This is a genomic window from Anaerostipes faecis (assembly GCF_910574135.1).
Lineage (GTDB): Bacteria > Bacillota > Clostridia > Lachnospirales > Lachnospiraceae > Anaerostipes > Anaerostipes hominis.
This window is the reverse complement of the sequence record NZ_CAJSYK010000002.1, coordinates 169,408-283,732: the sequence shown is the minus strand read 5'-3', so window position 1 is coordinate 283,732 and position 114,325 is coordinate 169,408. Positions and strand designations below refer to the sequence as shown.

Genomic DNA, 114,325 nt, shown 5'->3' with positions numbered 1-114,325 from the left:
TGGATTTACACACAAAGAAGATATGCAGACAGGAAGCCGGGCGGCCCTTCACGGAGGTGTCACCACAGTGGTTTGTATGGCAAATACAAAGCCTGTGGTGGACAGTACAGAGATACTGGATGACATTTTGAAACGGGCACAGAAGCTGCCGATCCGGCTTGTCCAGACTGCGGCGGTATCCAAAGGTTTTAAAGGGAAAGAACTCGTGGACATGGAAGAGCTGAAAGCCCACGGGGCACTGGGATTTACAGATGACGGTCTTCCGCTCATGGATGAAGAGATCGTCCGCAAGGCTATGGAGACTGCGGCAAAACTTGATGTTCCGGTCAGCCTTCACGAGGAAGATCCGAAATATATTAAGCGTCCGGGAGTCAATGCCGGAAAGGTTGCCGAACAGCTTGAGTACGGAGGGGCTTCCGATGAAGCGGAGTCGGTGATGGTGGAAAGAGACTGCCGGCTGGCGCTGGAGACCGGGGCATCTGTGGATATACAGCATATCAGTTCTGCCAAAGCCGTTGATTTCGTGAGAGATGCCAGGGCAAAAGGCGCTCGTGTGACGGCGGAGGCGTCGCCCCATCATTTTACTTTGACGGAAGAGGACGTTCTCATCTACGGTTCCCTGGCCAAGATGAATCCGCCTCTCAGGACGGAAAAAGACAGGGAGAGGATCATCGAGGGACTGAAGGAAGGCACTATAGAGATCATCGCCACAGACCATGCGCCTCACTCTGAGGAAGAAAAGGCAGCAGGCCTTGCAAAGGCACCGAGCGGTATTACCGGACTGGAAACTTCTCTGGGACTTGGAATTACAAAACTGGTAAAGGAAGGACACCTCACTTTGATGGAACTCCTGGAAAAAATGACGGTTAATCCCGCAAAGCTTTATCACCTGGAACAGGGAAGGATACAGGAGGGCAAACCGGCAGATTTGGTTCTGTTCAGGGAGGACGAGGAGTATATTGTAGAGAAGTTTTATTCCAAGGCCTCAAACTCACCGTTTAAAGGCTGGAAGCTCTACGGGAAAATTTATTATACTATTTGCAGAGGCGCTGTTTATAACATTTCCGGGGATTAAAAACTTCATGAGAATGTCATATTTCTGAGATATCTGCATGATATAATTAAGACATAATATTTAGGTTAAGCCGCTTCCACAGGGCAGTTACGGAGGAGGTGTGTCTTATGAAAAGATGCAGTATCTGTTTTACCAGTATCATTTTATCCGTTGTTTTAGGTGCCCGGCTCATTGGTTTTCCGATTTCTGTTTCAGCCGGTGACAGGAAGAATGCAGCCAACGTGTCAATAGGCCGCATGGGTTCCGATGTACGGGGAGGCAAAGGCGCCAAAGCTTCCGGGATGGATAAGGATATCATGGAAGCGGGCCGGTTCACCAGCATGAACGAGGCTTCCATGTATATGATGTACGGAGACGGCATGTATACTTTTACCCAGTCTTATCTGAGAGACCACAGCGACAGGCTGGTCGAACTCAGGGTGAAGGAAGAGGGAAGTCTGATCCTTGTATCTTTTCAGGAGGAAGACAACGCACAGATGCCGTCTCTCCTGGATAGGCAGAAGAGGCCTGCAGGGCAGCGGATACCGGACGGGGCCGTGAAACTTAAGGCAGAACCGGGAACCTATTATGTGAGGCTGCCGAAAGACTTTACCACGGTTTTTATCGCACCGTTTGTCATCAAAGATAACCCGCGTAAGCTATCCAATGAGATATCCTACATTCAGAGCGGGCAGGGAAGATATACATATCACTCCTTTACCATGGGAAAACGGGGAACTGCTGATATCACGGCATCCCCGATCGTGAAACAGAAAACTCCGGTTGTATTTTACGTCCAGAGAAGAGAAGGCCGACGCTGGAAAAATATCGGACGGCAGCAGAAGTCTTATTTTACCAGTGATACAGGCACGGTTGTCTATGGACTGAAGAAGGGAACCTACCGGATTGCAGCAAGAGCAGGTACAGAACAGGGATATTCGCTCTGTGTGATCAAGACATTTATCCCGGCAAAGTATAAGACGAAGAAAAAGAAAGCGAAGACGTTAAAAAGATTTCGGGAACAGTATGATTTGTATACAGTGACAGAAAAAGCGTCCAGATGGTACCGAATTTCAGTTCCGAAGAAGCGGAAAAAGATATTTATGGAAGCAGAAACTTATATGAACTCCGGAAAGATCAGGTTTACCGTTTACAAAAAAGGCAGGAAAAAGCCTGTAAAATCCCTGTCTTTATCGGGAGAAAAGGTTAAAACATTTAGTTTTAAGAGCAGCAAAGGTACCTATTATATAAAGGTCATGAAATCAGGAAAACAGGCAAACGGGTCTTACTGGCTGTATCAGTATTGATCTGAGAATGAGAAGTAAAAAGGAAGAATCTATGTGTTGATGCATAGGTTCTTTTTTTGTTTCATAGGAAAGTTCTTTGACCTTCCCTATGAAACAAAAACGCTCCGCGGGTTGTGCACAGATGCGTGAGGAAATCATTTGCCCTTGGCAAATCGCATCTGGCACGCAAAGTTGTCAAGCCCTCAAAGATTGAGGTGTTGGGGAGCTGAAGTGGGTTTGCCCACTTTGTTTTCTTCACAAAAGTAAAATACCGATAAGTATTCTGTGAAGTTTTACTCAGATTTAACATAACCTGTCTTTTGAATTTTACATTGGACGAGTAAGATATGACTTGTAGCGATGAAAAGCCAAAAGGAGATTATTATGAGAAAGATGAGGAAAAGAATTTTAAGTGTTCTACTGACAGCAGTGGCAGCGACAACTTTACTGGCAGGCTGCGGAGGCAAAGACGAAGGTAAAAAAGCAGCAGGAGAAGATATCACCGTTGTATCCAGAGAAGACGGGTCTGGGACAAGAGGAGCGTTTATTGAGTTATTTGGAATAGAAGAAAAAGATAGTGACGGAAATAAGATAGATAACACGACAACGGAAGCAATGATCACCAATTCCACTTCCGTTATGATGACAACCATAGCTGAAAATGAGGCGGCGATCGGCTACATATCTTTAGGGTCCTTAAATGATACAGTGAAGGCTCTGAAGATTGACGGAGCAGAGCCGAGTACAGAAAACGTAAAAAATAAGACTTATAAGATCGTGCGTCCGTTCAACATTGTGACAAATGAGAAGAAACTGAATTCCCAGGCTAAAGATTTTATCAAGTTTATTATGAGCAAAGAAGGTCAGAAAGTAGTTGCGGACAACGGTTATATTACGGTCGATGACAAAGCTGCGTCATACAAAGCCTCCGGGGCAAAAGGCAAGATCGTCGTGGCAGGATCATCATCTGTTACCCCGGTCATGGAAAAGTTAAAAGAAGCTTATACGTCACTTAACAAAGATGTAAAGATCGAAGTTCAGCAGAGCGATTCTACAACAGGAGTGACTTCCACAGTTGACGGAGTCTGCGACATCGGGATGGCATCCAGAGAACTTGCCGACAGTGAAGTGAAAAAGGGCGTAAAGCCGACAGTCATAGCACAGGATGGAATTGCAGTGATCGTAAACAAGAAAAACGATGTATCCGAGCTTAAAAGTGACCAGATAAAAGGTATTTTTACAGGTGAAGTGATTTCCTGGGACGATGTGAAATAAGGCCATTTGATGCAAAAAGAGAGATAGTGGGGAAATAAAGATGAAACAGTACAAAGAAAAGATCATGAAAGGTGTATTTCTGACCGCAGCCTGTACTTCCATACTGGCAGTCATACTGATATGTGCATTCCTGTTTATGAACGGCTTACCCGCTATTGGGGAGATCGGACCGGCAAACTTTCTGGCCGGAGAGCGATGGATGCCAAAGAATGGATTCTTTGGCATCTTCCCAATGATCCTGGGAAGCCTTTATATCACGGCGGGAGCCATCATCGTAGGTGTTCCCATCGGAATATTTACGGCGGTCTTCATGGCAAAGTTCTGCAGCGGGAAGCTTTATAAAATATTAAAGCCGGCAGTGGATCTTTTAGCAGGTATTCCATCTGTGGTCTATGGTTTCTTCGGTATGGTCGTTTTGGTACCGATGGTCAGAAATATTTTCGGTGGCAACGGAAACAGTATTCTTACGGCGTCACTGCTTTTAGGGATCATGATTCTGCCGACGATTATCGGTGTTTCTGAGAGTGCCATCCGTGCAGTGCCGGACAGCTATTACGAAGGTTCACTGGCCCTGGGGGCGAGTCACGAGAGAAGTGTGTTTTTTACAGTGCTGCCGGCGGCTAAATCCGGTATTCTGGCAGGTGTCGTGTTAGGGATCGGAAGAGCCATAGGAGAGACCATGGCGGTTGTCATGGTTGCGGGAAACCAGGCCAGGATGCCGATGGAACTTTATAAGGGAGTCAGGACACTGACGGCGAATATCGTTTTGGAAATGGGTTATGCCACGGATCTGCACAGGGAAGCGCTGATCGCCACGGCTGTGGTGCTGTTTGTTTTTATCCTGCTGATCAACCTTTCTTTTTCCGCATTAAAACATAAGGAGGAATTCTGATGGAGGCGATGACGGCAAAGCCATTAAACTACATAAAACAGGTTAACAAGGTCACAACGAAACAGAGATTTTCTTCATACAAAAGAACTCCGCTCTCTCTGCTTCTGTATCTGCTCGTGTTGATATCCACGGTCTTTACGGCGGGAATTTTGATCTATCTGATCGGATATATTCTGGTACACGGGGTTCCGTATCTTACAAAAGATCTGTTTTCTTTAAAATATACATCCACCAATGTATCGCTTTTTCCGGCTATGGTCAACACGGTCAGCATGACAGCGCTTGCACTTTTATTTGCAGTGCCGCTGGGAATCTTTTCTGCAGTCTATCTTGTGGAATATGCTAAAAAAGGAAACCGGCTTGTGGGGATCGTCAGGATTACTGCGGAAACTCTTTCAGGAATTCCATCCATTGTATATGGACTGTTTGGTATGCTGTTCTTTGTGACCACATTAAAATGGGGACTGTCCATTTTATCGGGAGCTGCAACACTGGCGATTATGATTCTGCCGTCTGTGATGAGAACCAGCGAGGAGGCATTAAAATCTGTCCCGGATTCTTTCAGGGAAGGAAGCTTCGGGCTTGGAGCGGGGAAATTGAGGACTGTCTTTCAGATCGTGCTTCCGTCTGCAGTGCCAGGCATTTTGTCGGGAGTAATATTGGCAGTGGGAAGAATCGTGGGAGAGACGGCGGCACTGATGTATACGGCCGGAACAGTGGCGGAGATCCCATCCAACGTAATGGGTTCCGGGAGAACATTGTCGGTCCATATGTATGCCCTCTCCAGCGAAGGTCTGCATATTAATCAGTCTTATGCCACGGCGGTGGTCCTGCTGGTCGTAGTGATCATCATCAACGCGGTGTCGACATTTATTGCCAAGCGGATAACGAAAGGATAGAACATGGAATCTAAAATTAAAGTACAGAATCTGGATTTATATTACGGGGATTTTAAAGCACTCAAAGCGATTGATCTGGATATTTCCCCGAATGAGATCACGGCATTTATCGGTCCGTCCGGCTGTGGAAAATCTACACTTTTAAAATCTTTAAACCGTATGAATGACCTGGTGGAGGGATGTAAGATCACAGGAAAAGTCACTCTGGACGGAGAAGATATTTATGGAGATATGGACATTAATCTGCTCAGAAAACGGGTAGGCATGGTGTTTCAGAAGCCGAATCCGTTTCCTATGAGTGTCTATGACAATGTAGCCTATGGGCCGAGGACCCATGGAGTCAGGAACAAAGCGCAGCTGGATGAGATCGTGGAGAAATCTCTGAGAAACGCGGCAATCTGGGATGAACTGAAGGACCGTCTGAAAAAAAGTGCCATGGGCCTTTCGGGAGGCCAGCAGCAGAGACTCTGCATCGCCAGGGCTCTGGCAGTGGAGCCGGAAGTACTCTTGATGGATGAGCCGACGTCTGCGCTGGACCCGATTTCTACCTCAAAGATCGAGGACCTTGCGGCAGAGCTGAAATCCAAGTATACTATCATTATGGTGACCCATAATATGCAGCAGGCCGTCCGTATTTCCGATAAGACCGCATTTTTCCTTTTAGGGGAAGTCGTAGAGTATGGAAAGTCCGATAAACTGTTTTCCATGCCGAAAGATCAAAGAACAGAAGACTATATTACAGGAAGGTTTGGTTGATATGAGAAATCGGTTTGACAGACAGCTTGAACAGCTGAATATTGAAATGATCGAGATGGGTGCCCTCTGTGAGGATATGATTCATCTGGCAGGGAAACTGGTAGATATAAAGAGCAAAGAGATGATTTTAAGGATCGATGATCTGGAAGAAGAGATCAATCAGAAAGAGCGGGACATAGAGAGACGATGTATGAAGCTTCTGCTCCAGCAGCAGCCGGTGGCCGGGGATTTGAGGGTGATCTCTGCGGCACTCAAAATGGTTTCGGATATGGAACGGATCGGGGACCAGGCCGTGGACATCGCGGGCATCGTAAAAAAGAGTGATGTGGTGACTGTGATGAATAACCACACCCACGTGCTGATGATGGCTGCAAGCACGATCGCTATGGTGACAAAAGCTGTGGATTCTTTTGTAAAGAAAGATCTGGATGCCGCGAATGAGGTGATCAAAGCAGACGACGAGGTGGACGCTCTGTTTTCCAAAGTAAAAAAAGAAGTGATCTCTTTGATCCATGAGGACCCGGAAAAAGGAGAGGCCTGTGTAGCGATTGTCATGATCGCCAAGTATTTTGAACGGATCGGCGATCACGCCAGCAATATCGCCGAATGGGTGGAATTCTCTATTACCGGGGAGTATAAAGGAGGAAGTCTGTGATTTATATTGTCGAGGACGATGCAAACATACGGGAACTTGTCATCTACACTCTTCAGAGTACAGGATTTGATGCGGGGGGATATGAAAGCGGCATCAGTTTTTTTAAGGACCTTTCAGCCGGAAGGATTCCTGAACTGGTGCTTCTGGACATTATGCTCCCGGGTGAAGACGGTATCAGTATTTTAAGGAAGATCAGGAACAATCCTGAGACAAAGAATATCCCGGTGATCATGATGACGGCGAAGGGCGCCGAGTATGACAAGGTGCTGGGCTTAGACAGCGGAGCGGATGATTATATTACAAAACCTTTCGGTATGATGGAACTGGTATCCCGGATCAAAGCGGTTTTAAGGCGGGTAAAAAAAGAGGAGCCGACGGAAGAACTCTCGGCAGGAAATCTCTATATCCATGTGGGAAAGCATAAGGTCCTGGCAGACGGCGAAAAGGTGGAACTGACCTACAAAGAGTTCCGCCTGCTCTGTATGCTCATGGAGAGCAAAGGCAATGTGCTCACCAGAGACCAGCTTCTCACAAATATTTGGGGATATGATTTTGACGGCGAGACACGGACGGTGGATGTCCATATCCGTACCCTGCGCCAGAAGCTGGGAAACTGCGGCGCTATGATTGAGACTGTGAGAGGGATCGGTTACCGCATTGGAGGCAGTGAATGAAGCGTAAGATTTTTCTGAATATGAGTTATATCGCCCTGATCACGGTGGTGTGCACTACGGTATTTTTATCTGCGGTTGCTTACGGAAGATATATGTCCCAGGTAAAAGAGGGGATTCAGAACGAGGCCGGATATATGGCAGAGTCCCTGAACCAGCACGAGAACCAGAGTCTGGATGCATACAAAGATATCACGATCAGCAGGATCACGCTGATCGCTTCAGACGGGAAGGTCCTGTATGACAGTACGGGAAAAGAAAAGTCTATGAGTAATCACAGAAATAGAAAAGAGTTCAAAGAAGCGGTAAAAAACGGGGCCGGGGAGAGTACAAGGATCTCTAAGACGCTCAAAAAACAAACGTATTATTATGCTGTGAAGCTTTCGGACGGCAGTGTCTTACGGCTCAGCCGGGAGACTCAGACTATTTTTAACCAGGTGGAGGGAGTACTGCCTGTCCTGATTTTAATGATGGCAGTGGTCTTTGTTTTGGCGCTGGCTCTTTCAAGACTCCTCACCGGAAGGATTATCGAACCGATCAACCGGATCAACCTGGAGCATCCGGAAGATGAGAACACCTATGACGAGCTGTCGCCTCTGCTGGTGAGGATTCACCGGCAGAATGAGGCCATAAAAGAAAAGATCAGAGAGATCAAGGAAAAGCAGATCGAGTTTACGACGATTACAGAAAATATGAGCGAAGGCTTTCTGATCCTCAACGATAAATCTGTGGTGCTCTCTTATAACACAAGTGCCCTCAGGATCCTTGACATCAATGAAGACCAGTGCAGCAACCAGAATGTATTGTCAATCAACCGCAGCCATGAATTCCGCAGAGCGGTGGAGATGGCTTTGGGCGGAGAGCCTTCCGAGGAAGTGATGGAATTCCGCGAGCGCAAATACTTGCTTATGGCCAATCCGGTAACGGTATCAGGCGCGGTTAAAGGAGTGGTGCTGATGATGATCGATGTGACAGAAAAAGAAGAAAGAGAAGAACTTAGAAAAGAATTTTCCGCAAATGTATCTCATGAGCTGAAGACTCCGCTGACGACGATTTCAGGATATGCGGAGCTTATGAAAGACGGACTCGTAAAGCAGGAGGATGTAGGCCGGTTTTCGGAAAAGATCTACACAGAGGCCAGAAGGCTCATTTCCATGATAGAGGGTATCATCAAACTGTCCAGGCTGGATGAAAATCAGATTGTGCAGGAAAAAGAAGAGATCGATCTGTACCAGATGACCTTGGAAATTAAAAATTCTCTGTCTATGAAGGCAGCAGAGGCAGGGATTGATCTACATGTTCTTGGATCTCCTTGCACAGTCTCTGGTGTCCGTCAGATCTTGTACGAAATGTTATATAATCTCATAGAAAATGCAGTCAAGTACAACGACCGGGGAGGTCATGTGTCTGTAACCGCTGCTGCCATGGAAGGGCGGGCTACAGTGATCGTAGAAGATGATGGTATCGGCATTCCACCGGAAGATGCGGATCGTATTTTTGAACGGTTTTACCGGGGAGACAAAAGCCATTCCAGTGAGAGAGAAGGCACAGGCCTGGGGCTTTCTATCGTAAAACACGGGGCGAAATACCACGGCGCCAAAATCGAAGTGGAAAGTGAAGTGGGAAAGGGAACAAAAATTGCAGTTATTTTTTAGCCTAAAAGAGGCGGTCCTTTTTGGATCGTCTCTTTTTTTCTTTCTCTTTTTATGGTATGATTTCAATTAAGTATGAGTTTTTTATCACTCTTTCCGTCGCGCTTTAAAATGCGCTCCTCCAATAGTGATAAAAAACTTTTACAGAGTGGCGCCTTCTGTTTTGCTGGATAATATCTCCGGCAAGTGTTACGTCCATTTTCATAAAATAAAGGAGAATTGACATGATCAATGAATTAGTAAAAAAATTAAAACAGCTGGATGCACCGATCGTGGTAGGATTGGACCCTATGCTTGATTATGTGCCTGACCAGATAAAGAAAAAAGCATTTGACGAATTCGGAGAAACTTTGAAGGGTGCCGGGGAAGCAATCTGGCAGTATAATAAAGGAATTATTGACACTACATACGACCTGATCCCGGCAGTAAAGCCTCAGATTGCTATGTATGAGCAGTTCGGTGTGGAAGGACTCACTGCATTTCATAGAACATGTGAATATGCAAAGGAAAAAGGACTGGTGGTGATCGGCGATATTAAGCGGGGCGATATCGGCTCCACATCAGCGGCCTATGCGGTGGGACATGCCGGAGCGGTACAGGTGGGCAGCAAAAAATACCGCGGGTTCGATGAAGATTTTCTGACGGTGAACCCATACCTCGGAAGCGATGGGATTCTTCCGTTTATTGATGTGTGCAAAGAAGAAAAAAAAGGATTGTTTATTCTTGTGAAGACGTCCAACCCATCCAGCGGAGAGTTCCAGGACCAGCTGGTGGACGGAAAACCTCTGTATGAACTGGTGGCAGAGAAAGTAGCCATGTGGGGTGAAAGCCATATGGGAGACAGTTACAGTTATGTAGGGGCCGTCGTAGGGGCAACCTATCCGAAAATGGGAGAGGTCTTAAGAAAGATTATGCCGAAAAACTACATTCTGGTTCCGGGATACGGAGCGCAGGGAGGAAAAGCAGAGGACCTCAAACCGTTCTTTAATGAGGACGGACTGGGAGCCGTCATCAATTCCTCCAGAGGCATCATCTGTGCGTACAAACAGGAACAGTACGCCGGATTCGGAGCCGAAAATTATGCGGATGCATCCAGACAGGCTGTGCTGGATATGAAAGAAGATCTGAAAAAGGCATTTGTAAAATAAGGAGAGACATATGGGAAAACATAATATAAAGGCTGAGATCGTCAGCCAGAAGAAGCTTTCCGCAGATATTTTTGACATGACACTGAACGTCGGAGATATGGCCAAAGAGGCTTTGCCGGGACAGTTTGTATCTGTCTACGTCAACGACGGAAGCAAGCTGCTGCCGAGGCCAATCAGTATCTGCGGCATTGACGCAAAACACAAAACGGTCAGGATCGTTTACCGGATCGCAGGCAAAGGCACGGAACTTCTGAGCACTTATGAAGCAGGGACCAGGCTTAACGTGCTGGGACCACTCGGCAATGGCTTTAACATGAAAAATGAGAAAGCAATTCTGATCGGAGGAGGCATCGGGATACCTCCGATGCTGGAACTTGCGAAACAGCTGAAATGTGAGAAGACCATTGTGCTCGGTTACAGGAATCAGGATACGTTCCTGAAAGAAGAATTTGAAGCATACGGCGAGGTCCTTGTCTCTACGGAAGACGGTTCCGTGGGGACAAAAGGTAATGTCATTGATGCCGTGAGAGAACAGGCGGGAGAAGGTTCTGTGATCTATGCATGCGGGCCGACTCCTATGTTGAAAGGCGTGAAAGCTTATGCGGAGGAAATGGGGCTGGAAGCCCAGATTTCCCTGGAAGAGAGAATGGCATGCGGCATAGGAGCATGCCTGGCCTGCGTCTGTAAATCAAAAGAAGTGGACGGTCACACCCATGTCCACAATAAACGGGTCTGCAAAGACGGGCCTGTATTTGACGCAAAGGAGGTAGAGTTCTGATGAATTTGGGAGTAGAGATCGCAGGAGTTTCTTTAAAGAATCCAGTGACCACAGGTTCCGGGACCTTCGGTTCCGGGGAGGAATACAGTGAATTTGTCGATCTGTCCAGCCTTGGAGCGGTGACGACAAAAGGTGTTGCCAATGTGCCTTGGGAGGGAAACCCGACCCCCAGGGTGGCTGAGACTTACGGGGGCATGCTCAATGCGGTAGGACTTCAGAATCCGGGCGTTGATGTGATGATAAAGAGGGACCTGCCATTTTTAAAGAAAGCGGGTGCTGCTGTGATCGTCAATGTCTGCGGGAGAACGGTGGAAGATTATATTGAGGTGGTGGAACGGCTTTCCGATCAGCCCGTGGATCTTTTGGAGATCAATGTCTCCTGCCCGAATGTTAAAGAAGGCGGCATTGCTTTCGGACAGGACCCGAAAGCGTTGTATGAGATCACGAAGGCAGTGAAAGAAAAGGCAGGTCAGCCGATTATCATGAAGCTGAGCCCTAACGTAACGGATATCAAAGAAATGGCAAAAGCCGCGGAGGCAGCGGGGAGTGATGCACTTTCCCTGATCAATACTCTGACCGGAATGAAAATTGATATAGAAAAGAGAGACTTCCTTCTGGCCAATAAAACCGGAGGACTCTCGGGGCCGGCGATCAAGCCGGTGGCAGTGCGCATGGTATACGAGGTGTGCAGTACGGTGAAGATTCCGGTGATCGGTATGGGAGGAATTTTAAACGCGGAAGACGCCCTGGAATTCATTATGGCCGGAGCCACTGCGGTGGCCGTGGGGACAGCCAATTTTACGGACCCCTGTGCGGCAGTCAAAGTCATTGACGGTATCAAGTCTTACATGGAACGCCATAACATAGAAGATATCCGGGAATTGATCGGATGTGTAAAGTAAACTGCAAAGGATGACGGAAGTGAGGCCAGCATGAACATATTATTTTTTTTGACGCCTAAGGAAGATGTGTCATATCTGCCGGAAGATTATACTTTGAGACAGGCGCTGGAGAAAATGAAATACCATGGATACTCGGCAGTTCCCGTATTGACCGGCGACGGCAGGTATGTGGGAACTGTGACGGAGGGGGATCTGCTCTGGGCAATGATGGATGACGCAGGATTTGACCTTGAGAAAGCAGAACTGATCTTTTTAAAAGATATGAAACGCAGAAGGGACAACAGGCCGGTGACGGTCAATACAGATATGGACGACCTGGTGGATGTGATCAAAGACCAGAATTTTGTCCCGGTCATCGACGATGAACAGCGGTTTATCGGGATCGTCACAAGAAAAGATGTGATCGGGTTTTATTACAGAGAATATCAGAAGGCTGAACATAAGGAGGAACATGATGGAACAGTATAAAAAAGAGTTTATTGAATTTATGATCGACTGCAATGTTTTGAAATTCGGAGATTTTGTGACCAAAAGCGGAAGAAACACGCCGTTCTTTGTAAATACGGGATTTTACCGGACCGGAGCCCAGTTAAAGAAGCTCGGAACTTATTATGCAAAGGCCATTGAAGCAAAATTCGGATTTGACTTTGATGTCCTGTTCGGACCGGCATACAAAGGAATCCCGCTGAGTGTAGCCGCTGCCATTGCAATCTCTGAAAACTATGGGAAAGATATCAAATACTGTGCAAACCGCAAGGAAGTAAAAGACCACGGGGACACAGGAATCCTGCTTGGAAGTCCGATCGAGGACGGAGATAAGGTCGTGATCATTGAAGACGTGACCACAGCCGGAACCTCGATCCAGGAAACACTTCCGATCGTGAAAGCCCAGGGCGATGTGGATGTTTTGGGACTCGTAGTTTCTGTGGACCGGATGGAACGGGGACAGGGAACAAAGAGCGCCCTGGAAGAAATCCGTGAAAATTACGGGCTGGAAACTACGGCCATTGTAACGATGCAGGAAGTGGTGGAACACCTGTATAATAAACCTTATAATGGAAAAGTTATCATTGACGATACATTAAAGGCAGCTATTGACGCATACTATGAGAAGTATGGCGTTCAATAAAGAAGGGTTTATTTGTGACAAGAAAAAAGAAAAGGGCAGCCAGGTTTGGCTGCCGGATTTTATTTTATTTGTATCTTATTGTGATGTTTTATTTTGTGCTGTTCAGTGAGCGTTACGGCAGAGAGACAGGGTATGACACATCCCATGTAAATCTGGAATTGTTTAAAGAGATCAAACGGTTCTGGATGTACAGATCACTGCTTACCCCGGAGGCATTCATAACAAATCTGGTCGGAAATGTTTTTGCATTCTGTCCGTTTGGATTTCTGCTCCCTGTCATGACGGAGAAAAAGAGGGGATTCATTAAAGTTGTTGCCGGATCTTTTTTATTCAGTCTGATCATCGAGAGCTGCCAGTATATTTTTAAGGTTGGGGTCTTTGATGTGGACGACTTACTGTTAAACACGATTGGCGGACTGATCGGTTATATGATCTACAAGATTGCCGTCACGATTTACCGGAGGAAATAACATGCGGGTTAATAAAAAGAAACGCCAGGCCTATCGTCCATCGGATCATGTTGTATCCAGGGAGTCAGCGGTTTCCAGCATTCTCGGAGCCATAGGAATTTTCGGCTATCTTATTTTAGTCGGAGCTTCCTTTCAGGCGGCCGGAAACGGGGGAATACTGCTCGGCGCAGCTGCGTGGGTGCTGTTTGGCATCTCTGTCTTTGGAATGATGCTGGCAGTGCGCAGCTATCACGATACGGCGTCCATCAGGGTCTGGAAAGTGGTCGGAAGTATTACAAACGGAGCTGTGCTTTTGTTTTCAGCTGCTTTGTTTCTGATCGGATTGATTTAGGAGGGAGTTATGGAACGACTTAAGAAACAGATGGAGTTTATCATAGAGGTGGATAAGCTCAAAGACATTATCCGCCAGACGAATCTGACGAATGGGGAGAGAAAAGAAAATGATGCGGAACATTCATGGCATCTGGCTTTGATGGCTGTTTTTCTCTCTGAATATGCAAAGGAACCGGTGGATGTCCTTCAGGTGATCAAGATGGTCCTGATCCATGACCTGGTGGAAATCGACGCAGGCGATACTTATTTATATGATGAAGCAGGAAACGGAACAAAGGCGGCCAGGGAACAGAAAGCAGCGGAACGGATCTTCAATATTCTTCCCGGGGATCAGGCAGAAGAGCTGTTTAAGCTTTGGCAGGAATTTGAGGACCGCAAAACTCCGGAGTCCAAATTTGCGAATACACTGGACCGGATTCAGCCGGTTCTTTTAAATGATGCCACAGAGGGAAGGGCATGGAGAGAACATGACGTCTGCATTGACCAGATTATGAGCAAAAATGAGTATACCAGTCAGGGATCTGATGTACTCTGGACGTATATTCAGGATGTTTTTGAGAAAAATATAGAAAACGGAAATATTAAAAGGAGCTTATAACGTGGATGAATTATTGATGGAACGCCATTTTCTAAATCAGGAAAGGCTCAGGGCTATTTTACAGGAAGACTCTGTAAAAGAGCCTTTTTTGGATTATTTTAGAAAAATGGCGGAGAGGCTTTTATTTGCCGATGAAGTATATGGAGTAAAAGACAAGCAGCTTTCTTTGCTGAAAGTGTGGAATAAAGAGTGGTATAGGCAAATTCTGCCGTCCCATTATGATGAATGCTATGGAAATCCGGACTATGCCCGCAAAGCTTTGGGAGAAGACTTCGGGGATATCTTGTGTTTTTTGTATGCAGAGATACAGGGGTGCTTCATTTATGCGGTGGAAGGACAGCTGTTTGAACTGACGATCATGAATGAACTGTTTTTAGAGATTTATCAGTTGTTTCTGGAAGGAGAACCGGAGAGAAAGACGGCGAGGCAGGTCATCTTCGACCATATGCGTGATTACAGCCAGGAACTCTGCTTAAGCCGAGTCAGAGAACAGCTGGATCCAAGTGTATCCTCGGCATCTGACATTGTGATGAAGTCAGATCTGTCAGATCCGGACGTGCTTTATCTGTACGGCGAGTACGTTTCCGAAAATGAGACAAAGATGCTTTCTTTTTTAAACAGTCTTCCGAAGGAACGGATCAAAGCTATTGCGAAAACGTTTGTGGACGGATTCCATGATGGTTTTATTATCAACAACATTGACATGACAAGAAAGGCAACTGTGAATATTCGTTATCACCTGGGATTTGAACCGATCATCAGGGAGGCTGCGCTGCAGTTTCAGGAGATCGGGCTTACTCCAATTTTATACCGGGGAACTGCAGGCGTGATCACAAGGGGGATGTCGAAGGTGGGATACATTTCCACGAGCCCGAATCCGCAGTTTGAGTATGACCACAGATTTGACCAGGCACTTTTTTTTAACAAAGCTTTTATGAGTCACAAGCTGGAAAGTTACCGGAACGCATATGAAAAGTTGAAGGAGGAAGCTGCTTTATTTGCCGGTCCCGCATGTATGGAGACGTTCGGTGAGCTGCCGTTTACACCGGAGAATAAAGAGACCGGACTGCGCCTTTCCGAGAAACAGGAAAAGCTTTCTGTAGAGTACCAAAATGAGTCCAGCAAGATAGCCAACGAGTATATGAAGCCGGAGGAGCGGAGTTTTACGATCATTGCATATCCGCTTCCGGAAATCGGGAAAAATTTCGAAGAAATTTTCGAGGAGGTGGCTAAGGTCAATACGCTGGACAAAGAAAAATATAAGAAGATCCAGCAGCATCTGATCGATGCCCTGGACCAGGGTGTGGAAGTCCACATAAAGGGGGCAGAAGATAACGAAACAGACCTGTATGTGGCCCTGCGAGAGCTGGAAGATCCTGAGAAGGAGACAAACTTTGAAAATTGTCTGGCAGATGTAAACATTCCGGTAGGTGAGGTGTTTACTTCCCCAAAATTAAACGGGACTAACGGAGTGCTCCATGTAAGTGAGGTCTATTTAAGAGATCTAAAGTTTATTGATCTGAGACTGGTTTTCAAAGACGGTATGATCACAGAGTATTCCTGCCGCAATTTCGAGTCAGAAGAAGAAAATAAGGCATTTATAAAGCAGAATCTTCTCTATAACAGAGAGACTCTTCCCATGGGAGAGTTTGCTGTTGGAACCAATACTACGGCCTATGCCATGGCACAGAAGTTTGGAATTTTGTATCAGCTCCCGATCCTGATCGTTGAGAAAATGGGCCCACATTTTGCAGTGGGAGACACCTGTTACAGTCACAGCGAAGCAACTGAGCTGCACAATCCGGACGGAAAAGAGATCGTGGCAAAGAGCAACTGTCTTTCTGAAAAAGGAGAATATTTTAACTGTCATACGGACATTACCATTCCCTATGAGGAACTGGATTCCATCTGTGTGATCAGACTGGGAGGCGGGGAAACAGCCCTGATACAGGGAGGAAAATTTGTCCTCCCGGGCACAGAAATCCTGAACGAACCATTGACGTGACCGGATCCAGTAGGTAGAATAGAAGAAAACAAATCGAATTATGACAAAGGAGACAGAATTATGGCAAGAGTAGCGATTGTTATGGGAAGCGATTCCGATATGCCTGTCATGAGCAAGGCGGCAGATTTTTTAGAGGAGATGGGGATTGATTTTGAGATGACCATCATTTCTGCTCACAGGGAACCGGATATTTTCTTTGAATGGGCAAAAGGAGCCGAGGAGCGCGGAGTCAAAGTGATCATCGCAGGTGCAGGAAAAGCGGCCCATCTTCCGGGTATGTGTGCAGCACTGTTCCCGATGCCGGTGATCGGAATACCGATGAAAACCTCAGATCTTGGGGGAGTGGATTCTCTTTACTCTATTGTTCAGATGCCGTCCGGAGTGCCGGTTGCATCGGTTGCCATCAACGGAGGACAGAATGCCGGAATCCTTGCAGCGCAGATTTTGGCTTCGTCTGATGCCGGTCTTCTTCAAAAACTAAAAGACTATAGGACAACCATGAAAGAATCTGTCGTAAAGAAGGCCGATAAGCTTAACCAGGTTGGATATAAGAACTATGAATAAGAAAAGACTTGCAGCCGTACTGTTATGTACGGCTGTTTGCGCTGGACTTACAGGAGTTTCAATACAAAACCGGGATACTTTGGCGGGGGACCGTCGGATTATGGTGGCCATCGACGCTGGACATCAGAAAAAGGGTGACACCAGGAAAGAGCCCATCGGACCGGGTTCCCGAAAGAAGAAAGCAAAAGTGGCATCGGGTACACAGGGAGTGGCGACAAAGGTTCCGGAATCAAAGCTTACGCTCAGTGTAGCCAAGAAACTGAAATGGGAACTTAAAAAAAGAGGCTATAAAGTCTACATGGTAAGAAGAAAGCAGAACGTCAACATCAGTAATAAGAAAAGAGCGCTGCTGGTGAATAAAAGCGGCGCCGATGTCTGTATCCGTCTCCATGCAGATGCCGGGGGAAAGAGGGTACGCGGTGCTTCGGCCTTATTTCCGACAAAGAAGAATCCTTATGTAAAGAAGTTGAGCAAGCCCAGCAAAAAGCTGTCCAGGGATGTGCTGAAAAAATATTGCAAGACTACCGGTATCAAGAACAGAGGCCTTTCAGGGAGGAATGATCTGACGGGCACAAACTGGAGTAAAGTTCCGGTGACACTAATCGAAATGGGATTTATGACGAATAAAAAAGAAGATAAAAAGATGCAGAAGAGTTCTTTTCAGAAAAAGATGGCGAAAGGAATTGCAGACGGCATTGACTGTTATTTCGGAGAATAAAGGAGACTCTCCCTGTGGGCGGGGTCTAAATAGAAAAAGATACATTTTTAGGAGGAAAAACATGGATTACAAAAAGGCAGGAGTGGATATTGAAGCAGGTTACCAGTCCGTAGAACTCATGAAAAAGCACGTGCAGGCCACAATGAGAGAGGAAGTTTTGACAAACATCGGAGGGTTTTCCGGGGCTTTTTCATTAAAGAAGTTTAAAGATATGGAAAATCCGACTCTTGTATCCGGTACCGACGGAGTTGGGACAAAGTTAAAGCTTGCTTTTATTATGGATAAGCATGATACTATCGGTATTGACTGTGTGGCGATGTGCGTCAATGATATCGCATGTGCGGGTGGAGAGCCTTTGTACTTTTTGGACTATATTGCATGCGGAAAAAACTTTCCTGAAAAGATCGCCACCATCGTAAGCGGAGTGGCAGAAGGATGCAAGCAGTCTGATGCGGCTCTGATCGGCGGAGAAACTGCCGAAATGCCGGGATTTTATCCGGAGGACGAATATGACTTAGCCGGCTTTGCCGTGGGAATCGTAGACGAAAAGGACCTGATTACGGGAAAAGAGATCAAAGAAGGAGACGTGCTGATCGGCATCGCATCTTCAGGAATCCACAGCAACGGATATTCTCTGGTGCGCAAGGTATTCGATATGTCAAAAGAATCTCTGGAAACTTTTTATGAAGAATTGGGAACGACTCTTGGAGAAGCGCTCCTGGCGCCTACGAAGATTTATGTGAAAGCCTTGAAGGCGATTAAAGAAGCGGATGTGGAGATCAAAGGCTGCAGCCATATTACCGGAGGTGGTTTTTATGAAAATATTCCGAGAATGCTTCCAGAGGGGGCACATGCGGTCGTTCACAAGGATGCATATGAAGTGCCTGCTATCTTTAAGCTGCTTGCAAAAACCGGTGATATCGACGAAAAGATGATGTATAATACATACAATATGGGAATCGGCATGATGGTGGCCGTGGATGAAAAGAGTGTGAACGATACGCTGGAAGCCCTGGAACGTGCCGGAGAAACAGCATTTGTAGTAGGTGAGATCAAAGCCGGCGAAAAAGGTGTGACGGTATGTTAAAGGTTGCGGTATTAGTATCCGGAGGCGGCACGAATCTGCAGGCTGTCATCGATGCTATAGAAGAAGGGCGTATTTCCAACGCAAGGATCGATGTGGTGATCAGCAACAATAAAAATGCCTATGCATTGGAGCGCGCCGCAAATCATGGAATCGAAGCGGTGGGACTGTCGCCGAAGGATTTTGAGAGCAGAGAATTGTTTAATGAGGCACTTTATCAGGAATTGGCCGGCAGGGAGATTGATCTGGTAGTGCTGGCAGGATGCCTTGTAGTAATACCTGATAAGATCATTCATGAGTTTGAAAATCGGATGATCAATATTCATCCGTCCCTGATCCCGTCTTTCTGCGGGAAGGGCTGCTATGGACTAAAAGTCCATGAACAGGCTCTGAAAAGAGGAGTCAGGATTTCAGGTGCTACTGTTCATTTTGTGGATGAGGGAACGGATACCGGTCCGATCATTATGCAGAAAGCTGTGGAGGTCAGGGAAGATGATACACCCGAAACTCTTCAGAGACGGATCATGGAACAGGCAGAGTGGGTGATTCTTCCTGAAGTGATCAATCTGATCGCCAAAGGTAAAGTTTCAGTTTCAGAAGGACACGTAAAGATCGAGAAATAAAAGAAAGGATAGAAAGATGGATATACTGATTGTTGGCAGCGGAGGAAGGGAACATGCCATTGCCTGGGCAGCGGCAAAAAGTCCGAACGCAGATAAGATTTACTGTGCTCCGGGGAACGCAGGAATCGCAGAATTTGCAGAGTGTGTGGATATTGGAGCCATGGAGTTTGACAAACTGGTGGCTTTTGCAAAGGAAAAAGAGATCGGCCTGACCATCATTGGAATGGATGATCCGCTGGTGGGAGGTGTTGTAGACGCTTTTGAGGCTGAAGGACTCAGAGTGTTCGGACCGCGCAAAAATGCGGCGATCATTGAAGGCTCCAAGGCATTTTCTAAAGACTTGATGAAAAAATACAAGATTCCGACGGCGTCTTATGAGAATTTTACAGATCCTGAACAGGCGATGACTTATCTTGAAACGGTCAAAATGCCAATCGTGCTCAAAGCAGACGGGCTGGCACTGGGCAAGGGAGTTTTGATCTGTGAAACTCTGGAGGAAGCAAAGGCAGGCGTTAAGACTTTAATGTTAGACAAACAGTTCGGGGATGCCGGCAATGAGATCGTCATCGAAGAGTTTATGACCGGCAGGGAAGTTTCCGTACTGGCTTTCTGCGACGGAAAGACAATCCGATGCATGACTTCCGCACAGGATCACAAGCGTGCCAAAGACGGAGACCAAGGACTCAATACCGGAGGTATGGGGACCTTTTCTCCGAGTCCATTCTACACAAAAGAAGTGGAAGAATTCTGTGAAAAGTATATATACCAGCCGACGATGGATGCCATGGCTTCTGAAGGACGTCCGTTCACAGGAATTTTGTTCACAGGGCTGATGCTTACAGAAGACGGACCGAAGGTACTGGAATATAACGCCAGATTCGGAGATCCGGAGGCGCAGGTGGTCCTGCCCCGGATGAAAAATGACATGATTGAAGTGATGGAAGCCTGTATTGACGGAAAACTTTCCGATGTTACTCTGGAATTTGAAGAGAATGCTGCAGTCTGTGTGGTGCTTGCATCTGACGGATATCCGGAAAAGTATGAGAAAGGTTTTGAGATCAGGGGACTCGATAAGTTTAAAGGCCAGGATGGATACTATGTGTTCCATGCAGGGACAAAGTTTGACGGAGACAAGATCGTGACCAACGGCGGCCGGGTTCTTGGTGTTGTGGCAAAGGGTGATGACCTGAAAGGTGCCCGCAGCAATGCATATAAGGCTACGGAATGGATCGATTTTGAAAATAAATACAAGAGAAATGACATAGGAAAGGCCATCGACGAGGCGTAATGATTTATGTCTGGGAAGCAGGACAGAGTAGAGATTCTTTGTCCTGCTTCTCTATTTTTTTACATTGACATTCCGTGCTATTTATTATAGTCTAAGTATAACAAAAGATATGAAAGAAGGAAGGGATGAAAATGCTGCTTGAAGTAGATTTTAACAGCGATCAGGCCATTTATATTCAATTGAGAAACCAGATCATCGTCGGGATTGCGTGTTCCGACATCCAGGATGGCGAGTCCCTGCCGTCGGTGCGCCAGCTGGCACAAATCTTAGGTGTAAACATGCATACGGTAAATAAAGCATATGCTATATTAAGAGAAGAAGGCTATTTGAAGCTGGACCGGAGGAAAGGCGCAGTCGTAAGCGTGGATGCCAATGAAAAGGCAAAACAGTTGGAGGAATTGGAAAACAGCCTTCAGATTTTGGTGGCTCAGGCCATCTGCAAGGGTGTGACGCGAGAAGAATTATATCAGCTGATCGACCACGTATATGGGCAGCTTGACAGAAATTAGGAGGACAGAATGAGAAAATTACCACTTACCAGATATTTAAGCCATGCATTGGAGGAGGCGGGGAAGATATCCGCAAGGCTTGGAGCGGAACATATAGAAACTTTGTCTCTTCTGCTGGGACTGTTTAAAATGAAGGGGTCCCTGGCCTGTGAGATACTGAAGATGCACGGGGTGTCTGAGGAGATCTTTTCAGAAGCTTTCAAGGCGCGTACCGCAGAAAAAAAGAGGCGTACAAAGGTAAACACTTTTACCCCCAGAGCAGAGGAGATTTTAAGCCTTGCCGCCCAGATGGCAGTCAAGTACGGAAGTGATGTGCTCGGCACAGAGCATGTGCTGCTGGCGGTTTTGAAGGACGGCGAAAATGAGGCGGTCCAGTTACTGGTACAGCAGAAAATTCCGGTGGACGCCATATTTATTGATATATTGGTAACCATGGGAATCGATTATAAATCTGCCAAGAATGAATTTTCCAACAGTTCGCCGGATGATTATTTTGCGGAAGACGGAGCCGGAGAAAGTATTTTAGAAAAGTTCAGCACGGATCTGACCCAGAAGGCAAAAGACGATGAACTGGATCCAATGATCGGAAGAGAAGAAGAGATGGAGCGGTTGATGCAGGTATTGTGCAGGAGGTCCAAAAATAATCCTTGTCTGATCGGAGATCCGGGTGTGGGAAAGACCGCTATCGTGGAGGGACTGGCTGCGAGGGTCGTGCAGGGGAACGTGCCGCTCAACCTGAAGGATAAGAGACTGCTCTCCCTCGATTTGACGAGAGTGATCGCAGGGACCAAGTACCGTGGGGAGTTTGAGGAGAGGATGAAACAGATTATTTCTGAGGTGACGGAAGATCCTTCGGTGATCCTCTTTATTGATGAGATCCACACGATGATCGGGGCAGGAGGTTCTGAGGGAGCCATGGACGCATCCAACATACTGAAGCCCTCCCTTGCCCGGGGAGACTTTCAGCTGATCGGGGCCACGACCAGTGAAGAATATACCAAGTACTTTGAGAAGGATGCAGCACTTGTGCGAAGGTTTCAGTCTATTTTGGTGGAGGAGCCTTCGGCAAAAGAAGCAGTCAAGATCCTTGAAGGGCTCAAATATAAGTTTGAATCTCACCACAGAGTTCTGATTCCGGAAGAGGTGACTTCCTATGCGGTGGATCTTTCCTGCCGGTATGTCAATGACCGGTTTCTGCCTGACAAAGCGATCGACGTCCTGGATGAGGCCTGTGCCAAAAAGCGGATGAAGTCTTTGAAAGTGCCGGCGGATATGAAAGAGGAACAGGAGCAGCAAAAGCAGATTGTAAAAGAAATGGAAGCTTACATCAGCAGCGGGCAGATTGAAAAAGCCAGAGAACTGAAGATCAAAAAAGAGGAGCTCGGCAAAAGTCTTGAAAAGAAGTACCGCAGGATGGAAAACCAGCAAAAGAAAATACCTTCCATTGAGATGGAAGATGTGGAGGAGATCATTTCCCTCTGGACCAAGATTCCAGTGAGCCAGCTGAAACAGGGAGAGATGGAGAGACTTAGAAATCTGGAAAAAACTCTTCACAAACAGGTGATAGGACAGGATAAGGCAGTGGAAGCTGTGTCCAGAGCCATAAAGCGCAGCAGGGTCGGACTGAAAGATCCAAAGCGCCCCATCGGTTCCTTTTTGTTTTTAGGACCTACCGGTGTGGGGAAAACGGAGCTTTCCAAGAGTCTTGCAAAAGCCATGTTCGGAAGGGAAGAGGACCTGATCCGCGTAGACATGTCCGAATACATGGAAAAGCACAGCGTATCAAAGATCATCGGATCGCCTCCCGGATATGTCGGGTTCGGAGAAGGCGGGCAGCTGAGCGAGCAGGTCAGAAGGCATCCATACTCCGTTATCCTGCTGGATGAGATAGAAAAAGCGCATCCGGATGTATTTAATATCCTGCTCCAGGTGCTGGATGACGGACACATCACGGACTCCAACGGAAGAAAGGTCGATTTCAAAAACACAGTGCTTATTATGACTTCCAACGCGGGCGCGTCCAGGATCATTTCTCCGAAACAGCTTGGGTTTGTGAGGACTTCCGATAAGGAAAAGAATCACGAGAAGATGACCCAGGGTGTGATGGAGGAGGTGCGGCAGATTTTCAAGCCCGAATTCCTGAACAGGATAGACGGGACGATCGTATTTACCATGCTGACGAAAGATGAGCTCCGGGAGATTGCAAAACTGTTTTTGAACAATGTGAAGGAACAGCTGATGAAAAACCATCGGATCTCGGTGAAGATCACGCCGAATGCCGTCTCACTGCTGGCAGACAAAGGGTACAGTGAGACGTACGGTGCAAGACCGCTGCGCCGTGTGATTCAGAGCGAGATCGAGGACGTTCTGGCAGATAAGATCTTAAGCGGTGAGCTTCGGGACGGAGCAGCGCTTACGATTGGAGCAAAAGACAAAAACCTTACTTTTTCGATAAAGGATGCTAGTAAATAAGTAGGAAATATTATATAATAAAATAACAAATGCAGATTTAATAGGAGGATAAGAACATGTCAGTGGTAACAGAGTTGTTTCGCAGCGAAGAAAATGGGACATTAAGCTTCGGAGATTACACATTAGATACGAAAGCCAAAAAGGACAAGATCGAGTTTGAAGGGGATATGTACAAAGTTAAGACCTTCAAGACAATGACGAAGCTGGACAAAAACGGACAGCTGATCTTTGAATCTGTACCGGGCTCCGCAGTCCACAATTTTGCTGCAACAACAGACGGAGTGGCATTTGAGATCGAGGCATCAGAAGATGTTCAGGTAACACTCGAGGTGGAGCCTGAACAGGAGTACCGCGTATATATAGACAATACAAATGTTGGAAACATGAAGGCCAATCTCGGAGGCAAACTTATTCTGAGTGTGGAACTGAATCCGGGCATGACAGCCATGGTCCGCGTGAAGAAACAGTAAGGAGCAGGAACTGATATGGCAAAGGCAAAAACCGTCTTTTTCTGCAGTGATTGCGGACATGAATCATCCAAGTGGCTGGGACAGTGTCCGGCCTGCAAATCGTGGAATACCTTTGTAGAAGAAAAACAATCAGTGACAAAAAAGGGAGGGGCAAAGCCCAGGCGGGCTTCTGCCTCTCCTATGAATATGTCAGAAATTTCTATAAAGAGTGAGGAGCGTATTCCGACAGGCATAGGTGAGCTGGACAGAGTCCTCGGAGGAGGAATTGTGACCGGCTCTCTGTCTTTAGTTGGCGGGGACCCGGGCATCGGAAAGTCCACCCTGCTGCTCCAGGTATGCAGGAATTTAGTAAATGCAAGGCGGAAAGTTTTATATGTTTCCGGGGAAGAGTCCGCACATCAGATCAAGATGCGGGCAGAGAGGATCGGGGCATTTGAGGATGAACTTCTGCTGTTTTGTGAGACGATCCTGGAGGAGATCCTCGAGGGAATCCGCAAAGTCCACCCGGAGTTTGTCGTTATAGACTCCATCCAGACGATGTTCAGTGAAGAGCTGACCGCCGCGGCGGGAAGTGTATCTCAGGTCCGGGAAGTGACGGCTCAGATGATGAGGATCGCAAAAGAAGAAAATATCGCAGTCTTCATTGTTGGACATGTGACAAAGGAAGGTGTCGTGGCAGGGCCCAGGACACTGGAGCATATGGTGGATACGGTCCTTTATTTTGAAGGGGAGAGAGAGGCGGCATACCGGATTCTGAGGGGAGTGAAGAACCGCTTCGGCTCCACAAATGAGATCGGAGTGTTCGAGATGTGCGCAGATGGCCTGGCAGAGGTGGAGAATCCGTCCAAGATGATGCTGAACGGACGCCCTGTGGACGCCTCCGGTTCTGTGGTAGTATGTTCCCTGGAGGGAACCAGGCCGATTCTCATCGAGATCCAGGCACTGATCTCTCCCACGAGCTTTCAGATGCCGAGGAGAACAGCGGTGGGAATTGACTACAATAGAGTCAATCTTCTCATGGCAGTTTTGGAAAAACGGGTCGGTCTCCAGCTGGGCGGCTGTGATGCCTATGTGAACCTGGCCGGAGGCATGAGGCTGGGAGAACCGGCTATTGACCTTGGAATTATTCTGGCCATTGCATCCAGCTATAAAAACATGCCTCTGCCGGAAGATACGATCATCTTTGGGGAAGTTGGGCTGGTAGGCGAAATCCGGAGAGTATCCCAGGGAGACCAGAGGATCAAAGAGGCGGAAAAGCTTGGATTTAAAACCTGCATCCTTCCCAAGGCAAATGTTGACAGCTTAAAAATCAGGACAAACATGCGGCTTTTGGGCGTCGCAAATGTAAGAGAAGCCCTTGATTGTATTTAAAATATGTCTTATATTATTAAAGAATAACGAAAAGTATGGAGGAATGGAGACACGATGGAAGAGGCGATCTCAAAAAATTTTATAGAACAGATCATTGAAGAAGATCTGAAAGAAGGGAAATACGAAAAAATTGTTACCAGGTTCCCGCCGGAGCCAAACGGCTATCTGCATATCGGACATGCCAAATCAATCCTTTTAAACTATGGACTGGCCAAAGAGTACGGCGGAGATTTTCATTTCCGGTTTGACGATACGAATCCGACGAAGGAGAAAACCGAGTATGTGGATTCGATCAAAGAGGATGTGGAGTGGCTCGGAGCAGATTATGACCAGACGATTTATTTTGCATCCGATTATTTTGACCGTATGTATGAATGTGCAGAGTTCCTGATCAAGAAAGGGAAGGCCTATGTGTGCGATCTGACACCGGAGGAGATCCGGGAATACAGGGGAACTTTGACGGAACCGGGAAAAAACAGTCCGTACAGAGACCGGATGCCGGAAGAGAATCTTGAATTATTCCGTGCAATGAAAAACGGAGAGTTTGAAGACGGCAGCAAGGTGCTTAGGGCTAAGATTGATATGACTTCCGGTAATATGAACATGAGAGACCCGATCCTTTATCGTATTGCCAGAATGGAGCATCACAATACAGGTGACGATTGGTGCATTTATCCGATGTATGATTTTGCACATCCGCTGGAGGACGCCTTTGAAGGCGTGACTCATTCCATCTGTACACTGGAGTTTGAGGATCACAGGCCGTTATATGACTGGGTGGTAAAAGAGTGTGAGTTCTTACATCCGCCGAAGCAGATCGAGTTTGCAAAACTTTATCTGACCAATGTAGTGACGGGAAAGCGTTATATTAAGAAGTTAGTAGATGACGGAATCGTGGATGGATGGGATGATCCCAGGCTTGTTACATTATCCGCATTGAGACGCCGGGGATATACGCCGGAATCCATCCGCAGGTTTATGGAACTGGTTGGTGTGGCCAAGAGTCACAGCTCCGTTGATTATGCCATGCTTGAGTACTGCATCAGAGATGACCTGAAACTGAAAAAGCCAAGGGTATCAGCTGTTCTGGATCCGATTAAGCTGGTTATTACAAACTACCCGGAAGATCAGGTAGAATATATGGAAGTAAAAAATAATCAGGAAAATGAAGAGATGGGTACGAGAAAGGTGCCGTTTTGCAGAGAGTTGTATATAGAGCGGGATGATTTTAAGATTGAGCGGCCTAAGAAGTATTTCCGCCTGTATCCCGGAAATGAAGTGCGGCTGATGAACGGATATTTTGTGACCTGCACAGACTATGTGGCCGATGAGGACGGAAATGTCACAGAGGTACACTGTACCTATGACCCTGCATCCAGAGGAGGCAACAGCCCCGACGGACGAAAAGTTAAGGGGACCATCCATTGGGTTGCTGCTCCTTTTGCCAAAAAGGCGGAAGTCCGTTTATATGAAAATATTGTAGACGAGGAAAAAGGCGTGTATAACGAGGATGGATCTGTCAATTTAAATCCAAATTCTCTGAAAATATTAAAGGACTGTTATGTAGAGCCGTCTCTTGAGGAGGCAGCTCCGGGAGACAGCTTCCAGTTTGTCAGACAGGGGTATTTTTGTCTGGATACAAAAGATACTTCAGAGGACCACATGGTATTTAACCGCATAGTTTCTATGAAGAGTTCTTATCAGCCTAAATAGGAGCAGAAGAAAGATAAGCTGTTTTGCAACGGCTTATCTTTTCATTTCTTAGGAAAGCTCTGCAAACTTTCCCAAGAAATGAAAAACGCTCCGCGGGTGAGGGTTGGGGAGATGAGGCGGGCTTGACTACTTTGTTTTAATTTTGGGAACAATGAAGGAGAAGAAGATGAAAAACCTTACGGAAATGTCCAATGAAGAACTGTGGGAACTTTTCCCCATCGTTTTGTGCGGCCATAAGGAAGAGTGGAAGCAGATGTATGAAAATGAGAAGAAGCTGCTGCTTCATTTGATCGGGCGGGACCAGGTGGTGAGGATCAGCCATATCGGCAGCACGGCTGTGAAAGGACTTTTGGCCAAGCCTACTATTGATATCCTGTTGGAGATTGAAGAACACTGCGAACTGAAGCAGCTGATCCGGGGATTGGAGAAGGAAGGATATATCTATGTGAAAAAACCAGGGAATCCTCCTCCGCATATGATGTTTATGAAAGGTTATACTTTACAGGGATTTGCCAAGAGGGTCTATCATCTCCATGTAAGGTATCCGGGAGACTGGGATGAACTTTATTTCCGGGATTATTTGAAACGGCACAGAGAAGCGGCAGAAGAATATGGGAAATTAAAGATCGGCCTTCAGAAAAAATATGAGCATGACAGGGATGCCTATACAAGGGCAAAGACAGATTTCGTGAGAGAGTGCACAAAAAAGGCCCGGAAGGAGTTAGGAGATATCTATCGGCCGGAAGGGGAAAAGTGAAAAAAATTTTCAAAAAAGCCCTTGCATTTTTTTGAAGGGGTGTTATACTATATTTTGTAATTAGCACTCGATGAGAGTGAGTGCTAACAATAATCAGGTAAATAAGACAAAAGAATTTCATCTGAATTTTAGGAGGTAATGATATGAATTTAAAACCATTAGGAGACAGAGTAGTACTGAAACAGCTGGAAGCTGAGACTACAACAAAATCCGGAATCGTGTTGACAACAGCATCTCAGGAAAAACCGCAGGAAGCCGAAGTTGTCGCAGTCGGACCTGGAACGGATGAAGTAAAAATGGAAGTAGAAAAGGGACAGAAAGTTATATATTCCAAATATGCGGGAACTGAAGTAAAATGTGGAGATGATGAATACATTATCGTAAAACAGAACGATATTTTAGCAGTTGTAGAATAGGATTTTTGGAGGAGACGAATCATGGCAAAAGAAATCAAATACGGAATTGATGCAAGAAAAGCATTAGAAGCAGGCGTGAACCAGTTAGCAGATACAGTCAGAGTTACCATCGGACCAAAGGGAAGAAATGTAGTGTTAGATAAGTCTTTTGGTATTCCTTTGATCACAAATGACGGTGTGACAATCGCAAAAGAGATTGAATTAGAAGATGCATTCGAGAACATGGGTGCTCAGATCGTAAAAGAAGTTGCAACAAAGACAAACGATGTTGCAGGTGATGGTACTACAACAGCGACTGTTTTAGCCCAGGCAATGGTAAATGAAGGAATGAAAAACCTTGCGGCAGGCGCAAACCCGATTATATTAAGAAAAGGAATGAAAAAAGCAACAGATGCGGCAGTGGAAGCTATTGCTGAAATGAGCAGCAAAGTAAACGGCAAAGATCAGATCGCAAAAGTTGCTGCAATTTCTGCCAGTGATGAGGAAGTCGGGGAATTAGTTGCGGATGCTATGGAAAAGGTGTCTAACGACGGTGTCATCACTATCGAAGAATCTAAAACAATGAAGACAGAATTAGATTTAGTGGAAGGTATGCAGTTTGACCGCGGATATTTATCTGCTTACTTCTCAACAGACATGGAAAAAATGGTCGCTGAATTAGAAGACCCATATATCCTGATCACAGATAAGAAGATTTCTAATATTCAGGATATCCTTCCAATCTTAGAGCAGATCGTACAGAGCGGAAAGAAACTTCTGATCATCGCAGAAGATATTGAAGGCGAAGCGCTGACAACATTGATCGTTAATAAACTGCGCGGAACATTCTCTGTGTGTGCAGTGAAAGCACCTGGATACGGTGACAGAAGAAAAGCGATGTTAGAGGATATTGCAATCCTTACAGGCGGAACTGTGATTTCTGAGGAAGTCGGATTAGACTTGAAAGAAACAACGATCGATCAGTTAGGCCGTGCAAAATCTGTAAAAGTTGAAAAAGAAAACACAGTTATTGTTGACGGAGAAGGGTCCAAGGATGCAATTCAGGCAAGAATCGGACAGATCAAAGGTCAGCTGGATGAGACAACTTCTGAATTTGATAAAGAAAAATTACAGGAAAGACTCGCAAAATTATCCGGTGGTGTTGCAGTTATCCGTGTAGGTGCGGCGACAGAGACAGAGATGAAAGAAAGTAAACTTCGTCTGGAAGACGCCCTGGCAGCAACAAAGGCAGCAGTTGAAGAAGGTATTATTTTCGGCGGCGGTTCTGCTTATATCCACGCTTCCAAGAAGGTTGCAAAGATGGCAGAAGAATTAGAGGGCGATGAAAAGACAGGTGCAAATATTATCCTAAAAGCTCTCCAGGCTCCATTATTCCACATTGCTGCAAACGCAGGACTGGAAGGTTCTGTTATCATCAATAAAGTTGAAGAGCAGGAAGTTGGATTCGGATTCGACGCATTAAATGGAAAATATGTAAATATGATTGAAGCAGGCATCATTGATCCGGCTAAGGTAACAAGAAGTGCATTACAGAATGCAACCTCTGTTGCATCTACCTTACTGACAACAGAATCTGTTGTTGCTAATATCAAAGAAGATGCACCGGCAATGCCGGCTGGAGCAGGAGCTCCGGGAATGGGAATGATGTAATCGGATTCCATAAGGTGTTTGATTGTAAAAGAGATACAGAAACAAAGAGAAGGCTGATAAACTCGTCAGCCTTCTTTTTTTCATGACATAAAAAATGCATTTCAGTACAAAAGGGTAGACAAAGAGTAAAGAAAGAAGTATAATATTTACAATTCCTAAAATATGTAAGAAGGAGGCGAAAAAATTGCCGGAAGAACAAATGATAAAAGACATGTATAATCTGATGCAGCAGGTGAATTCCAGTATGACAGCCTTTGACGGACGAATGGGACGTGTAGAGGGAAAAGTTGATCTGCTAACGGTAAAGACAGAGAAAAATGAAAGAACTTCCGCTCTGGAAGGGAAAACTGATCAGTTAGACCAGACAACAAGACGATTACGTGAACAGAACAGTTTGCTCTTGCAGTGCACTGATATTCTCACAGAAAAGTCAAATCTTATGTCAGAAAAAATAGATTTTATATCAGAGAAGACAAATTCCATAGAATCCCGTTTGGAGCGAACGGAAGGAGAGGTATCTGATCTTAAAACGAAAATGGAAGCTGGATTTTCCGATATTCATATGATCCTGGAAAATGAAATCTGCACCAAATTAAATGTACTCTTCGAAAACCGGGAAGACCCATCCAGATACAAGATGGTTATAAGAAGACAGGAAGTTCTGGAGAACGATGTCGATCTGTTGAAAAAGACAGTCACAAATCACAGTGTAAAATTAAACAAAATATTTTAAGGAGAAGGAGCCGGTTCTTTCTTCTTTTTTCTGTGCAGAAACAAGGCAGGTTTTTTCATTTGTTAAGAGTATTTTAAGAATTTCAAAAAAATGCTTTGCTATTGAACAGTTTCACGATATAATAAAAAAGATATTAAAAGATGCAGAAAGAGGTGTAGTTGGTGTATAAAATAGTAAAAAAAGAGACACTTAATAACTTGGTTGAATTGATGGAAATTCACGCACCATTCGTTGCAAGGAAGTGTGAACCAGGTCAGTTCATTATTATCCGTGTTGATGAAAAAGGTGAGAGAGTTCCTTTGACTATCGCAGACTATGACAGAGAAAAGGAAACAGTCACGATCATTTATCAGGTTGTCGGATATTCCACAGAATTATTAAGCAAGAAGAAAGAGGGAGACTATGTAGCCGATTTTGTAGGTCCTCTTGGACAGCCGTCCATCTTACATAAACGAGAGAGAGTTTTAGGTGTGGCAGGAGGAGTCGGTGCAGCACCTCTTTATCCTCAGCTTCGCAAACTTGCCGAAATGGGAGTCCCTGTTGATGTTATTATCGGAGGCAAGAGTGCAGAATTTGTTATCTTAAAGGAAAAATTTGAAGAGTTCTGTGAAAATGTATTTATTGCCACAGATGACGGAAGCCTTGGAACAAAAGGATTCGTTACGAATGTTCTGGAAGATCAGATTGCAAAAGGCGTGAAGTACGACGAAGTCATCGCGATCGGACCGTTGATCATGATGAAAAACGTTGTAAAAATTACAAAACAGCATGATATTCCGACCATGGTATCCCTGAATCCGATCATGATTGACGGAACCGGTATGTGCGGCGGATGCCGTGTCACAGTAGGCGGAGAGACGAAGTTTGCCTGTGTGGACGGACCGGATTTTGACGGATTCCAGGTGGATTTTGATGAGTGCATGAAACGTCAGACAATGTTCAGAGAAGAAGAACACGAGTGTAAGATTGGGAGGGGTAAATAGTCATGGCAAATATGAGTCCAAATAAAGTAGCAATGCCGGAACAAGATCCGAATGTTCGGAATAAGAACTTTAAAGAAGTTGCTTTGGGATATACGAAAGAAATGGCTATGGAAGAAGCAACCCGCTGCTTAAACTGCAAGAATAAACCGTGTGTCAATGGATGTCCGGTCAACGTACCGATTCCGGAATTTATCGAAAAAGTAGCCGCAGGCGACTTTGAAGGCGCTTATGAAGTAATCACAAGTGAGAATGCCCTGCCTGCCATCTGCGGCCGCGTATGTCCTCAGGAAAATCAGTGTGAAGGAAAATGTGTCCGTGGGATCAAGGGTGAACCTGTTGGAATCGGGCGTATGGAGCGGTTTGTTGCAGACTACCACATGGCAAATGCAAAACCGGCTGAAGTCAACATCGAAAAGAATGGAAAGAAAGTCGCAGTCGTAGGATGCGGACCAGCAGGTATTACCTGTGCCGGGGAACTGATCAAAAAAGGATATGAAGTGACAGTATTTGAAGCACTGCACAAGCCAGGCGGAGTACTGAGCTACGGAATTCCGGAATTCCGTCTTCCAAAAGACTTAGTGGCGAAAGAAATAGAATCCGTTGAGAATCTTGGCGTGAAGATCGAGACCAATGTTATCGTCGGAAGATCTGTTACCATCGATGAACTGATGGAAGACGGATATGAAGCTGTCTTTGTGGGCAGCGGAGCAGGCCTTCCAAGATTTTTAAATATTCCTGGGGAAAACTACCTTGGAGTTTATTCTGCCAATGAATTTTTAACCCGTGTAAATCTGATGAAGGGCTATGAATTCCCAGAGTACCCGACTCCGGTAAAGATCGGAAAGAAAGTTGCAGTCGTGGGAGCAGGAAACGTGGCAATGGATGCTGCCAGAACAGCTAAGCGTCTCGGAGCAGATGAGGTATATATTGTTTACAGACGAAGTGAAGAGGAAGCACCTGCCCGTCTGGAAGAACTTCATCATGCAAAAGAAGAAGGAATTATATTTAAGTTTTTAAATAATCCGGTAGCCATTAAGGCAGACGAGGACGGATGGGTAGAGAAGATGGAGATCGTAAAACAGGAATTAGGAGAACCCGATGCCTCAGGAAGAAGATCTCCGGTTCCGATTGAAGGATCTAACTACGATATTGATGTAGATACTGTTGTCATCGCGATTGGACAGAGTCCGAACCCATTGATCCGTCATACAACACCAGGATTGGATGTTCAGAAATGGGGCGGTATCATTGTTGACGAAGAGACGATGGAGTCAAGCAAAGACGGAGTCTATGCAGGAGGAGACACTGTCACGGGTGCGGCAACTGTCATTTTGGCCATGGGTGCCGGAAAGAAAGCGGCGGCAGCCATTGACAAAAAGTTAAGAGGATAATCGGGAGGACAGGATATGAGCAAAACAATTTTTCAAACGTCTGTCTATGAATTGGGAGACCAGGTTGATGCCTTTTATGATGAAGGGATGTTTGTGCTGTTCGGTGAGAATGTTCCGGATACACTGAAAGATTTCTGCCATTTTATCGATGTCAATCAAGTAGACGGGACAATCAGCAAAGGAAACACACTGGTGATTGACGATACAGAGTTTAAGATCACCGCTGTGGGAGAAATTGCCCAGTCTAATTTAGAGACTCTTGGACATCTGACAGTAGTATTCAGCGGGGCAGCTGAGGCAGGGCTTCCGGGAAGCATCTGTGTTGAGGCCAATCCAATGCCTAAGTTAAAAGTCGGATCAAAGATCACAATTGAAGAAGACTAGACGATTGTACAAAGGATTATTGTTTGAGGGCAATAATCCTTTGCTTGTTGACAAAGAATTTAGAATTTGTTATAGTATAAAACTATAAATTAGAATACGAAAGACATAGAAAGCGAGGAAAAAATGGGAAAGATAATTGGCCAGGGAATCACATTTGACGACGTATTATTAGTTCCGGGATATTCAGAAGTAATCGCAAATGAAGTGGTGACAGAGACTCGTCTGACAGACAAGATTTCATTAAATATTCCTTTGATGAGTGCCAGCATGGATACGGTAACAGAGCACCGTATGGCGATCGCAATGGCAAGGCAGGGCGGTATCGGTATCATTCATAAGAATATGACCATTGCACAGCAGGCAGACGAAGTGGACAAGGTAAAACGTTCAGAAAACGGTGTCATTACAGATCCTTTTTCTTTAAGTCCTGAACATACGATCCAGGACGCAGATGACCTGATGGGAAAATACCGCATATCAGGAGTGCCGATTACTGAGGGAACCAAACTGGTCGGAATCATCACAAACCGTGATTTAAAATTTGAAACAGATTTTTCAAAGAAGATCAAAGAATCCATGACATCAGAAAATCTTGTCACAGCGCAGGAAGGGATCACCCTGGAAGAGGCAAAACAGATTTTGGGGAAGGCAAGGAAAGAAAAGCTTCCGATCGTGGACAAAGACTTTAACTTAAAAGGCTTAATTACCATTAAGGATATTGAAAAACAGATTAAATATCCACATGCTGCAAAAGACGAACAGGGCAGACTGCTGTGTGGTGCCGGAGTGGGGATCACAGCCGATATCTTGGACCGTGTGGATGCGTTGGTAAAAGCTCACGTAGATGTAGTAGTTGTCGACTCAGCCCATGGACATTCTGCAAACGTATTAAAAGCAGTCAGAATGGTTAAAAAGGCATATCCTGAACTGCAGGTCATTGCAGGAAATGTAGCTACGGCAGAGGGCACAAAAGCATTGATTGAGGCAGGGGCCGACGCTGTCAAAGTGGGAATCGGACCGGGTTCTATCTGTACTACACGTGTGGTTGCCGGAATTGGTGTTCCGCAGATTACTGCGATCATGGGGGCATATGAAGAGGCAAAGAAAGCAGGAATTCCAATCATTGCAGACGGCGGGATCAAGTTTTCCGGAGATATTACAAAAGCGATTGCAGCCGGTGCCAGTGCATGCATGCTCGGAAGTATGATGGCCGGATGTGATGAGAGTCCCGGAGAGTTTGAACTCTACCAGGGCAGAAAATATAAAGTATACCGCGGAATGGGATCTTTAGCAGCTATGGAATGCGGAAGCAAAGACCGCTATTTCCAGACAAACGCTAAGAAATTGGTTCCGGAAGGTGTCGAGGGCCGTGTGGCATACAGAGGGACTGCAGAAGACACCATTTTCCAGTTACTCGGCGGACTCCGCTCCGGCATGGGATACTGCGGGGCAAAAACTGTAGAAGAACTGCAGGAAAAGGGTGAGTTTGTACAGATTACGGCTGCATCCTTGAAAGAAAGCCATCCGCATGACATCCATATCACAAAAGAAGCACCTAATTATAGTGTAGACGTATAAGGATAAAGGACAAAGTGGGCAAGACCACATCATCTTCCCAATCCTCACTTTTTGAGGGGCTTGACAACTTTGCGTGCCAGATGCAATTTGCCGAAGGCAAATGATTTCCTTACGCATCTGTGCACAACCCGCGGAGCGTTTTTATTTCATAGGAAGGGACGTAGGCCTTTCCTATGAAATAAAAAAGGAACAATCCTGCGATATCAAGGGATTGTTCCTTTTTTTGCTGAATGGTTTAGGCTATTTATGTTCCTGAAACCATTTTTTGCTGTCTTCCAGCCGCTCATTTACATAGTCCCAGTTAATAAGCGAGAACCAGTTATTTACATAGTCCGGACGCCGATTTTGATACTGGAGATAATAAGCATGTTCCCAGACATCAACAGGAAGAAGAGGATAAAGAGTATCACTGAGCGGTACATCCTGATTCGGAAGATTAATCACTTTTAGTTTTCCATTGTTATTTACAAGCCATCCGTAACCGGAACCAAACTGTGAAAGTGCGGCTTCCGTCATTTCTTTCATAAAGGCATCAAGAGATCCGAAATCCCTCTCTATGGCTTTTCTAATTTCCCCTTCGGGAGTTGTAAATTCATCCTTTTCCATAGCATTAAAATATACTTGATGGTTGTAAACTCCTCCGCCGTTGTTCTTAATAGGAGTTTTTGCTTCTTCCGGAATTTTATCAGGTTCTGTAAGCAACTGTTCCAGCGTCATGTTATGCAGTTCTTGGTGTGGTTTGATTGCCGCATTCAATTTTTCTACATAGGTGGCAAGATGTTTATCGTGATGAAATCTGAGAGTTTCAGCATCAATCACCGGCTCCAGGGCATCATAATCGTATGGAAGAGGTTCGAGGGAAAATGGGTATGTTTCATTCATATTATAGTTTATCTCCTTTTTTCTTTTTATTTTACGTGGGAATATAAAATAATATTCAAAAAAACTTGAATCCTTTGAGCGATCATGCTAACATTGTATTATTCTTATAATACAAAAACTCAAAAGGGGAAAAATCATGTTTTCAAAATTTAGTGTGCGCAAGCCATATACGGTCATTGTGGGAGTCATCCTGGTAATCATTCTGGGCATTGTCTCTTTTTCCAAAATGACTACGGACTTGCTTCCGAGTATGGAACTTCCATACGCTCTTGTCATGACCACGTATCAGGGGGCTTCTCCTGAAGAAGTGGAGACTACGGTGACAAAACCGGTGGAGCAGGCCATGGCCACCATATCCAACATCAAACAGGTGGCATCTTCGTCCAGTGAGAATATGTCCGTTGTCTACATGGAGTTTGAAGGCGATGCCAATATGGATTCGGCAGCTCTTGACATGCGGGAAAAGCTGGATATGATCAAAGGATACTGGCCTGATAAAGTAGGCAACCCTACGATCATGAAATTGAATCCGGATATGATGCCGGTGCTTGTGACTGCGATTGATTCGGACAACAAAGATATGTCCGAGATCTCAAAGCTGATCAAAGACAAAGTTTCTCCGGGTGTGGAGGCCGTGGAAGGTGTTGCCTCTGTCGGTGAGACCGGAATGCTTGAAGAGAATATCAATGTCATCATCAACGAGGACAAGATCAAATCATTGAATAAAAAGATTCAAAAGGCTTTGGACGGCCAGTTTGATGAGGCGCAGGATGAACTGGACCGGGCGAAAGCAAAGCTTGACGGAAGCAAGGCACAGCTGAATTCCAAGAGAACAGAGCTCAACGATACCCTTGCGAAAGCACAGACGGCTTTAAACAGTGGGAAATTAAGCCTTGTCCAGAAGGAAGTAGAGGTCACAAGTGCGCTGACAAATCTTCAAAATCAGAAAAAAGCTTTGGAACTTGTAAAGCAGGCAGGGGAAGAAGGACTCAAACAACTGGAGGCACAGCTCAAAACTGTGACTGATCCCGCGCAGAAGGCGCAGCTCCAGGCTCAGATCACAGAGATTAAAAAGCAACTGAAAACAGCAGACAGTACCATAAAGACCCTGGATAAAAATATTGGAGTTTTACAGAAAGCATTAAAGCAGATCCAGGAGGGCAAAAAACAGATTGACGCCAATCTGACGACAGTGACCGCGCAGACCGCCAATGCCAACAGCCAGATGACATCAGGGGAGATCGGCATCGCACAGGGCGAATCTCAGATCGCTATGGGCCAGCAGCAGCTGGATGCCAGCAAAAAGCAGGCAAAAGCGGCGGCTGACATAAAAGATAAACTGACTGTGGACAATGTGAAAGCCATGCTGATCGCACAGAATTTTGAAATGCCTGCGGGATATATTTCAGAAGACAACACACAATATCTGGTCAGAGTCGGGGATAAAGTCACCAGTCAGGAAGATCTGGAAGACATGGAGCTGATGGATCTGGGCATTGATAACTTTGCGCCCATCCGTCTGAGCGATGTTGCAGATGTTGCCGTTGTCAACAATAAGAAGGACAACTACTGCAGAGTAAACGGAAATGATGCGGTAGTGCTGAGCATTCAGAAACAGAACAACTATTCTACTGCAGACGTATCAAAGCGGGTTTCTGAGAAGTTGGAAACGCTCAAAAAAGAGAACCCCGGGCTGCATTACACAAATCTGATGGATCAGGGGATTTACATAGATATGGTTGTTGGATCTGTTTTGCAGAACCTTGGAATGGGGGCAGTTCTGGCAGTGCTGATCCTGCTTGTGTTCCTAAAGGATATCAAACCGACTGCCGTTATCGCCTGCTCAATCCCGATCAGTGTAGTGTTTGCCGTGGTCATGATGTACTTCAGCGGTATCACCTTAAATGTTATTTCGCTTTCCGGCCTTGCGCTCGGAGTCGGTATGCTGGTGGATAACTCGATTGTTGTTATAGAGAATATTTACCGGCTGAGAAAAGAAGGGGTGCCGGTCAAAGAGGCGGCGATCGAGGGAGCAAAAGGGGTAGCCGGAGCAATTACCGCTTCAACGCTGACAACAATCTCCGTCTTCCTGCCGATTGTGTTTACATCAGGACTTACTAAGAAGCTGTTTTCCGATATGGCACTGACGATCGGATATTCACTGATTGCCAGTCTGATCGTTGCTGTGACTTTTGTGCCGATGATGTCCGCCGGAGTGCTTCACAAAGTGACGGAAAAGGACAACAAGCTGTTTGACGGACTTCAGTCTCTGTACCGCGGAGTCATGGATAAGGTGCTCAGAAGGAAATGGATCGCCATCGTACTGACACTCGCAGTGTTTGTGGGAGCAGTGATTGGGGCAACAAAGATTGGAACTTCCCTGATGCCGTCTATGGACAGTTCACAGATGAGCCTTACCATTGAGATGCCGAAGGGATCAGGCCTGAGTGATACGGCGGCTATGTCTGATACGGTCATGAAAAAAATTCGTGAGATTCCTGATGTAGATGGTGTCGGAGCCATGGTAAGCAGTTCATCAGGCATGGGAGGCACTTCATCGGGAAGCAAGGCAAGTCAGGATACAGCCAGCATGTATATCATGCTGAAAGAAGAAAAAAAGCAGACGAATAAAGAGATAAAAAAAGAGATCATAAAAAAGACAAAGAAATTCAACTGTGAGATCCAGGTACAGGAGTCCAACATGGATATGAGCGCCCTCGGGGGAAGCGGGATCGCCATTGAAGTCAAAGGAAATGATATGAAAACGCTCCGTAAAACAGCCAGTGATATTGCAAAAAGGGTGGAATCTGTCAAAGGCACAAAGAATGTCAGTGACGGACAGGAGGAGACGACTCCGGATATTCATGTCACAGTTGATAAAGCAAAAGCCGCAAAATACGGCCTCACGGTGGCGACTGTTTATCAGCAGCTCAATTCCAAGATTCAGGAGGGCTCCACAGCGACAACGATCAGCCAGAATGAGAGACAGTGGGATGTAAAAGTGTCCAATGATACCAAGGACAATATCACAAGAGCACAGCTAAAGAAAATGAAGCTCACAGGAACAAAGAAAGGAGAGAGCAAGGAAGTGGCACTTTCCAAAGTGGCCAGCTTCAGTGATACCGACAGTCTCTCCACGATCTCAAGATCAGCTCAGGAGAGAATACTGAATGTAACCGCAGAGCTTGAAGACGGGTACAATATCGGTATCGTCAGCCAGAATGTGAGCAAAGCGCTGAAGGGATACAAGGCGCCTGCAGGATACAGCTATAAGATGGCTGGCGAGATGGAATCCATAAATGATACGGCGGGGCAGGTAGGATTGATGCTGATCCTGGCAATCGCATTTATGTATCTGATCATGGTGGCACAGTTCCAGTCACTCAAGTCCCCTTTCATTATCCTGTTTACAATCCCTCTGGCATTTACAGGAGGACTGATCGGACTGTTTGTGGCGGGCAAGGATCTGAGTATCATTGCCATGATCGGTTTCGTAATGCTGTCCGGTATCATCGTAAATAATGGTATCGTTCTGGTGGATACCATCAATCAGCTTAGATATAAAGGTTACGAGCTTATGGATGCTGTCATAACTGCCGGTTCCATGAGAATCCGGCCGATTTTGATGACGGCGATCACGACAATTCTGGGTCTTACTACCATGGCACTGGGTCTTGGGTCCGGGGCAGAGATGGTACAGCCGATGGCTATCGTAACGATCGGGGGACTGATTTATGGAACTTTGCTTACATTAATCTTTATCCCTTGTATCTACCTGGTATTTAACAGAAAGAAGAAAAAGCAGAGCTCCTGATTTTCTTACAAATGTATTAAATAAATGTGCTTGGCTTTACATTTTGACGATGGAAAGCTATAATAAGACAAGAATCATGTCATGTATTATGACATGGTTTTTGTTTGTAAAGGAGTGAAACATGAAAAAATTGGATGGGTATTTATGGAATATAATTCCCAAATATGCAGTACTCCCCCTGATCTGTTCTTTCACTTTTAATTCACTGATTTATACGGGTACACAGATTCTGTGCAGGGATTTAAAGCATTATGATTTTACCACGGCATTTGACCGTGCAGTTCCTCTGATACCGGGATTTACGAGTATCTATCTGATCTGCTATCTGTTTTGGGCTGTGAATTATATCATGATAGGAAGGATTGGGAAGGAGCATTTATACCGGTTCTTAGTAGGTGATTTTCTTTCAAGAATCATTTGCGGAATCTTCTTTGTAATGGTTCCGACAACTCTGGCAAGGCCCGAAATAACCGGAACCGGGATCTGGGATCAGATGCTGAATCTGGTTTATACGATTGATCCGTCGGCAAATTTGTTTCCATCCATTCATTGTCTGGTCAGCTGGTTTTGTTTTGTAGGCATACGAGGACAGAAAAAAGTTCCTGTTTGGTACCAGTGTTTTTCCTGTGTTTTTGCAGTTCTGGTATGTATTTCCACGCAGGTTACGAAGCAGCATTACATCATCGATCTTATTGCAGGGGTACTGCTGGCAGAGGCTATGTATCTGGTCGGACAGAAGACGGACTGGTATCTGAAGCTGCAGAGCATGTTTACAAAGATCAACCGGGGAGTACATTTGGAGAGGGCAATCGACAAAGAGGTAGGTTATGGAGATTAAGAAGCGCTGGATTGGCAACGGCATCTTCTTTTTTGCACTGTTTGGGCTTACATTTTATGCAATTTTTCGTGGAAAAGAGCTGCCGGAACTTTTAAAGGTCATGAGAAGCGTCAGTCCTGTTTACTATATATCAGGCTTAGGTCTGATCATCGTGTTTGTATGCTGCGAAGCTTTTATCATATACAGAATGTTGCGTGTGCTCCGGTACCGCGTGCCGAAAAGGCACTGCATTCTTTATTCGTTTGTAGGATTTTTTTTCAGCTGCATTACGCCGTCGGCCACCGGAGGACAGCCGGCTCAGCTTTACTATATGAACCGGGATAAGATCGACGTTTCGGTGGGAACCGTAGTTTTGATGATTGTTACAATTTTATATAAGTTTGTATTGGTATTCCTGGGAGCAGCGATCTTTGTTTTCCGGCACAGCCTGATTACAGACTATATATATCAGGTAGCATTTTTCTTTTATCTCGGGATCGGACTGAATGTTTTCTGCGTCGCACTGATGCTGATGCTGGTATTTGAACCAACGCTTGCGTCCAGGGTGCTTCTGGCAATGATACGGATGCTGGAAAGGATTCATATCCTTAAAAAGAAAGAAGAGCGAATCCGCAAAATCGAGGACTGGATGCAGGACTACCATAAGACAGCTGCGGTCATTAAAGAATATAAACTGATGATTTTTGAGATGTTTTTGGTGACATTAGTACAGAGAATTCTGCATTTTTCCATCACATATCTTGTCTATAAGGCATTGGGACTCTCTGCACTTGGATTTGTTGATATTGTAGCACTTCAGTGTGTCATATCTATCTCGGTTGATATGCTTCCGCTTCCGGGGGGAATGGGAATCAGTGAAGGCTTGTTTTTAAGTATTTTCCAAAAGATATTCAGGAGCAGTTTGCTGTATCCGGCAATGCTGCTGAGCCGGGGAATCAGTTATTATGCTCTGGTGCTGATCAGCGCATTCTTGACTTTTGTGGCTCATGTGACAATAAAGCGTAAGGAATAGAGGTTTAGTTATGATAGGATTTTATAATGTATCAGTGATACTGACATATGCAGGCGTCGTCAGTGCTGTGTTCGGTATGTCAGCGGCATTTAACGGAAACTTTAAAATAGCAATGATTTGTCTGATGATCTCCGGATTTACAGATATGTATGACGGAACCGTCGCAAAAATGATCAAACGCTCCGATGACGCAAAGAAATTTGGAATTGAGATTGATTCCCTCTGTGATTTGATCTGTTTTGGAGCGTTTCCTGTCGTCATAGGTTATTCCATGGGGATGGACGCCTGGTATGCAAAAATCATATATATGATGTATATTTTAGGAGCGGTGATCCGGCTGGCATTTTTTAATGTTACCGAAGAACAGAGACAGGCAGAGACAAGCGAGAGAAGAAAACATTACCGGGGACTTCCGGTCACATCGGTAGCATTGATCCTGCCTATCGTATATCAGCTGAAGAGGTTTTTTACAGCACAGTTTCCTTACATATATCTGCTGGCAGTACTGATCATTTCTCTGCTGTTTGTGATTGATTTCAGTGTGTTTAAGCCGGGAAAGAAGTGCATGTTCGCATTTGTGATTATTGGCATCCTGATAGCCGTCAGAATATATTTTCTTTAAAGGAGACAGGTAATGAAATATGTGGACCAAAAAGGCCGCTGTTATGAGGAAGAGACTTTTCAGGATAAATTCCTGAAGCTTCTTTACGGAACTTACATCGGCCGGATAAAATTAAAGATTCTCACAAAGCCCTGGGTATCCAGACTGGGAGGGCTTTTTCTGAGTACAGGCTGCTCAAAGTGTATGATCGAGCGGTTTGTCAGAAAAAATAAGATCGATATGAGAGAGTATGAGGACAGGATCTATACGTCTTATAATGATTTTTTTACAAGAAGGATCAAGCCGGGAAAGCGGCCGCTTCCTGAAGATCAACACATCCTGTTCAGTCCGTGCGACTGTAAAGCAAGCGCATACCGCATAACAGAAGACACGTCATTTTGTGTGAAAGATACGGTCTATACCGTGGAGTCATTGCTGAGGAGCAGAAAGATTGCTGACCATTTCAAAAACGGCTACGCAGTCATTCTACGCCTTACAGTCGATGATTACCACAGGTACTGCTATTTTGACAACGGCATAAAGAGCAGGAATTATTTCATAAAAGGGGCATATCACACCGTGAATCCGACAGCCAATGACTATGTGTCTGTCTATAAAGAAAATGCCAGGGAATTTACCATGATGAAGACGGAGCATTTCGGCGATGCAGTCCAGATGGAAGTGGGGGCTCTGATGGTAGGACGGATCGTAAACCATCACGAAGAAGGCATCATGCGCCGCGGTATGGAAAAGGGATATTTTGAGTTTGGAGGCTCCACCATCGTTCTGCTTTTCAGAGGCGATAAGGTAGACATTGATGAATGTTTATTGGAAAGAACGAAAGACGGATGTGAGACAAAACTAAAACAGGGCCAGCGTTTAGGCGTGGCACAAAACCAAAGTCTGCAATCATAATTGTAGGCTTTTTCTGTTTTATAAATTGAGTCAGCGGCATGATTCGGGATTTAGGGAGGAAGAGGAAAATGCTTAATTATCATGAACTTTCAAAAGAACTGCAGAAGGAAATCATCAGGGACCGGCAGGAGGGCTGGAAAAACCCCTGTGCATGTACGGATGAACAGGTGATCCGGAAAAACCGGGAGAGGGATAAAGCCAGCCTCTGGAGACCGGCTTTTGTCCGGGATGTGGAAAAGATCATCCACTCTCCGTACTATAACCGGTATACAGATAAGACCCAGGTATTTTCGTTTTTTCTGAATGACGATATATCCAGAAGATCTCTGCATGTGCAGCTTGTCTCAAGGATTGCAAGGAATATCGGTAAGCTCCTCGGCTTAAACTGTGACCTGATCGAGGCGATCGCTCTCGGACACGACATCGGACACACGCCGTTCGGACATGCGGGAGAGCGGTATTTGGATGAGCTTTATCATGAGAAGACAGGATGCTGTTTCCAGCACAATATTCAAAGCGTGCGGGTGCTTGACGGGATGTTTGAACGCAACCTTTCGCTGCAGACATTGGATGGAATCCTCTGTCACAATGGAGAATTTGAACAGCAGGAGTACCGCCCCTGCCGGATGGATACTTTTGAAGAGTTTTATGAGAAGATGGAAAACAGCAGTCAAAACAAAGACTATATTAAGACTCTGATACCGTCGACTCTGGAAGGATGTGTGGTCAGGATATGCGATATGGTTGCCTATCTGGGCAAGGACCGGCAGGACGCGAAGAAAGCAAAGCTTATTGAGAGCAGTGATATTTTTACTCAGGGGGAGATCGGAGTAGAGAATGCGGAGATCATCAATAACATGATTGTAAACATAGTTGAAAACAGTTACCGAAAAGACTATATTATGCTGGATTCAAAGTATTATGATGCCATGAAGATCGCCAAGAAAGAAAACTATGAACAGATTTATTTCAACAAAAAATTGGACCGTATTTATTCTGAAAATGTGGCTCCGATGTTCCGGGAAGTCTATGAAAAGCTATATGCGGATTTGATCAGGGGGGATGAAGACTCGGTGATCTTCAAACACCATATAGAATTCGTGGAGGAGGCCAGGTCCTATTATGAGACGTCCAGGCCCTATACAGAAGAGGAGCCGAACCGGATTGTGACCGATTACATTGCGAGTATGACAGATGATTATTTTGTAGATCTTTATCATCACTTATTTCCAAAGGGGAAATACTATGTGAATTATAAGTCATATTTTGAAAATTGATATCAATAAAAACTTGACAATTTAAGAGAAGTTGCGTATGATAAATCTATAAATGATATTGGTTATCAAATTTGCAGAGGTACGGCAGAGAGGCAGATGCGAATGGGAGGCAGTATGACCACAGAACTTAGCCGGGAAAGAATCATAGAGCAGCTTCGGGAGCAGGGACTCAGGATCACGAGCCAGAGAAAAGTGATCCTGGATGTGATCTTAAAAAATAATTGTTCCTGCTGCAAAGAAATCTTTTATGAGGCGACTAAGATAGATCCTGCCATAGGCAGAGCGACTGTCTACCGGATGATGAATACACTGGAAGAGTTAGGAGTCATCGACCGGGGAAAACAGTATGAGATCTGTTATGAGGGATTATTCGGGACGGAGAAGGATCAGACGAGTCTGCTCACAAAAGAAGAGATAAAAGAACTCCCCAAGGATATATGGTATCCTGCCCTGAAAAAAATGCTCAGGGCCCTTGGCGAGATCAAGAATGAAGATATTTCCGTCGTTGTAAAAGTCAGCCGGAAAAGCAGTTAAAAGTGTGTCCCCGCCGGAGACAGTGCTGTCAAAGCATTGTCTCCGGCGGGGATTTTTTGTTTTTCAACGGTGAGACTTTATGTTATAATACATTCTAGGTTATTTTAAAATAAAGTATGAGAAAGAGGTCAATCATGGGAAAATATTTTGGCACTGACGGCTTCCGCGGAGAGGCAAACATCGATCTTACGGTGGAGCATGCATATAAAGTAGGAAGATTTTTGGGATGGCACCTGGGCAAGGAAAAGAAACGCCCGAAGGTAGTTATCGGAAAGGACACAAGAAGAAGCAGCTATATGTTCGAACACGCGCTCGTAGCCGGACTCACGGCTTCCGGAGCCAACGCCTATATGCTCTATGTGACCACGACTCCGAGTGTATCTTACGTGGTCCGCACGGAACAGTTTGACTGCGGCATTATGATCTCTGCCAGCCATAATCCTTACTATGACAATGGGATCAAGCTGATCAACGCCAAGGGACATAAGATGGATGCGGAAGTCGAAGAACAGATCGAGGCATACATTGACGGCAAAATCGGGGAACTTCCTTTTGCTACGAAAAGCGACATCGGAAGGGCGAAAGATTACGCATCAGGAAGAAACCGATACATAGGATATCTCATCTCCCTGGCCACACGGTCATTTAAAAATGTAAAGGTCGGACTGGACTGTTCCAACGGAAGCTCCTCAAGCATTGCAAAGAATGTATTTGAGACACTGGGCGCGGAGGTCTATGTGATCAACAATGAACCGGACGGTACAAATATCAACACCAACTGCGGTTCCACTCATATAGAGATCCTCAAGGGATTTGTAAAAGAGAACCATCTGGATGTGGGATTCGCATACGACGGCGATGCGGACCGCTGTATTGCCGTGGATGAGAACGGGGCAGAAGTAAACGGCGATCTGATCCTGTATGTATGCGGAAAATATATGAAAGAGCACGGTGCTCTCAATAACAATACGGTCGTTACAACGGTCATGTCCAATCTCGGCCTTTATAAGGCATTTGACCGGGCCGGTATCGACTATGAAAAAACAGCGGTGGGAGATAAATATGTGTACGAAAATATGTCCAGAAACGGACACGGCCTGGGCGGTGAACAGTCAGGGCATATTATTTTCAGCAAGTTTGCGACTACCGGAGACGGGATTCTGACTTCTTTAAAGATCATGGAGGCCATGCTGGAACAGAAACAGTCACTTGGACAGCTGGTAAAGGATGTGGATATATATCCACAGATTCTTGAGAACGTCAAAGTCCGGGATAAAAAAGACGCCAGGGAAGACGCAGACGTGATTACAGCAGTGGAAGCTGTGGAGAAGGAACTCGGAAATGACGGAAGGATTCTTGTAAGGGAGAGCGGAACGGAACCTTTGGTGCGTGTCATGGTGGAAGCTAAAACTCACGAGATCTGCAGGGAACATGTGGACCGTGTAGTTAAAGTCCTGCGCCAAAAGGGACACGTCATCGACTGATTTATGGAAACATTGTACGCAGATATTATCATCAATATTTCGCATGAGGCACTGGATCGGGTATTTCAATATCGAGTGCCTTTTTCCTTATGTGATCAGATCCGGGTCGGGCAGTCCGTTCGGGTGCCGTTTGGAGCAGGAAACCGGGAACAGAAGGGATATGTTGTCAGGCTTTCGGATAGGGCAGATTACGATCCTAAGAAAATAAAGGAAATTCTGTCCATAGAAAAAGACAGTGTGGACGCAGAATCCAGGATGATTAAGCTCGCCTACTGGATTCGGGAAAACTATGGGTCTACCATGATCCAGGCACTGAAGACCGTGCTTCCCGTGCAGGATAAAATGAAACAAAAAGAAAAAAAGTCTGTCAGGCTCTTACTGGCAAAAGATCAGGCTCCCGGTCTGCTGGATGAATATTTAGGCAGGCATTACGCTGCAAAAGCCAGGCTGCTGGCTGCTCTTATGGATGAGCAGACGGTTTCCTGGGAGCGTGTGACGAAATGCCTGAAGATTCCGAGGACAACGGTTGCAGGTATGGAACAAGACGGTATAATCCGCGTCGAAACAGAAAAGTTTTACCGGAATCCCGGCCCCAGCGGGATGGAGGCGGAAGATGCCCTGCCCCTGAATGAGAGTCAGGAGAAGCTGATACAGGAATTCAAAGCAGATTACGCAGCAGGGGAGAGGAGAACGTATCTTCTCCACGGGATTACCGGAAGCGGGAAGACAGAAGTCTATCTGGCGGCAATCGAGGAAGTTGTCAGAAAAGGGAAACAGGCTATCGTGCTGATCCCGGAGATCGCTCTTACGTACCAGACGGTCTGCCGTTTTACGAAGCGGTTCGGAGACAGGGTGTCCATCCTTAATTCCAGACTCTCCAAAGGAGAAAAATACGATCAGTGGCTCCGGGCAAAGAATGGGGATGCCGATATTATCATTGGTCCCAGATCTGCACTGTTTGTGCCGTTTCCAAATCTTGGGCTGATCATCATTGACGAAGAACATGAGGGCAGTTATAAAAGTGAGCAGACGCCCAAATACCACGCAAGAGAAGTGGCTCTGGAAAAAGCGGACATGGAGGGCGCGGCGGTGATTTTAGGGTCCGCAACGCCGTCTCTTGAGAGCTATCAGAAGGCACTTGACGGGGAATACAGGCTCTGGACGCTGAAAGACCGGGCAAAAGAAGCGATCCTGCCCGATGTGTATATAGAAGATTTAAGGGAAGAATTAAAGCAGGGGAACCGCAGTATGTTCAGCAGAAGGCTCTATGAACTGATCGGAGACCGGCTTCGGAAAAAAGAGCAGATCATGCTTTTTTTGAATCGGAGAGGATATGCCGGGTTTGTCTCATGCAGAAGCTGCGGCACTGTGATGCAGTGTCCCCACTGCGATGTATCGCTTACGTATCACAGGGACGGGAAGCTCCGCTGCCATTACTGCGGATATGAAGAAGCGATGCAGGACGTCTGTCCTGAGTGCGGCAGTCCATTTATCGGAACGTTCGGACTCGGCACTCAAAAGGCAGAGGCCGCTATAAGGAAAGAATTTCCGGAAGCAAGAGTGCTCCGGATGGATATGGATACCACAAAAAGAAAGCACAGCCATGAAGAGATTCTAAAGACTTTTTCGGAAGGCCGGGCCGATATTCTTGTGGGCACGCAGATGATTGTCAAAGGACACGATTTTGCAAACGTCACTCTCGTCGGAATCCTGGCAGCGGATTTATCTCTGCATGCCAGTGATTTCCGTGCAGCAGAACGGACATTCCAGCTTTTGACTCAGGCAGCCGGCCGGGCAGGGAGAGGCGATAAAGCCGGAGAGGTTGTCATACAGACCTATTCGCCGGAACATTACTGTATTGTCACAGCGGCAGCCCAGGACTATGAAGAGTTTTACCGCCAGGAGATATCCTACCGGACGATGCTTTGCTATCCTCCGGTTTGGCAGATGCTTACAGTCCTTCTTGCCGGGCCTTCGGAAGAGGAATGCAAAAAGACGGCACAGCGCATGGCCAGGGTGATTCAGAATTCGGGCATCCGCGTCATCGGACCCGGCGAGGCCTCTCTGGCAAAAGTCAATGATATTTACCGGCAGGTGCTGTACGTAAAAAAGAAAGATTACAAGGAACTTATGAAGGTGAAAGACCGGCTGGAACTGTGGATCGACCGGCAGGAATTGCCCAAAGACATTCATATCACATTCGATTTTAATCCTATGAGCAGTTATTAACAAAGAATATTTGAGAAGGAGAAGTATTCATGGCAATCAGAAACATCAGAAAAATGGGGGATGAAGTCCTCAGAAAACCATCAAAAGAGATTAAAGAAATGACATCCAGAATCATGCTGCTGATCGATGACATGTTTGAGACAATGTATGAAGCATACGGCGTGGGACTGGCCGCTCCTCAGGTGGGAATCCTGAAACGGCTGGTGGTCATCGACACATATGAAGGCCAGCCGCTGGTCCTGATCAATCCTAAGATCGTGGAAAAAGACGGCGAACAGATCGGAGACGAGGGATGTCTGAGCCTTCCGGGGAAGGTTGCAGTCGTAAAGCGTCCGAACCATGTGGTATGTGAAGCGCTGGACCGGGATATGAACCCGATCAGAGTGGAAGGAGAAGGACTTCTTGCGAGGGCGATCTGCCATGAACTTGACCATTTGGACGGAATCCTTTATCCGGATGTGGCGGAAGAACCGGTGAGAGATGTGGAAGAGGAAGAGTAAGGAGGATACGATGAACGTAGTATTTATGGGAACGCCGGAATTTGCGGTGCCTACGCTGGAGAAGCTGATACAATTTCATCATGTGGCTGCGGCAGTTACGCAGCCCGATAAGCAGAAGGGAAGGGGAAAGAAACTTTCTTTTCCGCCGGTGAAAGAGGCTGCATTGAAACATGGAATCCCTGTCCTTCAGCCGGCAAAAGCCAGAGATGAGAAATTTATAGAAGACCTTGAACATCTGGCTCCGGATGTCATCGTAGTTGTCGCATACGGACAGATTTTGCCGGAGCGGATACTGAATATCCCCAAATACGGATGTATCAATGTCCATGGGTCACTTCTTCCGAAATACCGCGGAGCGGGACCGATCCAGTGGGCCGTCTTAAACGGTGAAAGGGAAACGGGAATTACGACCATGTATATGGAAAAGGGTTTAGATACGGGGGATATGATAGATAAAGCAGTCATCCCGCTGGATAAGAAAGAAACATCCGGAACCCTTCATGACAAGCTAATGGCGCTGGGCGCAGACTTATTGCTGGAGACATTAGAGAAATTAAAAGATGGGACGGCGGTAAGGATCAAACAAAATGACAATGAGAGTTCCTATGCCCCGATGCTGAGCAGAGAGATGGGGAAGATAGAGTTCACGAAAAATGCCGCTGAGATTGAACAGTGGGTGCGCGGACTGAACCCATGGCCGAGTGCTTATACGGAGCTTGGAGGGAAAACACTGAAAATATGGGATGCGGACGTCGTTTCCTATGACGGAGGAGAGAGACCCGGAACCATTATTGAAGTGACTAAAAAACAGATGATTGTGGCCTGCGGTCAGGAAGCATTAGCACTCAATGAAATCCAGCTTTCCGGGAAAAAGCGGATGTCAGTCCAGGCATTCTTGGCAGGCTCCAAGGTAGATGCCGGAACGGTATTAGGAGAATAATATGCAGAATCCAAGAGAATCGGCTTTAGATGTTCTGATGAAAATAGACAGAAAAGAGGAACTGTCCCATATTGCCATCGGAGAGACACTGGAAAAGTATCAGTTTAGTGAAAAGAAGGACCGGGCTTTTTTTACAAGGCTATGCCAGGGAACTCTGGAGCGCCGCCTGACCATTGATTATGTGATTGATCTGTATTCCAAGACGAAGGTAAGGAAAATGAAGCCGCTGGTGCGTTCACTGCTCCGCATGGGTGCCTGCCAGATTCTGTTCATGGATCACATCCCTGACTCCGCGGCATGCAATGAATGTGTGAAGCTGGCCAAAAAGCGGGGCTTTTCAAAATTATCCGGCTTTGTAAACGGTGTTTTGAGAACAATTTCCAGACAGAAACAAGATATCCCGTTTCCAGACAGGGATAAGGATTTTGTAAAGTATCTGTCCGTTGCCTGTTCCATGCCGGAATGGATCATCCGTCATTTTCTGCGTTCTTATACAGAGGAAGAAACAGAAACGATCGTGAGTTCTTTCCTGGAGCCAAAAAAGACAACGGTTTCATGGATGGAAAGCAACGGCTCCAGAGAAGAACTGATCGCTTCCCTGAAAAAAGATGGTGTGGAGGTGGAAGACGGAAGACTACTTCCGGAGGCAATTCGTATTTCTAACTATGATTTTCTAAAGCGTATTTCGGCATTCAGAGAAGGCCGTTTTATCGTGCAGGATGAAAGTTCCATGCTGGCCGGAAAGGTCGCAGATCCAAAAGAGGGACAGAAGATCCTTGATATTTGCAGCGCTCCGGGAGGCAAAGCACTGTATGCGGCAGACAAACTCCACGGAACGGGGCAGGTTCTGGCCCGGGATCTGACGGATTACAAAGAAGTACTGCTGAAAGAAAACATCGAACGTGTGGGATTTGAAAATATCCGTACTCAGATCTGGGATGCCAGAATTCCGGATGAACGTCTGGCAGAGTCTATGGACGCTGTACTGTGTGATGTCCCGTGTTCCGGACTTGGGATTATGGGAAAAAAGCAGGACATTAAGTACAATCTGGAAGAATCCGTTTTGGAAGACCTTGTGAAACTGCAGAGAGAAATATTAAAAACAGCCCTATCCTATGTGAAGCCGGGAGGAAGCCTGCTTTTTTCTACATGTACGATCAACCCGAAAGAAAATGAAGAAAATTTCAGGTGGATTGCGGGACAGAACGGATTTGAGCCGGTAGACCTGACGCCTTTTCTCCCCAAAACCCTTGACATTAAGACGGCCGGAGAGGGGTATATCCAGCTGCTGCCGGGAATTCATCCGTGCGACGGATTCTTTATCGGAAAACTTAGGAGAACAAAATGAGAGATCTTAAATCAATGACACTGGAAGAACTGGAATTTGCGGTGGAAGAACTGGGAGAAAAAAAGTTCCGTGCAAAACAAATATTTGAGTGGTTCCATAAGAGGCTGGCATCCTCTCTTGATGAGATGAACAATCTGCCGAAAAATCTGAAAGAAAAACTTCAAAAGGAATATGAAGTAGCGGAACTGAAAGAAGTGGAAACCTATGTATCCAAGATTGACGGTACAAGAAAGTATTTATTTCAGCTGAATGATGGGAATATTATAGAAAGTGTCCTGATGAAATACAAGCACGGCAATTCGGTGTGCATTTCGTCACAGGCCGGGTGCAGGATGGGATGCAGATTTTGTGCGTCTACCCTCGGGGGACTGGACCGCAGCCTGCTCCCTTCAGAAATGCTTGGACAGATTTATTATATCCAAAAAGATACCGGGGAACGGGTGTCCCATGTGGTCGTTATGGGAACCGGGGAACCTTTGGATAACTATGAGAATCTTTTAAAATTTATCAGACTTTTGACCGACGAGAAAGGACTGAATTTAAGTCAGAGGAACCTGACGGTGTCTACCTGCGGACTGGTGCCGAGGATACGGGAATTGGCGGATGAAAAGCTTCAGATGACGCTTGCGATCTCACTTCATGCCTCCAATGACGAAATGAGGAAATCCCTGATGCCGGTGGCAAATCAGTATTCTATGGAAGAACTGCTCTCTGCCTGTAAATATTACTTTGACCGGACGGGACGGAGGATCACGTTTGAATTCAGTCTTGTGGCAGGAGTGAATGACAGCTCCCGGAATGCCAGGGAACTTTGCCGCTTTTTAGGCGGATTTCCATGCCATGTCAATCTGATCCCAGTCAATCCTATCAAGGAGAGAGACTTCCGGCAGTCTATGCCGGAGTTTGTGAACGACTTCAAAAACATACTTGAAAAAAATCGTGTAAATGTTACCATAAGAAGAGAAATGGGCAGAGATATCAATGCTGCCTGTGGACAATTAAGAAGAAAGAAGCTGGATTCTGTGGAAAAACAGGAAATTCGCACAAAAAAGGAGAACTAAGATGCAATCCGTTGGAACTTCTCACAGAGGAAAGGTACGGTCTGAAAATCAGGACACCATCTTTTACTCTGATGAACCCGTAGGACAATTAGATAATTTATATATCGTTGCGGACGGCATGGGAGGCCACAGGGCAGGAGGTTTTGCGTCCTCTTTTGCGGTCAGTCGTTTTGTGGAATTTATACGAGAGATTGAGAATTCAGATCCTATTGAGATCATGAAGGAAGCACTGCAGAAAGTGAGCAGTGAGATATTGCTGAAGTGCGAGGAAGAAGAATACGCGGGCATGGGAACAACTATGGTAGCGGCCACTGTGACAGAAGAGAGTATTTTTGTGATGAACATTGGAGACAGCCGTCTGTATTTTGCAGATCAGGATCTTGTCCAGGTGACCACAGACCATTCTTTTGTAGAAGAATTGGTGAAGGCCGGAGAGATTGAGCGCAGACATATGAGGCAGCATCCAAAAAGAAATCTGATCACGAGAGCGATCGGCGCAGGTATTGAATCTGTTCCCGATTTTTTTGAGCTGCCGAAGAAAGACGGATATTTACTTTTGTGCAGTGACGGATTGACGAGCATGATTGCGGATGATGAAATCAAAGAACTCCTGTTGGATCACAGTCAATTGGAAAATAAGGCAGGCCAGTTGGTGAACAGGGCTAACGAATATGGCGGCAAGGACAATATATCCCTGGTGATCGTTGCGCTGGGGGAGCGAGGTGAGATCACATGTTAGAAACAGGAACCATTTTAGGAGGACGCTACGAAATCCTGAAAAAGATTGGTACTGGCGGGATGGCTGACGTATACATGGCAAAGTGCCATAAACTGAACCGGAACGTTGCTATCAAAGTGTTGAAAAATGAATATGTAGATAATGAGAAGTTTTTAAAAAAGTTTCAGGTGGAAGCAGAGGCGGTCGCAAGACTGGCCCACCCCAATATTGTGAACGTATATGATGTAGGCCAGGAAGACAGTGTCAATTACATTGTCATGGAATTGGCAGAAGGCATTACCCTGAAGGAATATATTATGAAAAAGGGGCATCTTTCCGCAAAAGAGACCGTAGAATTGTCTCTTCAGATAGCTTCAGCGATCGGGCATGCCCATGGGCATCACACGATCCACAGGGATATTAAGCCCCAGAATATTCTGGTCTCAGATTCCGGTCAGGTAAAAGTCACGGATTTTGGAATAGCAAAGGCGGCCAATTCCAATACGGTCACATCCACGGCCATAGGATCGGTCCATTACATTTCTCCGGAACAGGCCAAAGGAAAGTACTGCGATGAGAAGAGTGATATTTATTCTCTGGGGATTACAATGTATGAGATGGTCACAGGCCAGGTCCCTTTTGACCACGAAAATGGGGTTACCATTGCTCTGATGCATCTCCAGAATGAAATTACGCCACCGGGAGAACTGATCGGAGATATTCCGGAAAGCCTGGAAAAGATCATTCTCAAATGTACCATGAAAAAACCGGAAGACCGGTATCAGTCTGTGAACGAACTGATAGAGGATTTAAAGTTGGTTTTCGAAGACACGAAAGGAAGCTATGTAGGCATGGCGCCCTTTGTGGACGATTCGCCGACTCAGATGCTTCACACAAAAGAGTTTGTAAAACCGGAGGAGATGGAAGAAGAACCGGAAGAGGAATCCGGATTTGTGGATGACGACGATGAGGAAGAGCCGCGGGGCATGAATTCCAAGATTGAAAAGCTGGTTGTCGTCCTGGCCGCTGTGGTGGGAGCCATTATTCTCATATCCATCATTGTACTGGTCATTAACAGTTCAGGGTTGTTCCGCTCAGGGGATAATGCCGGCACAGAGAAACTTACGACTACGGAAGAAAGCACCACGGAAAAGCTTGAGAAGGTACCGGTTGAAAACTATGTGGGAATGACTTACGATGCGGCGTTGGCATCCATCGATGAAGATCTGAAAGTGGAGCGCAAAACAGAGGCTTCATCTTCTTATGAGGCGGGATATATCATCCGCCAGAGTCTGGAGTCAGACCAGGAAGTGGAAAAGGGAACGACCATTGTATTGACTGTCAGTACCGGCGAGAGCAAAATTGAGGTGCCGGATATCCGCGGGTACAGCCAGAAGTCTGCCACGAAGATCCTTTCAGACCAGGGATTCAAAGTTTCTGTGTCCACCAAATTCAGTTCCAGTGTCAAGGAAGGTGATGTGATTTCTCAGTCTCCGGGAGCGGGGAATAAAATTTCCAGAGGCTCCAAGGTGACGATCACGGTCAGCAAAGGTGAGAACAAGGTCACAGTGCCGGAAATCGTATTTAAGACCGCAGATGATGCGAGAGAAGAGTTAAGCAGAGAAGGACTAAAGCTGATCATTTCTTCCCAGAAGTACGACAGCAGGGTGCCGGAGGGATGTATTATCAGTCAGTCACCGAAAGCCGGGAAAAAAGTTACAAAAGGGACAGGAATCGGCGTGGTCGTAAGCCTGGGAAAGCAGCCGACAACAGAATACACCATAGATAATACAGAGGAGTAAGATCAGTTCATGCAGGGAAGAATTATCAAAGGAATCGCAGGGTTTTATTATGTTGACACGGGCAGCAGTTTATATGAGTGCAAAGCAAAAGGCATCTTCAGAAACCGGAAAATGAAGCCGCTCGTGGGAGACATGGCAGAGATAGAAGTCCTGGATGAAGAAAAAAAGCTGGGAAATCTGACAGAGATACTTCCAAGGATGAACGAATTAATCCGCCCGGCTGTCTCAAACATCGATCAGGCGCTGGTTATTTTTGCAGCCAAGAATCCAAAACCAAATTATAATCTGCTGGACCGGTTTTTGCTTATGATGGAGAAGCAGAGAGTCCCTGCGGTGGTCTGTTTTAATAAGACGGATCTGGCCAGAGAAAAGGAATTGTCTGTTCTCATGGACGTATATAAAGACTGCGGCCACCGGGTGATCTTTACCAGTGTCTCCGACGAGACGGGACTTTCGGAGATCAGGGAGGCCGTAGAGCACAAGACAACCGTGCTTGCAGGCCCTTCCGGTGTAGGGAAATCTTCTATGATGAATCTTTTGTATCCGGATGCGAACATGGAAACCGGAGCGGTAAGTGAAAAGATTCAGAGAGGAAAGCATACGACCAGACATTCGGAGCTGATCCGGGTGGGAGAAGACACTTTCGTCATGGACACGCCGGGCTTCAGTTCTCTGTTTGTGGATATGTTCGAGGAAGACGAGATTAAATATTATTTTAAAGAATTTGAACCCTATGAGGGACAATGCCGGTTCCAGGGTTGCAGCCATACTCATGAACCTGGCTGCGGTGTCAAACAGGCACTGGCGGCTGGAAGGATCAGCGAGACTCGCTATGACAACTATGTACTCATCTACAATGAATTAAAAGAAAAGAGAAAATGGTAATGCATATCTTAATTTTAACAGGCGGAGATTTGGACAGGGTCTTCGCCCGTTCTTATATTCAAACGCAGAAATTTGATAAAATTATTGCTGCGGACAAAGGACTTTTATACGCAGAACAGATCAAAATCCGCCCGGATTTCATATTGGGTGACTTTGACAGCTGTCCGGAAGAAACGGTAAAACGATTTAAACAAGAAGATATTATGATTCTTCCCAGAGAGAAAGACGATACGGACACGGGGATCGCTGTGGAACAGGCAGTCCGCATGGGGGCTGCAAAGGTGACGATTCTTGGGAGCACGGGCACCAGATTAGACCATGTGCTCGGGAATATGGGACAGCTTGTATATGCACTAAAACATGGAGTGGAGGCATATATAGTGGATTCACATAACCGCATCCGGGCAGTGGACCGTCCTCTCAGCATAAATAAAAAAGAACAGTTTGGGAACTATATCTCCCTCATTCCGGTGGGCACGGTGACAGGAGTGACGCTTCATGGATTCTATTACCCGCTGAATGACGATACGCTTGTATTCCATGAGACATGGGGAATCAGCAATGAACTGGCAGAGGAAACGGGAAAGATTGAGATGAAAACCGGGACTTTGCTCGTGATAGAAAGCAAAGACTAGAGGGTGCGGGGTGGACGTGCTGTGCACGATAAGTTATACGAAAACAGAGTCATTTGCACTTCTTTTAGTCTTTGTTTATATGTTTGTAATGATGTTTCAGGCCAAGGGAATCATGACGCTTTCTTTTTTGGGAAATGATCAGAGATCACTTTGGATCCTTGCACCGGCGCTGGCACTATTATGGTTTACAAAGACCATTGCCCCGGAGATCGAGCAGAAAGATAAAGAACGCATCGAAAAAAGGAAGAAAAAGTTTAAGAACCGGGCTAGATAGCGGGATATTTTTATAGGCCGGAGGGAATGAATATGAAATATGACAAATGTACGATCTGCAATGAAAAATTAAGGAATGGCGTTTGTCCTATGTGCGGCTATGATTTTAAAAGGCTGGAGAGAGGGCAAAGGACGGGAAGCTGTTCGGACTACGGGACAAGGCCAAATATAGAGCCAAAGAGTTCTATGACAAAACAGCATAAGAGGGTGTACAGGCAGTTCCGGACAGAGGAAAAAGGCAGAGTAGGAAAATTTATCAGGCTAGTACTGAGTCTTGTGGTTATTTTTGGTGTGTTTTTGGATGCAGTAGGTGAGGTTGATATCGGAACCCTGATTAAAAATGCTCAGATTTATATGAGTGAAGACGGAAAGAAAAAGTGGACAAAAACTATGCCGGATTTTACATATGAAAACGCGGACTATGCTTTAGAGAAGACCGGAAAAAGTTTTTCTGTGAGACTTTCTTCCGGCAGATATATCGTAGGATTGGATCTTCCGGAAGGAAATTACACAATGACTGGAGAAGGGGATGATTTAACTTTTTCAGCAAACAATGATGCACAGTATGTCAATATTAATGAGCAGTTTACAGACAAGGAAGTATTGGAAGCTAATCGGTACACCGAAGTAAAGAATATCCGTCTTTATCAGGGTTCTTTAGTAGAAGTTTCAGGAAAAGGGAGTATATACTGCAAAACATCGGATGCTAATCTAAAGAAAATGGAGAAACCCGGAGAAAATACTCTGAGTGAAGAAGTGAAAGTTTTCAGCGTACTTACAGCAGGAAAAGAATTTCCGGCCGGGACGTATGATGTAGTTGCGGTCGAAGGCAATGGCAGCTTTGAATTTACTTTTGAACAAGATAAGGATGATGAATATGGGGCAAATAGTATTTGGCTCTCAGAAGATTCACAAGGGGAAAATCCGAATAAATATGTGAATTTAGAACTCACAGAAGGTACAAAAATAGAAGTTTTATCAGAAGAATACTTAGATGTTAAACTTGTACCGAGCAAACGTGTCAGACCTGAAAATATGCATGTTTATGATTCGTCAATGGGGCTTGATTCATAAAAATAACTGTGTTATGATTAAACATCATAGAAGAAAGGCAATGAAAAAGACTCAAGGCAAAAGGAACCTTACAGGGAGGAAAGCCCACAGACTGAAAGCTTTCCAGGGACACCTTGCGGCGGGAACACTTTGGAGCCGGGCGGCTGAAAGGCAGGATGCATGTTAGGCAGTCACGTGGTACGCGTTAAGTACAGAAATGAGAAGAGGTCAGACAATTTGTCCTGATATCAATACGGGTGGTACCGTGGGAAGATATTCCCGCCCCGAAGCATAGAATATTTGCTTTGGAGCGGGTTTTTTATTTCTTAATGAAATCAAAAAATGCTCCGCGAGGATACACACAAATACGTAAGGAGAACCAATCATTTAAGGAGGAATTAGAATGGCAAATCACATCAGTGATGAAACGATCGAATACGTCGGTATTCTGGCAAAGCTTGAGCTGTCCGGCGAAGAAAAAGAACAGGCGAAGAAAGACATGGAGAGCATGCTGGACTATGTAGACAAGCTGAATGAACTGGATACGGACGGTGTTGAACCTATGTCTCACGTGTTTCCGGTAAACAATGTATTCAGAGAAGATATCGTCACAAATGGAGACGACAGAGAAGAGATTCTCGCCAACGCACCGGAGAGAAAAGACGGTGCCTTTGTGGTGCCAAAGACTGTAGAATAGGAGGAAGCCATGGGAATTTTAGATTTGACAGCCCTTGAACTGGGCAGAAAAATAAAAGCAAAAGAGATCAGCGCAGTGGAAGCGGTACAGGCTGTGCTGGAACAGACTAAGAAAGCAGAGCCGACGGTGCATGCCTATGTATCATATGATGAAGAGAGTGCATTAAAGAGAGCAGAAGAGGTGCAGAAAAAAATTGATGACGGCACGCTGACTGGTCCGCTGGCCGGTGTTCCAGTGGCTGTGAAAGATAATATTTGTACAAAAGGATACAAAACTACGTGCAGTTCCAGGATTCTCGAAAATTTTGTTCCGACCTACGCCGCTCAGGCGGTGGAAAATCTTATCGCTGCCGGTGTGGTCATCATAGGGAAAACAAACATGGATGAGTTTGCCATGGGAAGCACGACTGAAACTTCGGCGTTCGGACCGACAAAAAATCCATGGAATCAGGAACATGTGCCGGGAGGATCTTCCGGCGGATCGGCGGCAGCAGTGGCGGCAGGAGAGTGCTTCATGGCACTCGGCTCAGATACCGGAGGATCGATTCGCCAGCCGTCATCTTTCTGCGGGATCACCGGAATGAAACCGACCTACGGCACAATTTCAAGATACGGATTGATTGCTTACGGTTCTTCCCTGGACCAGATCGGGCCGATGGCTAAAGACGTATCAGACTGTGCGGCTCTTTTAGAGGCTTCTGCATCCTATGACAAGAAAGATTCCACATCCATTGAGAGGGATGAGTATGATTTTACTTCCGCCCTGGTTGATGATGTCAAAGGAATGAAGATCGGAATCCCGAAAGACTATTTTGGAGAAGGACTGGACCCTGAAGTCAGAGAAGCTGTCATGGCGGCTGCCCGGACATTGGAGAAAAAGGGAGCAGTTGTTGAGGAGTTTGATCTGGGACTTGTGGATTATGCGATTCCTGCATATTATGTCATTGCGTCGGCGGAAGCCAGCTCAAACCTGTCACGGTTTGACGGGATTAAATACGGATACCGCGCCAAGGGAGCAGAAGGACTCCACGACATGTATAAAAAGACACGCTCCGGGGGATTCGGGCCGGAAGTCAAGAGAAGGATCATGCTTGGATCGTTTGTTTTAAGTTCCGGTTACTATGACGCGTATTATCTGAAAGCACTGAGGACAAAAGCACTGATCAAACAGGAATTTGACAAGGCATTTGCTTCCTATGACCTGATCCTTGGGCCGGCGGCGCCGACCACTGCACCGAAGCTTGGTGAGAGCTTAAGCGACCCGATCAAAATGTACCTCGGAGATATTTATACGATTTCGGCAAACCTGGCAGGACTGCCCGGAATCAGTGTGCCGTGCGGAAAAGACAGCAAAGGGCTGCCGATCGGCCTGCAGCTTTTGGGAGACTGTTTCCAGGAAAAGAAACTGATCCGGGCTGCCTATGCATTTGAACAGACGAGAACTTATGAAGCACCGGAGATTGTAAAAGGAGGTGTTCAGTAATGAGTAAACAATATGAGACTGTCATCGGGCTGGAAGTCCATGTGGAATTGGCAACTAACACGAAGATTTTCTGCGGATGCAGCACAGAGTTCGGGGGAGCGCCGAATACACATACCTGTCCGGTGTGCACGGGAATGCCGGGTTCCCTTCCGGTATTAAATAAACAGGTAGTTGAGTATGCCGTGGCTGTGGGACTTGCCACCAACTGCAGCATTACACAGAACTGCAAGTTTGACAGGAAGAATTATTTCTATCCCGACAACCCGCAGAATTATCAGATTTCCCAGCTGTATCTTCCGATCTGCAGAGACGGACATGTGGAAATCGAGACTGACGGAGGGACAAAGTCCGTCGGGATTCACGAGATCCATATGGAAGAGGATGCGGGAAAGTTGATCCATGACGAATGGGAAGACTGTTCCCTTGTGGATTACAACCGGTCCGGCGTGCCGCTGATCGAGATCGTCTCAGAGCCGGATATGCGCTCCGCAGATGAAGTCGTGGCTTATCTGGAAAAGCTTAGACTGATCATCCAGTATCTCGGGGCTTCCGACTGCAAACTTCAGGAAGGCTCTATGAGAGCCGATGTCAACCTTTCCGTCAGAGAAGCGGGAGCCGAAGAGTTCGGAACAAGGACAGAGATGAAGAACCTGAACTCTTTTAAGGCTATCAGGCGCGCCATTGAGGGAGAGACAGACCGCCAGATCGCTTTGCTGGAAGAGGGCAGAAAGGTGACGCAGGAGACGAGACGGTGGGACGACACAAAAGAAAAATCTTATCCGATGCGCTCCAAAGAGGACGCACAGGATTACCGCTACTTCCCGGACCCGGATCTTGTGCCGGTAATCATCAGCGATGAGTGGATAGAGCAGATCAGGGATGCACAGCCGGAACTGCGGGACGAAAAACGGAGACGTTATAAAGAAACTTACGGCCTGCCGGACTATGATATCGATATCATAACGGGAAGCAAACATCTGGCGAATATCTTCGAGGCAACCATCGATCACGGAGCCGAGGCGAAAGAAGTATCTAACTGGCTGATGGGAGAGACGATGCGTCTGGTCAATGATTCGGAAATGGATCTTACAGATATTTCCTTTGCACCGGAACATCTCGCGGCTCTGATCGGCATGGTGAAGAAGAATGAGATCAACCGTAAGGTAGCCAAGGAAGTCTTTGAGAAGATATTCAAAGAAGATGTGGACCCGAAAGCCTACGTAGAAGAACACGGATTGAAATCAATGAATGACGAGGGAGCGCTTAAAGAGACCATCACGCAGATTGTCAGCGGCAATCCGAAATCGGTGGAGGACTACAAGGCAGGGAAGAAAAAAGCCATGGGATTCCTGGTTGGACAGACCATGAAAGCGACCCAGGGGAAAGCAGATCCCGGAGTAGTCAATAAGATCCTGAAAGAAATATTAGAAAGTTTATAAAAAAGAACAGAAGCTTTGGTATGATTGTCACCCAAAGCTTCTTTTTGTGTAAAAACACAAAATGTTAAGAAATTATTCACAAATTGGTTGGGAATTCTGAAAGAGAAATCCGGTATGATATTGTCAAAAGATAAAATACAACGGAAAAACAAATCAGAAGGAGCGTTATCATGAAGGATTTTTACAGATCGATGTTTCTGCTTTCCCTTGGGATTACCCTGATTTTGATCGTGCAGGTGCTTATGATGTAGGATACCGCTTGAAATGGGAATTAAAAGAAAGTACAATAGTATTGGTTAAGTAAACGAGCACGATCAATAAGGAGAAGAGCCATACTATGAAGAAATATAAAGGAGCGGTATTTTTTGACTATGACGGAACATTAGTTGATGAAGTGGACCATATCAAGACAGTTATGCCGAAGACCCTGGAGGCTGTTAAGAGACTGCAGGACAACGGATATGCAGCCCTGCTGTGTTCAGGGCGGACCAAACGATTTCTGGAGGCGGATATCGAGCATTTTGACGGGGCCGTCACCTGCAATGGAAGCTATGCGGAAGTGGACGGGGAAGTGCTCAGGGATATTTATATTGAGGAAGATCTGCTGCATGAAGTCATAGACAAGTATTTTATAAGAGATACGATCATCCAGATGGATACCCAGGACGTGACATACTATTTACATAACGACGAGGAATTCTTTAAGTATTTCTGCCGTCTGTTCAGTCTTCCGATGGAGTGGTATGCCCCGTGGAAGTACTGGGAAAAACAGCATATATCAAAGCTTACGATGAACTATAAAGCGCCTGATGTATTTGAAGATTTTAAAAGAGAATATGCAGACACATTCGAGTGTGCCAAACATGTCCGTGAGAATTTCTTTGACATTACGCTCAAAGGTGTCACGAAAGGAGACGCGGTTGTCCAGGTAGCAGATGATCTTGGGATTTCTAAAGAGAATCTCTATGCATTCGGTGATTCGGACAACGACGTAGAGATGCTTAAAAATGTCGGGACCGGTATCGGCATGGGACGGTGCAGTGACGCAGTGAAGGAGACTGCGGATATGTTCACCCAGACGACAAAAGAAAACGGAATCTATAATGCGCTGAACGAATTAGAATTGATATAAAGGTGGAAGCAGATGAAGAAAATTGTCGATGACGACCGTCTGATATATAAATGCTGCAATTTATACTATATGAAAAATAAGACCCAGGTGGAGATCTGCAACACCCTGGGACTTTCCAGGGCCACTGTATCCAGGATGCTGGCTCTCGGGAGGGAACAGGGAATTGTGAAGATCGAGGTCATAAACCCTATCAGCTACGATTACGGGGAATTAGAGCAGAAGCTGGAACAGAGGTTTGGTCTGAAAGAGGCCATCATTGTGGAGAGCGAGCCGCTTGACACAAAAGAGGAGCAGATGGATATGCTTTCAGAGGCGGCCTTTGACTACCTGAGCCATATCCTGAAAAATGATGACTATGTGGGAGTCACGATGGGGAGGACGCTGTCCCACATTGCCCATGTGGATAAATTTTATAACAAAGGCAATAAGCTTTTGTTTGTGCCCCTGTACGGAGGGATATCCCAGAAAAGGACGGAAAAGAGGGATGTACAGTCCAACCGGATTGCAGTGGAATTTGCGGAAAAGTTCGGAGGTGATTATGTCCAGTTCCTGTCACCCGGTATTTTTTCCAGCAAAGAGGTGAAAGACATTTTCCTTCAGGAGGATACGGTAAACTACATCTATGAATATTTTTCAAAACTCAGGGTCGTGGTCATGGGGATCGGAATCCCGGAGGCCGGAGGAACAGCTCTTGTTGCAGAAGGATATTTAACGGAGAATGAATTAAAGAATTTTGTTGAGATGGGGGCAGTCGGAGACGCGTCGCTGTATTTTTACAACATCGAGGGAAATACGAAACCGTTTGATTCTTTCAATCAGCGTGTGGCAGGCATATCACAGGAGCAGCTGAAAAATATTGAAATAAGGATCGGGGTTGCAGGGGGAATCGAGAAATCAAAATCTGTCGTCGGAGCCGTGCGTTCCAAAAATATTAATGTTCTGATTACAGACTCAGAATGTGCAAGACAGATGCTGAAAGAAGTTTGAGTTTCATAATATCATCATAAGTTCATAAAGGACATAGAAAGGGACCTTCCGGAATTGCTGAATTCCGGAAGGTCTTTTGTTGTACTGATGTGTATTGAAATGATGTATAAATGTCGAGATGATTCTAAATACTTATACAATATTTCAATAAAAACTATAGACTATGCAATAATAAAAGGGTTAAAATACATATACAGAAAAAAAAATCAAAGAAAGGAGAGAAAATGTCAAATCATGTGTTGATTCTTTTTGGAGTGTTTCTTGTACTGTTTCTGCTTCAGTCTGCCGGAGGGATTTTTCAGATCAAAGATTATGAGAAAGCCGTGCGGAGAGTAAACCGGGACGGAGCGGTAGGTATCGGACAGAAAAGAGGACGTCTGCTGTCCGGAGGCCATATTGTCATTCTTGCATGCGATGAGGGCGGAAAGATTACCGGCGGAGAAGCTATGGACGGGATTTCATTTCTGGCCAGATTCCATCCGGTGTCTGAGGTTTATCAGGTGCAGATACTGGGAAGGGATTTTCGGGAAGTTCTTTCGGAACTCCGCAGTATGACGAAGAAGAAACAAAAATTCTATAAAGGATACATACAGGCACTGGAAGCATTGGAAATGAGAGTGTAAGGAGGAACATATGCAGGTTATATCTAATTTGGCGAATGGATTCATGAAGCTGTTTTCCACAGGAGGACAGACGTTTTTGGGATGGGTGACCACGATTATTCCAACGGTAGTATGTCTGATGACAGCAGTCAACGCGATTATAAAACTGATCGGAGAAGACAGGGTAGAAAAATTTTGTATGAGGATCACCGGAAACAGGCTGTGCCGGTATTTATTTCTACCTGTCATCGCAATGATCTGTGTCGGCAACCCGATGGCATATACTTTTGGCAGATTCGTAGAAGAGAAGTATAAGGTTCCTTTTTTTGACGCGGCGATCAGCTTCTGCCACCCAGTGCTGGGGTTCTTTCCCAATGCCAATGCCGGTGAGCTGTTCGTATACATGGGGATTGCAGCAGGTATCCAAAAGCTGAACCTGCCGCTGGGTGATCTGGCAGTCCGCTATTTTCTCGTGGGACTTGTAGTTATTTTTATCCGCGGCATGGTGACAGAAAGAATTTATCTGATGCTCAGCAATAAATATCAGAAGATGGGAAATAAGGAGGTAGCTGTCCATGAATAAGCCAGTAAAAATCGTCGCAGGTTCCGGAGGATACGGGGGACCGCTTGTAGTGCAGGCAACAGAAACATGCAATAAGATTCTTTGTATGACAGCGATAGGAGGAATTCATCCGCTGGCCGCAAAGCTGGCGGAGATGACCGGCGGGGAAGCAGTCGACGGTCACAAGAATAATGTACCGGATGAAGAAATCCTGGTCGCTATCGTCGACTGCGGAGGAACGTTACGGTGCGGAATTTATCCGCAGAAGGGAATTTTTACCGTTAATTTAAATCCTGTGGGACAGTCAGGGCCTCTGGCAAAATATATTACTCCGGATATATACGTATCTGCTGTTAACGAAAGCTGTCTGTCTTATGCCGACGGTGAAGCTGCCACCGAGAAAAAAGCGCCGGAAGAAGAAAAAGACAGCAGCCGGGATATGAAACAGGAACAGACGGCTGAGCGGCCGGGACTGATCACGAGGCTCGGCATTGGAGTAGGGCAGGTTGTCGGAAAGTTTTTTGCAGCAGGACGTGAGACTATTGAAATGGTAGTAAAAAATATCCTTCCGTTTATGGCATTTACCAGTACGATCCTTGGAATCATCACAGCTACGGGACTCGGGAACGTCATTGCCAAGACAATTTCGCCGCTGTGTGCCACGCTCCCCGGAATGCTGATCATATCTCTTATTTGTGCTATGCCGTTTTTGTCACCGGTGCTCGGCCCCGGAGCCGTTATCGCACAGGTCGTGGGAACTCTTCTGGGATCACAGATCGCTATGGGCAAGATACCGGCCCAATATGCACTGCCGGCACTTTTTGCGATCAATGCCCAGGTAGGATGTGATTTCATCCCGGTAGGGCTGAGTCTTGCGGAGTGTGAGTCAGAGACCATAGAGCTGGGTGTTCCGTCCGTCCTGTATTCCCGTGTCATTACAGGGCCGTTGGCAGTTATCATTGCGTTCGCTGCAAGCTTTGGACTATATCATTCATAGAAAATAATATTTATACATAATTTCAATATTAAATATAGACTTTGCGTAAATAAAAAGGTAAAATGAAGACATAAAATCAAAGGAGGCAGAAGTATATGAAGATTTCAATTGGATGTGACGAAGCAGCCTATGAGTTAAAAGAGGCAATCAAAAAGAGATTGGAGGAGACGGGTCATACCTGTGTGGACAATGGAGTGGAAGCCGGAGAAACCGCATTGTATCCGGATGTTGCGGTAAATACCTGTGAAAAAGTGATCAGCGGTGAGTGCGACAGGGGGATTCTCGTGTGCGGCACCGGCATCGGCATGGCTATGACGGCAAATAAGGTGCCGGGAATCCGGGCAGCTGTCTGCCACGATCCGTTCTCCACAGAGCGCTCCATTCTGAGCAATGACGGAAATGTGATGTGCATGGGAGCCAGGGTGATCGCACCTCAGCTGGCTTTATATCTTTTGGATATTTGGATGGGACTTGAATTTAAAGATGGGCCGTCTACCGAAAAGGTCGAGAGGATCACTTACTACGAGAAACAATTCAGCAAATAGACAGGAGGAGAGCATATGGATGAAGTTTTAAATTATTCTATGAACGAAATGGCAGGCGCAGATTTTGACTGCAGCTGCGGCAGACATCATACACTGGATATCAGGCATATCATCATGGGGCAGGGGGTTCTTAAGGAACTCACAAAAGTACTGGAGCCGTTTTCCGGCAAAAAGGTTTACATGCTCAGTGATAATCACACATTTAAGGCAGCAGGAGACCGGGTGCTTTCAATTCTGGAAGGCGAGGATTATCTTGTAAAAAACGTGATGCTGGATTCCGGGGATGATATTTTGATTCCCAATGAACAGGCCGTGGGAACGATGTTTCTGAACCTGGAACCGGATACGGCGGTGATCGTTGCGGTTGGCTCAGGGACGATCAATGATATGGCAAAATATATGTCTGCGAGAACAAAGATTCCATATGTGATCGTCTGTACGGCTCCTTCCATGGACGGATATGTCGCCGACGGGGCACCGCTGATCCTGGAGGGAAAGAAAATATCTTTTGTCGCCACACTTCCTTACGGCGTCATCGGAGACACAGATATCATGAAGCAGGCGCCAATGCATATGATCCATGCCGGATTCGGCGATGTGCTGGGCAAACTGACCGCCCTTGCCGACTGGTATCTGGCAAAAGAAAAAGTCGGCGAATACTGTTGTGAGACCTGTGTGACTCTTGTGCAGAGAGCACTGGACAAAGTCACAGGCAGCGCAGAAGCCCTGGCAAAGAGGGACGATGACGCGGTCCTTTACCTGATCGAAGCGTTGACCCTCACAGGGGTGGCCATGGGACTGATCGGTGTATCCCGCCCGGCTTCCGGGGCAGAGCATATGCTCAGTCATTACTGGGAGATGGACTTTATCGCGAAGGGAAAGTTCCCGGAACTGCACGGCATCAAGGTAGGCATTGCAACGCCTGTTATTGCAGAAATATTTGAGCTGATGAAGGATGAGGTGCCAAAAGAAGCCATGAAGCTGGCGCCTTCCAGAGAATATGTGGAGGGACTCTTAAAAACAGTGGGGGCGCCGGTGTATCCGACGGATATCGGAATTGACAGAGAACTGTTTTATAACAGCATTTTGGAGGGATACAAGGTAAGAAATCGGTACAGTATTCTGGAACTGGCCCTGCAAACGGAAAAACTTGAAGAAATTGCAGAAAAAATAACCAATCGTATTTATCAGTAAGGGAGAGATGAAATGAAATATTTTACAAGAATTCAGAAGCTGGGGAAAGACTCGCTGACATTTTTAGGAGACCCTGATTCAAATTTTATTATTCTGTTTAATGATAATGCGCCCCCTGCATTTGAGGATCTTTGTGTGCTGCATACGATTGAGGAGCTGAGAGCAAATATTGAGCCGGGAGATATGATGCTGATCAATGAAAAAGGATTTGAAGTGACGGCAGTGGGTACTGAAGCAAATGAAACTCTCAGGGGACTCGGACACTGCACGGTAAGCTTTAAAGGCGGTCCGGAAGCAGAGCGCCCGGGATGTATTATGGTGGAGGCGGTAAAAGGTGAGGAGCCTTTGACATCCGCAGATTTCGCACCGGGAAATACAATCGAATTCATATAAGCATTTATACAAATGTATGTATAATAGCCGTTTTAAAAATATTTATACAAATGTTCAAAATAAGGTATGGATTTTATCATAGAATGGAAGTAAAATGAAGATATATTACCAGTGGTATTATTTATATTGCAGGTGGTAATCTTATTTGAAAATTAAGATTCGGGAGGAAGCAAAATGGATGAGATCTTAAACTATTCTATGAATGAAATGGCAAAAGCAAGTTTTGACTGCAGCTGCGGAAGGCATCATACTCTGGATATCGACAAGTTGGTGATGGGTCAGGGAGTAATAAAAGAACTGCCGGAAATGGTAAAGGGCCTTGGTGCAAAGAAAGTCTATATGCTGAGCGACAACAATACATACAAAGCGGCGGGAGAGACCGCAGAGAAACTGTTGAAGGATGCAGGATTTCAGGTGAAAAGTGTGGTCCTGGATTCAGGGGAAGACATTTTAATCCCGGATGAGCATGCTGTTGGAACGATGTTCTTAAACCTGGAGCCTGAGACGGATGTTTTGATCGCGGCAGGTTCCGGAACTTTGAATGATATGGTAAAATATATGTCAGCCAGGACAAAGATTCCATACATCGTTGTCTGCACCGCACCTTCTATGGATGGCTATGCATCAGACGGAGCCCCTCTGATCCTGGGAGGAAAGAAGATTTCCTTCATTGCAACCCTTCCCTACGGCATCCTCGGGGATACGGATATCATGAAGCAGGCGCCAATGCATATGATTCGCGCCGGGTTCGGGGATGTGATAGGAAAACTTACCGCTCTTGCAGACTGGTATTTGTCCAGGGAGATGACCGGGGAATACTGCTGTGAGACTTGTGTGACCCTCGTTCAGAAAGCCCTTGATAAAGTAACCGGAAGTGCAGAGGCACTTGCAAACAGGGATGATGAAGCGGTTCTCTATCTGATCGAGGCGCTGACGCTTACCGGAGTGGCCATGGGACTGATCGGCGTATCCCGTCCGGCATCCGGAGCAGAGCATATGCTGAGCCATTACTGGGAGATGGAGTTCATCGCAAGGAAAAAGTATCCGGAGCTCCACGGAATCAAAGTCGGCATCGCCACACCGATCATTGCGGAAATTTTCGAGATTATGGGAGACGAAATTCCGGAGGCGGCGAAGAAGCTGGCACCGACCAGAGAATATGCGGAAGGGCTTTTAAAGACCGTAGGTGCGCCGGTTTCTCCGAAAGAAATCGGAATCGACAGAGATCTGTTTTACCAGAGCCTGCTTGACGGATATAAAGTCAGAGACCGGTACAGCGTCTTAGACCTGGCAGTGGAAAAAGGAAAGATGCAGGAGATCGCGGAGAAGATCACACATCGCTTTTATGATGAAGATTAAGGAGAATGACAGATGAAGCAAAATATTCAGGCAGTGAAAGATATCAAATGTTTTGTCCTCGACATGGACGGGACCATCTATCTTGGAAATGACTTGTTTCCATTCACACAGGACTTTTTAAAGAAAGTGGAAGACACAGGGAGGGAGTATTATTTCTTTACGAATAATTCTTCCAAGAGCCAGCAGGCCTACATAGATAAACTTTCGGGAATGGGAATTTCCATCACACCGGAGCAGATGATGATTTCCAGTCATGTGATGATCCAGTACTTAAAAAAGAACCATCCGGGGGAAACCCTCTATGTGGTAGGGACACCTTCTCTTCTAAAAGAGTTTGAAGCCTTTGACATGCCGCTGGTGGACGAAGATCCGGACATCGTCATCCTTGGTTTTGATACGACACTTACTTATGAGAAGATTTCTAAAGCCTGTCATTATGTGCGTAATGGATGTACATACTATGGCATTAATCCGGACTGGAACTGTCCGATGGAAGGCGGAAATTTCATACCGGACTGCGGTTCCATGGCGAAACTGGTGGAGGCATCCACGGGACGTTTCCCTGAATTCTTTGGGAAACCTTCAAAACATACCCTGAATTATTTTGTGGAGCAGTCAGGGTACCGTCCGGAAGAGATCGCTATCGTAGGCGATCGGCTGTACACGGATATTGCAGTGGCGGACGGAAGCCCTGTGACTTCAATCCTGGTGCTTTCGGGAGAGAGTACGCTGGAGGATGTAGAGAAAAGTGATGTGAAGCCGGATGTGATCGTGGATTCATTGGAGGATATCACGGAGATTCTTTAGCCTTCATTGATTTCGTTCAGGCCGGATGTTATAATGGAGACAATCAAAGGAGGAATTCATTATGACAAAAAGAGAAGCATTTTTCTTCGGCGGATTCTGGCTCTGGCTCGGCGTAGTCATCGGTTTTCTGATCGCTCCGATTAAAAAAGGAGTGGAGATTGGCAATAACAATACGTGTGACAACAACACTTATGAAGGCAGACAAAAGAAACCTGAGCCGGACAAAAAGCACCATAAATAATCAATACCCTTTCGGAGACGTGATTCCGAAAGGGTATTTTTACGTATACCTTATCGCGCGAAGCGCGTCCACCCGAAGGGTATAAAATACGGTGTGCCCTGCGGGTATGATTTAAATTTTCTCAGACGAAACGTTTTCCCTGACGGCTGTCCGTCTCCTTCATGCGCCGGGAAATCTCATTCAACACTTTTCTTTTGTTGAGCGTCCAGAGTGGAGCAATCAGCAGGTCCCTGGGACCGTCCCCTGTTAGGCGGTGGATAACAATATCTCCTCGTAGTTCCTCAATACAGCGGATGACGAAATCAACGTAGTCATCAAGTTCATAGACCGGGAATGGATGTTTCTCATACAGAGCGCCGAGATCGGTGTGTTTCAGCACGTGGAGAAGGGAGAGTTTGACCCCGTTTATCGGAAGCTGATTTAAATACCGGACAGACTGAAGCATCATCTCTTCTGTTTCTCCAGGCAGTCCGAGAATCAGGTGGACTACAACATTGATCCCTAGATCATGCAGTGCTTTTAATGCCTGTTGAAAACAGGAAAGAGGATAGCCTCTTCGGATGAATTGTGCAGTTTTCTCATGGATAGTCTGGAGTCCAAGTTCCACGAAGACTGGCTTTATCTGATTCAGTTCATCGAGCAGTTCAAGCACGTCCTGAGGAAGGCAGTCCGGGCGGGTGCCGATGGCAAGTCCTACAATTTCTTCCTGCAGGATAGCCTCATGAAAAAGAGAGTGCAGTTTTTCATAAGGAGCATAGGTGTTTGTAAACGCCTGAAAATAGGCAATATATTTATGGGCATCCGTCTTTTTGCTAATCAGGCGGATACTTTCTTTGATCTGTTTATCAATGGGGAGAACAGCGTCGGGCGCAAAATCTCCGGAGCCTCCTTCGCTGCAGAAAATACAGCCTCTGTTTCCAAGGGTGCCGTCCCGGTTCGGACATGTGAAGCCTCCGTTTAAAGAAATTTTATATATTTTTTCGCCAAAGGTCTGTTTTAAATAAGAATCAAAAGAGTAATAGCGTTTTCCATCCCAATCCATTAAATGTGGTTCCTTTCTGCTATGTGGTATATTTCCATAGTTTGTTCACACATTGATCCTAAGCCTTTCCAATTCGTCCTATAAAATGGAAATATCTAAAAGAAGGATGGGGAGGCTAATATTAATGAAGAAAAAACTAAAGGATATCATGGTTATGATACCGGGAAAAATAAAAAAACACAAGAAGCTGACGGCCGTTTTATTGGCTTTGTTTGTGGCAGTGGGCGTATTTTCGGGGAGATTGGTTTTGACAAGAAAGGCAAAAGGTGAAGATCATATCCGACACAGGCAGGAGGGATGCGACATGAAATTTACTCAGACAGTGAAAATGGCAGTTTCCTCTATTCTTTCAACTAAGCTGTGCTCGTTTCTCACGATGCTTGGCATTATCATCGGAGTCCTCAGTGTGACTCTTCTGGTGGCCATTGTGCTGTCGTTTTTGGGAGGCTTGACAGGAATTATTCTGAGCTTTTTGATACTTACTGTGGGAAATGCATTTGTAGATACATCCTTAAGCATATCTCCGGTCATTTGAATGATATTTCTTATATTTTCGGCTGCAGTGGGGATTATTTTCGGATTATATCCTGCGAATAAGGCGGCAAATTTAAAACCGGCGGAAGCCCTGCATTATGAGTAAAATCTTTCGTGTTCTGTCTTTTTTTCTCGTGAAATGTCGGTTATAATCATCCTAGACGACAGGGAAAGGAAGAATAGAAATATGGATGCGGTTTTATTTGATGTTGACGATACATTGTATGATCAGCGGGAGCCTTTTAAAAGAGCCTTCTATCAGTTGTTCGGCGAAACATATGAAGTTGATATGGAGCAGCTGTTTGTGCTGAGCAGAAAGTACAGTGATGAGGCTTTTGAACATTCCCAAAGCGGGAAGATGACAATGGATGAGATGTATATTTACAGAATTCGGAGGGCACTGAAAGAGTTTGATATAAGAATCCCAGATGAATCCGCACTTCAATTCCAGCATTTATACGCCGGATATCAAAAACAGATTGCGGTTTCGGAGGTTATGAAAGAGGTCCTGACATTCTGCCGGGATAGGGTTCCCATAGGGGTGATCACAAACGGACCGTCCGGACACCAGTGGGAGAAAATAGAGACGCTGGGCCTCAGAAAGTGGTTTTTGGACGATACAATCTTCGTGTCCGGAGATGTGGGAACTGCAAAGCCTGCTGAGAAGATTTTTTGGTATGCATGTGATAAGATGAAGCTTCGGGACGCCTCGGTCTGGTATGTCGGGGATTCCTTCCGGAATGATGTAGAGGGAGCAAAAAACGCCGGGCTTCATTGCATATGGATGAACCGGAGGAATCATACATATCCGGTATCCAAAATACGTCCGGATCACTGTGTCTGCTCGGAAAAGGAGCTGTACCAGCTGCTGCAAAAGCTTCTGTGAGATAAGACAGGTCTAAAACTTTTCAAAACGTATGGAAAAGTTTTAGACCTGTCTATTTTTTTGCAAAAATGTCCGAAATCCTTTTGACTGTTTTTTGAAAGGGGACGGTGATATAGTAAAGACACAGCAACGGAGGGATAAAAATGAACAAGAGATCAAGGGAGATTTTGCTGGGACTCATAGATTTGGAGAAGACATTCCGTATCAGTGAACTGGCAGAGAAATTCCAGGTGTCGGAGCGCACTATAAGAAATGACATCAATGATGTCAATGACTTCTTGGAACAACATGAGCTTTCTTCAGTAAAACTGGGGAGCAACGGGACACTTCTTGTGGAGGATGACATTGAACTGGCGGCAGGCCTGTTTAATCAGAATGATTTTTACACATACCGGCTTTCCAAAGAAGAGAGAAAGCCGCTGATCGCGGCGATCCTGATCGAAGCTTCGGGCTATACGACTTTATCAAACATGGCAGAACTTTTGTATGTGAGCAGGGCCACAATCATCAACGATTTAGAGAGTGTCAAGCAGATGCTTTTAAAGGAACATCTCACTGTGGAATCCCATTCCAACAAAGGGCTTGCCCTTCACGGAAAGGAGAGTGATAAGCGGGCATGCCTGTTAAAACTTCTGAACCAGGACGGATCTTTTCAGGCCGCAGGTTCTGTGGTCCAGAGCTTTATCAGAGGACTGAATATCAGCCACAGGCTGAAAAAAGAAGACAAACAGAACCTGCAGAAAATCATTAATGAACAGGAGCACACACACGGGAGGTTTTTAACCGACGCATCTTTCAACTATCTGCTCTCGTATCTGACCATACTGATCCAGAGAGTTAAGCAGGGGCATCAGATCACCGAGTCTCTGGAGGTAAAGAAGAGCAAGTACGAGATGGCAGAGGATATTTTGAGGTATGTGTGCCAGTACTGGGAACTTCCTGAGAGCCAGGGGGAAAAGGAACTGTTAAGCGATATTCTGGACAGCTTAAGCTACATAAAAAAGGACAGCAGGAACCAGAGAATCATCGGCCTCCAGTTGGTCACAAGGAAATTCATTGAGCAGATATCCAATGAGCTTCAGGTGGACCTTAACCGGGATTTTGTGTTTTATGAAAATCTTGTAAACCATCTGGAATCCATTTTTACGAAAGAGTTTAATATCATTCAGAGAGACGATTTTCTCAGACAGATCGTAGAACAAAATCAGGAAGCCCTGCATGCGGTTAAGAACAACATTGAGATGCTGGAACGGTTTGTGGGAAGAAAGATCCAGGCGATCGAGGCCGATTACATTGTGATTCACATCAGCGCCGCTCTGGAGCGGAGAAAGAAAAAGGAAATTGATTTCCGAGTTGTCATTGTCTGCAACGGCGGAGTGGGGACATCGCAGCTCCTTCTGGCAAAAATGAGAAACCGCTTTGATTTTCACATCATCGATGTTGTCTCTGCCCATGATCTAAGAAAAAGCCATTATGAAGACATTGACATGATCGTGTCCACGATTCCCTTAAAGGCTTATGAGGGAGAATATGTGCTTGTGACACCGATGTTTTCTGACGAAGATTATCTGAGGGTTAATAAAAAGATCGAGCTTCTCCAGAAAAAGAACAGGGTTCGCCAAAAGAAGCTGCCCGAAAAAGAAAGAAATCCAGATGAACTTTCCGCTTTGCTGCGGCCGGTGATCAGAGATCCGGAACTGTTCAGGGAAGTGTCCATGAAGATCTATGAGTATTTCGAGGAGTCCTTTGATGAGGAGCGGGAGCCGTTTTTGTGTGAATTGTTGAGAGAAGAGAATATTCAGCTTAATATCGAGTGCAGAGACTGGAAGGATGCCATCAGAAAATCGGCAGAACCGCTGCTTTTAAAAGGGTATATCGAAAATCGGTATGTGGACGCCATGATAGAAAATGTACTGGAAAACGGCAGCTACATCGTTATTTCCAAGGGATTTGCACTGCCCCACGAGGGATTTGAGCTGGGCAGCCGGAAAGTTGGGATGAATATGATCCGTCTTAACAGGCCGGTGATCATTGAGGACGAGGACGGTGACCGGGAAGAAGTGAGATTTTTCTGCTGCCTGAGCACCGTGGACCACAAAAAGCACATCAAAGCCTTTTTCCACCTGGTTAATATGCTGACCAATGAAAGATTTAAGGAAGAGCTGTGGAATGCCGAAAGTCCCCGGGAGACAGCGGCAATTATTAAAACTTATGAACAGAGAATAAAGGAGTGACAACATGGTTTGGGAACATTTAAACAAGGAATTGATACTGCCTCAGATTGATGCCAAAGACAGTGCAGACATTTTTGAGCAGGCGGGAGGAAAATTAGTCTCTCTGGGCTACTGTAAGGACAGCTATGTAGAGGCATTAAAGCTGAGAGAGAAAGATTTCCCCACAGGCGTTGACATGGGAGGGGTGGGAGTTGCCATTCCCCATACGGATGTGAGCCATGTCCTGAAAAAGGGCATCGTCATCGCTACCACAAAGAAGCCGGTCACCTTCGTACAGATGGGAACGGACGATGAGACCGTAAATGTAAGGGTCGTCTTCATGCTGGCCGTGGATGAGAAAGGGCATCTCGAGTTATTGCAGGCAATTTTAGGGATTCTGCAGGACCTTCATGTAGTAGAAAAACTAAGCAGCGCGCAGAACCCGGAAGAAATTATAAATATCATCAAAGAAAAGGAGAATTCATTATGAAAAAGAAAGTTATCGTAGCATGCGGAGGAGCAGTGGCAACATCCACAGTAGCGGCAAATGCAGTGGTGGATCTGGCGAAGGAAAATGGAATTGATGTGGAAATCGCGCAGGTAAGAATCTCAGAGATCGAGTCCAATCTTCCGGCCGATCTGATCGTGACGACCTCAAAGGTAAAACGGGATTACGGTGTGCCGCTGATTACAGGGATGCCGTTTATCTCAGGGATCGGCGCAGACAAGACAAAAGAAAAGATTTTGGAAGTACTGAAATAACAGACACGTGGGAAACACCAAGGAGGTAAAGGAGAAAAACTATGGGTATTTTTGGAGACGCGATTAATTACATCATTGGCTTGGGTGCATCCGTTATGCTGCCTCTCGTCATCGCTATACTGAGTATTATTGTAGGAGTGAAAGTAGGAAAGGCCATCCGTGCCGGACTTATGGTAGGTGTTGGATTTGTAGGGCTGGGACTTATCGTCGATATGATGAATGCAAATCTGGGGCCTGCGGCAAAGGCCATGTCAGAGACTTTTGGGCTCCACATGAGTGTGGTAGACGTAGGGTGGCCGGGGATGTCGCCGATTACATGGGCATCCGGCATCGCAACCGTTGCGATCCCAGTAGCAATTCTTGTAAATGTGGTGATGCTTATACTCAAGCTTACCAAAACCGTAAATATTGATATTTGGAACATCTGGCACATGACATTTACCGGGGTGATTGCCTATGCAGTGACAGGAAACTTTGCCATCGGGATTGCAGGCGTAGTGGTCCATGCAATTTTTACATACAAATTCGGTGATCTGTATGCTCCGCTGATGGAAGACTATTTTGAACTGGAAGGCCTTACAGTTCCCCACGGAACATCCGCCTACCTGGCACCGTTTGCCTGTACGATCGACGCCATTATCGAAAAGATACCAGGACTGAACAAGATCAGCATTACTGCCGATAAACTACAGGAAAAAGTAGGTGTGCTCGGAGAACCTATCGTCATCGGAGGACTCCTCGGAACTTTAGTAGGTGCGCTGGCAGGCTATAATTTTCAGGCCGCACTTCAGCTGGGCATCAAGATGTCCGCAGTCATGGTACTTATGCCGAAAATCACAAAATGTATCATGGAAGGCCTCATGCCGATCTCAGAGAGAATGAAAGAAATTCTCACCAAACGTTCCGGGGACGGAGAATTTTACATCGGACTTGATCCGGCGATCCTTTTAGGGGATTCCCAGGTAGTAACCGCAGGGCTGATTTTTATCCCGCTGACAATCTTGATCGCAGTAATCGTGCCGGGAAACATCATTCTTCCATTCGGTGATCTGGCGACGATCGGGTTCTTTATTGCCATCGCTGTGGCTGTCCATAAGGGAAATCTGTTCCGCACGCTGATCTCAGGCTCCGTGATTATGTATGTGACCATCTGGATCGCCAATCAGGCAATTCCGTGGACTACGGCACTTGCTAAGTCCGTTAACCTGACAAACGGAGCATCCAGAATTGCCGCACTCGACCAGGGCGGGTCACCAATCACCTATATGTTCACACAGATCTTTACGAGGGAAAACCTTGCAGGGCTAGCTGTAATCGCCGTGATCTACGCAATCTGTCTCGTATTCACTGTAAGGACATCCAAGGCCAGAGCGGCCGCATTAAAAGAAGAGAAGTAAAACATCAGAAAACCGGGCGGGCTTTTGCCCGCCCGGACTGATAACAGAATATCAGGAGGAAAAAGATGCCATTAATGACAACAACACAAATGCTCCTCGATGCCCAGAAAAACGGGTATGCAGTGGGTGCTTTTAATGTAGAAAACATGGAAATGGTCATGGCGGTCATGGAGGCAGCCGAGGAACTTCATTCCCCGGTCATCATGCAGACTACGCCGTCCACGGTAAACTATGCGGGACTGGATTATTTTCTGGCAAATGTACGGACGGCGGCAGAGCGTGCCAGCGTGCCCATCGCCATGCATCTGGATCACGGAAACAGTTTTGAACTGGCCATGCAGGCATTGAGGGCTGGCTATACATCCATTATGATCGACGGGTCCCATGAATCCTTTGAGGAGAACATCCGGCTCACCAAATCCGTAGCCGATGCATGTGCCCCGTCCGGAGTTCCGGTGGAAGCGGAGCTTGGAAAAGTCGGCGGAAAGGAAGACGATTTGGACGGAGGGGCCGGAGGATACACGGAACCTTCAGAGGCGTTGGAATTCGCAGACAAAACGGGAATTACTTCTCTGGCCGTGGCCATCGGCACAGCCCATGGCGTTTATAAAGGGGAACCGAAGCTGGATCTTCTGCGCCTGTCAGAAATCCGGAAAGTGGTTTCTGTACCACTGGTGCTCCATGGAACAAGCGGTGTGCCGGACGAGACGGTGACGGAATGTGTCAGCCGGGGGATCTGCAAGGTAAACTACGCTACAGATTTAAGGATCGCATTTACAAGCGGGGTTACCAGTGTGCTCAAAGAAAAACCAAATACGATCGATCCCAAAAAATATAATGCCGCGGGAAAAGAAATGGTAAAGGAATATGTCAAATCAAAAATAAAGGTCGTAAAGAGTGAAGGAAAGGCTTAGGTGAGTGGTATGAAAGCAGGAGTGGTCCATGCAAAAAATGACATCCGGTTCGAGGAAATCAAGACCCCGGTTCCGGAAAAAGGGCAGGTGCTGATCAAAGTCAAATATACAGGAATCTGTGGCTCTGATGTGCCGAGAGTCAACGGGGATGCGTGTCATTTCTTCCCGAATGTGCTGGGACACGAGTTTTCCGGTGTTGTGGAGCAGACCGGGGAAGGAGTTCAAGCCCTGAAATCCGGAGACCGGGTAGCCGGGGTGCCTCTGGTGCCCTGCATGAAATGTGAGGACTGTCAGAAGGGAAATTATTCCCTTTGCAGGCATTACAGTTTTATCGGGTCCAGGGAATTCGGCAGTTTTGCCGAGTATGTGGCAGTGCCGGAGAAAAATGCAGTAAAATTTGAAGATTCCGTATCTTTTGAGCAGGGGGCTTTCTTCGAGCCTGCCACAGTGGCTCTCCATGGACTTTTAAGGACCGGCTACCGGGGAGGAGAAAATGTGGCGATCCTGGGCGGCGGTACCATCGGGCTGTTCACGGCCCAGTGGGCAAAGATTTTCGGTGCAAAAAAAGTTACGGTTTTTGACATCAGTGACGAGAGACTTAAGCTTGCAGAGAAACTGGGCATCGACGAGGGTATCAATACTCTGGATAAAGACTTCATGGAGCAGGCTATGGCGCTTACCGGGGGTAAAGGATTCGGCTATGTGTATGAGACCGCAGGGGTTACCACGACCATGAAATATGCATTCCGATTGGCAGCCAATAAAGCGGGAGTCTGCTTTATTGGAACACCGACTAAAGAATTATCTTTTAGTGTGGAAGAATGGGAAAATATGAACCGGAAAGAATTTACTCTGACCGGGTCCTGGATGTCCTACAGCGCCCCGTTTCCGGGGAAAGAATGGGAGCTTACAGCCCATTATTTTAAGACCGGGCAGCTGAAATTTGATGATTCACTGATATTCAAGAAAATGCCTTTATCTGAAATAGCGGATGCTTTTGAACTTTACAAAGAAAAAGGTACAGTAAAAGGCAAGATTTTGATTGACAGTGAGGGATGATTTATGATTTTAACAGTGACACTGAATGTATCAGTGGATAAAGCATACAAAATAAAAGGAGCTGTGTGTCCCGGCGCCGTCTCCAGGGTGGAGGAATGCAGGAACACCGCAGGAGGAAAAGGGCTCAATGTGGCAAGGATTGCAGATCTGTGCGGAGAAGATGTTTTAGCAGCTGGTTTTGCCGGAGGATTCAACGGCGATTATGTCAAAGCAATGCTTTGCGAAGACGGAATTCAAAGCAGATTTACAAAAGTAAAAAGCGAGTCCAGAAGCTGCATTAATATATTGGCCGGGGACGGTACATCCACAGAATTTCTGGAACCGGGTGCGCCGGTAGAGGAAGAGGAGTGGAATCGGTTCTTAAAGGATTTTGAAGAGATGGTAAGAGAGAGTCATGTGGTTACTATCTCAGGCAGCGCTCCAAAGGGACTTAGGACGGATTGTTACCGGAAGATGATCGAAATAGTGAAGAGGCAGGGAAAAGAGGTTATCTTAGATACCAGCGGAGAGTATTTAAGAGATGGACTGAAAGCGAAACCTACGATGATAAAACCCAATCAAGAAGAACTGGAAGACCTGCTTGGAGTGGAGATTAAAAACCGGGAAGAACTGATCTCGGCAGGGAAAAAGCTTGGAAGTCAGGGAATCCCATATGTAGTCATATCCCTTGGGGCAGAAGGAGCTTTAATGATTTGTGATGAAAAAATCTATCACGGAAAGCCTCCTGAATTAGACGCGGTGAATCCTGTAGGATGCGGGGATTCCATGGTAGGAGCCTTTGCAGCGGCGTTCTGCCAGGGAAAAACAGACAAAGAAACACTGGCTTATGCAGTGGCAGTGTCTGCTGCCAATGCGATGAATCCGGGGACAGGAAGATTCCGCATCAAAGATATGGAAGAAATTTTTTCAAAGGTAGAAGTTGAAGAGATTACTTATTAACAGCAGAAAAGCAAGACACTATGCAGCATGAAGTGTCTTGCTTTTTATTATTTCTTAGGAAAGACATTGTAAAGCCCCTCAAAGAGTGAGGGCCCAAGAGATGAAGCGGGCTTGCCATTTTGTTCAGACAGGGATATATGCAACGGAATTCCCATGGTGGCGGATGACCTGTTCCAAATCGGCACAGCTGATCCACACCGTGGCAGTGTTATCGTTTGGATGAACTCCGATGCAGGAGCTGTCTTTGAGTTCTTCGTCTATAAAAACTTCCACAGCCAGATGTTCATCGTTTAAGATTCCCATGGGAGAGACAGAACCTTTGGTTACCTTCAAATGTTTCATGAGCCGTTCCTCCGATGCGAAACTTAATCTGGATGAACCGATGGTCTGCCGGAGCGTTTTCAGATCCACCAGTTTGTCTCCGGCAACAAGAACGAGAAAATGCCGCTTGCCGCTGCCGTCTCTTAAAAAGAGATTTTTTGCAATGGATTCATTGGGTCTGGTCAGATGCAAAGCCTCGATCTCCTCCATCGTATAGGCAGCAGGGTGATTTTCGTACTCATATGGGATGTGGAGGCGGTCAAGCGTATCTAATACCTTTTGTTTCATGTTCAAGTCCTTCTTTCTATTCGATCAGTGACAGAAGTTCGTCGGGTTTTTCCAGCACAACGGCATTTTCTTTTTTCAGTGCTTCGGAGGCTCCCCATCCTGCAAGGGCAAAATCACATCCGGCGGCTCTGGCACAGTCTATGTCATAGCTGGTATCCCCGATAAAAAGCATTTGGCTTATCGGTATTTCAGACTGTTCTGCCAGATATAACAGAGGTTCAGGGTCCGGTTTGGCATGTGCTGCCTCGTCCAGGCAGATGGAGTGCTCCATGAAATGTTTCAGCCCATGGCGCTCCATCGTTTCTTCATATTCGATTCGGAGTTTATTTGTAGCAACGCCCAGGATAAGCCCTTTTTGCCTCAGGGCAGATAAAGTGTCCAAAATTCCGTCAAACGGATGGATCGTATGTGCATAGCAGTCAATATATTTTAACCACCCGTTAATACTTCCCTCAGGAAAGCCCATAGAGTCCAGCAGGGCCAGGCTGTCGCCGCCGAGAACAAATTCAAGCTCATTAAGCGGCCTGAATTCTTTCCATGTCTCTTCGTACAGATCTCTGAAGCCTGCGAGAATGGAATATTTGGTGTCCAGCAGAGTACCGTCCAAATCAAAACAGATCATCTTATAACCAAGTGATAAGCTATTCATATATCTTCCTCACTTTATAAAACAGAAATCGTATAGGCAAGTGTCTCTGACTGCCCCGGGCCCAGTATGCGGACTCCGCGTTTGTGTTCAAAAATGCCGTCCTCATTGGAACAGGTAGAAGTGCCTGACCAGGGTTCAATTGCCACAAACGGTCCGTCATTGGCGCTGGACCAGATGCCGAGATAATCAAAGTCTTTAAAATCGACGCGGATTCCTTTTTGCGTTTCTTTATGCAGCAAAGAAGCCGATCTGGATTCCAGACTGTCAAAGATCAGGGCGTCGTCATAAAAAAGTTCGTGCTTTACGCCGAATGAAGACGCATGATCAAGCAAAGCCTTTCTGTTGTTTACATTGATCAGGCCGTCCTCTGTCAAAACCGGACATCCGGCCGTCTCCGGCTTTTCAAATTCTATGATATAATCCTCAAAAGCTTCTCCTTCATTCAGTGGACAGTTAAACGCGGGATGTCCTCCAACAAAATATGGCATCACTTCAGAGCCACAATTCTTCACGGTGTGTTCGACAATCACACTGCGGTCTTTGACACGGTAAGTCATTTCAAGTTCAAAGTCATAGGGGAAAGATTTCATGGTCTCTGCGTCAGCGTGCAGAAACAGAGAAATGCTGTCGCTATCCAGGTGACGGAGGGTAAATTCACATCTTCTGGCTATTCCATGCCTGCCCATAGAACAGGATTTACCGTCTCCGATTTTCGCCTCCCCGTTCCTTAAACTTCCGCAGATTGGAAACAGGATCGGAGCCTGTCCGCTCCAGAAATCAGGATTGCCCTGCCATAAGTACTCTAAGCCTGCTTTATCTTTAATAGAAGTAAGGCCTGCCCCGGATGTGTCAACAGAAACTGTAAGAACACCGTTTTTTAATTGATATGAACTCATATTACGCTCCTTTTGCTGAACAAAAATAAACAAGTTTCTTTTCAGAATATTATACCTTATATGATATAATGGTGCAAAGGAGAAACATTATGACAAGCAGCCGTTTATTTGAGATCATTTATATTTTGCTGGAGAAAAAGAAAGTGACAGCGCCGGAGCTCGCCGAGAGGTTTGAGGTTTCGGTGAGAACGATATACCGGGATATCGATGCGCTGAGCAGTGCGGGCATACCGGTATACTGTACTCAGGGAAAAGGAGGGGGCATTGGCCTGTTGGAAGACTTTGTCATGGACAAGTCTGTCCTCACGGAGGAGGAACAAAATCAGATACTTCTCTCACTCCAATGTATGGCAGTCACGAATCACATGAATGCTGAAAAGCTTCTATCCAGATTGTCCAGCCTGTTCCAGAAGGTCGATGAGAACTGGGTCTACGTAGACTTTTCACGCTGGAACCCAGGGGGAGAAAAGGAACTGTTTGAAAAACTGAAAGAAGCGATCCTTAACAGGGAAGTGGTCATATTTGATTACTATAATGCGAAGGGGGAACATTCCAGAAGGGAGGCAGAGCCCATGCAGCTGTATTTCCGCGGCATGGACTGGTATCTCGCTGCATTCTGCAAAAAGAGCAGGGAGATAAGGATCTTTAAACTCAAGAGACTTAAAAATCTGGAAAAAACAGAAGAACGCTTTTTGAGAAAAGACATCCGGGATATGAAAACAATGCCGCTTCTGGAAGAAAAGAATGATATGGAAGTATCCGTCAAGGTAGAAAAAAGTCTTGGATTCCGTGTCTATGATGAATTCGATCCGGACTGGATTCGGGAGCAGGAGGGATTTTTTTATATCACGTTCCCATGTTCCGGGGAAGAATGGCTGTATGGATGGCTTTTATCCTTCGGGCCGGGGCTTGAGGTGCTCGGGCCAAAAGAAGTCCGCAGCGAAATGAAATGCCGTCTCCGGCGCATGGCAGGCCGGTATGAAGAAAATATTTAAAACCTGACAGACAGCTGTCAGGTTCTCTGTTGTACAATAAAGAAAAAACAATGGAGGCAGAATTATGAATTATGAAGTGGTAGAATTAGAAGAAAAGATTGTTGCAGGGATCAGTGCGAGGACATCCAATGATGCACCGGATGCCGGGATGGTGATAGGATCTCTGTGGGGGCGTTTTTTTAAAGAAGGGATCTTTTGTAACATTGCAAACAAAGTAAATGAAAAGAGTATCGGCCTGTATTCTGATTATAATGATGAGAGTATGCAGGAATATCAGATCACAGTGGGATGCGAGGTAAGCAGCACCGAACAGGACCAGGAAGGACTTACTTTCATTGTGATCCCAGAAGGAAAATATGCAAAGTTTATTGTCCGGGGCCATATGCAGAAAGCTGTGACCGAGTTTTGGATCAAGCTGTGGAAGATGGATTTAAACCGCAGCTTTACAGGGGATTTTGAAGAATACCAGCCGGGAGGCACGCTGGAAGACTCAGAAATTCATATGTATATTGCACTGAAGGAGTGATACACAAAAATGGATTATGTGAAAGCAAAGCATATCATAACCAGAGGACCGGGGGACTCCTGGTTCGGCGGAGATTATAATATGAATATATACCGTGGCTGCTGCCACGGTTGTATTTATTGTGACAGCCGGAGTGACTGTTATCATATTGAGAATTTTGATCAGGTGAAAGCGAAAGAACATGCCATGGAAATTATCCGGGATGATCTGAGAAGGAAAACAAAAAAGGGAGTTGTGGCAACCGGCGCCATGAGTGATCCGTACAATCCTTTTGAAAAAGAACTGATGCTGACCAGGCATGCCCAGGAACTGATCAACGCTTTCGGCTTTGGCAGTGCCATTGCAACGAAAAGTGCCATGATTACAAGAGACATCGACATTCTGGAAGAGATAAAGGAACATTCCCCTGTAATCTGCAAGCTGACGATTACGACCTGTGACGACACTCTCTGCAGAAAAATAGAGCCGGGGGTATCCCTGTCATCTGAACGGTTTGAGGCTCTTGCGAAACTCAAAGACGCGGGGATTTTTGCAGGGATCTTAATGATGCCGGTGCTTCCGTGGATCGAGGATACAGAAGAAAATATTCTTGGTATTGTTAAGGCAGCGAAAGAATGTGGAGCAGATTTCATCTATCCTGCCTTCGGAGTGACATTGAGACAGAATCAGAGAGAATGGTATTTTGAGAAACTGGACAGACTGTTTCCGGATGAAAATTTGAGGGAAAAATATAAGAAGAGGTATGGAGACCGATACCAGTGTACCAGTCCGCATGTAAAACAGCTGTGGAGCCGGTTTGCGGCCGCCTGCAATGATGCGGGTATTCTGTTTAATATGCGTCATATCATTAGGGCATACAGGCGTCCGTATGAAGCCAGGCAGATGAGTCTGTTTGACCTGTTTTAAGAAAATATAACAAGGGGCATTGTACAGCGGCTGTACAGTGCCCCTTGTGCCTGAGTGGAAAAAAGTTTTCAAATATGGTAAACTGAAAGATACAGTGCTGACAATTCTATATATAGAACAAATTAAATTTGTTTTATAGGAAACAGAATAAAAGGATCTGGAGAGATACAGATCCTTTTGACTGTTTATACAAAAGGAGTGAATTGAATGATAGAGTTTCAACATGTAACTAAGAGTTTTAAAGATAATAAAGTCCTGTCGGATATCTCTCTGACGATTGAAGATGGGGAACTGGTGGCGATTATCGGTTCCAGCGGCTGCGGAAAAACCACAACGCTGAAGATGATCAACCGGCTGATCCGTCCGACGAAAGGCAAGATTTTTATCGACGGAAAAGACATTGAAGATATGAACAAAGTCGAGATGCGGCGCAGTATCGGATATGTTATACAGCAGGCCGGGCTGTTTCCTCATATGACGGTCAGAGAGAACATCGAACTGATTCAAAGATTAGAAAAAAAGGACGAAGAACAGATCAGGAAGAATACGGAATATCTTATGGATATGGTCGGTCTTAACGGAGATGAATTCCTGGACCGCTATCCCAATGATCTGAGCGGAGGACAGCAGCAGCGTGTCGGTGTCGCCAGAGCACTCGCGAATAATCCAAAAATCATTCTGATGGACGAACCTTTTTCGGCGCTGGACCCAATGACAAGGGTCAGTCTTCAGGACGAGCTGATTGCTCTTCATGAGAAAGTGGACAAAACCATCGTATTTGTCACCCACGATATGGATGAGGCGATCAAGATCGCAGACAAAATCTGCATCATGAAAGACGGCCATATTCTCCAATATGATACACCGGAAGAAATCCTTAAAAACCCTGCAAACGAGTTCGTAGAAAACTTTGTAGGGAAGAACCGTATCTGGGGGTCACCGGAGTACATAAAGGTGGAGGATATTATGATTGAAAATCCGGTCACCTGTAACGGGGACCTGTCCAGGACCCGATGTGTCAAAAGGATGAAAGAACGGCATGTAGATACCCTGCTTGTAGTAGATAAAAACAGGAAGCTCCAGGGCATGGTCAACAGAAAAGCTCTGTACCGTGCCAAGAATCCGCTGGCTGCAGCGGAGACCATGATGAAGACAGATGTTCTGACTGCAAGTCCGGATGACAATATCCTGAAGCTTTTAAAACTGATCGACGAATATGATGTAGGGAATATTCCTGTAGTTGATGAAAATGAGAAGGTACTTGGACTGATCACAAACAGCAACCTGATCTCTACGCTGAGCCAGCAGTATTTAACAGAAGACGATGAAGATACAGCGGTGCGGCCGTCAGATGAAGACCAGAAAGATATGACAGAGAAGGAGGTGTAACCGATGGAATTTATTCAATATATGATACAAAACAAAGAACAGATTTTATCTCTGGTGACAGAACATATCGAACTCACCGCCATAGCAGTGGGCTGCTCTATTCTCGTCGGTGTCCCTCTCGGCATCCTGATCAGCTATGTGAAGAACTTAAATAAACCGGTTCTTGGAGTCGCAAATGTAGTGCAGGCGATCCCAAGCATGGCGCTTTTGGGACTGTCCATTCCTCTGTTAGGAATTGGTACCCTGCCGGCTGTTGTGATGGTTATTATTTATTCCCTGCTTCCCATCATAAAGAATACCTTTACCGGTATTAACAGCATCAGTCCGGAAATGGTGGAAGCGGCCAAGGGAATCGGATTAACAAAAGCACAGGTGCTGTTTAAAGTTAAAATACCTCTGGCCCTGCCGATCATCATGGCAGGTGTGAGGATTTCTGCGGTAACTGCAGTGGGGCTTATGACCATGGCTGCATTTATCGGTGCCGGAGGACTCGGATATCTGGTGTTTTCAGGAATCCGTACGGTCAACAATGCCCAGATCCTGGCAGGGGCTATTCCGTCCTGTATCCTGGCACTTCTGGTAGATTATCTCACAGGGCTGATTGAAAAGCTTGTGACGCCGATCAGTCTGCAGCAGGGATATGAAGGTTCAAAAGAACAGTTAAAAAGAAAGAGAAGACGCCAGAAAGGTGTCCTTGTACTGGTAGGAATTCTGGTAGCTGCCATCATGGGCAATTCGATAATTGCAAGCTTCAGGGGAGATGATAAGAGGATTGCCATCGGAAGCAAGGATTTTACGGAACAGCTGGTACTCTGTAACCTGTATGCCGATGTGATCGAGGATAAAACAGACATTAAAGTGGACCGCCGAGAGAATCTGGGCGGAAGCGAAGTCTGCTATGAAGCCCAGGACAAAGGCGAGATCGACATGTATGTGGAATACACAGGTACCGCATATATGAATATTTTAAAGGAAAAATCCACGGATGACATGGATAAAGTCTACAGGACTTTGAAGAAGTATTTTAAGGAAAAGAACAATTTTGAAGTCCTGGATCAGACGAAGTTTAACAATACCTATACACTGGCTGTGACCAAAGAGACTGCAAAAAAATATAATCTGAACAAAATCAGCGATTTACGGGGAGTCGGTTCAGAACTGAGTATCGGGTCCACTCTGGAGTTCCTGAACCGTGCTGACGGAATCCCCGGATTGTGTAAAACTTACGGTTTTAAGTTTAAGAGCGAAACAGGAATTGACGGCTCACCGAGATATACGGCTTTAGAAAATAAAAAAGTTGATGTGGTAGATGCTTTTGCCACAGACGGTCTGTTAAAGAAGTTTAAGCTGAAGGTGCTGGAAGATGACAAAAAATATTTTCCGCCATATTACGCAGTGCCGGTCATCAGAGAAGATACACTTAAAAAATATCCGGAACTTGAGAAAGTTATCAATGAACTGAGTTCTGCATTGACCAATGAAGCCATGATGGAAATGAATTATGAAGTAGATGAACTTGGAAAGGAGCCGAGAGAAGCGGCACATGATTACCTTGTAGAACAGGGAATTATTGAAAAATAGAAGATCATAGAGAAGCGCCTGCAGATTTCCTGCAGGCGTTTTATTTTTCAAAGCTGCCAATGTTATAAATATGGGTAGAATTTTGTCTCGCGTTATGCTAATATGACTAGGTATGTTATCAAATAGAATGAATGAGATAACGGCTCAAATCAAGAAATAAGGAAAGAGGAAGATAGAATGGCAAGCAGCATAGAAAAGGAAATCGGACGAAGGAGGACCTTTGCGATCATCTCTCACCCGGATGCGGGCAAGACAACACTTACAGAAAAGTTTCTGTTATATGGGGGAGCGATCAACACGGCAGGTTCGGTAAAAGGAAAGGCCAACGCAAAACATGCAGTCTCAGACTGGATGGAAATTGAAAAAGAGAGAGGAATCTCTGTGACTTCCTCTGTTCTTCAGTTTGAATACGATGACTACTGCATCAATATCCTGGACACGCCGGGACATGAGGACTTTTCTGAGGATACCTACCGGACTCTGATGGCTGCGGACTGTGCGGTGATGGTCATTGACGCGTCCAAAGGTGTGGAGGCACAGACGATCAAATTGTTTAAAGTCTGTGTCATGAGGCACATTCCTATTTTTACTTTTATTAATAAAATGGACCGGGAGGCAAAAGATACATTTGAACTCCTGGATAATATTGAAAAAGTGCTCGGGATTGACACCTGTCCGGTCAACTGGCCGATTGGATGCGGAAAAGAGTTTAAGGGAGTTTATGAGAGAAACAGCAGAGAAATCCTGGGATTTGAATCAGTATCCACAGGCGGTTCCAAGGAGGCGAAAGAGACCATCGTTTCCATTGATAACGGACAGGCTGAGCAGATGATAGGAGAGGACTTCTATGAAAATCTTATGGAAGAGATTGAACTCCTGGACGGTGCATCCCAGCCTCTCGATATGGAAAAGGTCCATAAGGGTGAGCTGTCCCCGGTATTTTTTGGATCTGCGCTGACGAACTTTGGTGTGCAGCCGTTTCTGGAGCATTTCCTTCAAATGACCACAGCGCCGCTTCCGAGAGTATCAAAAGGGACAGAGATCGCTCCTGCGGAACATGATTTTTCCGCTTTTGTCTTCAAGATTCAGGCAAACATGAATAAAAACCACAGGGACAGGATCGCTTTTATGAGGATCTGCTCCGGTAAATTTGAAGCCAATATGGAAGTAAAACATGTACAGAGCAAAAAGAAGATGCGCCTTTCCCAGCCGCAGCAGATCATGGCACAGGAGAGGAAAATTGTAGAGGAGGCCTATGCCGGAGATATCATCGGGGTATTTGATCCGGGGATCTTTTCTATTGGAGATACGGTCTGCATGCCGAAAGACGACTTTGAGTATGAGGGAATCCCTACGTTTGCGCCGGAGCATTTTGCCAGGGTCATTCAGCTGGACTCTATGAAGAGAAAGCAGTTTGTAAAAGGTGTGGAGCAGATCGCCCAGGAAGGTGCCATTCAGATATTCCAGGAACACCAGGCCGGTTTTGCCGAAATCATAGTGGGAGTCGTCGGAACCCTGCAGTTTGATGTGTTAAAATACCGTCTGGAGAATGAATACAACTGCGAGATCCGTCTGGAGCCGCTTCCGTACCAGGCGATCCGCTGGATTAAGGACGTCAAGACAGACATGAATAAATTAAAAGGCGTTGCAGAGGTAAAGAAAGTCCGGGATATGAGAGGAAATCCCCTTCTTTTATTTAAAAACGAATGGGGCATCCAATTTGTTCTGGACCGCAACGAAGGACTGGAACTGGTGGAATTCAGCAAAGAGTAGACAAAAACAGTTGACAGGATCAGATTTTGATTGTATGATATTAAGAGTTGTGAGAAACAACAGGAACAAGAAAGAAGAGTATCCACTCTCACCTTAGCACCGGAGTGACTTGGGTTAATATTTAAGAAATTGATTCTATAATCATGCTTGAATGTAAAGTGGATAGTCTGACTATCCACTTATTTTTTATGGAGGTGTAACGTTATTAGCGATTTAATGATCAATGGACAAATCAGAGACAAAGAAGTGCGGCTGATCGGAGAAGATGGATCACAGTTAGGGATTATGTCCGCAAGGGAAGCTCAGAAAAAAGCTGATGAGGCTGAACTGGATTTGGTGAAGATTTCTCCGAAAGCGAAACCGCCTGTGTGCAAGATTATCAATTACGGAAAGTATAAGTATGAACTGGCCCGCAAGGAGAAGGAAGCGAAGAAGAAGCAGAAGACTGTTGAGGTGAAAGAGGTTCGGATGTCTCCGAACATCGATACGAATGATCTGAATACAAAGATCAGCCATGCCAGAAAGTTTTTGTCTAAGGGTGCCCGCGTTAAAGTAACGCTTCGTTTCAGAGGAAGAGAGCTTGCCCATGTAAATTCCAGCAAGGGAATCCTTGATGAGTTTGCAAAAGCTTTAGATGACGTAGCGACCGTTGATAAACGTCCTAAATTTGAAGGCAGAAGTATGATTATGTTTTTAGCACCTAAGAACTAGTGCCAGGAAGAAAGAAGAAAGTACAAGGAGGAAATTATCATGCCAAAAGTAAAGACATGTAGAGCAGCAGCAAAAAGATTTAAAAAGACAGGAACAGGAAAATTAAAAAGAAATAAGGCATATAAGAGCCATATCTTAACAAAAAAATCTCCTAAGAGAAAGAGAAATCTTAGAAAATCTGCAGTGACAGATTCTACAAACGCAAAAGTAATGAAGAAGATTTTACCGTATTTATAAGATAGAATATTGAAGGAGGTACTATAAGAAATGGCAAGAATCAAAGGCGGAATGAACGCGAGAAAGAAACATAATAAAGTATTAAAGCTGGCAAAGGGTTACAGAGGTGCCAGATCAAAACAGTATAGAGTTGCAAAACAGTCTGTTATGAGAGCTCTCACATCTTCTTACGCAGGAAGAAAACAGAGAAAACGCCAGTTCAGACAGTTATGGATCGCACGTATCAATGCAGCTGCAAGAATGAACGGTTTATCTTACAGTAAATTCATGCACGGATTAAAGTTAGCGGAAGTTGACATCAACAGAAAGATGCTTTCTGAGATGGCAATCAGCAATCCGGAAGCGTTTACAGCACTGGTAGACGTTGCAAAAGGAAAATTAGCGTAAACATATCATTTGATTTTACGGCCCTTGCGGCTTTCAGATGCCCTTTCTGCGGGATACAGTATAAAAACTGTATCCCGCAGGAAGGGTGTTTTTTACATTAAATACCTCCGTTTGACATGTTTCTCTATAATGTTACAGAACATGCGTATTTATTACGAAACTATTACGAAATTATTTAAAAAGTATTGACATGGAGGCTGGGCGTGTTATAATAACACCTGTAACAACGATCTTAACAAAATTGTAACATTTAGAATTTGAGGAGGAAACATGATTATCAAGAAGATGAAACTGTCCGCCGCAGTAGTGGCCATGGCAGGTATGATATTGACATCGGCTCCTGTAAATGCGGCACCAAAAGAAACAGCGAAGCCGGCAGCGGAAGACCAGAAAAAAGAAAACAACCAGGAGCAGAGCAAGTATGCCGATAAAGTAGTTGCGAAAGTAAAGAGCTCCTCTACTTTGAACATAAGAAAGAAGCCGAATACAGATTCCAAGATTTTAGGAAAGATGAAAAGAGGAGCACTCGGGACCATTGTAAAAAAAGGTACAGAATGGACTAAAGTGAAATCTGGGGATGTGACCGGTTATGCGAAAAATGACTATCTTGTCTTTGAAGACGATATACAGGCATTTGCAGAGAAAAATATTAAGAAGGTTGCAAAAGTCACCACAGAGACTCTCAGGGTCAGGGAAAAAGCTTCTAAAAACGCTGATGTAGTGACATTAGTCTCCCAGGATGAAACTTATAAGGTGAAAAAACAGAACAGTGACTGGGCAAAGGTAAAAGTCGATGGTGAAACCGGATATGTTTCAAAAGATTATGTGGATGTAAAATATAAATTTAAAAAAGCAAAATCTATGAAGCAGATTGAGGCAGAGCGCCAGGCAAAGCTGGAAGCAGAAAGAAAAGCCCGGGAAGCCCGGGAACAGCAGACTGTTCAGAACTCAGTCCAGTCATCAGGAAGCAGTTCCGCAGACACGCAGAGCACCGGAAGCAGCCAGAGCAGGGAATCGATTCCGGCATCTGCAAGCGTTTCAGGAACATCTACAGGAAAAAGAGTGGCGAACTACGCACTGCAGTTTGTAGGGAACCCGTACCGCTACGGCGGAAACAGCCTCTCGAACGGAATCGACTGTTCCGGATTTACACAGCAGGTCCTGGCCAAGTTCGGATACAGCATCAGCAGAACGTCCAGTTCACAGGCCTCTGAAGGTGTCGCAGTTTCCACAAGTAATCTCCGTGCAGGAGATCTTATCTTTTACGGAAGCGGCGGAAGCATCAACCACGTAGCCCTTTATATCGGCGGTGGACAGGTTGTGCATGCAAGTAATTCAGCTCCTTATCCAAAAGGAGGAATCAAGGTCTCAAATGCATTCTACCGGACTCCTGTATGTGCAAGAAGGATCATCCAGTAACAAAAGAATATACAAGAATAAAATTAATTTCCCGGAGACTTCGGTTTCCGGGATTTTTAGATTTATTAAAAAAATCTGAATTTATCTCTGAGAGTTGCAAAATTATGACAGCCGATGTATCATGGGTAATATATAAGGGGGGTATTATCGTGAATAAAGCTTTAAGAAAGGCCGCAGGTGTTTTATGTATGGTCATTCTTACTCTGAGCGTGTCGGTGCCGGCATACGCCGTGGAACCGGATAAAGCAAAGGACACTGCTGAGACTTCATCATCCAGTGCTTCAGAAACAGAGACAGAGGCGACCACAGAAGAACAGACGGCAGCACAGGAGCCTAAACCTACAACGGCTTCAGAAAAGCCTGCCACAGAGAAAAAGGGGGACAAAGCAAAGACAGAAAAAGTACATAACAAGAAGAAAAAGAGCAAGAAGAAACTAAAAAAGAAAAAAGATAAGAAGAAAGAGAAAGAAAAGAAGATCGTCGCTCCGGAGGAGTCTGTTTCCGTCAGATCAGAGACAGCTCTTGCCAGAGAGGAAAAATTAAAAAGACAGCTCTTGAGGGAAGAAAGCCTGGAGCAGAGTCTCATTCATGCGGATAAGTTAAAGGAAGAGATCCAGAAGTTTTATCAGGCACTGAATGAGCAGAGCGGCAGTGTGGCGATTCCGGGTGTAGTGGCATTGACCGGGGTGAAGAAGGACGTGAATGACACTCAGATCGGCCACAGAGTCAATCATTTGCTTCTGGAACTGTCAGTAAAGACCAAGAACGGTTATCTCAAAGACATCGCAGAAAACTATAATTTCGATGTAGCCGGTGAAGTGAAGGTGGCGGATGTCATTGAAGATGAAGAGACGATCCAGTTAAAGCAGTATTTGGACCAACAGATTTTAAACTGCGACAAAACACAGGAGCAGAGGCTGAAGGAACTGAAAAAGAGCGGGAAAAAGATAAGGTCACTCAAGAAGCAGATCAAAGAGCTGAAGGCGGATAAGCCCCGCGTATTTGATCCGATGAATCTTCTGAAGAAAAGTAACTTGTCAGTGGAAGAGATTCGTCTGATGCTGAAGGGTTCCGCTCTTGAAGAACAGGCTCCCGCATTTTATAAGTGTGAGAAGAAATATGGGGTCAATGCAGTCGCTGTGATGGGCATTGCTATCCATGAGAGCGCCTGGGGGACCAGCAGGCGTGCCAGGGAGGACCACAACCTCACAGGCTACGGGGTCACATCTGACAGCGCCAAAGGCATCAATGCGCCGACTAAGGAAGAGAATCTTCTGATGACTGCCAAACTGCTGAAAGAAAAGTATCTGGTCAAGGGAGGGGCTTATTATCACGGCCCCACAGTAAAAGGAGTCAATCAGTGCTACTGTGTTGGGAACACATGGGCCGGCTATGTGACCAACCGATGCTATGAGATCATGAAAAGATTATAAAGATTCTGACGAATCATCGTCGAAGGGACGGTATTTTATACGCCACCTTTCGACGACTTTTTTTGCCCATTTTTCTCTTTGCCTGTATTGGAACAATGACAGGAACAGAGAAAGAAAGATGAGAAAAGTACACAGAACCCAGACCTTAAATAAGTATTTTTTGTCCATAAAATTCACCTTTTAAACTATGTAAATGATTTTTATTTATATAAGCTATTCTAACAAAAACAAATAACGGAGACAATAGAGACAGAAAAATGTATTTTAAAAATAGAAAATATTTATGTAAGCAGGAGTTTGTTGCTCTCGATTCATAAATATGTAAGAAGTGGAGTAGTGTATGAAAATGAATTATGAAGCGCTGGGACGGAAAATAAAAGAAGTGAGGAGAAAACAGAACATGACTCAGGAGTATTTAGCTGAGAAAGTTGATCTGTCGGTCAGCCATATTTCAAATATTGAAACGGCAAAGACAAAGGTTTCACTTCCCACGTTGGTTGAGATCAGCAATGTATTAGGAGTTTCTGTGGACTACCTGCTGATGGACAGTTATCAGTCACCGGAAATGAAAGAGGATATTTTTGTGAAAGAGCTTGACGCGGTGATTGAAAACTGCGGGCCGAGAGATAAAAAGATTGTATTGGAGATTTCCAGAAAGCTTGCGGAATTGTTAGACGGTGAGTAGAAAGATGGATGGGCAGACAGTTCTCGATGTGAGTCAGGGGGATATTCGGATCACAAAAAATGGGGCCACCGGGGCAGTCTTGCACAGAATAAGACAAGCCTGAATCCGAAAGGATACCGGATCACAGGTACGACAACTTCCAATAACATCGAAGTGCTGGAAGGAGTAGAGACAGATAGATGTCACGATCACTTTGGTCGGGGAGAATCAGCTGACCTGCAATTCGGGTACAGTGTGAATATGCAGGGATAGAAGACCATCGTTGCAATAGTTCCCGTGGATCGCTTCTTGCAGAAGGAAATCCGGACATATGGCTTATAGGAGCTATCGGCAGCACTTTAAGAAATGTTGCGGATAAGAAATACTGTGATCGTTGCCTAGGGCGATGAGACGACAGGAATGCCAGGCATCGGATCAGCAGGGGGCAATGGAAAGGTATTCAATGTCACAGCGGCACCGGATTTCGGATATCAGGAATATATCCAGGACGGGACTTCCCTTACAGATTACTCCTTTGTGGATGGCACACCGTTTAAAGAGAGCACCGCGATCCAGGTCGGAAAGTTTTATACGAAACTCTATTTCGGACCATTTCGTGATACCAATGAGATCGAAAAGTGGATGCAGGAACAGCAGAAAATTTTCAATAGTTTCAGGCGTGTATGTAAAAAAGTACAAGAAAAATTAAAAAAAGACTGGATATTTTCTTTGGAATCGTGTATTATTAATCATGCTTGAGACATGCAGAAGTGGCGGAACTGGCAGACGCGCTGTCTTCAGGCGGCAGTGGGATTACTCCCGTGAGAGTTCGAGTCTCTTCTTCTGCATTATAAGTAACGGTTAAGTTCGATTACAGAACTTAACCGTTTTTTTATTTCATAGGAAAGTTCTACGACCTTCCCTATGAAATAAAAACGCTCCGCGGGTTGTGCACAGATGCGTAAGGAAATTATTTGCCTGCGGCAAATTGCATCTGGCACGCAAAGTTGTCAAGCCCCTCAAAGAGTGAGGGGTTGGGGCGTTGAAGTGGGCTTGCCCACTTTGTTCCTTTATAGGAAACTTGTCGTTTCCTATAAAGGGGTGTTTAGAATAAAAAAATATACCCATCAAAAGATGGGCATGGCAAACAGATGAAATGGATTAGAAGAGATAAAAACCTTCTTCTCCAATTTCATCATCAAGATCATCCTCCTCATGCAGGAAATAATCCATATCCAGTAAGTCATCATCGCTCATAGATTTGATGTCTTTCGTGGTCATCCCTTCAGGTGGATGCTGCATATACGTTTGTCTGAGTTCCTCGATGTGTTTTGGATCCATTTTGATTGTCCTCCGTTTGGTTCAGTATATCACAGCGGAGGAGGCTGTGGGAGTAAAGATTAAGGACCATGATATTTTTCCTTGGCTTTTCGATAAAGTTCATCGAGAGAAACGCGCTTGTGATTATGATAGATTTCAAGCAATTCCATTTTTTGGTTACAGCATGGACATTGAATCGGGTCATATCCAAAAGAGAGGCTGATACAGTCCCGCCATCTGTTCATAGAAAGATAAAATTTATGCTTTGATATATGAATCGCATGATGGAGTTTGTAATCTTCTATATGGGATCTGGCATAAAGCCCATAGTAACGAACTTGTTTAAAATGTTTTTCTGGAATGTGTCGGATCAGTCTTTTGATGAAATCCATGGAGGGAAGAGTTTCTTCCACATAGTGATCATCTTCATGACGGTTGTAGTGAAACGTGACCGTATCATCAATAGAGTTGTAGTGATCAATGCGGGAAGTGGCGATGACGGGTCTGCCCAGATACCGGCCGATGTAGTTAATCACCTGTTTTGGCTTACAGCGGTTTGGTTTTGCATAGACATAAAAGCCATCCCTGCTGTTTTTGTAAACCTGAGAGACCACATCTTTGAAAGAATGTGGAAGTTTCTTCTTAAGTTCATTTAAAAGTGCAGTTTGAAAGGAGCTGCGCATGAAACCATAGTTGAAATGAGATTTTGCCCGCCAAAGGCCACTTTTGCCCAGCCCACCTTCTGAAAGGAGACAGTGGATATGCGGGTTCCATTTCAAATCTCTGCCAAAGGTATGAAGGACAAGAATGAAACCAGGAGTAAATAATTCTGTTTGATTATCCTTGTGGAACATGCGGAGAATGACACTTCTTACAGCAGAAAAAAGGCAGTTAAGAAGAGAACGATCCTGGAGGAAGTAAGAGCGAAGTTCATCTGCAATGGTAAAAACACAATGTCTGTGTTTGACGTTGATGATTTTAAAAGCCATAGAAGTAGTGCGGTCAATGGAATACTTGGCACCGCAGGTAGGACAGAAACGGCTTTTGCAACGAAAAGGAACAAACTTTAAGTTGCCACATTTGGAGCATCCATACATGGCACCACCGAAAGAAGGGTCGCCACAATGAAGCATCCGGTCAATGTTTTGGATGACAGAAGGACGAGGATGGAGAGTATATTTGATTTCTTCATAATGGTCACAAAAGATTTTCTGTAATATATTCATAGGACTATTATGAAGGAAAAAGAGACAAAAGAAAAGCCTTAACCCCTCATGAGTGAGGGGCAGGGGAGTTGAAGTGTCGAAGACACTTTTTTACAAAGAAGATTGCTTCGGGTTACCGATCAGATTTTAGATGCACGGATAGGAAAGATCAAGACATTTAATACAGAATGTAGGGCTGTTGCAGAATAATAGATTTTGCAGCAGCCCTGTTATTTGTTTGTTATACCTGAGGTTTCTGCTCTTTTTTCACAACCTTGCTTAGAATAAAGGAAAGAACGATACACAGAGCAGCAGCGGCCATTGCATATGCCCATGTCATGTTATAACCGGTTCTTCCATAGTTATCCATCCAGCTTCCGACCAGAGTATACATGAACATATCAGGCATATAGCCAAGTGCGGAAGAGATACCGGAGACACGGCCACTGAGCTCAAGCGGAATGCCCGCGTCCTGATGTACTGCGAAGTATTGGCTTCTCACTGCATAGATAAATATAAATCCGATACATCCGCCGACGATTACTTTAATACGTGAGTGCAGCTTATCAGCAAGGAAGCCTCCGACGATACCTCCGACACCCTGGAGTAGATACCGAATACCGCCCAGAGTGGCAGCTGTTGTTGCGGTAAGTCCATAGAACTGCTGAGCGTATGTTGTAACATATCCGATCAGACCGTTTATTACGCATAACTTTGGGATTGTATGGTTTTTGCCTTGTTTTTTCTGAAATAGTGCCCCCCCTGTTAGAGAACGGGGGCACATACAAGGCTCGCAGTCTCGCCCAGCCGTCAAAGGACGGAAATGCTTTGTCATCCAAGCCTGTTTTTCCCTTTTCTAACAAGTACCATTTCAATCATTATTCATATTTACGGGCTTAATCAGATAGGTTTTACTTTTTGAATGTTCTTATATTTCATTCTATTGTGCTTATTCGATTACAAGAACATAGTAATTCTTATATGCTTATTTGTCAATATCTTTTTTTGCCTTTAAAAGCCATATTAGGCGTGATAGACTTATAACAGTGAAGATATAATGAGATATGGAGGGCTATGCGATGAAAATAAGCCATTTAGGAAATAATATACAGACCATAAGAAAATTCAGAGGAATGAAACAACAGGAGCTTGCGGACAAAATTGGTATCAATATGCAGAGCCTTTCCAAGATTGAAAGAGGGTTGAATTATCCTGCTTATGATACGCTGGAAAAGATAATGGAAGTGCTGGACGTAACACCGAACGAATTGTTATCGGGGGAATGGAAATATGCCAATCAAGCAGAAAAGGAAGTCTGCCAGTTTCTAAGAGCGGAAGAACGTTTAAATGCAGAACTGAAACATGGACATTATGATAACTTCTTTGACAGCGAAGAAGAATGGCTGGAATATGAATTAGAACAGCTACGCAAATATATTACAGATTACATCAGCGGAAAGAACATGGAAGCGTCTGACCTTTACCCAATCAAAGAATTTATCCAGCATTTGAAGTTTCAAAAAATGTTAGACCGTTATGATGATTTATACAGCATGGATATGTTCGGGGAAAGCACAGAGGGACACAAGTATAAAACACCTTACTATGCTGTAAAAAGGATAAATCCAAATTTAAAAGAAGATATGGAACTGTTATCGCAGTTACCGTGGATAACAGGCAAATTTGATTTATGGTAAATCAGACAAAGGCAACGCAGGTATCGCAGTTTGAGCTAGTGCTACATAAAGATAATAACTGGAAGATTGTAGAATAACATAGTAAAAGGCAGGTACACCGTGTCGTGGTTATCTGCCTTAGTTGTTATCTATTTTAAATTGTTTTTTTAGAATGTCCTTTAAAGCAAAATATTCTGATGGAAGCTTATTCATAGCAATCCACATATGAATCGATGTATATTGCAAATCTTCAATATAGAAGCTATTGATATTTTGTTTATCTGCTAAAATATACTTTGGTAATAATGATATTCCACCGCCCATAGCAACGGTATTAAGAATTGCTTCTACAGTATCTAATTCAATTATCATTGGTGACTTCGATTGATGTAAGTTCCACCAATCCAAAAGAGCTTTTCTGTAGGGGCAGGACTTGATATTATTTATGATAATTGGATATGTAAAAATATCATTTATGGAATTGCAGGAGCATGGAGTTGCCAGCATTAAATTGTCTTGAAATTCCAAAATCCGCCTACCTTGTGTAATATTGTGGGTACTGTTAGTGATTATACAATCTAATAGTCCATTAGATAGACTCTGGTCTAATTCGTCTTGATTTAGTGTAGAAACTGACAATGACACATTTGGAAACTGTTTTTGATATTCAATGATACATTTGGGCAATAAATAACCAGCTATTGTCTGCGTTGTGCCAATTTTTAAAGTTTTAGGATTGTTCTGAAAAGATTGTAAGGTCTTATCGAGTAAAGAGATTATCTTTTCTGCTTGATACAGTAATTTTTCTCCATCTTTTGTGAGGGTTACGCCTTTGCTATGGCGAATGAATAGTGTCGTGTTTAATTCACCTTCCAGTTTTTTGATATGTGCAGTTATATTAGATTGAACATACCCCATATTTTCCGCAGTTTTCGATATTGATTTTGTATAAGCAACTTCCCTAAATATTCTAAGTTCCAGACTTTCCATAATAGCACCTCCAGTATTATTTAAAATGATATCTATCATCATTTACAACTATTATACACATAACGAACTAATATGTATAATTAAATTGAAATTTGAAGCAGGATAGATAGGAGGATAAAATAATGATTGCTATGCAATATAAGATTTCACTACCAGATAACTACGACATGAACATGATTAGACAGCGAGTAGCTGATAATGGACATAGGACGGATGGCTTTCAAGATTTAATATTTAAAGCATATCTCATATCTGAAAAAAGAGATTCTTCAAAGAGTTGTAATGAGTATTCTCCACTATATGTATGGCAGAATAATGATGGCATGAACAAATTCATTTTTGATGGTTACTATGATAATATTTTAAGTTCATTCGGTTGGCAAAAAATAAATATAGGTATTCCAATAACATGTTGTTTGGGAAAAGACTTTAATCTGTCAAAGTTTGCTCTTGAAATTGAACATGAAATTACACCAATGGAACAAATGAAAGCTATAAATTTTTCATTGGAGAAAGATGACTGTACAAGTAAAGTGTTAATATACAATCCAGACAAATGGAAATATGTAGAATACTATTTCTATAAAGATAGACCTATTAAAAAAACTATTGGAAAAATTTATTCAATTTTGCATTTGTCACAATAAAATATGTTTTGAAATATTGAATACTTAAATATGCAAAAAAACAAATGCAACTGGCTATGTGGCTATATCTACTAAAAAGCTATGTGATAGGTTGGGATTAAATTTAAACATTACTTCTAAAAGGCATGAATACACAAGGTTGACAAACTATACAGTTACGATTAAACGATACCAACGGGATTGAAAATTTCGTGAAGAACTTTGAGAAGTCCTATTACACATGGAGCAACAGCAACGAAGCTATTGAAGCAAGGACGCAGGCAATCAGCGGTTATCTGACAAAGGAGTTGTAGGACTTGAATGTAGATACTATCAAAACGGATATACCGACCAGCTCTGCGGTTACAGATGTGATTGTGTGGAATATCGAGCAGTCGGGAACGGACACTTTTTCTGCTACCTACGAAGTAGATCAGCAGATAAAAGAGGGCGACCAGACAAACAATGTAACAGCAACCTATACGGTAAAAGTCCATGGGGATGCTGACGGGGATATGGTAATCGTTCAGAATCCTACCCTTTCCTCAGCAATCGCAAAATCAGACTATGAATCAAAGACACCAGAAGCCGATAACAGCGTGGACGCAGATACAATCAATAACGCTACCGCTTTTCTGGAAACTTTCTTTAAGCTGTATCCAACAGCCGCAGAAAAGGAGCTTGCCTACTATGTATCGGGGAATGTGCATGAGCCTATCGGCAGGAACCATGTATTTTCGGAACTGGTAAACCCTATCTTTACAAAGAACGGGAATTGAAAGATTGTAAGGTAACATGAAAACGGGTTTGTATCATAACTGTGGTGTGCAAGCCCTTATTATATTGAAGTATAAATTAACAATAATTATAATTAGGTACATGAATGGAGGGATAAAATGTTCAAAATTGGTGAGTTTTCAAAATTGACACAAGTTTCTACTCGAATGTTGCGTTATTATGATGAAATGGGTTTGTTAAAGCCTGCTAAAATCGATTCATTGACTGGATATCGTATGTATTCAGCAGAACAAATCTCAACTTTAAATAGAATCATATATTTGCGTGATAGTGGCTTCAATGTTGCTGAAATTGCATTAGCCCTCAATTACAGTAATATTGCCATTATAGAACAGCTTGATAAAAAGTCTATTGAAATTATGGATAATATACAGAAAGAACAAGAAAAATTAAAGAAAATTGAGATTGCTAAAAAGGAATTGTTACATGGCAAAAGTGAATTGTATTTTAACATAACCATAAAAGAGATACCGAGTTATTGTGTTTTATCTTTAAGAAAAGAAATACCAGATTATTATTACGAGGGCGAGCTCTGGAAAGAACTTTCTGCTTTTGCTAAAGAAAATAAAATAGATATTGCTGATGAAACGTTCTCAATATATCACAATGTGGAATATAAAGAAAAAGATGTTGATGTAGAATTATGTGCATTTGTAAATAAAATAGGAAAAGATACTGGCGATTTTAAGTTTCGTTTTACCGAACCAGTTTCTATGATGGCTTGTACTATGGTATATGGAGATTTTTCTAATATTTCTTATGCTTATCGTTCATTTGCTAAATGGCTTCAAGAAAACAGTCAATATAAAATGAAAGGTTCAAGCCGTCAAATAGTTCATCGTGGACCGTGGAACGAGAAAAATCCAGAGAACTATCTAACAGAAATCCAAATTCCTTTAGAAAATCTCTTGTAAAAAATGATAATCTGCCTTGACTTTAACATGGTGTTAAGGTTTATCGTTTATTTAGCAAGAAGAAAACGGAGGAAAATACAATGACAACTTATAAAGTAAATTCAATAGGTACTATCTACAACAATGAAAATAGTGCTTTCATTCAACTTGAAGCACCATATATTCCAGCATTAAAGGAATTAGACGGATTTAGTCATATCAATGTTTTATGGTGGTTTAGCGATTTTGACAATGAGGATTTCAGAAGCGTATTGGAAACAGACCAGCCTTATAAAAAAGCTCCAGAAAAAATGGGGATTTTTGCAACAAGGTCGCCAGTACGCCCAAATCCGATTGCATTATCAGCAGTAGAAATTATCAATATTGATTATATAAGTGGGCTGATAAAAATTGCTTACATTGATGCTAATGACAAAACGCCTATCTTGGATATTAAACCATACACGCCGAGTTTGGATAGAGTGGAAAATCCGCAGGTTCCAGATTGGTGTAGTCATTGGCCTCATAGCTTAGAAGAATCTGCTTCTTTTGCATGGGAAAACGAATTCAATTTTTAAGGAGTAATGAACCATGAGTTTGCAGGAGTACATTTTTGAAAAACCAGTAATTGAAACAGAACGCCTTATTTTAAGAACAATGAATAAAAGTGATATTGATGATTTGAAAGAATGGATTAGTGATATTTCTTTATATGAGTATTGGGGCAAGCGTCCATCAAAAAGCGAAAAAAATCCAGAAGTACTCTTTAATAAGCCAGAAAAAGCTACTAAAAGTTTTCATTGGGGAATTGTCCATAAACAAGATAGCAAAGTGATTGGTGAAATATGGATATATCTTATTGAAAATAATAGAATGGCAAAAGTGGCTTTCAGACTTTCTAAGCAATATCAAGGTAATGGACTAATGAGTGAAGCGTTGAAAAGCGTAATTGAATTTTGTTTTTTAAAAACAGAATTACAAAAATTATGGACAGATGTGCATATTTTAAATCATGCTTCTTATAAAACATTAGAGAAAGTAGGTTTTCAAAAAGAAGGACATATTCGTGAGGGGAAAATGGTAAATACCTATTGCGACTACTACCTATATGGGATTTTGAAATCTGATTATGTCAGTAGTTATAGTGAATGAGATAGTTTTATGATAGAACTAAGAAAACGGGATATTAAAAAAGTCTTGAAGGCTGGTGGTATGTCATGGCTGACGTTCGGGCTAATATAGAAGCTACTATTAATGAAGCTATGAACAGTACAGACCCAGAGGTGCAGGCAAATTTCAAGAAGTATTTCGGAAATAAACGCCCTACACCAGAAGAATATATTTATATCTTTATCAAGAAGACGAAAGTTTAGAATGGTACAATCGCTTTAAGGGGGATTGTGTATGAAGTGTTTTAAGCAATTTACCAAAAACTCAAGAACAACTTAACAGCAATCCATGCACTACTACAACTGAATATTTTAATATCTTAGTTCATACAGACTATATGTTTTGTGTGGGCTTTTTTCTTACTCTCTTTTCCGTATTTTCCAAAGGTATAGACGGTATTTCCGTTTATTATTTCAGCGTTTGCGGAAAGGGGGTGAGATTATGAACACATCTTCTTTTGAGCATATCGTTAGAATACAGTTTAATGCTTTGATAATGACTGTTACCAAACGTACAATAAAAAGCAAGAAAAGACAGTTTGCAAGACGTTCTAAGCGTGAAGTTTTGTTCTGTGAATTGTCAGATATGAAACAGCTTGAATGTGGAACAACAGATAACTATTCTTGTGATTATATTTCTTTTGAAGTCTTGAATAATACAATCCAAGTATCAAATGAGAAACTTGCTGTTGCTTTACATAAGTTATCAGAGTAACAGCGTGATGTAATCTTATTACGCTATTTTCAAGGCATGAGTGACCAAGGCGACTGATGAAAAATCTTGTCTTGGAATATAACGCACTCCCTCACACCCTTATCGCTGGTGGGATTGGCGGTGGTAAAACATACTTTCTGCTAAATCTCATTGAAGCCTTGTTACAGACCAATGTCGTCCTTTCCAATCTGCACACGGTACATGAAACAGAAACAATTTCTATTCAACCGCCATAGAAAAGGAGCTTGCCTACTATAATCCCAAAGCGCAACCCCTATTTCATAGGGATAGATGATTTCAATATACCAACCGAACATTTCACGCAAAATTAGAAGCATTTGGAATGACACAGAGCATGTCAAGGGTAGCGAAATGTATTATAAGATAATGGCATTGTGCGACAAGCCGTACAAATATTTTTCGTGTATACTGTAACTATAAAAAAAAAGGAGGTACTGATATGTACGCATATGAAAATATTGAAATGTCATTAAATTACATTGAACAACACTTGAATGAGAAAATTGAAACAGAGAAACTAGCAAAGATTGCCTGTCTATCTACATTTTATTACCAGAGACTATTTAAAAAATTAGTCAAGAAATCAGTTCAAGAATATATTAAACTTCGTCGTTTAGCAATGGTAATAACAGAATTAAATAATTCGGAGGAAAGAATATTAGACATAGCTTTAAAATATGGATTTTCAGACCATGCTAATTTCACCAGGGCATTTAAAGAAGTTTACCATATTACTCCTGATGAATACAGAAAGAGCGTTCCTATGTTAAATACATTTGACAAGCCAGAACTTTCTTCTCATTATGTTTTGATTGATGAAAATGTCCCACTGATTGTAGGGGGTATTGTTTTGGAAATTCAAAGGAAAACATTAAAAGCAAGCGAAACGTATTTTGGTTTTAAAAAAGCAGTAAATGTCGATGAACAGATTCCCCCTGGAAAAAGCACGGGAATTGATATTCCGGGTCAGCTATGGCGTGAGTTTCATGCAAAGAAAATGCAGACCGAAAATGTTGTTTTTAACAACAATATTGAACTCGGCGTGTCTCATTCGGCAAATCCAGATAAAGGAACGTTCCTTTATTTTGCGGGAGGTATGGTTTCATCAACAGATGTATGTCCTAAAAATATGGTACAACATACATTACCAGCAGGTGAATATGTTGTATGCCGAATTGAGGCAGAATCTTTTGATAAACTTGTTACTACTGCTTTAAATCAAGCAAATAAGTATCTGTTTGAAACTTGGCTTCCAAATCATAAACTGGTTACAAAGCCGTTCATGGCAGAAAAATACTACAAGGAAAATGCAGATTTTAGTTATATGGAAATTTGGGTAATTCCTGTGGAAATAGGAAATGCTGAAAAGGAATTATCCAATGTCAATGGAAATAAAACAGAAAGTCTATAAAGGAGAGTGTAGTTTGTTGTGATAAATATAAAAGATATAAATTATGCACCTAATATTAGTGAAATAAGCAGTTATATTGAAAACCCTATATTTGATGAGTTCTATCAGTATATGAACGATAAATATAAAGCGGTTTGCAAAATAGAATACAGTAAAGATGTCTGGGCACGCGGCTGGAATGTGAAGTTTAGAAAATCTGGAAAATCATTGTGTGTTATCTATCCTAAAAAAAACTATTTTACTGTGTTGGTGGTCGTGGGTAATAAAGAGAAAGAACGTGTTGAAAACTTGTTACCTAGGCTTTCTGAATATATACAGGAAATCTATCACAATACTAGAGAGGGAAATGGACAAAAGTGGCTTATGATAGATTTAAATTCTAAGGATAACGCATATCAAGATGTATTAAGACTTGTTGATATTCGTTATGCCCTAAAAGGTGTAAACCCGTAATTTGATTGTTTCCATATAGATTAAATCCGCCTTTATTTGTTGACGTCGATGTAGCTGTATAAAGTAAACTTTGATATGCCAAAGTACTTGGCGACTTTATCACCGGATTTTGTGATCAGAAAGGCTCCGGCATCATTTAAAAACTGAATAGCTCTTACTTTTTCTTCTTTGTTCATCAGAGCCGCTGGTTTTCCGACCAATGAGACAGACTGTTCGATCAGACTGTCCAGCATGTCGTGAACGTTTCCTACGATGGCGGTGGGCTCATCCTGTTTTTGTTCCTCCACATGCATCAGAGACTGGAGGGAAGCGTCGATCATTAAGAGAGCGCTGATATCATAATTGATGGCCACGATATAGTGGACTTCTCCGTCCTCCCCTTTTACAAATGTCGTTGTGGATTTTAAGATTTTGCCGTCGGATGTCTTGATCTGATATGCATAGTGGTCCTTGATGTCTTCCGGATCTCTGTGAAGTGTCTCTAAAACGACGGCGGAAGGGCCGTCTCCTAATTTCCCTTTGGTGACGTGTCCGTTTTCGATGTGTACGATGGTATGGTCCATATCCTTACTTGTAAGGTCATGGATGATGACTTCGCAGTCCTTGCCGAACTGCATGGCGATCGTATGCGCCATTTGCTTTAATAGTTCCAGTTCCGGATTCATATTGATCACTCCTTTTCTGAGTGTTTAGGTTGCCTGATAAGTTAATCTTAGCACGTTTTTTTAGGATTGCAATAAAAAATACAAAAACTTTTAGATATCAAAAAAGTGTTTTGTATACATGATCCTGAATGACCATGATATTTTTATGGCGCTCAGGAAAATGAAAGAGATCAGCGGCATCACAGGCGTCCACTGCGAAAATGCGGAAATGATCGACGCGCTGACAGAAGAGGCGAAAAAGAGAGGGGATTTAGGAGCCGATGCTCACCCGAGAGTGAGGCCCGGCGGGGCGGAGGCAGAGGCAGTCAACCGTCTCCTGGCGATCGCGAAAGAGGTGGATATTTCGGTATTCGTAGTCCATCTCACATGCAGGGAGGTGCTCTGGGAAGGACAGAGGACAGGAAAGAGCCAGACAGTGTCCACGGACCACTGCAGTTTTACGGTGGAAGATAAGAATATGGGAAAGGATGATTTTACCGGGATTCCAAACGGAATGCCGGGGGTGGAAACCAGAGCCGTTTTATTTTATACTTATGGAGTGAGATCAGGCAGACTGACACCCCAGCAGATGTGCCGGGTGCTGTCAGAGAACCCTGCGAAGCTTTACGGCCTTTATTCTGAGAAAGGCTGTATACTCGAATGACGGACGGAGGAACAGTCATGAAGGAGAAACAAGGAAAATTTATAAAGAGAGGACCTCATATGTTATGAAGCCAATCGTTGTAAGAGGCGGTGGGGATATCGCCACCGGAACGATCTGTCAGCTGAGCAGGGCCGGATATCCCGTTCTTGTCCTGGAGACAGAACATCCGTCTGCTATCCGCAGGCAGGTGGCCTTCTGTGAAGCCGTATATGAAGGAACTGCATCCGTGGAGGGGCTGACAGCCGTTTGTGCAGATTCTTTGAAAAAAGCCATGGACATGGTAAGTCCTTCAAGGCCGGTGGTATTTATCGACCCGGAGGGGGATTCTATCAGGGAGATAAAACCCGATGCGGTGGTGGACGCCATTCTCGCAAAGAGAAATCTGGGAACCAGCCGGGACATGTCGGGGCTTACCATCGGACTGGGACCGGGATTCAGCGCAGGAGAGGATGTGGATTATGTGATCGAGACTATGCGGGGCCATAATCTCGGAAGGATCATTGAAGAAGGCACCGCCATGGCTGACACAGGCGTCCCCGGAAAGATCATGGGGTATGGAAAGGAAAGAGTCATCCACGCTCCGGCAGGAGGACTTCTGTATGGGCGGACAGAGATTGCCGCACAGGTAAAAAAGGGCGATGTCATTGCTGTGATCAAAGAAGACGGCGGCACGGAGGTGCCTGTATTTGCATCTCTTAACGGCATCGTCCGGGGACTCATCCGGGACGGCTACCCGGTGAAAAAAGGATTTAAGATCGCGGATATTGATCCGAGGATCGAAGAAAGAGACAACTGTTTTACGATTTCAGATAAGGCAAGATGCATCGCCGGCAGTGTACTTAGGCTTGTATGTGCCGGAGAGAAAGGACAGCTAAGAAGGTGAAGACTATGAAGAAAGTGCGGGTTCAGGACGCGGTTGGCATGGTGCTCTGCCACGACATGACAGAGATTGTGCCGGGAAGGTTTAAAGGCCGGGCATTCAAAAAGGGCCATGTAGTGATGGAAGAGGATATCGAAAAGCTATTGGATATTGGCAAACGCTATCTCTATGTTTGGGACTTGGAAGAGGGATATGTTCACGAGGATGATGCGGCGAAGCGGATGGTAAAGGCCGCCGCCGGAGCCAATATTTCTTACGGAGAACCGGAAGAAGGGAAAATAGAGCTTAGGGCATCCTGCCGGGGTGTCTTAAGGATTAACATTGATCTTTTGTACGAGTTAAACAGCTTAAAGGATGTCTGCTTTTCCACCATTCACTCCGGAAAAACAGTGGAAGAGGGAAAGGTTCTGGCAGGTACGAGGGTGATCCCTCTGGTGACAGAGGAAGACATGCTTTTGCGGTTTGAGAAACTCTGTGAAGAGAAAGGCCCGATGATCGAAGTCCTGCCGTTTCATCACACCAGAATCGGGATTGTGACCACAGGGTCCGAGATTGCAGACGGGCGCATCGAGGATAAATTCGGCCCGGTTCTTAAAAGAAAAGCAAAAGAACTGGACGGGGAAATCATCGGACAGGTGTTTCCCGGAGATGAGAAAGAGGAGATCACGAAAGCAATCTTTCGTTTCATAGAACAGGGGGCAGGAATGGTGCAGGTTTCCGGCGGCATGAGTGTGGACCCGGACGATGTGACGCCCTCTGCCATCAGAGACTGCGGCGGTGAGGTTGTCACTTACGGAAGCCCTGTACTCCCGGGAGCTATGTTCATGCTTTCCTATGTAAAAGGAATTCCGGTAGTGGGACTTCCGGGATGTGTCATGTACTCGAAACGCACGGTGTTCGACCTGGCCGTGCCGAGACTTCTGGCCGGGGAAAAGCTGACGAGAGAGGATTTTATAAAAATGGCACACGGAGGATTTTGTATGCAGTGTGATCCGTGTACTTATCCGGACTGTGGATTTGGAAGGTAGGAGAGATGAACGATTTTTCACATTTTGATGAAAACGGAAACGCCGTGATGGTGGATGTGTCGGACAAAGAGAATACAAGAAGGGAAGCTTCTGCCCAGGGCAGAATCTTTGTCGGAAAAGAGGTCTATCAAAAGATCAAAACGAAGCAGGTAGAAAAAGGTGATGTACTTTCGGTGGCCAGGATCGCAGGCATCATGGGCGCGAAACAGACCAGCAGTCTGATTCCTATGTGCCATGTGCTGCTGATTCACAAATGCAGCGTAGACTTTGAGATGCGGGAAGAAGATTATTCGATCAGGGCCGTCTGTACAGTGAAGACAACGGGAAAGACCGGAGTGGAGATGGAAGCGCTCACAGGGGTGCAGATCGCACTGCTGACCATTTATGACATGTGTAAGGCAGTCAGCAAGTCCATGTCTATGGGAGACATTCATCTTCTTGAGAAATCCGGAGGAAGAAGCGGATCATTCCGTTATGTTTCAGAGGATATGGCAGAAACGGAGGACAGCAGTGGGAAAGATTGAGGCAATCTGTATCAGTGAAAAAAAGGGAACTGTAAAACGTCCGGTAGAAGAAGCACTTCTCGTTGAGGAGTTTGGAATCCGGGGGGATGCCCACGCCGGAAAATGGCACCGGCAGGTCAGTATTCTCGGATATGAGAAAATAAAAGAGTTTACCGAGCAGGGAGGAAAAGTGGAGGACGGGGACTTCGGGGAAAACCTCATTGTATCCGGAATCGATGTGGACAGTCTTGCCGTGGGCGACCGTCTCCTGGCGGGGGATGTGGTCCTGGAAGTGACCCAGAGGGGGAAGGAGTGCCACAGTCACTGCGAAATTTACAAAAGGGTCGGAAAATGCATTATGCCGACAGAGGGCATTTTTCTGAGAGTGGTGTGCGGAGGGACTCTCCGGGTAGATGATCAGATCATAAGAGCATGAGGAGAAGAAACATGGCATATAAAATAGCAGTTATCACATTGAGCGACAAAGGCGCATCGGGTGAGCGCCGGGATGAAAGCGGTCCGCTGATCCGAAAGATGACAGAGGCGGAAGGCTATGAAGTAGTTTCGGCTGAAATCCTCCCGGATGGGATAGAACCGCTGAGAGGAAGACTCATAGAGATCTGTGACCGGCACACGGCGGATCTGATCCTGACCACGGGAGGCACCGGATTTTCAGAGAGGGATCTGACGCCGGAAGCCACACTTGAGGCGGCGGAGCGGCTTGCTCCGGGGATCAGCGAAGCCATGCGCCTTGAATCTTTGAAGATTACAAAGAGGGCAATGCTCAGCCGGGGAGTTTCTGTCATAAGGAAACGTACACTGATCATAAATCTTCCGGGCAGCCCGAAAGCAGTCAAAGAAAATCTGGAATGTATCCTGGACGAACTCTCCCACGGACTGGGTATCCTGTGTGGAAAAGAATCGGAATGCGGACATCCGGGGAAATAGGTATTTGACTGTATACCCTAACATTTGTTATGATAAAAGGACGGGATTATCAATAGTTCCTAAAAATCATGAAAGGATTCGTTATGGGAAAAGTTGCAGTAATTACAGATAGCAACAGCGGAATCACACAGAATCAGGCAGGGGAGTATGGAATCTACGTGCTGCCTATGCCGTTCTATATTGATGAAAAGCTGTATTTTGAGGATATTACCCTGACTCAGGAAGAATTTTATAAGAGACTTGGGGAGGGCGTGGATATCAAGACGTCTCAGCCTGCTCCGGGAGATGTGATGGATTTGTGGAACAAGGTGCTGAAAGAATATGATGAGATTGTCCATATCCCTATGTCCAGCGGCCTGAGTAGTTCCTGTGAGACGGCACATATGCTGGCAGAGGACTTTGACGGCAAAGTCCAGGTAGTGAATAACCAGAGGATTTCTGTCACCCAGAAGCAGTCCGTGCTGGAAGCCAAAAAGATGGCAGAGCAGGGCATGAGTGCGGCCGAGATAAAAAGCATATTGGAAGAACATAAAATGGAGTCATCTATTTTTATAACCGTAGATACATTAAAATATTTAAAGCAGGGGGGGAGGATTACTCCGGCAGCGGCAGCCATCGGCTCTGTTTTGAATATTAAGCCGGTGCTCCAGATCAAGGGAGAAAAGCTGGATGCATTTACGAAGGCAAGAGGAATGAAGCTTGCCAAGAAAAAAATGCTGGAAGCCGTAGAAAAGGAACTGAATGAAATGTTCGGTCCGTCTATGGAAAAGGAAGATGTCATTATTCAGGCCGCCTATACGGGAAGCGGGGAAGAAGCAGCTCTCTGGGCAGAAGAGATCAAAGGCCGTTTTCCGGGACATCACTTTGAGATGGACCCGCTGTCTCTGAGCATCGCCTGTCACATAGGCTACGGGGCATTGGCAATCGCATGGACAAAAACTCTTGTATAATACGAAACAGGAGGTATGAAATGAAAGATACGATTAAAGATTTAAAGGAAAGAAGAAGCATAAAAAAGTACCGGGACAGACAGATCGAAGAAGCGGACCTTCAGGAGATCCTGAAGGCCGGCATGAACGCACCCACAGGCATGGGGATGCAGTCACCGGTCATGGTGGTCATACAGGACAAAGAAACGATTTCAAAATTGTCGAAGATGAACGCTAAATTCCTCGGAAATGAATCGATCGATCCCTTTTACGGAGCTCCGACGGTGATCGTTGTTTTGGCAGACAAAAACCGGTCCACATATGTGGAAGACGGCAGTCTTGTGATGGGGAATCTGATGAATGCTGCACACGCGCTGGGAATCGGTTCCTGCTGGATTCACCGGGCGAAGCAGGAGTTTGAGAGCGAAGAAGGAAGGAAACTCTTGAGACAATGGGGAATTGAAGGAGATTATGCCGGCATCGGCCACTGCATTCTGGGATACCAGGACGGAGAAACACCGAAAGTAAAACCAAGGAAAGAACATTACATTTACAGAGTCTGATCATGAGAGACAAAGAAAAACGCTCCGCTGGTCGTGCACAGATGCGTAAGGAAATTATTTGCCTGCGGCAAATCGCATCTGGCACGTAAAGTTGTTAAGCCCCTCAAAGATTGAGGGGTTGGGGAGTTGAAGTGGGCTTGCCCACTTTGTTCTTCTTTTTATGTTATTTTTCTATCCCGTTTAAGAGCGCGGCGAAATTACCTTCAGGCATGGGTTTGTAGAAATAGTAACCCTGGACCGTGTGACAGCCGATATCCTTTAGAAAATCTACCTGCTCTTTATGTTCAATTCCTTCCGCTACAATCCTTATATGTAATTCCTTTACCATGGAAAAAAGAGAGGGATGAAATACGATTATATCCGGCTGATATATTCACGAATCACCCGGCAGGAGTTTTCAAATTTCTCTTTTTCTTTGTCAGTCAGAGGGATCTCTATGATCTGTTCGATTCCGTCTTTTCCGATGACACAAGGGACACCCGCATGGATTCCGTACTGTCCGTATTCCCCATCAAGCAGGGGAGAGACCGGCAGGACTTTTTTTGAGTCATGGAAAATAGAGCGGACAATCTCTGACAGGGCGATGCCGATACCGAATTCTGTGCTGCCTTTTCCCTCGATCACCTCGTGTCCTGCATTGGCAGTCTCCTTTTCGATCTGTACAAGATCCAGTTTTCCATACCGCACTGGCTCATCTTTCATCCACTGAACCAGAGGTTTGCCAGAAATATGGACCGCAGAAAAAGGTATCATCTGTGAATCGCCGTGTTCGCCCATGACAAAGGCCTGGATAGAATTGCGGTCCAGGTGCATCTTCTGGGAAAGAATCCTTCTTAACCTGCATGAATCCAGGGAAGTTCCGGTGCTGAAACAGCGGTTTCTCGGAAGGCCCAGCTGCTTTCTCAGATAATCCGCCACGATGTCAGCCGGATTGGAAATACTGATCAGGATTCCCGGTATATGCAGGCCTTGCATGTGAGAGGCTGTTTCTTTCATGATGCGGATAGAATCGTCCAGCATATCCAGACGGGTCTGGCCCGGGAGCCTGGAAACACCGGCGGCCATAACGATGACGTCTGCATCCTCCACATCCCCATAGTCTCCTGTCCGGACAGTGATCTGATGCGGGAGAAAAGAAACCGCATCGTCAAGGTCCAGTGCCTGGCTGTAAGCCTTTTCTCTGTCAATATCTATGTAAACCAGTTCATCAACTTCACCCCGGTACATGAGGCTGAGTCCACACATGGTTCCCACATGTCCCGCTCCGATGATAACGATCTTTCTAAGTTTAAATCCCATAGTCTGTCTCCTTTACAGTCTTGCTTTCATGTGATAAAATCGTAGCACTTTCTATTTTAAAAGTCAACGCAGGGGAGATGATAATATGAAGCATTGTCAGAACGGGATGCACACGGCCGGGAGACAATGGGCGGCGGCATTCCCTGTTATTTTTGTGTCTTTGTTACGGGATCGTGTGCGGGGCATCGTACGCGGCATCCTTAAATCTGATCCTCTGCTTTTTCCTGAATCTGTGGGTACAGTTCTTTCTTGTATTTCTTCTGACGGATAAATTCAATCCTAAGGCGTACTTTCTGTACGGAATGGAATTTGTGTTTCTCCAGCTGCGCCTGATCCCGGCACAGGCGATGCCTGCGCGCTTATGTGCATTTCTCTATGCCATTGCCGTCCTCACAGCTTTTCTGTATCTGCATTCCAGAATCATTAAGAAAAAAGGTATTATAAAACCGTAAGAAAAGGAATGAGCAATCTGGCGGTGCAGTTTATCAGGCTATCGGACGGGAAGAAGGACTCAAGGGATAAAGAGGAGCTCATCCGGATGATGTACCATATGAACCAGACGGATAACGGTGAGATCATAGAAAAAATTAAAAGCTTCAGCCGGACGGAGAACCTGGTGTGCAGACTGACTAATCTGGAACACGGCTACTGGTATCCGATGAGCTCTTTCTGATGCTGATGCCGTATTCGGAGGAAAGCATGATGAAGATCAACAACCGTATCCTCGGGACCATTGCGGGGATGGGAGTGACCTTTGTGCTGACCGAAATATTTAAAAGCCTTGGCGGACACTGTACTTCTTGTGAATAAATTTCTTCTCCCCATCACCGCAGAGTCTGATTTTTTAAAAAGTGTAAACAGCCTTCTTGATACTGATGAAAAAACAATGGGAGAAGATCGGCTCCTATATGCGCAGAAGGCAGATTACGCCGAAGAACAACATGATGCTGGGAGAGGACAGGGTATACGGATGCCTTGACGAGGAGCTGTATTTTAATACTCTTGCCATGAACTGCATGGAGACCGTCAATGAACTGAATAAGATTTTCCGGTATAAATAAAGGCTGCGGGATGCTATACCGCGGCATTGTTTCTTTTTGGTTGATTTTATCAACTAAAATCAACTTCAAATCCATTGTAGTATTCCTGTATACGGTTATAATGAACTTGAGGTGATGAATATGAAGGAGTTAAATCTGTCAAATATTTTGGTGAAAAAGAGAA

The 114,325-nt window shown here is 45.0% G+C and carries 123 protein-coding genes, 1 tRNA gene and 3 pseudogenes (2 of these 127 running past the window's edge); 115 read left to right on the top strand and 12 right to left on the bottom strand.

Annotated features, from left to right (window positions below; genetic code table 11):
• The 36 genes from QGT46_RS03215 to guaB all read left to right on the top strand — a co-directional run.
• Positions 1–1,075: the 3' portion of a dihydroorotase gene (locus tag QGT46_RS03215; RefSeq protein WP_024726783.1), read on the top strand. Its footprint begins 194 nt before the window's first position; the window shows 1,075 of its 1,269 coding nt (coding positions 195–1,269); its start codon lies beyond the left edge, outside the window; its stop codon occupies positions 1,073–1,075.
• Positions 1,076–1,182: 107 nt separating this feature from the next.
• A complete protein-coding gene (locus QGT46_RS03210; protein ID WP_024726784.1) occupies positions 1,183–2,361 on the top strand; it encodes a hypothetical protein in 1,179 nt (392 codons plus the stop codon).
• 363 nt (positions 2,362–2,724) lie between these two features.
• Positions 2,725–3,615, top strand: coding sequence for a substrate-binding domain-containing protein (locus QGT46_RS03205; protein WP_024726785.1), 891 nt, complete (start codon positions 2,725–2,727; stop codon positions 3,613–3,615).
• 40 nt (positions 3,616–3,655) lie between these two features.
• Positions 3,656–4,507, top strand: coding sequence for a phosphate ABC transporter permease subunit PstC (gene pstC / locus QGT46_RS03200; protein WP_024726786.1), 852 nt, complete (start codon positions 3,656–3,658; stop codon positions 4,505–4,507).
• Positions 4,507–5,406, top strand: a complete 900-nt coding sequence (pstA, locus tag QGT46_RS03195; protein ID WP_024726787.1) for a phosphate ABC transporter permease PstA — start codon at positions 4,507–4,509, stop codon at positions 5,404–5,406. Before pstC ends, pstA begins: the two co-directional genes overlap by 1 nt.
• Before the next feature lie 3 nt (positions 5,407–5,409).
• Positions 5,410–6,162, top strand: a complete 753-nt coding sequence (gene pstB, locus QGT46_RS03190) for a phosphate ABC transporter ATP-binding protein PstB (RefSeq protein WP_024726788.1) — start codon at positions 5,410–5,412, stop codon at positions 6,160–6,162.
• Between the two features lies 1 nt (position 6,163).
• Positions 6,164–6,817, top strand: a complete 654-nt coding sequence (gene phoU, locus QGT46_RS03185; protein ID WP_148459669.1) for a phosphate signaling complex protein PhoU — start codon at positions 6,164–6,166, stop codon at positions 6,815–6,817.
• Positions 6,814–7,491, top strand: coding sequence for a winged helix-turn-helix domain-containing protein (locus tag QGT46_RS03180; protein WP_024726790.1), 678 nt, complete (start codon positions 6,814–6,816; stop codon positions 7,489–7,491). Before phoU ends, QGT46_RS03180 begins: the two co-directional genes overlap by 4 nt.
• Positions 7,488–9,143, top strand: a complete 1,656-nt coding sequence (locus QGT46_RS03175; protein WP_024726791.1) for a sensor histidine kinase — start codon at positions 7,488–7,490, stop codon at positions 9,141–9,143. The genes QGT46_RS03180 and QGT46_RS03175 overlap by 4 nt, the downstream gene beginning before the upstream one ends.
• A 221-nt stretch (positions 9,144–9,364) precedes the next feature.
• The gene (gene pyrF / locus QGT46_RS03170; protein WP_148459668.1) at positions 9,365–10,288 is read left to right on the top strand and encodes an orotidine-5'-phosphate decarboxylase; all 924 of its coding nucleotides are present in this window, start codon (positions 9,365–9,367) and stop codon (positions 10,286–10,288) included.
• A gap of 10 nt (positions 10,289–10,298) precedes the next feature.
• Positions 10,299–11,066 (top strand): dihydroorotate dehydrogenase electron transfer subunit, encoded by a 768-nt coding sequence (locus tag QGT46_RS03165; RefSeq protein ID WP_148459667.1) that lies wholly within the window; start codon positions 10,299–10,301, stop codon positions 11,064–11,066.
• The gene (locus tag QGT46_RS03160; protein ID WP_148459666.1) at positions 11,066–11,968 is read left to right on the top strand and encodes a dihydroorotate dehydrogenase; all 903 of its coding nucleotides are present in this window, start codon (positions 11,066–11,068) and stop codon (positions 11,966–11,968) included. The genes QGT46_RS03165 and QGT46_RS03160 overlap by 1 nt, the downstream gene beginning before the upstream one ends.
• Before the next feature lie 30 nt (positions 11,969–11,998).
• Complete coding sequence (locus QGT46_RS03155) at positions 11,999–12,436, top strand: CBS domain-containing protein (protein ID WP_148459665.1); 438 nt, start codon at positions 11,999–12,001, stop codon at positions 12,434–12,436.
• Entirely contained in the window at positions 12,423–13,097 is a 675-nt protein-coding gene (pyrE, locus tag QGT46_RS03150; protein ID WP_024726796.1) for an orotate phosphoribosyltransferase, read from the top strand. The genes QGT46_RS03155 and pyrE overlap by 14 nt, the downstream gene beginning before the upstream one ends.
• Before the next feature lie 14 nt (positions 13,098–13,111).
• A complete protein-coding gene (locus QGT46_RS03145; RefSeq protein ID WP_024726797.1) occupies positions 13,112–13,567 on the top strand; it encodes a VanZ family protein in 456 nt (151 codons plus the stop codon).
• Position 13,568: 1 nt separating this feature from the next.
• A complete protein-coding gene (locus QGT46_RS03140) occupies positions 13,569–13,898 on the top strand; it encodes a hypothetical protein (protein ID WP_024726798.1) in 330 nt (109 codons plus the stop codon).
• 9 nt (positions 13,899–13,907) lie between these two features.
• Positions 13,908–14,498, top strand: a complete 591-nt coding sequence (locus QGT46_RS03135; RefSeq protein WP_024726799.1) for an HD domain-containing protein — start codon at positions 13,908–13,910, stop codon at positions 14,496–14,498.
• Between the two features lie 16 nt (positions 14,499–14,514).
• A complete protein-coding gene (locus QGT46_RS03130) occupies positions 14,515–16,503 on the top strand; it encodes an aminopeptidase (RefSeq protein ID WP_148459672.1) in 1,989 nt (662 codons plus the stop codon).
• 60 nt (positions 16,504–16,563) lie between these two features.
• Positions 16,564–17,067, top strand: coding sequence for a 5-(carboxyamino)imidazole ribonucleotide mutase (gene purE / locus QGT46_RS03125; RefSeq protein WP_024726801.1), 504 nt, complete (start codon positions 16,564–16,566; stop codon positions 17,065–17,067).
• Positions 17,060–17,785 carry an N-acetylmuramoyl-L-alanine amidase gene (locus tag QGT46_RS03120; protein ID WP_148459664.1) on the top strand — a complete coding sequence of 242 codons (726 nt, stop codon included), beginning with the start codon at positions 17,060–17,062 and terminating at the stop codon, positions 17,783–17,785. The genes purE and QGT46_RS03120 overlap by 8 nt, the downstream gene beginning before the upstream one ends.
• Before the next feature lie 61 nt (positions 17,786–17,846).
• The gene (purM, locus tag QGT46_RS03115) at positions 17,847–18,872 is read left to right on the top strand and encodes a phosphoribosylformylglycinamidine cyclo-ligase (RefSeq protein ID WP_024726803.1); all 1,026 of its coding nucleotides are present in this window, start codon (positions 17,847–17,849) and stop codon (positions 18,870–18,872) included.
• Positions 18,866–19,492, top strand: coding sequence for a phosphoribosylglycinamide formyltransferase (gene purN, locus QGT46_RS03110; protein ID WP_024726804.1), 627 nt, complete (start codon positions 18,866–18,868; stop codon positions 19,490–19,492). The genes purM and purN overlap by 7 nt, the downstream gene beginning before the upstream one ends.
• A 16-nt stretch (positions 19,493–19,508) precedes the next feature.
• Positions 19,509–20,780, top strand: coding sequence for a phosphoribosylamine--glycine ligase (gene purD, locus QGT46_RS03105; RefSeq protein WP_024726805.1), 1,272 nt, complete (start codon positions 19,509–19,511; stop codon positions 20,778–20,780).
• 131 nt (positions 20,781–20,911) lie between these two features.
• Positions 20,912–21,289: a GntR family transcriptional regulator gene (locus tag QGT46_RS03100; RefSeq protein WP_024726806.1), complete on the top strand. Its 378-nt coding sequence runs from the start codon at positions 20,912–20,914 to the stop codon at positions 21,287–21,289.
• A 9-nt stretch (positions 21,290–21,298) separates the two neighbouring features.
• Complete coding sequence (locus tag QGT46_RS03095; protein ID WP_024726807.1) at positions 21,299–23,761, top strand: ATP-dependent Clp protease ATP-binding subunit; 2,463 nt, start codon at positions 21,299–21,301, stop codon at positions 23,759–23,761.
• Between the two features lie 56 nt (positions 23,762–23,817).
• A complete protein-coding gene (locus tag QGT46_RS03090) occupies positions 23,818–24,231 on the top strand; it encodes a hypothetical protein (RefSeq protein WP_024726808.1) in 414 nt (137 codons plus the stop codon).
• 15 nt (positions 24,232–24,246) lie between these two features.
• Positions 24,247–25,602, top strand: a complete 1,356-nt coding sequence (radA, locus tag QGT46_RS03085; protein WP_024726809.1) for a DNA repair protein RadA — start codon at positions 24,247–24,249, stop codon at positions 25,600–25,602.
• Positions 25,603–25,656: 54 nt separating this feature from the next.
• Complete coding sequence (locus QGT46_RS03080) at positions 25,657–27,315, top strand: glutamine--tRNA ligase/YqeY domain fusion protein (protein ID WP_024726810.1); 1,659 nt, start codon at positions 25,657–25,659, stop codon at positions 27,313–27,315.
• Between the two features lie 166 nt (positions 27,316–27,481).
• Complete coding sequence (locus tag QGT46_RS03075; RefSeq protein WP_301589509.1) at positions 27,482–28,072, top strand: GrpB family protein; 591 nt, start codon at positions 27,482–27,484, stop codon at positions 28,070–28,072.
• A gap of 143 nt (positions 28,073–28,215) precedes the next feature.
• On the top strand, positions 28,216–28,488 hold the full coding sequence (locus QGT46_RS03070; protein WP_006568089.1) for a co-chaperone GroES: 273 nt from the start codon (positions 28,216–28,218) through the stop codon (positions 28,486–28,488).
• Positions 28,489–28,509: 21 nt separating this feature from the next.
• Positions 28,510–30,138, top strand: coding sequence for a chaperonin GroEL (groL, locus tag QGT46_RS03065; RefSeq protein WP_006568088.1), 1,629 nt, complete (start codon positions 28,510–28,512; stop codon positions 30,136–30,138).
• Positions 30,139–30,322: 184 nt separating this feature from the next.
• Positions 30,323–30,871, top strand: coding sequence for a hypothetical protein (locus QGT46_RS03060; protein WP_148459662.1), 549 nt, complete (start codon positions 30,323–30,325; stop codon positions 30,869–30,871).
• 161 nt (positions 30,872–31,032) lie between these two features.
• Complete coding sequence (locus QGT46_RS03055; RefSeq protein ID WP_022261290.1) at positions 31,033–31,854, top strand: sulfide/dihydroorotate dehydrogenase-like FAD/NAD-binding protein; 822 nt, start codon at positions 31,033–31,035, stop codon at positions 31,852–31,854.
• A gap of 2 nt (positions 31,855–31,856) precedes the next feature.
• Positions 31,857–33,245, top strand: coding sequence for an NADPH-dependent glutamate synthase (gene gltA, locus QGT46_RS03050; protein ID WP_024726813.1), 1,389 nt, complete (start codon positions 31,857–31,859; stop codon positions 33,243–33,245).
• A 15-nt stretch (positions 33,246–33,260) separates the two neighbouring features.
• A complete protein-coding gene (locus QGT46_RS03045; RefSeq protein ID WP_024726814.1) occupies positions 33,261–33,629 on the top strand; it encodes a PTS glucitol/sorbitol transporter subunit IIA in 369 nt (122 codons plus the stop codon).
• A 123-nt stretch (positions 33,630–33,752) separates the two neighbouring features.
• A complete protein-coding gene (gene guaB, locus QGT46_RS03040) occupies positions 33,753–35,207 on the top strand; it encodes an IMP dehydrogenase (RefSeq protein WP_024726815.1) in 1,455 nt (484 codons plus the stop codon).
• 240 nt (positions 35,208–35,447) lie between these two features.
• Here the strand turns inward: guaB and QGT46_RS03035 are convergent, their stop codons facing one another.
• Positions 35,448–36,089: a superoxide dismutase gene (locus tag QGT46_RS03035; protein WP_024726816.1), complete on the bottom strand. Its 642-nt coding sequence runs from the start codon at positions 36,087–36,089 to the stop codon at positions 35,448–35,450.
• A 136-nt stretch (positions 36,090–36,225) separates the two neighbouring features.
• On the opposite strand from QGT46_RS03035, the gene QGT46_RS03030 reads away from it, so the two are divergent.
• From QGT46_RS03030 to QGT46_RS02870, 33 genes are all read left to right on the top strand, one after another.
• Complete coding sequence (locus tag QGT46_RS03030) at positions 36,226–39,903, top strand: efflux RND transporter permease subunit (protein WP_148459661.1); 3,678 nt, start codon at positions 36,226–36,228, stop codon at positions 39,901–39,903.
• Positions 39,904–40,024: 121 nt separating this feature from the next.
• Entirely contained in the window at positions 40,025–40,741 is a 717-nt protein-coding gene (locus QGT46_RS03025; protein ID WP_024726818.1) for a phosphatase PAP2 family protein, read from the top strand.
• The gene (locus QGT46_RS03020) at positions 40,731–41,753 is read left to right on the top strand and encodes a lysylphosphatidylglycerol synthase transmembrane domain-containing protein (RefSeq protein WP_024726819.1); all 1,023 of its coding nucleotides are present in this window, start codon (positions 40,731–40,733) and stop codon (positions 41,751–41,753) included. The genes QGT46_RS03025 and QGT46_RS03020 overlap by 11 nt, the downstream gene beginning before the upstream one ends.
• A 10-nt stretch (positions 41,754–41,763) precedes the next feature.
• Positions 41,764–42,375 carry a CDP-alcohol phosphatidyltransferase family protein gene (locus QGT46_RS03015; RefSeq protein WP_024726820.1) on the top strand — a complete coding sequence of 204 codons (612 nt, stop codon included), beginning with the start codon at positions 41,764–41,766 and terminating at the stop codon, positions 42,373–42,375.
• A 12-nt stretch (positions 42,376–42,387) separates the two neighbouring features.
• Positions 42,388–43,269, top strand: coding sequence for a phosphatidylserine decarboxylase (locus QGT46_RS03010; protein ID WP_148459660.1), 882 nt, complete (start codon positions 42,388–42,390; stop codon positions 43,267–43,269).
• 68 nt (positions 43,270–43,337) lie between these two features.
• Positions 43,338–44,546: a deoxyguanosinetriphosphate triphosphohydrolase family protein gene (locus tag QGT46_RS03005; RefSeq protein ID WP_148459659.1), complete on the top strand. Its 1,209-nt coding sequence runs from the start codon at positions 43,338–43,340 to the stop codon at positions 44,544–44,546.
• Between the two features lie 114 nt (positions 44,547–44,660).
• Positions 44,661–45,080: a Fur family transcriptional regulator gene (locus QGT46_RS03000; protein ID WP_024726823.1), complete on the top strand. Its 420-nt coding sequence runs from the start codon at positions 44,661–44,663 to the stop codon at positions 45,078–45,080.
• A 134-nt stretch (positions 45,081–45,214) separates the two neighbouring features.
• Positions 45,215–46,564: a phosphoglucosamine mutase gene (gene glmM, locus QGT46_RS02995; RefSeq protein ID WP_148459658.1), complete on the top strand. Its 1,350-nt coding sequence runs from the start codon at positions 45,215–45,217 to the stop codon at positions 46,562–46,564.
• A 3-nt stretch (positions 46,565–46,567) separates the two neighbouring features.
• Positions 46,568–48,793, top strand: a complete 2,226-nt coding sequence (gene priA / locus QGT46_RS02990; RefSeq protein ID WP_148459657.1) for a replication restart helicase PriA — start codon at positions 46,568–46,570, stop codon at positions 48,791–48,793.
• 29 nt (positions 48,794–48,822) lie between these two features.
• The gene (gene def / locus QGT46_RS02985; RefSeq protein WP_024726826.1) at positions 48,823–49,293 is read left to right on the top strand and encodes a peptide deformylase; all 471 of its coding nucleotides are present in this window, start codon (positions 48,823–48,825) and stop codon (positions 49,291–49,293) included.
• Between the two features lie 10 nt (positions 49,294–49,303).
• A complete protein-coding gene (gene fmt / locus QGT46_RS02980) occupies positions 49,304–50,233 on the top strand; it encodes a methionyl-tRNA formyltransferase (protein ID WP_148459656.1) in 930 nt (309 codons plus the stop codon).
• Position 50,234: 1 nt separating this feature from the next.
• Positions 50,235–51,581, top strand: coding sequence for a 16S rRNA (cytosine(967)-C(5))-methyltransferase RsmB (gene rsmB, locus QGT46_RS02975; protein ID WP_148459655.1), 1,347 nt, complete (start codon positions 50,235–50,237; stop codon positions 51,579–51,581).
• Positions 51,578–52,642: a 23S rRNA (adenine(2503)-C(2))-methyltransferase RlmN gene (rlmN, locus tag QGT46_RS02970; protein WP_024726829.1), complete on the top strand. Its 1,065-nt coding sequence runs from the start codon at positions 51,578–51,580 to the stop codon at positions 52,640–52,642. Before rsmB ends, rlmN begins: the two co-directional genes overlap by 4 nt.
• A 1-nt stretch (position 52,643) precedes the next feature.
• A complete protein-coding gene (locus QGT46_RS02965; protein ID WP_024726830.1) occupies positions 52,644–53,381 on the top strand; it encodes a Stp1/IreP family PP2C-type Ser/Thr phosphatase in 738 nt (245 codons plus the stop codon).
• Positions 53,375–55,162: a Stk1 family PASTA domain-containing Ser/Thr kinase gene (pknB, locus tag QGT46_RS02960; RefSeq protein WP_148459654.1), complete on the top strand. Its 1,788-nt coding sequence runs from the start codon at positions 53,375–53,377 to the stop codon at positions 55,160–55,162. Before QGT46_RS02965 ends, pknB begins: the two co-directional genes overlap by 7 nt.
• Positions 55,163–55,171: 9 nt before the next feature.
• Positions 55,172–56,047: a ribosome small subunit-dependent GTPase A gene (gene rsgA, locus QGT46_RS02955; protein ID WP_148459653.1), complete on the top strand. Its 876-nt coding sequence runs from the start codon at positions 55,172–55,174 to the stop codon at positions 56,045–56,047.
• Entirely contained in the window at positions 56,047–56,682 is a 636-nt protein-coding gene (locus tag QGT46_RS02950; protein WP_301589487.1) for a thiamine diphosphokinase, read from the top strand. Before rsgA ends, QGT46_RS02950 begins: the two co-directional genes overlap by 1 nt.
• Before the next feature lie 10 nt (positions 56,683–56,692).
• The gene (locus tag QGT46_RS02945) at positions 56,693–56,956 is read left to right on the top strand and encodes a hypothetical protein (RefSeq protein WP_301589484.1); all 264 of its coding nucleotides are present in this window, start codon (positions 56,693–56,695) and stop codon (positions 56,954–56,956) included.
• Positions 56,957–56,988: 32 nt separating this feature from the next.
• Entirely contained in the window at positions 56,989–58,029 is a 1,041-nt protein-coding gene (locus tag QGT46_RS02940) for a hypothetical protein (RefSeq protein ID WP_270430282.1), read from the top strand.
• 382 nt (positions 58,030–58,411) lie between these two features.
• Complete coding sequence (gatC, locus tag QGT46_RS02935; RefSeq protein WP_024726836.1) at positions 58,412–58,705, top strand: Asp-tRNA(Asn)/Glu-tRNA(Gln) amidotransferase subunit GatC; 294 nt, start codon at positions 58,412–58,414, stop codon at positions 58,703–58,705.
• A gap of 9 nt (positions 58,706–58,714) precedes the next feature.
• Entirely contained in the window at positions 58,715–60,187 is a 1,473-nt protein-coding gene (gene gatA, locus QGT46_RS02930) for an Asp-tRNA(Asn)/Glu-tRNA(Gln) amidotransferase subunit GatA (protein WP_148459650.1), read from the top strand.
• Positions 60,187–61,626 carry an Asp-tRNA(Asn)/Glu-tRNA(Gln) amidotransferase subunit GatB gene (gatB, locus tag QGT46_RS02925; RefSeq protein ID WP_148459649.1) on the top strand — a complete coding sequence of 480 codons (1,440 nt, stop codon included), beginning with the start codon at positions 60,187–60,189 and terminating at the stop codon, positions 61,624–61,626. Before gatA ends, gatB (QGT46_RS02925) begins: the two co-directional genes overlap by 1 nt.
• 337 nt (positions 61,627–61,963) lie before the next feature.
• Positions 61,964–62,758 carry an HAD family hydrolase gene (locus QGT46_RS02920; protein WP_148459648.1) on the top strand — a complete coding sequence of 265 codons (795 nt, stop codon included), beginning with the start codon at positions 61,964–61,966 and terminating at the stop codon, positions 62,756–62,758.
• Between the two features lie 12 nt (positions 62,759–62,770).
• On the top strand, positions 62,771–63,745 hold the full coding sequence (locus QGT46_RS02915) for a sugar-binding transcriptional regulator (protein WP_024726840.1): 975 nt from the start codon (positions 62,771–62,773) through the stop codon (positions 63,743–63,745).
• Between the two features lie 224 nt (positions 63,746–63,969).
• A complete protein-coding gene (locus QGT46_RS02910; protein ID WP_024726841.1) occupies positions 63,970–64,368 on the top strand; it encodes a transcriptional regulator GutM in 399 nt (132 codons plus the stop codon).
• A gap of 10 nt (positions 64,369–64,378) precedes the next feature.
• Positions 64,379–64,930 carry a PTS glucitol/sorbitol transporter subunit IIC gene (srlA, locus tag QGT46_RS02905; protein WP_148459646.1) on the top strand — a complete coding sequence of 184 codons (552 nt, stop codon included), beginning with the start codon at positions 64,379–64,381 and terminating at the stop codon, positions 64,928–64,930.
• A complete protein-coding gene (srlE, locus tag QGT46_RS02900; RefSeq protein ID WP_024726843.1) occupies positions 64,923–65,906 on the top strand; it encodes a PTS glucitol/sorbitol transporter subunit IIB in 984 nt (327 codons plus the stop codon). Before srlA ends, srlE begins: the two co-directional genes overlap by 8 nt.
• A gap of 95 nt (positions 65,907–66,001) precedes the next feature.
• Positions 66,002–66,451, top strand: a complete 450-nt coding sequence (gene rpiB / locus QGT46_RS02895; RefSeq protein WP_148459645.1) for a ribose 5-phosphate isomerase B — start codon at positions 66,002–66,004, stop codon at positions 66,449–66,451.
• Positions 66,452–66,466: 15 nt separating this feature from the next.
• Positions 66,467–67,645, top strand: coding sequence for a sn-glycerol-1-phosphate dehydrogenase (locus QGT46_RS02890; protein ID WP_148459644.1), 1,179 nt, complete (start codon positions 66,467–66,469; stop codon positions 67,643–67,645).
• Positions 67,646–67,657: 12 nt separating this feature from the next.
• Positions 67,658–68,038: a PTS glucitol/sorbitol transporter subunit IIA gene (locus QGT46_RS02885; protein ID WP_024726846.1), complete on the top strand. Its 381-nt coding sequence runs from the start codon at positions 67,658–67,660 to the stop codon at positions 68,036–68,038.
• Between the two features lie 174 nt (positions 68,039–68,212).
• Positions 68,213–69,397 (top strand): sn-glycerol-1-phosphate dehydrogenase, encoded by a 1,185-nt coding sequence (locus tag QGT46_RS02880; protein ID WP_301589472.1) that lies wholly within the window; start codon positions 68,213–68,215, stop codon positions 69,395–69,397.
• A 12-nt stretch (positions 69,398–69,409) separates the two neighbouring features.
• The gene (locus QGT46_RS02875) at positions 69,410–70,204 is read left to right on the top strand and encodes an HAD-IIA family hydrolase (RefSeq protein WP_024726848.1); all 795 of its coding nucleotides are present in this window, start codon (positions 69,410–69,412) and stop codon (positions 70,202–70,204) included.
• 61 nt (positions 70,205–70,265) lie between these two features.
• Entirely contained in the window at positions 70,266–70,445 is a 180-nt protein-coding gene (locus QGT46_RS02870; protein ID WP_024726849.1) for a hypothetical protein, read from the top strand.
• A gap of 121 nt (positions 70,446–70,566) precedes the next feature.
• Here QGT46_RS02870 and QGT46_RS02865 read toward each other — a convergent pair whose 3' ends face one another.
• Complete coding sequence (locus QGT46_RS02865; RefSeq protein ID WP_270430285.1) at positions 70,567–71,487, bottom strand: TIGR01212 family radical SAM protein; 921 nt, start codon at positions 71,485–71,487, stop codon at positions 70,567–70,569.
• A gap of 124 nt (positions 71,488–71,611) precedes the next feature.
• Between QGT46_RS02865 and QGT46_RS02860 the strand changes: the two genes are divergently transcribed.
• The 9 genes from QGT46_RS02860 (at position 71,612) to pfkB (ending at position 80,191) form a co-directional block, all read left to right on the top strand.
• Positions 71,612–72,022 carry an ABC transporter permease gene (locus QGT46_RS02860; protein ID WP_270430286.1) on the top strand — a complete coding sequence of 137 codons (411 nt, stop codon included), beginning with the start codon at positions 71,612–71,614 and terminating at the stop codon, positions 72,020–72,022.
• A 186-nt stretch (positions 72,023–72,208) separates the two neighbouring features.
• Positions 72,209–72,907: an HAD family hydrolase gene (locus tag QGT46_RS02855; RefSeq protein ID WP_270430287.1), complete on the top strand. Its 699-nt coding sequence runs from the start codon at positions 72,209–72,211 to the stop codon at positions 72,905–72,907.
• Positions 72,908–73,050: 143 nt separating this feature from the next.
• The gene (locus tag QGT46_RS02850; protein WP_301589466.1) at positions 73,051–75,141 is read left to right on the top strand and encodes a BglG family transcription antiterminator; all 2,091 of its coding nucleotides are present in this window, start codon (positions 73,051–73,053) and stop codon (positions 75,139–75,141) included.
• Between the two features lie 4 nt (positions 75,142–75,145).
• Positions 75,146–75,610 carry a PTS sugar transporter subunit IIA gene (locus tag QGT46_RS02845; protein ID WP_024726853.1) on the top strand — a complete coding sequence of 155 codons (465 nt, stop codon included), beginning with the start codon at positions 75,146–75,148 and terminating at the stop codon, positions 75,608–75,610.
• Complete coding sequence (gene gatB / locus QGT46_RS02840; protein ID WP_024726854.1) at positions 75,607–75,882, top strand: PTS galactitol transporter subunit IIB; 276 nt, start codon at positions 75,607–75,609, stop codon at positions 75,880–75,882. Before QGT46_RS02845 ends, gatB (QGT46_RS02840) begins: the two co-directional genes overlap by 4 nt.
• A 41-nt stretch (positions 75,883–75,923) precedes the next feature.
• Positions 75,924–77,279, top strand: coding sequence for a PTS galactitol transporter subunit IIC (locus QGT46_RS02835; RefSeq protein WP_301589465.1), 1,356 nt, complete (start codon positions 75,924–75,926; stop codon positions 77,277–77,279).
• Positions 77,280–77,344: 65 nt separating this feature from the next.
• A complete protein-coding gene (gatY, locus tag QGT46_RS02830) occupies positions 77,345–78,193 on the top strand; it encodes a tagatose-bisphosphate aldolase subunit GatY (RefSeq protein WP_024726856.1) in 849 nt (282 codons plus the stop codon).
• A gap of 9 nt (positions 78,194–78,202) precedes the next feature.
• Positions 78,203–79,252: a galactitol-1-phosphate 5-dehydrogenase gene (locus QGT46_RS02825; RefSeq protein ID WP_270430340.1), complete on the top strand. Its 1,050-nt coding sequence runs from the start codon at positions 78,203–78,205 to the stop codon at positions 79,250–79,252.
• 3 nt (positions 79,253–79,255) lie between these two features.
• Positions 79,256–80,191 carry a 1-phosphofructokinase gene (pfkB, locus tag QGT46_RS02820; protein WP_024726858.1) on the top strand — a complete coding sequence of 312 codons (936 nt, stop codon included), beginning with the start codon at positions 79,256–79,258 and terminating at the stop codon, positions 80,189–80,191.
• 123 nt (positions 80,192–80,314) lie between these two features.
• Here pfkB and QGT46_RS02815 read toward each other — a convergent pair whose 3' ends face one another.
• From QGT46_RS02815 to QGT46_RS02805, 3 genes are read right to left on the bottom strand one after another with little or no spacing between them, the layout of a single operon-like run.
• Entirely contained in the window at positions 80,315–80,800 is a 486-nt protein-coding gene (locus QGT46_RS02815; RefSeq protein WP_270430288.1) for a prolyl-tRNA synthetase associated domain-containing protein, read from the bottom strand.
• Positions 80,801–80,816: 16 nt separating this feature from the next.
• On the bottom strand, positions 80,817–81,449 hold the full coding sequence (locus tag QGT46_RS02810) for an HAD family hydrolase (protein ID WP_024726860.1): 633 nt from the start codon (positions 81,447–81,449) through the stop codon (positions 80,817–80,819).
• 14 nt (positions 81,450–81,463) lie between these two features.
• Positions 81,464–82,345 carry an aldose 1-epimerase family protein gene (locus QGT46_RS02805; protein ID WP_024726861.1) on the bottom strand — a complete coding sequence of 294 codons (882 nt, stop codon included), beginning with the start codon at positions 82,343–82,345 and terminating at the stop codon, positions 81,464–81,466.
• An 89-nt stretch (positions 82,346–82,434) separates the two neighbouring features.
• Here QGT46_RS02805 and QGT46_RS02800 point away from each other — a divergent pair, with 89 nt between their 5' ends.
• From QGT46_RS02800 to QGT46_RS02735, 14 genes are all read left to right on the top strand, one after another.
• The gene (locus QGT46_RS02800; RefSeq protein WP_270430289.1) at positions 82,435–83,340 is read left to right on the top strand and encodes a helix-turn-helix transcriptional regulator; all 906 of its coding nucleotides are present in this window, start codon (positions 82,435–82,437) and stop codon (positions 83,338–83,340) included.
• A gap of 64 nt (positions 83,341–83,404) precedes the next feature.
• The gene (locus QGT46_RS02795; RefSeq protein ID WP_024726863.1) at positions 83,405–83,866 is read left to right on the top strand and encodes a GyrI-like domain-containing protein; all 462 of its coding nucleotides are present in this window, start codon (positions 83,405–83,407) and stop codon (positions 83,864–83,866) included.
• 9 nt (positions 83,867–83,875) lie between these two features.
• Complete coding sequence (locus tag QGT46_RS02790) at positions 83,876–84,772, top strand: SPL family radical SAM protein (protein WP_270430290.1); 897 nt, start codon at positions 83,876–83,878, stop codon at positions 84,770–84,772.
• 207 nt (positions 84,773–84,979) lie between these two features.
• Positions 84,980–86,161: an ABC transporter ATP-binding protein gene (locus QGT46_RS02785; RefSeq protein WP_024726865.1), complete on the top strand. Its 1,182-nt coding sequence runs from the start codon at positions 84,980–84,982 to the stop codon at positions 86,159–86,161.
• A 3-nt stretch (positions 86,162–86,164) separates the two neighbouring features.
• Positions 86,165–87,742, top strand: a complete 1,578-nt coding sequence (locus QGT46_RS02780; protein WP_024726866.1) for a glycine betaine ABC transporter substrate-binding protein — start codon at positions 86,165–86,167, stop codon at positions 87,740–87,742.
• Positions 87,743–87,919: 177 nt separating this feature from the next.
• Positions 87,920–89,515 (top strand): peptide chain release factor 3, encoded by a 1,596-nt coding sequence (locus QGT46_RS02775; protein WP_024726867.1) that lies wholly within the window; start codon positions 87,920–87,922, stop codon positions 89,513–89,515.
• 216 nt (positions 89,516–89,731) lie between these two features.
• Positions 89,732–90,226: a translation initiation factor IF-3 gene (gene infC / locus QGT46_RS02770; RefSeq protein WP_006569065.1), complete on the top strand. Its 495-nt coding sequence runs from the start codon at positions 89,732–89,734 to the stop codon at positions 90,224–90,226.
• Between the two features lie 39 nt (positions 90,227–90,265).
• Positions 90,266–90,463 carry a 50S ribosomal protein L35 gene (gene rpmI / locus QGT46_RS02765; protein ID WP_006569064.1) on the top strand — a complete coding sequence of 66 codons (198 nt, stop codon included), beginning with the start codon at positions 90,266–90,268 and terminating at the stop codon, positions 90,461–90,463.
• A 30-nt stretch (positions 90,464–90,493) separates the two neighbouring features.
• Positions 90,494–90,850 (top strand): 50S ribosomal protein L20, encoded by a 357-nt coding sequence (gene rplT / locus QGT46_RS02760; RefSeq protein ID WP_006569063.1) that lies wholly within the window; start codon positions 90,494–90,496, stop codon positions 90,848–90,850.
• Positions 90,851–91,120: 270 nt separating this feature from the next.
• Entirely contained in the window at positions 91,121–92,269 is a 1,149-nt protein-coding gene (locus tag QGT46_RS02755; protein WP_148460176.1) for a C40 family peptidase, read from the top strand.
• Between the two features lie 149 nt (positions 92,270–92,418).
• Complete coding sequence (locus QGT46_RS02750) at positions 92,419–93,702, top strand: glucosaminidase domain-containing protein (protein ID WP_158221709.1); 1,284 nt, start codon at positions 92,419–92,421, stop codon at positions 93,700–93,702.
• A 340-nt stretch (positions 93,703–94,042) separates the two neighbouring features.
• Positions 94,043–94,387 carry a helix-turn-helix domain-containing protein gene (locus QGT46_RS02745; protein WP_095142856.1) on the top strand — a complete coding sequence of 115 codons (345 nt, stop codon included), beginning with the start codon at positions 94,043–94,045 and terminating at the stop codon, positions 94,385–94,387.
• A 399-nt stretch (positions 94,388–94,786) separates the two neighbouring features.
• Positions 94,787–95,125, top strand: coding sequence for a hypothetical protein (locus tag QGT46_RS02740; protein WP_024726871.1), 339 nt, complete (start codon positions 94,787–94,789; stop codon positions 95,123–95,125).
• A gap of 5 nt (positions 95,126–95,130) precedes the next feature.
• Positions 95,131–95,214: transfer RNA gene (locus tag QGT46_RS02735), tRNA-Leu, on the top strand.
• 313 nt (positions 95,215–95,527) lie between these two features.
• On the opposite strand, the gene QGT46_RS02730 is transcribed toward QGT46_RS02735, so the two are convergent.
• The 3 genes from QGT46_RS02730 to QGT46_RS02720 all read right to left on the bottom strand — a co-directional run bounded on the left by QGT46_RS02730 (position 95,528) and on the right by QGT46_RS02720 (position 97,726).
• On the bottom strand, positions 95,528–95,707 hold the full coding sequence (locus QGT46_RS02730; RefSeq protein ID WP_024729447.1) for a hypothetical protein: 180 nt from the start codon (positions 95,705–95,707) through the stop codon (positions 95,528–95,530).
• A gap of 59 nt (positions 95,708–95,766) precedes the next feature.
• Positions 95,767–96,912, bottom strand: coding sequence for an IS91 family transposase (locus tag QGT46_RS02725; RefSeq protein ID WP_301589449.1), 1,146 nt, complete (start codon positions 96,910–96,912; stop codon positions 95,767–95,769).
• Positions 96,913–97,132: 220 nt separating this feature from the next.
• A complete protein-coding gene (locus QGT46_RS02720) occupies positions 97,133–97,726 on the bottom strand; it encodes a hypothetical protein (RefSeq protein ID WP_270430291.1) in 594 nt (197 codons plus the stop codon).
• Positions 97,727–97,955: 229 nt separating this feature from the next.
• On the opposite strand from QGT46_RS02720, the gene QGT46_RS02715 reads away from it, so the two are divergent.
• Entirely contained in the window at positions 97,956–98,588 is a 633-nt protein-coding gene (locus QGT46_RS02715) for a helix-turn-helix domain-containing protein (RefSeq protein WP_024726873.1), read from the top strand.
• A 117-nt stretch (positions 98,589–98,705) separates the two neighbouring features.
• On the opposite strand, the gene QGT46_RS02710 is transcribed toward QGT46_RS02715, so the two are convergent.
• On the bottom strand, positions 98,706–99,557 hold the full coding sequence (locus QGT46_RS02710; protein WP_024726874.1) for a LysR family transcriptional regulator: 852 nt from the start codon (positions 99,555–99,557) through the stop codon (positions 98,706–98,708).
• A gap of 122 nt (positions 99,558–99,679) precedes the next feature.
• Between QGT46_RS02710 and QGT46_RS02705 the strand changes: the two genes are divergently transcribed.
• The 9 genes and pseudogenes from QGT46_RS02705 to QGT46_RS02660 all read left to right on the top strand — a co-directional run bounded on the left by QGT46_RS02705 (position 99,680) and on the right by QGT46_RS02660 (position 105,643).
• Positions 99,680–100,204, top strand: a complete 525-nt coding sequence (locus QGT46_RS02705; protein WP_024726875.1) for a DUF4865 family protein — start codon at positions 99,680–99,682, stop codon at positions 100,202–100,204.
• A 143-nt stretch (positions 100,205–100,347) separates the two neighbouring features.
• A pseudogene (locus QGT46_RS02700) lies at positions 100,348–100,959 on the top strand (conjugal transfer protein); the annotation flags it as partial.
• 120 nt (positions 100,960–101,079) lie between these two features.
• Positions 101,080–101,895, top strand: a complete 816-nt coding sequence (locus QGT46_RS02695; protein ID WP_024726876.1) for a MerR family transcriptional regulator — start codon at positions 101,080–101,082, stop codon at positions 101,893–101,895.
• 80 nt (positions 101,896–101,975) lie between these two features.
• Complete coding sequence (tsaA, locus tag QGT46_RS02690) at positions 101,976–102,452, top strand: tRNA (N6-threonylcarbamoyladenosine(37)-N6)-methyltransferase TrmO (RefSeq protein WP_024726877.1); 477 nt, start codon at positions 101,976–101,978, stop codon at positions 102,450–102,452.
• A 13-nt stretch (positions 102,453–102,465) separates the two neighbouring features.
• A complete protein-coding gene (locus QGT46_RS02685) occupies positions 102,466–103,026 on the top strand; it encodes a GNAT family N-acetyltransferase (RefSeq protein ID WP_270430292.1) in 561 nt (186 codons plus the stop codon).
• Positions 103,027–103,035: 9 nt separating this feature from the next.
• Positions 103,036–103,247: pseudogene (locus tag QGT46_RS02680) on the top strand (hypothetical protein).
• A 238-nt stretch (positions 103,248–103,485) separates the two neighbouring features.
• On the top strand, positions 103,486–103,758 hold the full coding sequence (locus QGT46_RS02675) for a hypothetical protein (RefSeq protein WP_270430293.1): 273 nt from the start codon (positions 103,486–103,488) through the stop codon (positions 103,756–103,758).
• 460 nt (positions 103,759–104,218) lie between these two features.
• A complete protein-coding gene (locus tag QGT46_RS02665) occupies positions 104,219–105,190 on the top strand; it encodes an AraC family transcriptional regulator (RefSeq protein WP_024726881.1) in 972 nt (323 codons plus the stop codon).
• Between the two features lie 18 nt (positions 105,191–105,208).
• The gene (locus tag QGT46_RS02660; RefSeq protein ID WP_024726882.1) at positions 105,209–105,643 is read left to right on the top strand and encodes a DUF3788 domain-containing protein; all 435 of its coding nucleotides are present in this window, start codon (positions 105,209–105,211) and stop codon (positions 105,641–105,643) included.
• A gap of 32 nt (positions 105,644–105,675) precedes the next feature.
• Here the strand turns inward: QGT46_RS02660 and QGT46_RS02655 are convergent, their stop codons facing one another.
• Positions 105,676–106,308, bottom strand: a complete 633-nt coding sequence (locus tag QGT46_RS02655) for a helix-turn-helix transcriptional regulator (RefSeq protein WP_024726883.1) — start codon at positions 106,306–106,308, stop codon at positions 105,676–105,678.
• A 124-nt stretch (positions 106,309–106,432) separates the two neighbouring features.
• On the opposite strand from QGT46_RS02655, the pseudogene QGT46_RS02650 reads away from it, so the two are divergent.
• The 8 genes and pseudogenes from QGT46_RS02650 to QGT46_RS02615 all read left to right on the top strand — a co-directional run.
• Positions 106,433–106,942: pseudogene (locus QGT46_RS02650) on the top strand (dihydropyrimidinase); the annotation flags it as partial.
• A gap of 73 nt (positions 106,943–107,015) precedes the next feature.
• Positions 107,016–107,834 (top strand): selenium-dependent molybdenum cofactor biosynthesis protein YqeB, encoded by an 819-nt coding sequence (gene yqeB / locus QGT46_RS02645; RefSeq protein WP_270430294.1) that lies wholly within the window; start codon positions 107,016–107,018, stop codon positions 107,832–107,834.
• Between the two features lie 5 nt (positions 107,835–107,839).
• Entirely contained in the window at positions 107,840–108,859 is a 1,020-nt protein-coding gene (locus QGT46_RS02640; protein ID WP_270430295.1) for a molybdopterin-binding protein, read from the top strand.
• 5 nt (positions 108,860–108,864) lie between these two features.
• Positions 108,865–109,383 (top strand): cyclic pyranopterin monophosphate synthase MoaC, encoded by a 519-nt coding sequence (moaC, locus tag QGT46_RS02635; protein WP_024726886.1) that lies wholly within the window; start codon positions 108,865–108,867, stop codon positions 109,381–109,383.
• Positions 109,370–109,798, top strand: coding sequence for an MOSC domain-containing protein (locus QGT46_RS02630; RefSeq protein ID WP_024726887.1), 429 nt, complete (start codon positions 109,370–109,372; stop codon positions 109,796–109,798). Before moaC ends, QGT46_RS02630 begins: the two co-directional genes overlap by 14 nt.
• Complete coding sequence (locus QGT46_RS02625; protein WP_034548995.1) at positions 109,795–110,310, top strand: MogA/MoaB family molybdenum cofactor biosynthesis protein; 516 nt, start codon at positions 109,795–109,797, stop codon at positions 110,308–110,310. The genes QGT46_RS02630 and QGT46_RS02625 overlap by 4 nt, the downstream gene beginning before the upstream one ends.
• Before the next feature lie 83 nt (positions 110,311–110,393).
• Complete coding sequence (locus QGT46_RS02620; protein ID WP_024726889.1) at positions 110,394–111,260, top strand: DegV family protein; 867 nt, start codon at positions 110,394–110,396, stop codon at positions 111,258–111,260.
• 20 nt (positions 111,261–111,280) lie between these two features.
• A complete protein-coding gene (locus QGT46_RS02615; RefSeq protein WP_270430296.1) occupies positions 111,281–111,802 on the top strand; it encodes a nitroreductase family protein in 522 nt (173 codons plus the stop codon).
• Positions 111,803–111,965: 163 nt separating this feature from the next.
• Here the strand turns inward: QGT46_RS02615 and QGT46_RS17180 are convergent, their stop codons facing one another.
• Positions 111,966–112,130 (bottom strand): EAL domain-containing protein, encoded by a 165-nt coding sequence (locus QGT46_RS17180; RefSeq protein ID WP_081723791.1) that lies wholly within the window; start codon positions 112,128–112,130, stop codon positions 111,966–111,968.
• A gap of 26 nt (positions 112,131–112,156) precedes the next feature.
• Positions 112,157–113,101, bottom strand: a complete 945-nt coding sequence (locus tag QGT46_RS02605; RefSeq protein ID WP_024726891.1) for an L-lactate dehydrogenase — start codon at positions 113,099–113,101, stop codon at positions 112,157–112,159.
• 85 nt (positions 113,102–113,186) lie between these two features.
• On the opposite strand from QGT46_RS02605, the gene QGT46_RS02600 reads away from it, so the two are divergent.
• From QGT46_RS02600 to QGT46_RS02580, 5 genes are all read left to right on the top strand, one after another.
• On the top strand, positions 113,187–113,372 hold the full coding sequence (locus QGT46_RS02600) for a hypothetical protein (RefSeq protein ID WP_270430297.1): 186 nt from the start codon (positions 113,187–113,189) through the stop codon (positions 113,370–113,372).
• A 31-nt stretch (positions 113,373–113,403) separates the two neighbouring features.
• Positions 113,404–113,553 (top strand): hypothetical protein, encoded by a 150-nt coding sequence (locus tag QGT46_RS02595; RefSeq protein ID WP_270430298.1) that lies wholly within the window; start codon positions 113,404–113,406, stop codon positions 113,551–113,553.
• An 8-nt stretch (positions 113,554–113,561) separates the two neighbouring features.
• Entirely contained in the window at positions 113,562–113,774 is a 213-nt protein-coding gene (locus QGT46_RS02590; RefSeq protein WP_270430299.1) for a hypothetical protein, read from the top strand.
• A 202-nt stretch (positions 113,775–113,976) separates the two neighbouring features.
• The gene (locus QGT46_RS02585) at positions 113,977–114,162 is read left to right on the top strand and encodes a hypothetical protein (RefSeq protein WP_270430300.1); all 186 of its coding nucleotides are present in this window, start codon (positions 113,977–113,979) and stop codon (positions 114,160–114,162) included.
• A gap of 120 nt (positions 114,163–114,282) precedes the next feature.
• Positions 114,283–114,325, top strand: the 5' portion of a protein-coding gene (locus QGT46_RS02580) for a helix-turn-helix domain-containing protein (protein WP_301589437.1). 1,067 nt of this gene lie beyond the right edge of the window; the window shows 43 of its 1,110 coding nt (coding positions 1–43); the start codon lies at positions 114,283–114,285; its stop codon lies beyond the right edge, outside the window.

What these genes read in the sequence shown, in the direction of transcription:
- QGT46_RS03210 (WP_024726784.1), top strand. Translation starts at nt 1,183, where the DNA reads ATGAAAAGATGCAGTATCTGTTTTACCAGTATCATTTTATCCGTTGTT.
- QGT46_RS03205 (WP_024726785.1), top strand. Translation starts at nt 2,725, where the DNA reads ATGAGAAAGATGAGGAAAAGAATTTTAAGTGTTCTACTGACAGCAGTG.
- pstC (WP_024726786.1), top strand. Translation starts at nt 3,656, where the DNA reads ATGAAACAGTACAAAGAAAAGATCATGAAAGGTGTATTTCTGACCGCA.
- pstA (WP_024726787.1), top strand. Translation starts at nt 4,507, where the DNA reads ATGGAGGCGATGACGGCAAAGCCATTAAACTACATAAAACAGGTTAAC.
- pstB (WP_024726788.1), top strand. Translation starts at nt 5,410, where the DNA reads ATGGAATCTAAAATTAAAGTACAGAATCTGGATTTATATTACGGGGAT.
- phoU (WP_148459669.1), top strand. Translation starts at nt 6,164, where the DNA reads ATGAGAAATCGGTTTGACAGACAGCTTGAACAGCTGAATATTGAAATG.
- QGT46_RS03175 (WP_024726791.1), top strand. Translation starts at nt 7,488, where the DNA reads ATGAAGCGTAAGATTTTTCTGAATATGAGTTATATCGCCCTGATCACG.
- pyrF (WP_148459668.1), top strand. Translation starts at nt 9,365, where the DNA reads ATGATCAATGAATTAGTAAAAAAATTAAAACAGCTGGATGCACCGATC.
- QGT46_RS03165 (WP_148459667.1), top strand. Translation starts at nt 10,299, where the DNA reads ATGGGAAAACATAATATAAAGGCTGAGATCGTCAGCCAGAAGAAGCTT.
- QGT46_RS03160 (WP_148459666.1), top strand. Translation starts at nt 11,066, where the DNA reads ATGAATTTGGGAGTAGAGATCGCAGGAGTTTCTTTAAAGAATCCAGTG.
- QGT46_RS03155 (WP_148459665.1), top strand. Translation starts at nt 11,999, where the DNA reads ATGAACATATTATTTTTTTTGACGCCTAAGGAAGATGTGTCATATCTG.
- pyrE (WP_024726796.1), top strand. Translation starts at nt 12,423, where the DNA reads ATGGAACAGTATAAAAAAGAGTTTATTGAATTTATGATCGACTGCAAT.
- QGT46_RS03140 (WP_024726798.1), top strand. Translation starts at nt 13,569, where the DNA reads ATGCGGGTTAATAAAAAGAAACGCCAGGCCTATCGTCCATCGGATCAT.
- QGT46_RS03135 (WP_024726799.1), top strand. Translation starts at nt 13,908, where the DNA reads ATGGAACGACTTAAGAAACAGATGGAGTTTATCATAGAGGTGGATAAG.
- QGT46_RS03130 (WP_148459672.1), top strand. Translation starts at nt 14,515, where the DNA reads ATGGAACGCCATTTTCTAAATCAGGAAAGGCTCAGGGCTATTTTACAG.
- purE (WP_024726801.1), top strand. Translation starts at nt 16,564, where the DNA reads ATGGCAAGAGTAGCGATTGTTATGGGAAGCGATTCCGATATGCCTGTC.
- QGT46_RS03120 (WP_148459664.1), top strand. Translation starts at nt 17,060, where the DNA reads ATGAATAAGAAAAGACTTGCAGCCGTACTGTTATGTACGGCTGTTTGC.
- purM (WP_024726803.1), top strand. Translation starts at nt 17,847, where the DNA reads ATGGATTACAAAAAGGCAGGAGTGGATATTGAAGCAGGTTACCAGTCC.
- purN (WP_024726804.1), top strand. Translation starts at nt 18,866, where the DNA reads ATGTTAAAGGTTGCGGTATTAGTATCCGGAGGCGGCACGAATCTGCAG.
- purD (WP_024726805.1), top strand. Translation starts at nt 19,509, where the DNA reads ATGGATATACTGATTGTTGGCAGCGGAGGAAGGGAACATGCCATTGCC.
- QGT46_RS03100 (WP_024726806.1), top strand. Translation starts at nt 20,912, where the DNA reads ATGCTGCTTGAAGTAGATTTTAACAGCGATCAGGCCATTTATATTCAA.
- QGT46_RS03095 (WP_024726807.1), top strand. Translation starts at nt 21,299, where the DNA reads ATGAGAAAATTACCACTTACCAGATATTTAAGCCATGCATTGGAGGAG.
- QGT46_RS03090 (WP_024726808.1), top strand. Translation starts at nt 23,818, where the DNA reads ATGTCAGTGGTAACAGAGTTGTTTCGCAGCGAAGAAAATGGGACATTA.
- radA (WP_024726809.1), top strand. Translation starts at nt 24,247, where the DNA reads ATGGCAAAGGCAAAAACCGTCTTTTTCTGCAGTGATTGCGGACATGAA.
- QGT46_RS03080 (WP_024726810.1), top strand. Translation starts at nt 25,657, where the DNA reads ATGGAAGAGGCGATCTCAAAAAATTTTATAGAACAGATCATTGAAGAA.
- QGT46_RS03075 (WP_301589509.1), top strand. Translation starts at nt 27,482, where the DNA reads ATGAAAAACCTTACGGAAATGTCCAATGAAGAACTGTGGGAACTTTTC.
- QGT46_RS03070 (WP_006568089.1), top strand. Translation starts at nt 28,216, where the DNA reads ATGAATTTAAAACCATTAGGAGACAGAGTAGTACTGAAACAGCTGGAA.
- groL (WP_006568088.1), top strand. Translation starts at nt 28,510, where the DNA reads ATGGCAAAAGAAATCAAATACGGAATTGATGCAAGAAAAGCATTAGAA.
- gltA (WP_024726813.1), top strand. Translation starts at nt 31,857, where the DNA reads ATGGCAAATATGAGTCCAAATAAAGTAGCAATGCCGGAACAAGATCCG.
- QGT46_RS03045 (WP_024726814.1), top strand. Translation starts at nt 33,261, where the DNA reads ATGAGCAAAACAATTTTTCAAACGTCTGTCTATGAATTGGGAGACCAG.
- guaB (WP_024726815.1), top strand. Translation starts at nt 33,753, where the DNA reads ATGGGAAAGATAATTGGCCAGGGAATCACATTTGACGACGTATTATTA.
- QGT46_RS03035 (WP_024726816.1), bottom strand. Translation starts at nt 36,089, where the DNA reads ATGAATGAAACATACCCATTTTCCCTCGAACCTCTTCCATACGATTAT.
- QGT46_RS03030 (WP_148459661.1), top strand. Translation starts at nt 36,226, where the DNA reads ATGTTTTCAAAATTTAGTGTGCGCAAGCCATATACGGTCATTGTGGGA.
- QGT46_RS03025 (WP_024726818.1), top strand. Translation starts at nt 40,025, where the DNA reads ATGAAAAAATTGGATGGGTATTTATGGAATATAATTCCCAAATATGCA.
- QGT46_RS03020 (WP_024726819.1), top strand. Translation starts at nt 40,731, where the DNA reads ATGGAGATTAAGAAGCGCTGGATTGGCAACGGCATCTTCTTTTTTGCA.
- QGT46_RS03015 (WP_024726820.1), top strand. Translation starts at nt 41,764, where the DNA reads ATGATAGGATTTTATAATGTATCAGTGATACTGACATATGCAGGCGTC.
- QGT46_RS03010 (WP_148459660.1), top strand. Translation starts at nt 42,388, where the DNA reads ATGAAATATGTGGACCAAAAAGGCCGCTGTTATGAGGAAGAGACTTTT.
- QGT46_RS03005 (WP_148459659.1), top strand. Translation starts at nt 43,338, where the DNA reads ATGCTTAATTATCATGAACTTTCAAAAGAACTGCAGAAGGAAATCATC.
- QGT46_RS03000 (WP_024726823.1), top strand. Translation starts at nt 44,661, where the DNA reads ATGACCACAGAACTTAGCCGGGAAAGAATCATAGAGCAGCTTCGGGAG.
- glmM (WP_148459658.1), top strand. Translation starts at nt 45,215, where the DNA reads ATGGGAAAATATTTTGGCACTGACGGCTTCCGCGGAGAGGCAAACATC.
- priA (WP_148459657.1), top strand. Translation starts at nt 46,568, where the DNA reads ATGGAAACATTGTACGCAGATATTATCATCAATATTTCGCATGAGGCA.
- def (WP_024726826.1), top strand. Translation starts at nt 48,823, where the DNA reads ATGGCAATCAGAAACATCAGAAAAATGGGGGATGAAGTCCTCAGAAAA.
- fmt (WP_148459656.1), top strand. Translation starts at nt 49,304, where the DNA reads ATGAACGTAGTATTTATGGGAACGCCGGAATTTGCGGTGCCTACGCTG.
- rsmB (WP_148459655.1), top strand. Translation starts at nt 50,235, where the DNA reads ATGCAGAATCCAAGAGAATCGGCTTTAGATGTTCTGATGAAAATAGAC.
- rlmN (WP_024726829.1), top strand. Translation starts at nt 51,578, where the DNA reads ATGAGAGATCTTAAATCAATGACACTGGAAGAACTGGAATTTGCGGTG.
- QGT46_RS02965 (WP_024726830.1), top strand. Translation starts at nt 52,644, where the DNA reads ATGCAATCCGTTGGAACTTCTCACAGAGGAAAGGTACGGTCTGAAAAT.
- pknB (WP_148459654.1), top strand. Translation starts at nt 53,375, where the DNA reads ATGTTAGAAACAGGAACCATTTTAGGAGGACGCTACGAAATCCTGAAA.
- rsgA (WP_148459653.1), top strand. Translation starts at nt 55,172, where the DNA reads ATGCAGGGAAGAATTATCAAAGGAATCGCAGGGTTTTATTATGTTGAC.
- QGT46_RS02950 (WP_301589487.1), top strand. Translation starts at nt 56,047, where the DNA reads ATGCATATCTTAATTTTAACAGGCGGAGATTTGGACAGGGTCTTCGCC.
- QGT46_RS02940 (WP_270430282.1), top strand. Translation starts at nt 56,989, where the DNA reads ATGAAATATGACAAATGTACGATCTGCAATGAAAAATTAAGGAATGGC.
- gatC (WP_024726836.1), top strand. Translation starts at nt 58,412, where the DNA reads ATGGCAAATCACATCAGTGATGAAACGATCGAATACGTCGGTATTCTG.
- gatA (WP_148459650.1), top strand. Translation starts at nt 58,715, where the DNA reads ATGGGAATTTTAGATTTGACAGCCCTTGAACTGGGCAGAAAAATAAAA.
- gatB (WP_148459649.1), top strand. Translation starts at nt 60,187, where the DNA reads ATGAGTAAACAATATGAGACTGTCATCGGGCTGGAAGTCCATGTGGAA.
- QGT46_RS02920 (WP_148459648.1), top strand. Translation starts at nt 61,964, where the DNA reads ATGAAGAAATATAAAGGAGCGGTATTTTTTGACTATGACGGAACATTA.
- QGT46_RS02915 (WP_024726840.1), top strand. Translation starts at nt 62,771, where the DNA reads ATGAAGAAAATTGTCGATGACGACCGTCTGATATATAAATGCTGCAAT.
- QGT46_RS02910 (WP_024726841.1), top strand. Translation starts at nt 63,970, where the DNA reads ATGTCAAATCATGTGTTGATTCTTTTTGGAGTGTTTCTTGTACTGTTT.
- srlA (WP_148459646.1), top strand. Translation starts at nt 64,379, where the DNA reads ATGCAGGTTATATCTAATTTGGCGAATGGATTCATGAAGCTGTTTTCC.
- srlE (WP_024726843.1), top strand. Translation starts at nt 64,923, where the DNA reads ATGAATAAGCCAGTAAAAATCGTCGCAGGTTCCGGAGGATACGGGGGA.
- rpiB (WP_148459645.1), top strand. Translation starts at nt 66,002, where the DNA reads ATGAAGATTTCAATTGGATGTGACGAAGCAGCCTATGAGTTAAAAGAG.
- QGT46_RS02890 (WP_148459644.1), top strand. Translation starts at nt 66,467, where the DNA reads ATGGATGAAGTTTTAAATTATTCTATGAACGAAATGGCAGGCGCAGAT.
- QGT46_RS02885 (WP_024726846.1), top strand. Translation starts at nt 67,658, where the DNA reads ATGAAATATTTTACAAGAATTCAGAAGCTGGGGAAAGACTCGCTGACA.
- QGT46_RS02880 (WP_301589472.1), top strand. Translation starts at nt 68,213, where the DNA reads ATGGATGAGATCTTAAACTATTCTATGAATGAAATGGCAAAAGCAAGT.
- QGT46_RS02875 (WP_024726848.1), top strand. Translation starts at nt 69,410, where the DNA reads ATGAAGCAAAATATTCAGGCAGTGAAAGATATCAAATGTTTTGTCCTC.
- QGT46_RS02870 (WP_024726849.1), top strand. Translation starts at nt 70,266, where the DNA reads ATGACAAAAAGAGAAGCATTTTTCTTCGGCGGATTCTGGCTCTGGCTC.
- QGT46_RS02865 (WP_270430285.1), bottom strand. Translation starts at nt 71,487, where the DNA reads ATGGATTGGGATGGAAAACGCTATTACTCTTTTGATTCTTATTTAAAA.
- QGT46_RS02860 (WP_270430286.1), top strand. Translation starts at nt 71,612, where the DNA reads ATGAAGAAAAAACTAAAGGATATCATGGTTATGATACCGGGAAAAATA.
- QGT46_RS02855 (WP_270430287.1), top strand. Translation starts at nt 72,209, where the DNA reads ATGGATGCGGTTTTATTTGATGTTGACGATACATTGTATGATCAGCGG.
- QGT46_RS02850 (WP_301589466.1), top strand. Translation starts at nt 73,051, where the DNA reads ATGAACAAGAGATCAAGGGAGATTTTGCTGGGACTCATAGATTTGGAG.
- QGT46_RS02845 (WP_024726853.1), top strand. Translation starts at nt 75,146, where the DNA reads ATGGTTTGGGAACATTTAAACAAGGAATTGATACTGCCTCAGATTGAT.
- gatB (WP_024726854.1), top strand. Translation starts at nt 75,607, where the DNA reads ATGAAAAAGAAAGTTATCGTAGCATGCGGAGGAGCAGTGGCAACATCC.
- QGT46_RS02835 (WP_301589465.1), top strand. Translation starts at nt 75,924, where the DNA reads ATGGGTATTTTTGGAGACGCGATTAATTACATCATTGGCTTGGGTGCA.
- gatY (WP_024726856.1), top strand. Translation starts at nt 77,345, where the DNA reads ATGCCATTAATGACAACAACACAAATGCTCCTCGATGCCCAGAAAAAC.
- QGT46_RS02825 (WP_270430340.1), top strand. Translation starts at nt 78,203, where the DNA reads ATGAAAGCAGGAGTGGTCCATGCAAAAAATGACATCCGGTTCGAGGAA.
- pfkB (WP_024726858.1), top strand. Translation starts at nt 79,256, where the DNA reads ATGATTTTAACAGTGACACTGAATGTATCAGTGGATAAAGCATACAAA.
- QGT46_RS02815 (WP_270430288.1), bottom strand. Translation starts at nt 80,800, where the DNA reads ATGAAACAAAAGGTATTAGATACGCTTGACCGCCTCCACATCCCATAT.
- QGT46_RS02810 (WP_024726860.1), bottom strand. Translation starts at nt 81,449, where the DNA reads ATGAATAGCTTATCACTTGGTTATAAGATGATCTGTTTTGATTTGGAC.
- QGT46_RS02805 (WP_024726861.1), bottom strand. Translation starts at nt 82,345, where the DNA reads ATGAGTTCATATCAATTAAAAAACGGTGTTCTTACAGTTTCTGTTGAC.
- QGT46_RS02800 (WP_270430289.1), top strand. Translation starts at nt 82,435, where the DNA reads ATGACAAGCAGCCGTTTATTTGAGATCATTTATATTTTGCTGGAGAAA.
- QGT46_RS02795 (WP_024726863.1), top strand. Translation starts at nt 83,405, where the DNA reads ATGAATTATGAAGTGGTAGAATTAGAAGAAAAGATTGTTGCAGGGATC.
- QGT46_RS02790 (WP_270430290.1), top strand. Translation starts at nt 83,876, where the DNA reads ATGGATTATGTGAAAGCAAAGCATATCATAACCAGAGGACCGGGGGAC.
- QGT46_RS02785 (WP_024726865.1), top strand. Translation starts at nt 84,980, where the DNA reads ATGATAGAGTTTCAACATGTAACTAAGAGTTTTAAAGATAATAAAGTC.
- QGT46_RS02780 (WP_024726866.1), top strand. Translation starts at nt 86,165, where the DNA reads ATGGAATTTATTCAATATATGATACAAAACAAAGAACAGATTTTATCT.
- QGT46_RS02775 (WP_024726867.1), top strand. Translation starts at nt 87,920, where the DNA reads ATGGCAAGCAGCATAGAAAAGGAAATCGGACGAAGGAGGACCTTTGCG.
- infC (WP_006569065.1), top strand. Translation starts at nt 89,732, where the DNA reads ATGATCAATGGACAAATCAGAGACAAAGAAGTGCGGCTGATCGGAGAA.
- rpmI (WP_006569064.1), top strand. Translation starts at nt 90,266, where the DNA reads ATGCCAAAAGTAAAGACATGTAGAGCAGCAGCAAAAAGATTTAAAAAG.
- rplT (WP_006569063.1), top strand. Translation starts at nt 90,494, where the DNA reads ATGGCAAGAATCAAAGGCGGAATGAACGCGAGAAAGAAACATAATAAA.
- QGT46_RS02755 (WP_148460176.1), top strand. Translation starts at nt 91,121, where the DNA reads ATGATTATCAAGAAGATGAAACTGTCCGCCGCAGTAGTGGCCATGGCA.
- QGT46_RS02745 (WP_095142856.1), top strand. Translation starts at nt 94,043, where the DNA reads ATGAAAATGAATTATGAAGCGCTGGGACGGAAAATAAAAGAAGTGAGG.
- QGT46_RS02740 (WP_024726871.1), top strand. Translation starts at nt 94,787, where the DNA reads ATGCCAGGCATCGGATCAGCAGGGGGCAATGGAAAGGTATTCAATGTC.
- QGT46_RS02730 (WP_024729447.1), bottom strand. Translation starts at nt 95,707, where the DNA reads ATGGATCCAAAACACATCGAGGAACTCAGACAAACGTATATGCAGCAT.
- QGT46_RS02725 (WP_301589449.1), bottom strand. Translation starts at nt 96,912, where the DNA reads ATGAATATATTACAGAAAATCTTTTGTGACCATTATGAAGAAATCAAA.
- QGT46_RS02720 (WP_270430291.1), bottom strand. Translation starts at nt 97,726, where the DNA reads ATGACAAAGCATTTCCGTCCTTTGACGGCTGGGCGAGACTGCGAGCCT.
- QGT46_RS02715 (WP_024726873.1), top strand. Translation starts at nt 97,956, where the DNA reads ATGGAGGGCTATGCGATGAAAATAAGCCATTTAGGAAATAATATACAG.
- QGT46_RS02710 (WP_024726874.1), bottom strand. Translation starts at nt 99,557, where the DNA reads ATGGAAAGTCTGGAACTTAGAATATTTAGGGAAGTTGCTTATACAAAA.
- QGT46_RS02705 (WP_024726875.1), top strand. Translation starts at nt 99,680, where the DNA reads ATGATTGCTATGCAATATAAGATTTCACTACCAGATAACTACGACATG.
- QGT46_RS02695 (WP_024726876.1), top strand. Translation starts at nt 101,080, where the DNA reads ATGTTCAAAATTGGTGAGTTTTCAAAATTGACACAAGTTTCTACTCGA.
- tsaA (WP_024726877.1), top strand. Translation starts at nt 101,976, where the DNA reads ATGACAACTTATAAAGTAAATTCAATAGGTACTATCTACAACAATGAA.
- QGT46_RS02685 (WP_270430292.1), top strand. Translation starts at nt 102,466, where the DNA reads ATGAGTTTGCAGGAGTACATTTTTGAAAAACCAGTAATTGAAACAGAA.
- QGT46_RS02675 (WP_270430293.1), top strand. Translation starts at nt 103,486, where the DNA reads ATGAACACATCTTCTTTTGAGCATATCGTTAGAATACAGTTTAATGCT.
- QGT46_RS02665 (WP_024726881.1), top strand. Translation starts at nt 104,219, where the DNA reads ATGTACGCATATGAAAATATTGAAATGTCATTAAATTACATTGAACAA.
- QGT46_RS02655 (WP_024726883.1), bottom strand. Translation starts at nt 106,308, where the DNA reads ATGAATCCGGAACTGGAACTATTAAAGCAAATGGCGCATACGATCGCC.
- yqeB (WP_270430294.1), top strand. Translation starts at nt 107,016, where the DNA reads ATGAAGCCAATCGTTGTAAGAGGCGGTGGGGATATCGCCACCGGAACG.
- QGT46_RS02640 (WP_270430295.1), top strand. Translation starts at nt 107,840, where the DNA reads ATGAAGAAAGTGCGGGTTCAGGACGCGGTTGGCATGGTGCTCTGCCAC.
- moaC (WP_024726886.1), top strand. Translation starts at nt 108,865, where the DNA reads ATGAACGATTTTTCACATTTTGATGAAAACGGAAACGCCGTGATGGTG.
- QGT46_RS02625 (WP_034548995.1), top strand. Translation starts at nt 109,795, where the DNA reads ATGAGGAGAAGAAACATGGCATATAAAATAGCAGTTATCACATTGAGC.
- QGT46_RS02620 (WP_024726889.1), top strand. Translation starts at nt 110,394, where the DNA reads ATGGGAAAAGTTGCAGTAATTACAGATAGCAACAGCGGAATCACACAG.
- QGT46_RS02615 (WP_270430296.1), top strand. Translation starts at nt 111,281, where the DNA reads ATGAAAGATACGATTAAAGATTTAAAGGAAAGAAGAAGCATAAAAAAG.
- QGT46_RS17180 (WP_081723791.1), bottom strand. Translation starts at nt 112,130, where the DNA reads ATGGTAAAGGAATTACATATAAGGATTGTAGCGGAAGGAATTGAACAT.
- QGT46_RS02605 (WP_024726891.1), bottom strand. Translation starts at nt 113,101, where the DNA reads ATGGGATTTAAACTTAGAAAGATCGTTATCATCGGAGCGGGACATGTG.
- QGT46_RS02600 (WP_270430297.1), top strand. Translation starts at nt 113,187, where the DNA reads ATGAAGCATTGTCAGAACGGGATGCACACGGCCGGGAGACAATGGGCG.
- QGT46_RS02595 (WP_270430298.1), top strand. Translation starts at nt 113,404, where the DNA reads ATGGAATTTGTGTTTCTCCAGCTGCGCCTGATCCCGGCACAGGCGATG.
- QGT46_RS02590 (WP_270430299.1), top strand. Translation starts at nt 113,562, where the DNA reads ATGAGCAATCTGGCGGTGCAGTTTATCAGGCTATCGGACGGGAAGAAG.
- QGT46_RS02585 (WP_270430300.1), top strand. Translation starts at nt 113,977, where the DNA reads ATGAAAAAACAATGGGAGAAGATCGGCTCCTATATGCGCAGAAGGCAG.